This window comes from Reinekea sp. G2M2-21, from assembly GCF_015687175.1.
In the GTDB taxonomy this organism is placed as follows: Bacteria; Pseudomonadota; Gammaproteobacteria; order Pseudomonadales; family Natronospirillaceae; genus Reinekea.
The window spans coordinates 1-115,343 of sequence record NZ_JADPQG010000004.1 but is presented as its reverse complement, the minus strand read 5'-3'; the positions used below and the strand labels follow the sequence as shown (position 1 = coordinate 115,343).

General features: G+C 48.5%; 107 protein-coding genes and 1 pseudogene (1 of these 108 running past the window's edge). 41 read left to right on the top strand and 67 right to left on the bottom strand.

Annotated elements, in window-relative coordinates; translation table 11 throughout:
• The 4 genes in view from IYN85_RS15690 to IYN85_RS15675 are tightly spaced (at most 45 nt apart) and all read right to left on the bottom strand, a layout consistent with a single transcriptional unit that may run on beyond the window.
• Positions 1 to 859: the 5' portion of an AAA family ATPase gene (locus IYN85_RS15690; RefSeq protein ID WP_196159868.1), read on the bottom strand. The gene continues 305 nt to the left of window position 1, outside the view; the window shows 859 of its 1,164 coding nt (coding positions 1-859); the start codon lies at positions 857 to 859; its stop codon lies beyond the left edge, outside the window.
• A gap of 35 nt (positions 860 to 894) precedes the next feature.
• Positions 895 to 1,299: a hypothetical protein gene (locus IYN85_RS15685; protein WP_196159867.1), complete on the bottom strand. Its 405-nt coding sequence runs from the start codon at positions 1,297 to 1,299 to the stop codon at positions 895 to 897.
• A gap of 45 nt (positions 1,300 to 1,344) precedes the next feature.
• A complete protein-coding gene (locus IYN85_RS15680) occupies positions 1,345 to 1,617 on the bottom strand; it encodes a DUF2277 domain-containing protein (protein ID WP_196159866.1) in 273 nt (90 codons plus the stop codon).
• A 9-nt stretch (positions 1,618 to 1,626) separates the two neighbouring features.
• A complete protein-coding gene (locus IYN85_RS15675; protein WP_196159865.1) occupies positions 1,627 to 2,523 on the bottom strand; it encodes a hydrogen peroxide-inducible genes activator in 897 nt (298 codons plus the stop codon).
• A 166-nt stretch (positions 2,524 to 2,689) separates the two neighbouring features.
• On the opposite strand from IYN85_RS15675, the gene ahpC reads away from it, so the two are divergent.
• Entirely contained in the window at positions 2,690 to 3,253 is a 564-nt protein-coding gene (gene ahpC, locus IYN85_RS15670; RefSeq protein ID WP_196159864.1) for an alkyl hydroperoxide reductase subunit C, read from the top strand.
• Between the two features lie 70 nt (positions 3,254 to 3,323).
• Positions 3,324 to 4,880 (top strand): alkyl hydroperoxide reductase subunit F, encoded by a 1,557-nt coding sequence (ahpF, locus tag IYN85_RS15665; protein WP_196159863.1) that lies wholly within the window; start codon positions 3,324 to 3,326, stop codon positions 4,878 to 4,880.
• On the opposite strand, the gene IYN85_RS15660 is transcribed toward ahpF, so the two are convergent.
• The 3 genes from IYN85_RS15660 to IYN85_RS15650 all read right to left on the bottom strand — a co-directional run bounded on the left by IYN85_RS15660 (position 4,877) and on the right by IYN85_RS15650 (position 6,904).
• Positions 4,877 to 5,137 (bottom strand): hypothetical protein, encoded by a 261-nt coding sequence (locus IYN85_RS15660; RefSeq protein ID WP_196159862.1) that lies wholly within the window; start codon positions 5,135 to 5,137, stop codon positions 4,877 to 4,879. The two genes, ahpF and IYN85_RS15660, sit on opposite strands and share 4 nt — an antisense overlap.
• A gap of 367 nt (positions 5,138 to 5,504) precedes the next feature.
• Positions 5,505 to 5,930: a hypothetical protein gene (locus IYN85_RS15655; protein WP_196159861.1), complete on the bottom strand. Its 426-nt coding sequence runs from the start codon at positions 5,928 to 5,930 to the stop codon at positions 5,505 to 5,507.
• A 116-nt stretch (positions 5,931 to 6,046) separates the two neighbouring features.
• Positions 6,047 to 6,904 carry a LysR family transcriptional regulator gene (locus IYN85_RS15650; protein ID WP_196159860.1) on the bottom strand — a complete coding sequence of 286 codons (858 nt, stop codon included), beginning with the start codon at positions 6,902 to 6,904 and terminating at the stop codon, positions 6,047 to 6,049.
• Positions 6,905 to 7,027: 123 nt separating this feature from the next.
• Here IYN85_RS15650 and maoP point away from each other — a divergent pair, with 123 nt between their 5' ends.
• From maoP to IYN85_RS15630, 4 genes are all read left to right on the top strand, one after another.
• Complete coding sequence (gene maoP, locus IYN85_RS15645; protein ID WP_196159859.1) at positions 7,028 to 7,384, top strand: DUF413 domain-containing protein; 357 nt, start codon at positions 7,028 to 7,030, stop codon at positions 7,382 to 7,384.
• 117 nt (positions 7,385 to 7,501) lie between these two features.
• Positions 7,502 to 8,155, top strand: coding sequence for a 2OG-Fe(II) oxygenase (locus IYN85_RS15640; protein ID WP_196159858.1), 654 nt, complete (start codon positions 7,502 to 7,504; stop codon positions 8,153 to 8,155).
• A gap of 87 nt (positions 8,156 to 8,242) precedes the next feature.
• Positions 8,243 to 9,565: a DEAD/DEAH box helicase gene (locus tag IYN85_RS15635; RefSeq protein WP_196159857.1), complete on the top strand. Its 1,323-nt coding sequence runs from the start codon at positions 8,243 to 8,245 to the stop codon at positions 9,563 to 9,565.
• Positions 9,566 to 9,660: 95 nt separating this feature from the next.
• The gene (locus tag IYN85_RS15630) at positions 9,661 to 10,347 is read left to right on the top strand and encodes a gamma-glutamylcyclotransferase (protein WP_196159856.1); all 687 of its coding nucleotides are present in this window, start codon (positions 9,661 to 9,663) and stop codon (positions 10,345 to 10,347) included.
• A 3-nt stretch (positions 10,348 to 10,350) separates the two neighbouring features.
• Here the strand turns inward: IYN85_RS15630 and IYN85_RS15625 are convergent, their stop codons facing one another.
• The 4 genes from IYN85_RS15625 to IYN85_RS15610 all read right to left on the bottom strand — a co-directional run bounded on the left by IYN85_RS15625 (position 10,351) and on the right by IYN85_RS15610 (position 13,245).
• Positions 10,351 to 11,082 carry a 4Fe-4S binding protein gene (locus IYN85_RS15625; protein ID WP_196159855.1) on the bottom strand — a complete coding sequence of 244 codons (732 nt, stop codon included), beginning with the start codon at positions 11,080 to 11,082 and terminating at the stop codon, positions 10,351 to 10,353.
• 283 nt (positions 11,083 to 11,365) lie between these two features.
• Positions 11,366 to 12,268: a response regulator transcription factor gene (locus IYN85_RS15620; protein WP_196159854.1), complete on the bottom strand. Its 903-nt coding sequence runs from the start codon at positions 12,266 to 12,268 to the stop codon at positions 11,366 to 11,368.
• A gap of 69 nt (positions 12,269 to 12,337) precedes the next feature.
• Positions 12,338 to 12,781, bottom strand: coding sequence for a DMT family transporter (locus IYN85_RS15615; RefSeq protein WP_196159853.1), 444 nt, complete (start codon positions 12,779 to 12,781; stop codon positions 12,338 to 12,340).
• Positions 12,778 to 13,245 carry a DMT family transporter gene (locus IYN85_RS15610; protein ID WP_370592216.1) on the bottom strand — a complete coding sequence of 156 codons (468 nt, stop codon included), beginning with the start codon at positions 13,243 to 13,245 and terminating at the stop codon, positions 12,778 to 12,780. The genes IYN85_RS15615 and IYN85_RS15610 overlap by 4 nt, the downstream gene beginning before the upstream one ends.
• A 102-nt stretch (positions 13,246 to 13,347) precedes the next feature.
• Here IYN85_RS15610 and IYN85_RS15605 point away from each other — a divergent pair, with 102 nt between their 5' ends.
• Positions 13,348 to 13,902: a MarR family winged helix-turn-helix transcriptional regulator gene (locus IYN85_RS15605; RefSeq protein WP_196159852.1), complete on the top strand. Its 555-nt coding sequence runs from the start codon at positions 13,348 to 13,350 to the stop codon at positions 13,900 to 13,902.
• Positions 13,903 to 13,957: 55 nt separating this feature from the next.
• On the opposite strand, the gene IYN85_RS15600 is transcribed toward IYN85_RS15605, so the two are convergent.
• The 5 genes from IYN85_RS15600 to IYN85_RS15580 all read right to left on the bottom strand — a co-directional run bounded on the left by IYN85_RS15600 (position 13,958) and on the right by IYN85_RS15580 (position 19,261).
• A complete protein-coding gene (locus tag IYN85_RS15600; RefSeq protein ID WP_196159851.1) occupies positions 13,958 to 14,161 on the bottom strand; it encodes a bacterioferritin-associated ferredoxin in 204 nt (67 codons plus the stop codon).
• 241 nt (positions 14,162 to 14,402) lie between these two features.
• Positions 14,403 to 14,870, bottom strand: a complete 468-nt coding sequence (gene bfr, locus IYN85_RS15595; RefSeq protein WP_196159850.1) for a bacterioferritin — start codon at positions 14,868 to 14,870, stop codon at positions 14,403 to 14,405.
• Positions 14,871 to 14,886: 16 nt separating this feature from the next.
• Positions 14,887 to 15,360, bottom strand: a complete 474-nt coding sequence (bfr, locus tag IYN85_RS15590) for a bacterioferritin (protein ID WP_196160156.1) — start codon at positions 15,358 to 15,360, stop codon at positions 14,887 to 14,889.
• Between the two features lie 163 nt (positions 15,361 to 15,523).
• Complete coding sequence (locus IYN85_RS15585) at positions 15,524 to 18,568, bottom strand: transporter substrate-binding domain-containing protein (RefSeq protein WP_196159849.1); 3,045 nt, start codon at positions 18,566 to 18,568, stop codon at positions 15,524 to 15,526.
• A 372-nt stretch (positions 18,569 to 18,940) separates the two neighbouring features.
• Entirely contained in the window at positions 18,941 to 19,261 is a 321-nt protein-coding gene (locus IYN85_RS15580) for a hypothetical protein (RefSeq protein WP_196159848.1), read from the bottom strand.
• Positions 19,262 to 19,420: 159 nt separating this feature from the next.
• On the opposite strand from IYN85_RS15580, the gene IYN85_RS15575 reads away from it, so the two are divergent.
• The 4 genes from IYN85_RS15575 (at position 19,421) to IYN85_RS15560 (ending at position 24,002) form a co-directional block, all read left to right on the top strand.
• Positions 19,421 to 20,644, top strand: a complete 1,224-nt coding sequence (locus tag IYN85_RS15575; protein ID WP_230390786.1) for an imelysin family protein — start codon at positions 19,421 to 19,423, stop codon at positions 20,642 to 20,644.
• A gap of 64 nt (positions 20,645 to 20,708) precedes the next feature.
• Positions 20,709 to 22,097: a di-heme oxidoredictase family protein gene (locus tag IYN85_RS15570; protein WP_196159847.1), complete on the top strand. Its 1,389-nt coding sequence runs from the start codon at positions 20,709 to 20,711 to the stop codon at positions 22,095 to 22,097.
• An 8-nt stretch (positions 22,098 to 22,105) separates the two neighbouring features.
• A complete protein-coding gene (locus IYN85_RS15565) occupies positions 22,106 to 22,966 on the top strand; it encodes a hypothetical protein (protein WP_196159846.1) in 861 nt (286 codons plus the stop codon).
• Positions 22,956 to 24,002 (top strand): DUF1513 domain-containing protein, encoded by a 1,047-nt coding sequence (locus IYN85_RS15560; RefSeq protein ID WP_196159845.1) that lies wholly within the window; start codon positions 22,956 to 22,958, stop codon positions 24,000 to 24,002. The genes IYN85_RS15565 and IYN85_RS15560 overlap by 11 nt, the downstream gene beginning before the upstream one ends.
• Positions 24,003 to 24,489: 487 nt before the next feature.
• On the opposite strand, the gene IYN85_RS26450 is transcribed toward IYN85_RS15560, so the two are convergent.
• Both IYN85_RS26450 and IYN85_RS15550 read right to left on the bottom strand, forming a co-directional pair.
• A complete protein-coding gene (locus IYN85_RS26450) occupies positions 24,490 to 27,084 on the bottom strand; it encodes a DUF4132 domain-containing protein (RefSeq protein ID WP_196159844.1) in 2,595 nt (864 codons plus the stop codon).
• A 23-nt stretch (positions 27,085 to 27,107) separates the two neighbouring features.
• Positions 27,108 to 27,539: a hypothetical protein gene (locus IYN85_RS15550; RefSeq protein ID WP_196159843.1), complete on the bottom strand. Its 432-nt coding sequence runs from the start codon at positions 27,537 to 27,539 to the stop codon at positions 27,108 to 27,110.
• Positions 27,540 to 28,008: 469 nt separating this feature from the next.
• Here IYN85_RS15550 and IYN85_RS15545 point away from each other — a divergent pair, with 469 nt between their 5' ends.
• From IYN85_RS15545 to IYN85_RS15520, 6 genes are all read left to right on the top strand, one after another.
• The gene (locus tag IYN85_RS15545) at positions 28,009 to 33,129 is read left to right on the top strand and encodes an RHS repeat-associated core domain-containing protein (RefSeq protein WP_196159842.1); all 5,121 of its coding nucleotides are present in this window, start codon (positions 28,009 to 28,011) and stop codon (positions 33,127 to 33,129) included.
• Positions 33,130 to 33,131: 2 nt separating this feature from the next.
• Entirely contained in the window at positions 33,132 to 33,476 is a 345-nt protein-coding gene (locus tag IYN85_RS15540) for a hypothetical protein (RefSeq protein WP_196159841.1), read from the top strand.
• Positions 33,477 to 33,862: 386 nt separating this feature from the next.
• Positions 33,863 to 34,210 (top strand): hypothetical protein, encoded by a 348-nt coding sequence (locus IYN85_RS15535; protein ID WP_196159840.1) that lies wholly within the window; start codon positions 33,863 to 33,865, stop codon positions 34,208 to 34,210.
• Between the two features lie 573 nt (positions 34,211 to 34,783).
• Complete coding sequence (locus IYN85_RS15530; protein WP_196159839.1) at positions 34,784 to 35,467, top strand: DUF1266 domain-containing protein; 684 nt, start codon at positions 34,784 to 34,786, stop codon at positions 35,465 to 35,467.
• Positions 35,464 to 37,296 (top strand): hypothetical protein, encoded by a 1,833-nt coding sequence (locus IYN85_RS15525; RefSeq protein WP_196159838.1) that lies wholly within the window; start codon positions 35,464 to 35,466, stop codon positions 37,294 to 37,296. The genes IYN85_RS15530 and IYN85_RS15525 overlap by 4 nt, the downstream gene beginning before the upstream one ends.
• Positions 37,297 to 37,361: 65 nt before the next feature.
• The gene (locus tag IYN85_RS15520; protein WP_196159837.1) at positions 37,362 to 39,122 is read left to right on the top strand and encodes a hypothetical protein; all 1,761 of its coding nucleotides are present in this window, start codon (positions 37,362 to 37,364) and stop codon (positions 39,120 to 39,122) included.
• A 297-nt stretch (positions 39,123 to 39,419) separates the two neighbouring features.
• Here IYN85_RS15520 and hemN read toward each other — a convergent pair whose 3' ends face one another.
• The 4 genes from hemN to IYN85_RS15500 all read right to left on the bottom strand — a co-directional run bounded on the left by hemN (position 39,420) and on the right by IYN85_RS15500 (position 42,803).
• Entirely contained in the window at positions 39,420 to 40,802 is a 1,383-nt protein-coding gene (gene hemN / locus IYN85_RS15515) for an oxygen-independent coproporphyrinogen III oxidase (RefSeq protein WP_196159836.1), read from the bottom strand.
• 56 nt (positions 40,803 to 40,858) lie between these two features.
• Positions 40,859 to 42,067 carry an NnrS family protein gene (locus IYN85_RS15510; protein ID WP_196159835.1) on the bottom strand — a complete coding sequence of 403 codons (1,209 nt, stop codon included), beginning with the start codon at positions 42,065 to 42,067 and terminating at the stop codon, positions 40,859 to 40,861.
• Positions 42,064 to 42,525, bottom strand: coding sequence for an Rrf2 family transcriptional regulator (locus IYN85_RS15505; protein ID WP_196159834.1), 462 nt, complete (start codon positions 42,523 to 42,525; stop codon positions 42,064 to 42,066). Before IYN85_RS15505 ends, IYN85_RS15510 begins: the two co-directional genes overlap by 4 nt.
• Positions 42,526 to 42,605: 80 nt before the next feature.
• Positions 42,606 to 42,803 (bottom strand): hypothetical protein, encoded by a 198-nt coding sequence (locus tag IYN85_RS15500; RefSeq protein ID WP_196160178.1) that lies wholly within the window; start codon positions 42,801 to 42,803, stop codon positions 42,606 to 42,608.
• Positions 42,804 to 42,827: 24 nt separating this feature from the next.
• On the opposite strand from IYN85_RS15500, the gene IYN85_RS15495 reads away from it, so the two are divergent.
• Positions 42,828 to 45,056, top strand: a complete 2,229-nt coding sequence (locus tag IYN85_RS15495; RefSeq protein ID WP_370592215.1) for a nitric-oxide reductase large subunit — start codon at positions 42,828 to 42,830, stop codon at positions 45,054 to 45,056.
• 462 nt (positions 45,057 to 45,518) lie between these two features.
• Here the strand turns inward: IYN85_RS15495 and IYN85_RS15490 are convergent, their stop codons facing one another.
• Positions 45,519 to 46,553 carry a GTP-binding protein gene (locus IYN85_RS15490; RefSeq protein ID WP_196159832.1) on the bottom strand — a complete coding sequence of 345 codons (1,035 nt, stop codon included), beginning with the start codon at positions 46,551 to 46,553 and terminating at the stop codon, positions 45,519 to 45,521.
• Positions 46,554 to 47,096: 543 nt separating this feature from the next.
• Here IYN85_RS15490 and IYN85_RS15485 point away from each other — a divergent pair.
• Together IYN85_RS15485 and IYN85_RS15480 are read left to right on the top strand one after the other, a co-directional pair.
• Complete coding sequence (locus tag IYN85_RS15485; RefSeq protein ID WP_196159831.1) at positions 47,097 to 49,223, top strand: glycosyl hydrolase family 18 protein; 2,127 nt, start codon at positions 47,097 to 47,099, stop codon at positions 49,221 to 49,223.
• Positions 49,224 to 49,275: 52 nt separating this feature from the next.
• On the top strand, positions 49,276 to 52,389 hold the full coding sequence (locus tag IYN85_RS15480; RefSeq protein ID WP_196159830.1) for a glycosyl hydrolase family 18 protein: 3,114 nt from the start codon (positions 49,276 to 49,278) through the stop codon (positions 52,387 to 52,389).
• A gap of 60 nt (positions 52,390 to 52,449) precedes the next feature.
• On the opposite strand, the gene IYN85_RS15475 is transcribed toward IYN85_RS15480, so the two are convergent.
• The 4 genes from IYN85_RS15475 to IYN85_RS15460 all read right to left on the bottom strand — a co-directional run bounded on the left by IYN85_RS15475 (position 52,450) and on the right by IYN85_RS15460 (position 55,247).
• Positions 52,450 to 53,406 (bottom strand): MBL fold metallo-hydrolase, encoded by a 957-nt coding sequence (locus IYN85_RS15475; RefSeq protein WP_196159829.1) that lies wholly within the window; start codon positions 53,404 to 53,406, stop codon positions 52,450 to 52,452.
• Positions 53,407 to 53,566: 160 nt separating this feature from the next.
• Entirely contained in the window at positions 53,567 to 54,283 is a 717-nt protein-coding gene (locus IYN85_RS15470; protein WP_196159828.1) for a nucleotidyltransferase domain-containing protein, read from the bottom strand.
• A gap of 18 nt (positions 54,284 to 54,301) precedes the next feature.
• Positions 54,302 to 54,667 (bottom strand): MerR family transcriptional regulator, encoded by a 366-nt coding sequence (locus IYN85_RS15465; protein ID WP_196159827.1) that lies wholly within the window; start codon positions 54,665 to 54,667, stop codon positions 54,302 to 54,304.
• A 52-nt stretch (positions 54,668 to 54,719) separates the two neighbouring features.
• Positions 54,720 to 55,247 carry a DNA topology modulation protein gene (locus IYN85_RS15460; RefSeq protein WP_196159826.1) on the bottom strand — a complete coding sequence of 176 codons (528 nt, stop codon included), beginning with the start codon at positions 55,245 to 55,247 and terminating at the stop codon, positions 54,720 to 54,722.
• Positions 55,248 to 55,396: 149 nt separating this feature from the next.
• On the opposite strand from IYN85_RS15460, the gene IYN85_RS15455 reads away from it, so the two are divergent.
• From IYN85_RS15455 to IYN85_RS15435, 5 genes are all read left to right on the top strand, one after another.
• On the top strand, positions 55,397 to 56,080 hold the full coding sequence (locus IYN85_RS15455) for a glutathione S-transferase N-terminal domain-containing protein (protein WP_196159825.1): 684 nt from the start codon (positions 55,397 to 55,399) through the stop codon (positions 56,078 to 56,080).
• Positions 56,081 to 56,283: 203 nt separating this feature from the next.
• Complete coding sequence (locus IYN85_RS15450; RefSeq protein WP_196159824.1) at positions 56,284 to 58,146, top strand: monovalent cation:proton antiporter-2 (CPA2) family protein; 1,863 nt, start codon at positions 56,284 to 56,286, stop codon at positions 58,144 to 58,146.
• A 116-nt stretch (positions 58,147 to 58,262) separates the two neighbouring features.
• A complete protein-coding gene (locus tag IYN85_RS15445) occupies positions 58,263 to 59,108 on the top strand; it encodes a hypothetical protein (protein WP_196159823.1) in 846 nt (281 codons plus the stop codon).
• 106 nt (positions 59,109 to 59,214) lie between these two features.
• Complete coding sequence (locus IYN85_RS15440; RefSeq protein ID WP_196159822.1) at positions 59,215 to 59,874, top strand: YceH family protein; 660 nt, start codon at positions 59,215 to 59,217, stop codon at positions 59,872 to 59,874.
• Positions 59,871 to 60,542 (top strand): hypothetical protein, encoded by a 672-nt coding sequence (locus IYN85_RS15435; protein ID WP_196159821.1) that lies wholly within the window; start codon positions 59,871 to 59,873, stop codon positions 60,540 to 60,542. Before IYN85_RS15440 ends, IYN85_RS15435 begins: the two co-directional genes overlap by 4 nt.
• A gap of 45 nt (positions 60,543 to 60,587) precedes the next feature.
• On the opposite strand, the gene IYN85_RS15430 is transcribed toward IYN85_RS15435, so the two are convergent.
• The 3 genes from IYN85_RS15430 to IYN85_RS15420 form a co-directional block, all read right to left on the bottom strand.
• Positions 60,588 to 61,829: a sel1 repeat family protein gene (locus tag IYN85_RS15430; protein WP_196159820.1), complete on the bottom strand. Its 1,242-nt coding sequence runs from the start codon at positions 61,827 to 61,829 to the stop codon at positions 60,588 to 60,590.
• A 203-nt stretch (positions 61,830 to 62,032) separates the two neighbouring features.
• Entirely contained in the window at positions 62,033 to 63,205 is a 1,173-nt protein-coding gene (locus IYN85_RS15425; protein WP_196159819.1) for a flavohemoglobin expression-modulating QEGLA motif protein, read from the bottom strand.
• 120 nt (positions 63,206 to 63,325) lie between these two features.
• Positions 63,326 to 64,222, bottom strand: a complete 897-nt coding sequence (locus IYN85_RS15420) for a LysR family transcriptional regulator (RefSeq protein WP_196159818.1) — start codon at positions 64,220 to 64,222, stop codon at positions 63,326 to 63,328.
• A 180-nt stretch (positions 64,223 to 64,402) separates the two neighbouring features.
• Here IYN85_RS15420 and metE point away from each other — a divergent pair, with 180 nt between their 5' ends.
• On the top strand, positions 64,403 to 66,712 hold the full coding sequence (metE, locus tag IYN85_RS15415; RefSeq protein ID WP_196159817.1) for a 5-methyltetrahydropteroyltriglutamate--homocysteine S-methyltransferase: 2,310 nt from the start codon (positions 64,403 to 64,405) through the stop codon (positions 66,710 to 66,712).
• Between the two features lie 298 nt (positions 66,713 to 67,010).
• On the opposite strand, the gene IYN85_RS15410 is transcribed toward metE, so the two are convergent.
• The 5 genes from IYN85_RS15410 to IYN85_RS15390 form a co-directional block, all read right to left on the bottom strand.
• Complete coding sequence (locus IYN85_RS15410) at positions 67,011 to 67,709, bottom strand: hypothetical protein (RefSeq protein WP_196159816.1); 699 nt, start codon at positions 67,707 to 67,709, stop codon at positions 67,011 to 67,013.
• 289 nt (positions 67,710 to 67,998) lie between these two features.
• Positions 67,999 to 68,136 (bottom strand): hypothetical protein, encoded by a 138-nt coding sequence (locus tag IYN85_RS15405; RefSeq protein WP_196159815.1) that lies wholly within the window; start codon positions 68,134 to 68,136, stop codon positions 67,999 to 68,001.
• Between the two features lie 152 nt (positions 68,137 to 68,288).
• Positions 68,289 to 70,145, bottom strand: a complete 1,857-nt coding sequence (locus tag IYN85_RS15400) for a bifunctional diguanylate cyclase/phosphodiesterase (RefSeq protein WP_196159814.1) — start codon at positions 70,143 to 70,145, stop codon at positions 68,289 to 68,291.
• Between the two features lie 161 nt (positions 70,146 to 70,306).
• A complete protein-coding gene (locus IYN85_RS15395; RefSeq protein ID WP_196159813.1) occupies positions 70,307 to 70,657 on the bottom strand; it encodes a rhodanese-like domain-containing protein in 351 nt (116 codons plus the stop codon).
• A gap of 408 nt (positions 70,658 to 71,065) precedes the next feature.
• Complete coding sequence (locus IYN85_RS15390; protein ID WP_196159812.1) at positions 71,066 to 71,260, bottom strand: hypothetical protein; 195 nt, start codon at positions 71,258 to 71,260, stop codon at positions 71,066 to 71,068.
• A gap of 3 nt (positions 71,261 to 71,263) precedes the next feature.
• On the opposite strand from IYN85_RS15390, the gene dapA reads away from it, so the two are divergent.
• Positions 71,264 to 72,130: a 4-hydroxy-tetrahydrodipicolinate synthase gene (dapA, locus tag IYN85_RS15385; protein WP_370592213.1), complete on the top strand. Its 867-nt coding sequence runs from the start codon at positions 71,264 to 71,266 to the stop codon at positions 72,128 to 72,130.
• Between the two features lie 76 nt (positions 72,131 to 72,206).
• On the opposite strand, the gene IYN85_RS15380 is transcribed toward dapA, so the two are convergent.
• The 5 genes from IYN85_RS15380 to IYN85_RS15360 form a co-directional block, all read right to left on the bottom strand.
• Complete coding sequence (locus IYN85_RS15380) at positions 72,207 to 72,746, bottom strand: hypothetical protein (RefSeq protein WP_196159811.1); 540 nt, start codon at positions 72,744 to 72,746, stop codon at positions 72,207 to 72,209.
• A 14-nt stretch (positions 72,747 to 72,760) separates the two neighbouring features.
• Positions 72,761 to 73,552 carry a DUF2785 domain-containing protein gene (locus tag IYN85_RS15375; protein ID WP_196159810.1) on the bottom strand — a complete coding sequence of 264 codons (792 nt, stop codon included), beginning with the start codon at positions 73,550 to 73,552 and terminating at the stop codon, positions 72,761 to 72,763.
• A 7-nt stretch (positions 73,553 to 73,559) separates the two neighbouring features.
• The gene (locus tag IYN85_RS15370) at positions 73,560 to 75,107 is read right to left on the bottom strand and encodes a glutamate synthase-related protein (RefSeq protein WP_196159809.1); all 1,548 of its coding nucleotides are present in this window, start codon (positions 75,105 to 75,107) and stop codon (positions 73,560 to 73,562) included.
• An 81-nt stretch (positions 75,108 to 75,188) separates the two neighbouring features.
• Positions 75,189 to 76,061 (bottom strand): sigma-70 family RNA polymerase sigma factor, encoded by an 873-nt coding sequence (locus IYN85_RS15365; protein WP_196159808.1) that lies wholly within the window; start codon positions 76,059 to 76,061, stop codon positions 75,189 to 75,191.
• 20 nt (positions 76,062 to 76,081) lie between these two features.
• Positions 76,082 to 76,825 (bottom strand): SDR family oxidoreductase, encoded by a 744-nt coding sequence (locus IYN85_RS15360; RefSeq protein ID WP_196159807.1) that lies wholly within the window; start codon positions 76,823 to 76,825, stop codon positions 76,082 to 76,084.
• 301 nt (positions 76,826 to 77,126) lie between these two features.
• Between IYN85_RS15360 and IYN85_RS15355 the strand changes: the two genes are divergently transcribed.
• The 4 genes from IYN85_RS15355 to IYN85_RS15340 are packed head-to-tail and all read left to right on the top strand — an operon-like array spanning position 77,127 to position 79,259.
• Positions 77,127 to 77,963 carry an ABC transporter ATP-binding protein gene (locus tag IYN85_RS15355; protein WP_196159806.1) on the top strand — a complete coding sequence of 279 codons (837 nt, stop codon included), beginning with the start codon at positions 77,127 to 77,129 and terminating at the stop codon, positions 77,961 to 77,963.
• Positions 77,963 to 78,757, top strand: a complete 795-nt coding sequence (locus tag IYN85_RS15350; RefSeq protein ID WP_196159805.1) for a hypothetical protein — start codon at positions 77,963 to 77,965, stop codon at positions 78,755 to 78,757. Before IYN85_RS15355 ends, IYN85_RS15350 begins: the two co-directional genes overlap by 1 nt.
• The gene (locus tag IYN85_RS15345; protein ID WP_196159804.1) at positions 78,754 to 79,125 is read left to right on the top strand and encodes a GntR family transcriptional regulator; all 372 of its coding nucleotides are present in this window, start codon (positions 78,754 to 78,756) and stop codon (positions 79,123 to 79,125) included. The genes IYN85_RS15350 and IYN85_RS15345 overlap by 4 nt, the downstream gene beginning before the upstream one ends.
• Positions 79,122 to 79,259: a hypothetical protein gene (locus IYN85_RS15340; RefSeq protein WP_196159803.1), complete on the top strand. Its 138-nt coding sequence runs from the start codon at positions 79,122 to 79,124 to the stop codon at positions 79,257 to 79,259. Before IYN85_RS15345 ends, IYN85_RS15340 begins: the two co-directional genes overlap by 4 nt.
• 171 nt (positions 79,260 to 79,430) lie before the next feature.
• On the opposite strand, the gene IYN85_RS15335 is transcribed toward IYN85_RS15340, so the two are convergent.
• On the bottom strand, positions 79,431 to 79,817 hold the full coding sequence (locus tag IYN85_RS15335) for a hypothetical protein (protein WP_196159802.1): 387 nt from the start codon (positions 79,815 to 79,817) through the stop codon (positions 79,431 to 79,433).
• A 114-nt stretch (positions 79,818 to 79,931) separates the two neighbouring features.
• Between IYN85_RS15335 and IYN85_RS15330 the strand changes: the two genes are divergently transcribed.
• From IYN85_RS15330 to IYN85_RS15320, 3 genes are all read left to right on the top strand, one after another.
• Positions 79,932 to 80,738: a helix-turn-helix domain-containing protein gene (locus tag IYN85_RS15330; protein WP_196159801.1), complete on the top strand. Its 807-nt coding sequence runs from the start codon at positions 79,932 to 79,934 to the stop codon at positions 80,736 to 80,738.
• 71 nt (positions 80,739 to 80,809) lie between these two features.
• Positions 80,810 to 81,247 (top strand): hypothetical protein, encoded by a 438-nt coding sequence (locus IYN85_RS15325; RefSeq protein ID WP_196159800.1) that lies wholly within the window; start codon positions 80,810 to 80,812, stop codon positions 81,245 to 81,247.
• Positions 81,248 to 81,271: 24 nt separating this feature from the next.
• Entirely contained in the window at positions 81,272 to 82,024 is a 753-nt protein-coding gene (locus IYN85_RS15320) for a class I SAM-dependent methyltransferase (RefSeq protein WP_196159799.1), read from the top strand.
• Between the two features lie 129 nt (positions 82,025 to 82,153).
• On the opposite strand, the gene IYN85_RS15315 is transcribed toward IYN85_RS15320, so the two are convergent.
• From IYN85_RS15315 to IYN85_RS15280, 8 genes are all read right to left on the bottom strand, one after another.
• Entirely contained in the window at positions 82,154 to 82,543 is a 390-nt protein-coding gene (locus IYN85_RS15315; RefSeq protein WP_196159798.1) for a hypothetical protein, read from the bottom strand.
• 232 nt (positions 82,544 to 82,775) lie between these two features.
• On the bottom strand, positions 82,776 to 83,879 hold the full coding sequence (locus IYN85_RS15310; RefSeq protein ID WP_196159797.1) for an agmatine/peptidylarginine deiminase: 1,104 nt from the start codon (positions 83,877 to 83,879) through the stop codon (positions 82,776 to 82,778).
• Positions 83,880 to 84,027: 148 nt separating this feature from the next.
• Positions 84,028 to 84,498 carry a DUF1203 domain-containing protein gene (locus IYN85_RS15305; RefSeq protein ID WP_196159796.1) on the bottom strand — a complete coding sequence of 157 codons (471 nt, stop codon included), beginning with the start codon at positions 84,496 to 84,498 and terminating at the stop codon, positions 84,028 to 84,030.
• 32 nt (positions 84,499 to 84,530) lie between these two features.
• On the bottom strand, positions 84,531 to 84,713 hold the full coding sequence (locus tag IYN85_RS15300) for a hypothetical protein (protein WP_196159795.1): 183 nt from the start codon (positions 84,711 to 84,713) through the stop codon (positions 84,531 to 84,533).
• A gap of 356 nt (positions 84,714 to 85,069) precedes the next feature.
• Positions 85,070 to 85,957, bottom strand: coding sequence for a toll/interleukin-1 receptor domain-containing protein (locus IYN85_RS15295; RefSeq protein WP_196159794.1), 888 nt, complete (start codon positions 85,955 to 85,957; stop codon positions 85,070 to 85,072).
• Positions 85,958 to 86,537: 580 nt separating this feature from the next.
• Complete coding sequence (locus IYN85_RS15290) at positions 86,538 to 87,830, bottom strand: AAA family ATPase (RefSeq protein ID WP_196159793.1); 1,293 nt, start codon at positions 87,828 to 87,830, stop codon at positions 86,538 to 86,540.
• Positions 87,831 to 88,547: 717 nt separating this feature from the next.
• Positions 88,548 to 89,036 carry a JAB domain-containing protein gene (locus tag IYN85_RS15285; protein ID WP_196159792.1) on the bottom strand — a complete coding sequence of 163 codons (489 nt, stop codon included), beginning with the start codon at positions 89,034 to 89,036 and terminating at the stop codon, positions 88,548 to 88,550.
• Between the two features lie 122 nt (positions 89,037 to 89,158).
• A complete protein-coding gene (locus IYN85_RS15280; protein WP_196159791.1) occupies positions 89,159 to 89,509 on the bottom strand; it encodes a hypothetical protein in 351 nt (116 codons plus the stop codon).
• Between the two features lie 1,024 nt (positions 89,510 to 90,533).
• Here IYN85_RS15280 and IYN85_RS15275 point away from each other — a divergent pair.
• Both IYN85_RS15275 and IYN85_RS15270 read left to right on the top strand, forming a co-directional pair.
• A complete protein-coding gene (locus IYN85_RS15275) occupies positions 90,534 to 90,911 on the top strand; it encodes a DUF2750 domain-containing protein (RefSeq protein WP_196159790.1) in 378 nt (125 codons plus the stop codon).
• A gap of 10 nt (positions 90,912 to 90,921) precedes the next feature.
• On the top strand, positions 90,922 to 91,674 hold the full coding sequence (locus tag IYN85_RS15270; protein WP_196159789.1) for a sulfite exporter TauE/SafE family protein: 753 nt from the start codon (positions 90,922 to 90,924) through the stop codon (positions 91,672 to 91,674).
• An 89-nt stretch (positions 91,675 to 91,763) separates the two neighbouring features.
• Here the strand turns inward: IYN85_RS15270 and IYN85_RS15265 are convergent, their stop codons facing one another.
• From IYN85_RS15265 to IYN85_RS15250, 4 genes are all read right to left on the bottom strand, one after another.
• Positions 91,764 to 93,683, bottom strand: coding sequence for a family 43 glycosylhydrolase (locus tag IYN85_RS15265; RefSeq protein ID WP_196159788.1), 1,920 nt, complete (start codon positions 93,681 to 93,683; stop codon positions 91,764 to 91,766).
• An 86-nt stretch (positions 93,684 to 93,769) separates the two neighbouring features.
• Positions 93,770 to 95,215, bottom strand: coding sequence for a family 43 glycosylhydrolase (locus IYN85_RS15260; protein ID WP_196159787.1), 1,446 nt, complete (start codon positions 95,213 to 95,215; stop codon positions 93,770 to 93,772).
• 72 nt (positions 95,216 to 95,287) lie between these two features.
• Positions 95,288 to 97,084, bottom strand: coding sequence for a family 43 glycosylhydrolase (locus IYN85_RS15255; protein ID WP_196159786.1), 1,797 nt, complete (start codon positions 97,082 to 97,084; stop codon positions 95,288 to 95,290).
• 405 nt (positions 97,085 to 97,489) lie between these two features.
• Positions 97,490 to 98,899 carry a triacylglycerol lipase gene (locus tag IYN85_RS15250; RefSeq protein ID WP_196159785.1) on the bottom strand — a complete coding sequence of 470 codons (1,410 nt, stop codon included), beginning with the start codon at positions 98,897 to 98,899 and terminating at the stop codon, positions 97,490 to 97,492.
• Between the two features lie 319 nt (positions 98,900 to 99,218).
• On the opposite strand from IYN85_RS15250, the gene IYN85_RS15245 reads away from it, so the two are divergent.
• Positions 99,219 to 100,844: a methyl-accepting chemotaxis protein gene (locus tag IYN85_RS15245; RefSeq protein WP_196159784.1), complete on the top strand. Its 1,626-nt coding sequence runs from the start codon at positions 99,219 to 99,221 to the stop codon at positions 100,842 to 100,844.
• Positions 100,845 to 100,913: 69 nt separating this feature from the next.
• The gene (locus IYN85_RS15240) at positions 100,914 to 101,285 is read left to right on the top strand and encodes a DUF6164 family protein (protein ID WP_196159783.1); all 372 of its coding nucleotides are present in this window, start codon (positions 100,914 to 100,916) and stop codon (positions 101,283 to 101,285) included.
• 22 nt (positions 101,286 to 101,307) lie between these two features.
• Here the strand turns inward: IYN85_RS15240 and IYN85_RS15235 are convergent, their stop codons facing one another.
• A complete protein-coding gene (locus IYN85_RS15235; protein ID WP_196159782.1) occupies positions 101,308 to 101,802 on the bottom strand; it encodes an SRPBCC family protein in 495 nt (164 codons plus the stop codon).
• Positions 101,803 to 102,000: 198 nt separating this feature from the next.
• Here IYN85_RS15235 and IYN85_RS15230 point away from each other — a divergent pair, with 198 nt between their 5' ends.
• Positions 102,001 to 102,912 carry a LysR family transcriptional regulator gene (locus tag IYN85_RS15230; RefSeq protein ID WP_196159781.1) on the top strand — a complete coding sequence of 304 codons (912 nt, stop codon included), beginning with the start codon at positions 102,001 to 102,003 and terminating at the stop codon, positions 102,910 to 102,912.
• A gap of 308 nt (positions 102,913 to 103,220) precedes the next feature.
• On the opposite strand, the gene IYN85_RS15225 is transcribed toward IYN85_RS15230, so the two are convergent.
• Together IYN85_RS15225 and IYN85_RS15220 are read right to left on the bottom strand one after the other, a co-directional pair.
• A complete protein-coding gene (locus IYN85_RS15225; RefSeq protein ID WP_196159780.1) occupies positions 103,221 to 103,613 on the bottom strand; it encodes a rhodanese-like domain-containing protein in 393 nt (130 codons plus the stop codon).
• Between the two features lie 11 nt (positions 103,614 to 103,624).
• Positions 103,625 to 103,822 (bottom strand): DUF1272 domain-containing protein, encoded by a 198-nt coding sequence (locus IYN85_RS15220; RefSeq protein ID WP_255533759.1) that lies wholly within the window; start codon positions 103,820 to 103,822, stop codon positions 103,625 to 103,627.
• A gap of 126 nt (positions 103,823 to 103,948) precedes the next feature.
• Between IYN85_RS15220 and IYN85_RS15215 the strand changes: the two genes are divergently transcribed.
• On the top strand, positions 103,949 to 104,896 hold the full coding sequence (locus IYN85_RS15215) for a helix-turn-helix domain-containing protein (RefSeq protein ID WP_196159778.1): 948 nt from the start codon (positions 103,949 to 103,951) through the stop codon (positions 104,894 to 104,896).
• Here the strand turns inward: IYN85_RS15215 and IYN85_RS15210 are convergent.
• The 9 genes and pseudogenes from IYN85_RS15210 to IYN85_RS15170 all read right to left on the bottom strand — a co-directional run bounded on the left by IYN85_RS15210 (position 104,893) and on the right by IYN85_RS15170 (position 112,240).
• Positions 104,893 to 106,707: a nitric oxide reductase activation protein NorD gene (locus IYN85_RS15210; RefSeq protein ID WP_196159777.1), complete on the bottom strand. Its 1,815-nt coding sequence runs from the start codon at positions 106,705 to 106,707 to the stop codon at positions 104,893 to 104,895. The genes IYN85_RS15215 and IYN85_RS15210 overlap by 4 nt on opposite strands.
• A 6-nt stretch (positions 106,708 to 106,713) precedes the next feature.
• A complete protein-coding gene (locus IYN85_RS15205) occupies positions 106,714 to 108,111 on the bottom strand; it encodes a cbb3-type cytochrome c oxidase subunit I (RefSeq protein ID WP_196159776.1) in 1,398 nt (465 codons plus the stop codon).
• 4 nt (positions 108,112 to 108,115) lie between these two features.
• Entirely contained in the window at positions 108,116 to 108,562 is a 447-nt protein-coding gene (locus tag IYN85_RS15200) for a cytochrome c (RefSeq protein WP_196159775.1), read from the bottom strand.
• A 533-nt stretch (positions 108,563 to 109,095) separates the two neighbouring features.
• A pseudogene (locus IYN85_RS26445) lies at positions 109,096 to 109,320 on the bottom strand (GNAT family N-acetyltransferase); the annotation flags it as partial.
• A 303-nt stretch (positions 109,321 to 109,623) separates the two neighbouring features.
• Positions 109,624 to 110,019, bottom strand: coding sequence for a hypothetical protein (locus IYN85_RS15190; protein WP_196159774.1), 396 nt, complete (start codon positions 110,017 to 110,019; stop codon positions 109,624 to 109,626).
• An 82-nt stretch (positions 110,020 to 110,101) separates the two neighbouring features.
• Entirely contained in the window at positions 110,102 to 110,491 is a 390-nt protein-coding gene (locus IYN85_RS15185) for a hypothetical protein (RefSeq protein ID WP_196159773.1), read from the bottom strand.
• 141 nt (positions 110,492 to 110,632) lie between these two features.
• On the bottom strand, positions 110,633 to 111,079 hold the full coding sequence (locus IYN85_RS15180) for a hypothetical protein (protein ID WP_196159772.1): 447 nt from the start codon (positions 111,077 to 111,079) through the stop codon (positions 110,633 to 110,635).
• A gap of 126 nt (positions 111,080 to 111,205) precedes the next feature.
• Positions 111,206 to 111,658: an HIT family protein gene (locus tag IYN85_RS15175; RefSeq protein WP_196159771.1), complete on the bottom strand. Its 453-nt coding sequence runs from the start codon at positions 111,656 to 111,658 to the stop codon at positions 111,206 to 111,208.
• A gap of 165 nt (positions 111,659 to 111,823) precedes the next feature.
• Positions 111,824 to 112,240, bottom strand: coding sequence for a hypothetical protein (locus IYN85_RS15170; protein ID WP_196159770.1), 417 nt, complete (start codon positions 112,238 to 112,240; stop codon positions 111,824 to 111,826).
• Positions 112,241 to 113,042: 802 nt separating this feature from the next.
• Between IYN85_RS15170 and IYN85_RS15165 the strand changes: the two genes are divergently transcribed.
• On the top strand, positions 113,043 to 114,002 hold the full coding sequence (locus IYN85_RS15165) for an IS110 family transposase (RefSeq protein ID WP_196159769.1): 960 nt from the start codon (positions 113,043 to 113,045) through the stop codon (positions 114,000 to 114,002).
• Positions 114,003 to 114,054: 52 nt separating this feature from the next.
• Here the strand turns inward: IYN85_RS15165 and IYN85_RS15160 are convergent, their stop codons facing one another.
• Positions 114,055 to 114,831: an HNH endonuclease gene (locus IYN85_RS15160; RefSeq protein WP_196159768.1), complete on the bottom strand. Its 777-nt coding sequence runs from the start codon at positions 114,829 to 114,831 to the stop codon at positions 114,055 to 114,057.
• Positions 114,832 to 114,928: 97 nt separating this feature from the next.
• Entirely contained in the window at positions 114,929 to 115,180 is a 252-nt protein-coding gene (locus tag IYN85_RS26440; protein WP_370592224.1) for a DUF4440 domain-containing protein, read from the bottom strand.
• Positions 115,181 to 115,343 lie beyond the last annotated feature (163 nt).

Sequence of the window (115,343 nt, the reverse complement as noted above, 5' to 3'; positions counted from 1 at the left end):
ACAGTTCGCTGGCATGCAGCGGTCGCAACAACCCTTCTTGTTGAAAGGCCAGTGAAAACCGACCGTCCTCATGATGATTAATCGTGACGCGCGCCCCCGGAAACGCATCTTCAATAGAGGCATGCAGTAAGTCGTGATCACCAATTTCAATGATGGTTTGTATTGCCGCCGCTAAGTCATGACCATCCTGGCTCAAGACCGGTGTGCGCGTTCCCAGTTGAGCCTGACGAGCGGGTGCGTCTTTGTCGGTACGGAAGTGATCGTAAAAACGCCACCGTCGAATATCATCGCGCAATTGCATGACTTCCGGTGCGAGTACTGGGTCTGCGACGCAATCAAACATACTGTCGAAACTGGCGACGTGTTCGTGTATCACTTTCCAACTGCGCCCTTCTCTTATCTTGATCACCGGACCGCGACGTTCTACCAATGTCGAGGCGGGCCGTGCGACGTCGCCAACCCAGATCGATTCTTGTTTAATTTCCGGATCCAAGGAAAACGCGGTACGCGAAGAAGGCGTAGGTAAGCCGAAGGTGACAGCATAACCAAATTCGTCACTGGCAAAACCCAATTGCAGTTTTACTGTATCTTGTCGGGGTCCGCCCTGAACCGGCACATCGCCCTGTCGCATGGCACGGCTTAACTTTTCCGGTCCAGCCCAAAAAGTCGAACTCAGCCCGCCTTCTTTGGCCAGCGATTGGACGACGCCGCCCTGTGCGGTTTCTGCCAACAACCTCAGCGCCTTATAGAAATTCGATTTGCCACTGCCATTCGGTCCGGTAATCACGGTCAGGTTCGACAAGGGTGCTTTTAAGTCGAGTATCGAGCGGTAATTTTTAATGGCAATCGCAGTCAGCAAAACCGGTTCTCCCTGTAAGTAAAAAATGTTTGTCGTTAAACCTTGGTCAGCAAAACAATAAAAAACGAAACCAGATAGCAGCAGAATATCAGCGTAAAGGCAGCGAGCATCCCATATTGTAGGGATGGGGCCATGCTGCCTTGCGGTGCCAAAACCTGCATCGCAACGCGACATAACCAAAGCAGGCTGGTTAACGCTAACACCACCAGCACGGCAAAGCGATTCGCTCGACCACTGACAACGATAAGAAGATTTAACAATCCGAATAGCACCAAGGATAACGAAAAGAAAATATTAATGGCACGTACGGCAATAACCAGTTCCGTGGCTTGCTCATCAAAGTATTGATACCAGTGCCAGAGCGCAGGAACGAAAAAATGCCATACGCCAAACAAAATAGTACTGAGACTGCCGATACTCACCAGCCACTTAACCCACATCCTTACACTCCCTATGTGATGTAATTGTTTTCTAAGTTTGCTGATTCAGTTCTGAGCAAACCGTTCACGTGATCGCGCTTTAGACTTTTCCGCCTCTACCCCTCGGTTTTTGGCTGGCGCTTGCGTTTGCAAACTCGATAACAACAACGTTGCCGCTTGGGTCACCTGTTCTACAGCTAAAGCAAAGGCGGCTTCATTGGTCTGCGACGGCTTCTGAAAGCCACTCAGCTTACGAACAAACTGCAGTGCGGAAGCCTGAATTTCAGCTTCTGTTGCCGGCGGCTCGAAATTGAATAAGGTTTTGATATTGCGACACATACAATAGTCCTATCGTTCTTTTAACGCAGCCTGAAACAGCTTTTTAATAATCTCGATGTTGGCTACCCCGGCGAAATTGGGTCGAACAATAAACGCAATGCGCCGGTGCGGTCCGGGTTCATCCAGGTGCATGGCTTTTAATTCAGGGTTGCTGGCCAATACAGACTCCAACGCCATCTCGGGGATTAACGTGGTGCCCATTTTTCCGGCCACCATCTGAATAAGGGTAAATAAACTGGTACCCGCCAGTCCTTTGGAGCGTTGCGGTCGGGGCATTTGGCAAACGGACAACGCATGGTCGGTTAAGCAGTGGCCCTCCTTCAACAGCAGTAATGAGGTATCGACCAAATCACTGTTGTTGATGCTATTCAAACCAGCCACAGGCGTGTCCCGATGCGCAACGGCGTAAAAGTCTTCCTGCCAGAACTCAAAAGCCAGCAAACCGTCCAGGTCGTAGGGTAAAGCCAGTATGGCGGTGTCTAACTGCCCGCTTTTAACCTGCCGCACCAGTTCGGCACTCTGTTCTTCAATAATGCCCAGTTCAAAATTAGGATACTGCACACGCAAAGGCGGCAAGACCTTCGGCAACAGGTAAGGACCAATCGTCGGAATAACCCCCAGTGTCATCGGTTGAGATAAGGGCGTCAGGTGGCTTTTCGCCAGTTGTTCGATGTCACGTACCTGGGTCAGCACGTCCTGCGCTCGCGCCAATATCTGTTCACCAAAGGCGGTAACCAGTACTTTTTTGTTATCCCGTTCGAACAGCTGAACCCCCAATTGAGTTTCCAGCTCGGAAATAGCGGAACTGAGCGTCGATTGTGAAACAAAGCACCGTTCAGCGGCGTTTTTAAAGTGCAGAGTTTCCTGAACGGCCAGAGCATAAGTGAGCTGTTTTAGTGAAATCATTCGCATATCAACCTAGTGCCATTACCCCTAAAGCCTAGCGCATTGATTCGCTAATATCGATCACAAAATTCGATTTATTCAAATTTTCAGAACTACAACACCTCGTTACTCTACACCCATCGCTGAACAACACAGCATTCTTAACAAAGACAACGAGGAAATATCCATGAGTATGATCAACAAAGAAATCCCAGAATTCTCCGTACAAGCGTTCCATAAAGGTGAGTTCAAAACCATCACCAATGAAGACGTCAAGGGTAAATGGTCCATATTTCTGTTCTACCCGGCTGACTTCACCTTTGTCTGTCCAACCGAATTGGAAGATATGGCAAAAATTCACTCGGAACTGCAAGCGCTGGATGTTGAAGTGTATTCCGTATCAACAGACACCCATTTTTCACACGCGGCTTGGCACGCCAGCAGTGACGCGATCGGCAAAATCAACTACCCAATGTTGGGTGACCCAACAGGTAAGCTGACCCGTGCCTTTGACGTGATGATTGAAGAAGACGGCATGGCCGAGCGCGGTACCTTCCTGGCAAACCCAGAGGGCATCATCAAAGTGGCTGAAATTCACGACGGTGGCATCGGCCGTTCCGCGAAAGACATGCTGCGTAAAGTAAAAGCTGCCCAATACGTTGCTCAACACGACGGTGAAGTGTGCCCAGCGGCTTGGGAAGAAGGCGAAGCGACTTTAACACCAAGCCTTGACCTGGTCGGCAAAATCTAACTCTCAACACCCGGCGCCATCCCAGGATGGCGCTCGCAAAAAAACAAATTCTTAAAAAAGGCTAACACCCATGTTAACGAGCGATTTAAAAAACGCATTGAAAGGCTACACGGCAACCATGACTCGTTCCGTTAGCCTGATTTTAAACACTGGCGAACACCCGAAACGAAATGAGCTGAAAAACTTCCTCTCGGACTTCGCCTCAGTATCGGAACATCTGAATTTCGAGGAACGCGATCTCAGCACGCAGGTCCGCAGCCCGATCAGCTTTATTGTTGAAGTCGATGGTCAACCGACCGGTATTGTTTTTTCCGGTATTCCTGGTGGGCACGAATTTAACTCTTTGGTATTGGCGGTGTTGCATGCCGACAGTGAACCGCAAAAACTGGATGCACAAATCAAACAGTTAGTTCGTTCTGTTGCAACGCCGTTGAATTTTGAAGTGTTCGTCAGCCTGTCGTGTCACAACTGTCCAGACGTGGTGCAAACACTCAATCAGTTTGCCGTGCTTAATCCGCGCATTACCTCTGAAATGATCGACGGCGGACTGTTTAAAGACGACATTGAAGCCCGCAACATTCAGGGCGTACCCTCTGTGTATTTGAATGGTGAACCCTTTGCCAACGGTAAAATCACCACTGCACAGATCATCGAAAAATTATTAGCCAAACACCCTGAATTAGCGCAGGGATCGAAACCGGCTGAAAAACTACCGGTGCAAGACGCCACCGTGATTGGCGGTGGACCTGCGGGCATTTCGGCGGCGATCTACCTGGCCCGCAAAGGCCTTGCGGTGACCATTGTTGCGGATCGCTTTGGTGGCCAGGTTGAAGACACCATGGGCATTGAAAACCTGATCGGCACGGCAAAGACCACAGGTCCAAAACTGTCGAGCGATATGCAACAGCATTTGGCGGATTACCCAGTGACCAAGCGCGAATCATTCCGGGTTGAGCGCATTGAACCGGGCACCGTAAAAAAAGTGGTATTGTCATCCGGTGAAGAGATCGACACCAAGACCATTATTATCGCCACGGGCGCAAAATGGCGTGAGCTGGGTATTCCCGGTGAAAAAGAAAACATTGGTCAGGGCGTGGCGTACTGTCCGCACTGTGATGGTCCGTTTTTTAAAGGTAAAGACATCGCAGTCGTAGGCGGCGGGAACTCTGGTATTGAAGCGGCGTTGGATCTTGCGGGCATCGTTAAATCTGTCACAGTTTTCGAATTCATGCCGACGTTAAAAGCAGACCAAGTGTTGATAGACCAGGCGCTGAAACGTGACAACATTAAAATTCTGAAAAACGTCGCGACCAAAGAGGTGATCGCCGACAACGGCAAAGTGGTTGGGTTGGAGTATCAGGATCGGGACACCGAACAAATGCATCGCGCAGAACTTAATGGTGTTTTTGTGCAGATCGGCCTGGTTCCCAACAGCGGTTTTCTGAATGGGTTGCTGGAAACCACTCGCTTCGGTGAAGTGGTGATCAACGAGCGGTGCGAAACCTCCGAGCCGGGTATTTTTGCGGCCGGTGATGTCACTACCGTACCCTACAAGCAAATTGTTATCTCCATGGGAGAAGGAGCCAAAGCGGCTTTGAGCGCCTACGATTATCTGTTACGGGGTTAACCTAACGCCTTACGTTCGATGATCCAGGCATTCACCGATCCGTCCATTAACTCAACACAACGGGTTTGACATCCAGGTACCGCCAACTCACGGGCCTGGACAGCCCTGCACCCATGCACCCATGCACCCATGCACCCATGCACCCATGCACCCAACCTGATAACAGCGCCAGTCGCCGCCACAAACGCTTTTTCATTCTCGTCAATTTCGTCTTCGACAGGTCGTTCCCAACGGTCACCGAAACGTCGGACCTCCATTTCCGGCTCACTTGTTCAAGCATCCCTGCTTGATCAACCTGCGAGATGTAAATTACCTCGCGTGGTCGTTTAAAAAGCGAGAAAACAGCAAGCGCAACCGTCTTGATAATGATTACGAAACCGCTAATTCTATTTAGCCTGATCAGGTGTAAATAACCCAACCGTCGCACCAGCTTTGGCTGACTTAATTGACACGTCGCAGCGGTTTCAATGGCGTGGATGCCCTTGCAAGCGCCACGCGTGCAGGGAGGCACGCTCAAACGATCGTTTGGTTAAGCACCGAACTATTATCATCGAACTGGATTGGATCTTTGCAACGGAGAGCACACAATTAATTCAAGTCGCAAGAGCTTCGGTAACCTATTCCTTAGATGCCAATCTGCTCAAAACTTCCCGGTGGACCAGTGAGGCGAGTACGGTCAATTTCCTGTGTCACAGATGACACGGTGCACTCATAATAGTATTCCATTCGCTCCTGACCTTTGATAATGACATTGAGAATCACCAGGTATTGCTGGCGGTCAGCGATGTAGCGAGTCGATAACCGGTCCATATCCATCTGCAGCAATGCTGGACCAATTTGAAGCTTGGCGGCTCGTTTACAGGTATCCACAGCCGGTTGCAAACTGCCTTCGGCGCTGCCGTCATTACCACGCCCACTGGAAGAAAAGGTTCCGAACAAACTAAAGTCCAGACCTTTTTCCATCACGTAACCCGCCATGACCATCACGATAAAGGTGACCGATAAAATCACAAACCATGATGCTTTTTGGGGAGATTCCGGTTCTGCCATGCTTATTCCTCTTTCACAGCTCGCCACCTTTGTCGCGGACCCTATGCCGACTCGGGCCTTTTCGGGTCTATTCGGGCTTGTTAACACTGTAGTCCGTTTCTGCGTAGGTTGCGCGTTTAGCGAGGCCCGATGTTTGCTTCCTCAAAGACGCGGATGATAGGCCCGAACACGGGAGACGTGTCGAGATTTTTAGCGAACGCAACGTAAACATCCTGCCACGCAGAGTCGGCATTGCTCACTTCGTAGAGCAAGCCACGATCAATATGTGCGGCTACCATGGCTCTTGGCAAAAAGGCAGCCCCGCCGTGCATTAAAATGAATTCCAGCGCGATACTGCTCTGGCTGGTATTCAGGACAGGCGCAACCGGCTGGGAAAACAAGCGCGCCTGTTGTAGGTTGAACGCAGTCCCCCAATCCACAAACACGTAACCGGCTTCGGGAACATCGGTGATGTCCAGCTCTGGCTTATTCGCTACCATGACTAGTTCGATTTGACCAATGTGTCGACTGTCGAATTCCAAATTCGTGGGGGGGTCCATAACCACGACGACATCGACGCGGCCACCTAGCAGCGCCCGGGTTAATTGCTGAGGGGTATTAATCTCGGTTCGCATGTACAGGTTCGGAAACTGACTCGCCAGCTTGGGTAAAAAAGCCAGGAGGAAGGTGTCCCACAAATTCGATGTGCCCCCTATCGTCAATTGTGAATTCTGTGAGCTGGGCACGCCAACATCCTGTAGCGCCAATTGCCACGCCGCCAAAACATTCTCTGCATGAGGCAGTAAACGCTCACCGGCGTGTGTTAATAAAATATTGTTGCGTTGACGGACAAACAACTCAACACCCACAATGGCTTCCAATTGTTTCACACGCGAACTGACGGCAGATTGCGTCAGGTAGAGATTCTCGGCGGCGTTTCCAAAATGCCGGGTCTTGGCAATTTCAATAAAGGTGCGTAACAGGTCAGTATTCATCGGTATCTGCCGGGATATTCAATCAATTATTTCTATCGATACGAGAGAAATTCTTCATTTTACAGGCCTGCTACTGTAGCAGAGACTTCCGCTCGACCCCATACCCGACACCAAAGACATTAGATGACTATGGCAGAATATACTTCTTTTCAGTCAGATCGAGCGTTTTTTGCACGCGAACAATTTCCTTATGGCTTAGATCGCAGCGGTGAATTTACCCGTGACCAGGTTCAGCTGATAAAGGCACATGGATACGCTTACCGCGCATTGGACCGTGGTGAGCGGCAACCCGAGAACAAAGAAGAACGTGAGTTCGTCGCATTCTGTCATGGCCAGAAAACCGCAGAATCCAAACACGAACGAGTCTGGAACCGGTTCCGTGCAGCGACTTCCAAACCTATTATCAATGTTTCAATGGACGGTGCCCGCAACAAGCCGCAGGTTGATATGGCTGGTGAAACGGTCGATTCAGATTTTTAATCAAGCCTCCGCAAACGCACGTTTAATGACAACCCAGTCAACAACCAATAGCGATCTCATGGCAAGTAAGTGATCGCTCACTTTCGACCGATACCGCAATTTTAAGCCCGGACAACCATGAATAGTACCCTGCTCCCTGACACATACGCCCCCGAAGACCTTTGCTTTGCAACAATCGCCGCTTCGCTCACTGAAAAGGGCTACTGCATTTTACCAGACGCATTACCCTCGCAACTGGCCTTTGAACTGGCCGCGCATGCGCAAAACCTCAGCGATGAACAGTACTTCAATGCCGGTATTGGAAGGGCAAACCAGCACATGACAAACCGCTTTGTGCGCGGAGACGAAGTGTGCTGGATCGAAGGGCAGTCTGAGATTGGTCGGCAATGGCTGGAATGGACCGAAAGGTTACGCGTGTATCTGAACCGACACCTATTTCTTGGGTTGTTTTCCTTCGAAAGCCACTTTGCGCATTACCCACCGGGCACGTTTTATAAAACGCATCTGGATGCGTTTAAAGGGCAATCTAACCGAATACTGTCGGTCGTCACTTATCTGAATCATCAATGGATGCCGGACGAGGGCGGTGAAATGGTCATCTATGTCGGAGATGACAACGTGAAGGTAACGCCCGCACTGGGTACTCTGGCTATTTTCCTTAGTGAAGAATTTCCGCATGAGGTTTTACCAACGCATCGGGATCGCTATTCCATTGCCGGTTGGTTCCGTTTGAACACGTCCATTGGTGATCAGATCGACCCACCTCAATAACCCCTAAAAATACCACGGCACCGGCGGATTCGTGCTACCCTTGCGCGCTCAGCACCAAGGTGCCCTCTCCATTTTTCGAGTTAAACTATGCAATTTACGGATTTACGCTTGTCACCGGCTATTTTAAAAGCGGTAACAGCGCAGGGGTATGACACACCAACCCCGATCCAACAACAGGCTATTCCAGCCGTGTTAGATCACCAAGATTTACTGGCCGCTGCCCAAACCGGCACCGGCAAAACCGCCGGATTCACCCTGCCCCTGTTGCAGAATCTGATTGATTCGAAGAACGTTGTTAAGTCCAACAATGTTCGCGCACTGGTTCTCACACCAACACGGGAGTTGGCAGCACAGGTCCAGGAAAGTGTGGAGACTTACGGGCAATTTCTCGATCTTCGTTCTGCGGTTGTGTTTGGCGGGGTAAAAATAAACCCGCAAATGCTGAAACTGCGCCGTGGCGTTGACATTTTGGTCGCTACGCCAGGTCGACTGTTGGATCTGTACAGCCAGAACGCGGTCACCTTCAGCCAGTTAGAAGTATTGGTTCTGGATGAAGCCGACCGTATGCTCGATATGGGCTTCATCCGCGATATTCAAAAAATCATCCGCTTACTGCCCAAACAACGCCAGAATCTGATGTTTTCGGCGACCTTTTCCGATGACATCCGCGAACTGGCGAAAACCATCGTGGTCAACCCGGTAGAGGTGTCCGTCACTCCGAAAAATGCAGCGGCGAAAAGTGTCACGCAATGGGTGATTCCGGTCGAAAAAAGCAAAAAACCCGCCTTATTGCCCAGTTTCATCAAGAGTCACCACTGGCGCCAGGTGCTGGTATTCTCCAAAACCAAGCATGGGGCCAATAGACTGGCGAAAAAGTTGGAATCTTCTGGTATTTTGGCGGCAGCGATACATGGCAACAAAAGCCAGGCGGCTCGCACCCGAGCACTGGCCGATTTTAAAAGCGGCGACGTTCAGGTGTTAGTGGCAACCGATATCGCTGCCCGCGGTCTGGATATTTCCGAATTACCACACGTCATTAATTATGACCTGCCCAATGTCGCGGCAGACTACGTGCACCGCATTGGCCGGACAGGCCGAGCAGGAGCCACTGGCGAAGCGGTATCCTTTGTCTGCGACGAAGACGCTGAACTGTTGCGTGACGTACAAAACCTGATTGGCGAGATACTAGAACGCCGACCCGTTGCCGGTTTTGAGCCTGACAAGCCGTTGCCGGAATTTGCGTTGAACACCAAGCCAAAGAAAATTAAAAAACCGAAAAAGCCTAAAGGCGATTCGGCCAGCGCTGACCCAGGTCAAAAACCACGCCGCGCTCGCAACCCCAATGCCTCGGCATCGGGTGACCGCAGCAAACCACCGAGTCGTCGCCGCACCCCAAACAAATCAGCCTGACCCAACCAGCCTGGCCGCACTCGTGGCTGGGCTATTTGCCATCTTCAGGGATGATTGCTACATTCGTTTTAACACACCGCAATGTTGTATCGCCCGTGTCTCATATCGATCGTAAAGCCATTAAAGAGGGCTTTTTTCAAACCATGGCCAAAGAGGCCGAAGCCAAGGGTCTCATCACGCTAACCAGCGCTGAAGACCGCGAACGCAGTTGGCGGCAAATCCTTGAATCCAATCCTAATCCGGATGGTCGCGTCTGGATATTTGCCTATGGCTCACTACTGTGGAACCCGGCATTTCATCTGGTCGACCAGAGCGATGCCTTTCTGGACGGGTATCACCGTGATTTTTGCCTGCGAACCTACATTGGCCGGGGGGATGAGCATCAACCAGGGTTGGTGTTGGGGCTGGAACCCGGTGGCTGCTGCCATGGCAAGGCGTTACAGGTGGACCCCTCGTGCATCGAGGAAGAACTGGATGTACTTTGGTCCCGAGAAATGCTGGCCAGTGCCTACCATCCCCGATGGTTACCGGTGGCTACCGGCAACCAGACAACCGTTCACGCAGTCGTGTTTTTGATGGACACAGACTATTGTCACTATGCCGGTCCGATGAGCTTTGAAGAACGCTGCCATGATCTCGCCCATGGTGTCGGTGCGTTAGGCGCAGCGGCGGATTACCTGTTCGACACGGTAAAAGCTCTGGAATCCATGAACATCTGTGATGCTCTGTTGGAGAAATACGTGGCGCAGGTTCGCGCTATTCAAACAGGCAACACACGCTAACACTCACCAACGCATAGACAGCACTTTGCGTTTACAACCAGCCACACAACGACCACAGAGAATGCAATTGTCACTGTCAATCTGCCCTGTTTTGGCAATCAGGTTCACATCCAGACTCATTGGACAGTTGGACGTGCATTGTTTGCAATCGACGCAACGGTCCGGTTGCGCATAAATATGCAGATTGGGGATATGCAAGGCGCGCCCCAATCGTCGACCCAGCACCATAAAGGGCGCAATCCAGCACAATGTATGACAAGCCGCGCGGCGACCAACCAGCAGCGGCACCGCCATAAACACACTGACAACGCAGCCATAGGCGACCAATGCCTCAAAAGACGCAGCAGACAAGCCGTGCTCGGTAGCAAACGTAACGTCAATCGTTGTCACCCCACCGGCGCTATAGAACAGAGACAGCAAAACGGTCAGCCAAACCACCCAAACCACATACTTCACCCAACTAAGTCGGGCGACATTCACAGCACGTGTTCGGCTGAGGGCGACCTGGTCCTGTAAACCTCCGGCTGGACACAGCCACGAACAAAAACTGCGCCCCAACACCATGGCCGCTACCGTGAGCAACGCGAACATCACCAGCGAACCAGTGACCACGCCGTTCAAGCTACCCTGCAATGGGATCACCGGAGACAGATAATAAAAACTCAAGGGAAACAACGCGGTTGATACGGTGAGCACCGCGATGCGAACTTTCTGGAAGCGATTGGTGCGTTTCATGACATTGGACCTGTTTTGAGAAGTTGGCTTCAGCATGCGGCAAACGAACACCTCAAACTATCCGGTAAACCCCTCAAAATAGCGGTCAGGGGGTTTCCCCTAGTGTCCTGAGTTAGAAGTTCGTATGAATTCAGCGTGCCATTCAAGCTCTATGGCTAGGCGTGTCTCGCAGTCAATGGTTATTCCATTGGCAAGAGACAGAACGACGCTAGAGAGCTTGAATGTCGCGCCTGAAGGGAGCGATCTAGTACCTTATTTTGCGTATAGGCCGCAATAGCCGTTCTCAACTGCGATTCCAGTTCAACAACACCTGGGTCAGTTGGGTCCGGTTGCGGACATTGGTTTTCTGATAGATGGCCGTTAAATGATTCTCGACGGTTTTCGGCGCAATATGCAACGCATCGGCGATTTGCTTATTGGCTTGCCCCTGCACCAGACATTCGACAATCTGCACTTCCCGATCCGTTAGCTGAAAGCGCGATTTACCGTGCTCGGTCAACCGGCCGGCAGACACGACCGCTTGCTGCATCAAGTAATGCGACGCGAAGAAAAACAAACCCAAGGCTAGGGCGACCAGGTACAACGCCAAGCTGAGATCATCAACCACCGCCAGCATGGGAATCGGCACGGTTGTGATCAGAATGTCCAACATCAACAACAATAAAAACAGGACACTCATACCGAAAAAGCTAAGCAATGCCGAAAACCACCATAACGTACGGCGTTTACGCATTAGCAGCCCCATAACCGTGAGAGCGACGGCAATGGTCGCCACCTGCATGACCGTCAGTACCCAGGGAATCCAGCCCAACAGTGGGCGCAAAAAATACACCACCGCTAAACCAACAAAAGCCCCATTCCAGAGCAGCATCAGCCTCTTTTGCCAGACATGCAAGGGGATTTCCAACAGAGCGGACACCAAAAGCGGGGTCACAATGACATTAATAGCGCTGCCCACAAAAAAGCTCAGCCACAGGGCAAAATCGATGACGGGTAAGTCCACTCTTGCCGCCAATTGATTCCAGGCGTTGCACCAGAACCCTGCAGAAATGAACAACAGAGACAACAGAAACAGGGTAATCCGCAACAGCAACAGTGTTCGGTATTTCATGTACAGCATGACCAAGCCACCCAGCGAAAACACGCTAATCAGCAGAACAAAACTGTACACGGTTAAAGAAATCATCGGCGCTCCATGGCAGCGTTGTTAGCCACAGTGTAGTCAGCTTGCCAATTTGTTTATTGATCTGAAGCGTCAGTCGGCTTTTTGCGCCTGCTGTACAGAGGCGTAAAAGCCAATAACCAACAGCACACCGCCAAGAATCAACTGTAAGGTTTTTCCGTCAAGCGCTAACAGGATTTTGCCGAAACACACGTCAATCAGCACGCTGACCAGCAACTGACCGGCAATGACCAACAGGGTAGACAAGGTTACCCCCAAACGAGGTACCACGAAGCTGTTCAGACCGACATAAAGCGCCCCGATCGCACCGCCTAAAAAAGCGTACCAGGGAATATCGGTAAAGGGTGCTTGCAGCCCTTGGGCAAACAGCACCATCAGAGTCAAAAACAGAAAACCGCCCAAATGATTTACCCAACTGGAGAAGAAGGCGCCGCGCGACATCGACAATCGTCCATTCAGATTTCTGGCCAGAGCAATTAACACCCCATTCAACAACGCCAACAGGATATACATCATGCTAAATGCCCTTTCGCTTCAATGATCAACAAACTGCCCAGAACAATGGGCACCAGTGTCAGAAGCCTTTGCAGCGTCATTTGTCGCTTCAACAGCCCAAACCACCCCCATTGATCGCTCATTAAACTGAACAGAACCTGCCCAGTGATGGTTAATACCAGCGTACCGGTCAAACCCAATGGACCATTGACGGTTATCGACGCCAATACCACCACGAACGCCCCCGGCAGACCACCGAGATAGGACCAGGTAGGCGTCGTTGGCACAACGGAACCGGAGACTGATTGAGCGGGCTTGGGGATAAACTGAATAATCAACAACGCCGTAAACGCGCCAATGCCATGGGCAACCCACGACGTGACCAACGGTGACACAAAGGTTGCCATATGACTGTTTAAGCCAATCATGACCGCTAATGCCGCACCACCAAACACCGCGCACGCGGCGACCCAGAACCGATTCACCTACACCTTCCCCAAAGTCTCTTGATATCAAGAGAAATAATGCATGGCATTCTTCTTGATATCAAGATAAATTATTTCACTCACGGAACAGGAATTGTCACGATGGTTGAACAGCAGGATCCGGTCGATAAAATCAAACAGCAATGGCAGCAAGAGTGCCCGGACTTACGACTCGATGCGATGGAAATACTGGGTCGGCTGAAGCGCTGTTCGGTGTTGTACCAGCCATTTCTGGACGTTAAGTTCGAACAATTCGGGCTGACGTCGTGGGAGTTTGATGTGCTGGCCACGTTGCGGCGCTCGGGCGACCCCTTCACCCTCACCCCGACGGAACTCTTCTCAACGCTGATGGTGACGTCCGGAACTATGACTCATCGTCTGAAGTCCCTTGAAAACAAACAGCTGATTCAGCGCGCGCCTAACCCAACGGACGCCAGGCACAAACTGGTACAGCTCACAGAAAAAGGGTTACAAACGGTGAATCGGGCGTTGGTGGCACATGTCGACAACATGGAAGCCATTTTGGAACCCCTGAATGAACAACAAAAAGCACAGCTAAACCAGTCACTGACGCAATTACTACAGGTGTTTGAGACATTACATAAAGATCAAAAACTGGCAAAAGAGATGTTGAATGCCCGGATGCACGGGTTATAAGCAGAGTCAGCTCGGGTTTGCAGGGCGGCACCGGCAACACATGCCGCCTCTCGCCTCAGGAAGCCTTATAGAATAATTCAGTAGCGTGGGAATTCTGAGCCAGTGCCTGATTGACGATATCCCGGGTTGTCATGCCACATTTACCGCACTGCGATGCTGTTCCCAGGCGCATATTGACTTCACGCAGAGACGTCGCCCCTTCACTAACCGCTTGGCGAATTTGGCTATCAGTGACCCCTTGGCATAAACAGACGTACATAAACCACCCCGTGAAAACAATGGCATCGATCTTAATCTAAATGATACTTATTCTCAAACAAGAATATTATCATTTAACAATTATTCACATTTGCGATGTATTGTTATCAAATCCAGAGGGGCAATCTTAGATCTGGATCAAGCAACCGGTATTAAACGATGTCTAACAAAGTTCTAAAACAGCGTTTGCGTGCGAAAAGCCGCCATCATCATTCTTTAGCGTCAATGGCGGCACATGGAAGTTACATCTGGGATTGAATGTAATTTGGCAAACCGATTTTCTGAATGAGACCGAGTTGCTTTTCCAACCACCAGGCGTGATCGACCTCAGTATCGTCGAGCAGTTTCTCCAGGATTTCACGGCTATGGTAATCCTGCTCCTGCTCACAAACGGCGATAGCCGCCACCAGCGCTTTTTGCACGTCGTACTCAACTTGCAGGTCGTTCTCCAGCATCTGTGGCACATCTTTGCCAATGCGCAACGGAATCCGGGTGGTCATGTCCGGAGTACCTTCCAGAAACAACATCCGCTCGATCAGTGCTTTGGCGTGACCTTTCTCATCCTCGAATTCATGGGCGATACGTTCGTGAAGTTTGCTGATCCCCCAATCGGCGTACATTTCGCTGTGTATAAAATATTGATCCATGGCGGTGAGCTCCAACGCCAGTAATCCGTTTAACGCGTCGATGACTTTTTGATTACCCTGCATATTCGTTACCTCCTGTTCAGTCTGCGTGGATCTGCGACTGCAAATAGTTTTCTATGCCCGAATGCTGAATCAGATACTGTTGCGATTCGATCCAATCAATATGGCTTTCCTCCGCTTCCAGAATGTCTTCCAATAAGTCGCGTGATACGTAATCGCCCGCTTTTTCGCATTCAGCTATGGCGGCTTTCAGTTGCGCGACTTGAGCAAGTTCCATGGTCATGTCACAAGACAACATCTCTTCGGTATGTTCGCCGATCATCAGTTTACCCAGTGCCTGCAGGTTAGGCAGGCCTTCCAGAAACAGAATCCGTTCTATCAGTGCATCGGCCTGTTTCATATCCAGAATCGATTTTTTATACGCGCGCTTATCGAGCCCATCTAAACCCCAGTTTTTAAACATCCGAGCGTGCAGAAAATACTGATTGATGGAGGTCAGCTCCACTTGCAACATCGAATTCAATAATTTGATAACTTGAAGATCACCTTTCACCCTATACCCTCCCAACGTAAAGGCCGTTTGCAATATTTGGCCGTCTTTGTTTTTCATACTTGTCAACTATTGCCATGCCTTACACAACATGTCGACGTAAATCTAAAAAATGTAAGGCTTGCAGACTAAACCAGATAAGCAAGAGTTACCACCCATGTAACCATTAATCGTTCTGCGTCATTTCAACCTGCTGGTACAACCAGTCTTTCAGCTCAATGAACGGCAGCGGTTTGCTGAACAAATAGCCTTGTAAATAGTGGCAACCTAACTGTCGCAGTGCCTGCAATTGAGCATCGTTTTCAACTCCTTCGGCGACGACAGCCATATTGAGACTGTTTGCCATCATGATGGTCGCTTCAACCAGTTGTTGATCTTTACTATCAGTTGCCATATCCCGAACAAACTCTCGATCTATCTTCAAACTATTGAAAGGATAATTGCGCACGTAACTGAGTGAAGAATAACCGGTACCGAAATCATCCATGGCGATCAGCACACCAAGTTCAGTTAGCTCATTCAGTACCCGTGCGGACTGCTGTTCATGACTGAGCAATACACCTTCGGTAATTTCAAAGATCAAATCCGTCACCGCCAACTCTTGTTGCTGCAAAACCGCTTTTATTTGCTCCAACAATGAAATGTCTCGGACTTGCCTTGGCGACAAATTGATGGACATGGTCAACCTTGCGTCAAAGGCAGCTTTCAGTTGGCGCAGGTCTCGGCAACTCTGCTGCAATACAAATTTGCCCAGATGCAGAATGAAACCATTTTGTTCCGCAATGGGTATGAATTCGTCAGGCGACACTAAACCCAATTTTGAGCTATGCCAGCGCAATAGAGCTTCAAAGCCTTTCGGTTGTTGGGTCTCAGATTCAATGATCGGTTGGTACACCAATGAAAACTCGCCGTTATCCAGAGCCGTGAACAGATGATTTTCAATCGCTACTTTTTTCTGTTGGTAAACATTCATTTGATGATTAAAAAACGCCAACTCATTACCGCCCTTTTTCTTGGCGTGGTACATGGCGGTATCTGCTTTCTCCAGTAATTTTTGACTGTCATCACTGTCGTTGGGAAAAATAGCGATACCCAGGCTGGTTGTCATCATCAGCGACTGCCCTTCCAGTTCAAAGCTGTCCTGCATCTGCGCTAACAGATTCTGCGCAATTTGTTGGATTTGCTCAACCGAGTTCACTTGTCCAGTAACAATGACAAATTCATCGCCACCTAACCGACCAATAACATCTGACCGACGCATACACTGGCGCAGTCGATCGGCCACTGCCAATAACAGCAGATCGCCGACGCGATGACCGAGCGTGTCGTTTACTTTCTTGAAATCATCAAGATCCAGAAAAAACACCGCGAGTAAGCACTGGTTGCGTTGCGACACAGAAACCATCTGTTGCATCTGAGTTAAAATCGCATTCCGATTTGGCAAATCGGTGAGAGAATCATGCAATGCACGATGCTCAAGCAATCGGGTTCTGTCCTGCACCTGACGATTCAACTGAAAATTCCAATACAAGACAATCAACACTACAAGCAAAGCGCCGCCACCGGCGGTGACGAACCAAATAAATGGCAAACCCTTGTTGACCGACACATGGATCCAGCGACTGAAAATATCGGCTCGTTCCTGAGCGCTGATGCTGTCGAGTCCTTTATCGAGAATATCAACCAGAATCGGCCAATCGGAACGAACCCCCATGGCCAGCTCATAGCGGTATTTCACTTCGCCGGAAAAAATGAGGTTGCTCAAACTGTGTTCGCGTATTTGATAGCTGGTAGTAGCAATGTTACCCACATATGCAAAACTCTTACCCTTGGCGACTGCGTTAAGCGCAGCCGCGGTGGTTGGGTATTCGTCAATGATAATGTCAGGGTTCTCGGAACCGATTATATCTACCAGAGCATAGCCCTTTTCCAGAGCCACCTGCTTACCTTTTAAACCATCTAAACCGGCGATATAAGAAACATTATTACGCGTAACGATAACCGCCGTGTTCGTTACATAGGGTTTAGTAAAACGGGCAAACTCAAGGCGATCTGGCGTTGCCATCGCCAAAGACAACACATCCAACTCTCGACTTCGTACCTTATCGACAATCTCACTCCAGGGAGCAATAGGTGACACCTGAAATTCCACACCCAGTTTCTCTCCGAGTATCGACATATAGTCAGCGGCGATCCCTTGATAATGACCGTCTTTATCAAAGTATTCATAAGGCGGCCAGTCAGCGTCCGACGCTAAACGGATAACCGGATGCTCATGCAACCAAGCTTGTTCTTCACCAGACAACTCGACCTTGAATTCCGTCTTCCCTGTGCCGATATCACCCACCCAATAACGTTGAATCCCGCTGGCCTCTGCCGGTGTGATGTCTTCCAGAGCCCGGTTGAGAATCTCCGATAGAATCGTCCAATCCTTGCGCACCCCCAGCGTTAATATCGAGCCACTTTTTTTAACCCGCCCTTGGATTTTAAGCCCACTCATCAACTCACTGTTAATGATGTGCAACGCTACCGCTCTGTTGCCGACGTAAGCATCCGCATCGCCGACAATCACCGCGCCAATCGCCTGGGACGTATTGGGATATTCTCGAATGCTGACTTCCGGAAAGTTGGTTTGGAAGTACAAAACATTACCGAAACCCTGCTCCAGCGCGACCGTTTTGCCCTGTAGATCTTCTTCACTTGCCACCGGCGCGGCGGTGTCCTGAGTAATAATGACGTGCGGAATTTCCAGGTAAGGAATTGTGAAATTAAAATCGTTTTGCCGTTCTGGTTTGGGGGTGATATCCATCAGAACATCCAAATCGCGATCGGCGACTTGCTGGTAGATTTCCGACCATTCCCCGTTACGCAACCGTAAGCGCCCACCTAGGCGCTTGTTGAGCGCGGCAATATAGTCTGCACCGATGCCATCCGGCTGCCTCTTACTGTTTTCAAAATTAATCGGTGGCCAGTCACTCATGGCCGCGACGTAGATTTGCGGATGTTCGTTAAGCCATTGCTGCTGTACGGCGGGTAATGTCTCTATGAAAAGGTCAGACTGCGACTGATCGCTGGGATGCGCTGCATAGGTCACTCTAAGGCATAGACCAAGCAATACCAAAATAAGAGATTTTCCCCAACCCGCACACCAGTCTCCCATTTTCAGATGCTCCAGCCAGTGATCTAAACCTTCACCGGAGTGTAGCAGCATTACATCGCCTTTTTGGGAATCTAAAGTGATTTCCGTCAAGGATGGGCGTCTTCGCCATGTATCAAGCGCATCCGTTACAAGCCCGTACCGCGAACGCAGTGATGAACGGCAGCCTTTGCCGATGTTTTACTGAATTTCCGGCATTCCCGCAAAAAACGGTTTTACGGATTGCCAACACTAATGATAATGATTATCATTTAGAAAAAAGGAGGCGCGACATGTTGACGTTTTTAACACCAAAAGACTTGGCCAGTATCGCTGTAGCCGTAGGTGCCTTTGTTGTATTGCTTATTTGGTCATCGCAGCACCGGCACACCCGACGCAACCGTTGGTAAACGGGCGATTACGCTACCTTCGCATTGATACGAATCTTCAAGACGGTCGGAGCTTTTGTGAAAGGTAGCTAAAACGCACCGCCAGCCAAAGCGCCAACACAGGGTTTCCCAACACCGGCAGTAATACAGTAATTAGCACCTTGACCCAGGTTTTCGGTTCAAGCATCCAAACCAGCACCAAGCTTAAGAAAAAACCCGCGTAGAGATCCAGTAAGCTGATTTGCCCCCAGACCATCGCCGTTAATTGGCTCCCCTGTTCACTAAATGTTTGCCAGGAAGACGGCAGCAGCAAAAGCCAGACCAGCAAGACACTGGCGAGCACGCCCACACCTAAAAACACCTTACTTATCACATTCATGTGGTTTCTTTTCCAAGTTTGACCGATGACCTCCACGATACGGTAAAACACGGGCGACAGACCACCCTGAGAAAAATTTCATCGCCTTATTGCAAATGATTATCATTTATATTCTAATGCGCGCACTTAATGATAATTATTCTCAACATGGAACGAATTATGAAACCACTTTTAGCCGTCACTCTGCTTACCGCCTCTCTGGCCAGCGCGGAAGTGACCAAACAGGATGTCGTTACCGGGTACATCGATTTAGCCTATACCAATTACTCGGATGCCCTTGCTACGGCAGAATCGCTACAGTCGGCCGTCAAAACGCTCGTCAAAACGCCTTCCGAGTCCACGTTAGCGGCGGCAAAAAATGCTTGGCTAGCCGCGCGTCCTTCCTATCAGCAATCCGAAGTATTCCGCTTCGGCAACGGTGTTGTCGACGACTGGGAAGGACAACTCAACGCCTGGCCACTGGATGAAGGCTTGATCGACTATGTTGATACCGAATCTTACGAGTATGAACTCGGTAATGACGGCGGTACCGCCAATATTGTGAATAACAAAACCATTGGTGACCTGAAAATTTCGCGGCTGACACCAGAAACATTGGCCGGTCTGAATGAGTTTTCCGGCTCCGAAGCCAACGTCGCGACAGGTTACCACGCCATCGAATTCCTGCTTTGGGGTCAAGATCTAAATGGCCATAACCCAGGAGCGGGCAATCGCCCCTATACCGACTATGCCAAAGGTAAAGACTGTACCCATGGCAACTGCAAACGCCGGGGACAATATCTGCTGGCAGCAACCGAACTGCTGGTAAACGACCTGGAATATATGGTGGATCAATGGTCACCTGAGGGCGATTACCGGGCTGAATTGCTCAATACCGATGCCAATGTTGTTTTAAACAAAATGTTGTTCGGTATGGGGTCTTTGGCCTTGGGCGAACTGGCCGGTGAACGCATCAAGGTGGCACTGACAGCAAACTCCACCGAAGATGAACACGATTGTTTTTCAGACAACACCCACAACTCACATTTCTACAACGCGCAGGGCATCGCCAACCTTTACTTCGGACGATACGAAAATGCGCAAGGTGAAACGATTCAAGTAGTGGGTCTGCGGGATTACCTGTTGATTCAAGGTCAAAACAGTTTGGTGAACGAAGCGGACAATGCCTTTGCCAACACCCGCTCAGCGCTCGACGCGATTGTGCGCAGTGCTCAGAACGGAACGCCTTTCGATCAGCTGATTGCCCCCGGTAATGCAGAAGGTAAAAACCTGTTGAATGCGGCAATCACCAATCTGGTAACCGAAACAGCGGCCATCGAGCAGATTGCACAGGCGGTGGGTCTTACCCAGTTAACACCGGATGATGCCGGCCACGTATTCTGATTCTCAGGTTTCATTATTCAAGCACGGGTCTTCCCGTGCTTTTGTCGTTGTAAGGGTTTCATCCATGAGAACGTTTTGCTTTATCTCGAGCTTATTTTTAGCCACTGCGGTATCGGCGGAGTTACCACTAACCGGAGGTAAAACCACCACCAAACAAAGTGGCACCGCAGCCTTCAGTCAACCGGCCGCAAACCTGCCTTTGCTGGATAAGGTTGACTTCAGCGTCGGTAATTCCTTTTTTCGTAACCCTTGGGTGGTGGCGCCGTCTTCAACCACCGCACGCGACGGTTTAGGGCCGGTCTTTAATACCAACGGGTGTCAGAACTGCCACATACGCGATGGTCGCGGACACGCACCAATGTCATCGGATGACAGCGCCGTGTCTATGCTGATTCGCTTATCCATTGCACCACAAACGGACGCCGACATTGTGCAACAGCAACAACACGGTCCCATCCCTGAACCAACCTACGGCGGGCAGTTACAAGACGTTGCGATCCCCGGTGTGCTACCGGAAGGCAAAATTTCTGTGCAGTGGCGTGAACAAACCTTTACCTACCCCGATGGAGACACCGTTACCTTGCGACGACCCGAATTTAAAATCAGTCAATTAGCGTACGGCGATTTCCACGAGCGGGTGCAAACATCGCCGCGCATCGCACCGCAAATGATTGGCCTGGGTTTGCTTGAACAGATTTCAGCGAACGACATCTTGGCTCATGAAGACCCCGACGACGAAGATAACGATGGAGTTTCAGGCAAAGCCAATCGGGTTTGGGATATTCGTACACAACAAACTACCCTAGGGCGGTTTGGCTGGAAAGCCGGGATGCCCAACTTGGAACAACAAAATGCAGGGGCCTTTAACGGCGACATTGGCATTACCAGCGCGCTGTTTCCAACGGAAGACTGTACCGCTGCGCAGACTGCCTGCCTGGACGCACCCAACGGCGATACCGGTGACGAAAAAGAATTGCAAGCCGATGTTTTGGCCGCTGTTACGTTTTACTCTCGCCATTTAGCCGTGCCCATTCAACGAAATCACGAAGATCCGAATGTGGTGAAAGGTTTCGAACTGTTCAACGACATAGGTTGTTCTGCTTGTCATGTCACCACCTATACAACTGCTAAAAACCCCTCGTTACCGGCTATTTCTGAGCAAACAATTCATCCGTTTACCGATCTGTTGTTGCACGACATGGGTGAAGCGTTAGCGGACAATCGCGAAGAGTATCTGGCCTCAGGCTTGGAATGGCGTACTCCGCCTTTGTGGGGCCTTGGCTACCTTCAGGAAGTGAACGAACAGATTGCACTATTGCACGATGGTCGAGCGCAAAGCGTCGAAGAAGCCATACTCTGGCACGGCGGCGAAGCATTGCCCAGCCAGACCCGATTTACTCAACTGACGGCGCAAGACAGGCATGCCCTGCTTGCTTTCTTAAATTCACTGTAGGTTACGCGATGAAAAAACTTACCTTGAATTTGCTCCTGCTGTTGCCTGGTATTGCAATGGCAGAACGCATCGATCAAACCGCATTACAACAGTTCGTTGCCGCGCAAACCGATTTGCAGGTGCAGATTTCGGCGATGTGTGACGGCGAAAAACAGGTCAATCCCATTTCCTCGTGGCAACAGGCCGCCAGCGGCTGGTTTGCTGTTCAAGCCCTACAATTGCCCGCAGCTGAATTTGTGGAAACCGGCTTTGTCTATGTATTTTGGCCAGACCCCAAGGACCGGTTGCGCAAGCAAATTGATCAAGCCATTAGTCAGCCTCCGGCTCAAGAAAATTGGAAAGACCTACCTGCGTCCGTGCGCAGTTTGTCTGCCATTGAGTACCTGCTCATGCAGGATAAGCCAACCCAATACTGTGACTGGTTGCAAACCATCAGCGCACATCAGGTTGCGCAATCACAACAGTTTTATAGTTTGCAACGCTTTTACGATTTTGACCGGGCGGAACAGATTTCGGCCCTGCACGGCACCGCGTTAACGCTGCATGCGCATTTGAAAGACGTACTCAGCAATGACGCTAAACTCAACTGGTTTCTGGCCCCCGGGTGGCGCAGCGAGTCTCAGCCAATTATCGAAAACGCACTGTTGTTGCAGACGCAAAAACTATTGGCATTGTTTGCCGGAAAACATGAAGACATTGCGCAGTGGCAAAACCAATTAAAAAGCTTATCGATGCTGTCGCTGAGCAGCACGCGTTCCGACATTGAAAAAGTGAACAGCACCAGTGAAGCGTTTGCTGAATATGTGGAAAACACACTAGCGCCCGCGCTGGATATTTACATGGGGTTTAACAATTTTGATGGCGATTAACCGACGCACAATATTAAAAGCTCTCGCAGCTGGCAGTGTGTGCCAATGGACACCCTCAGCGTTTGCGCAACAATCCACTGAACTGATTATCGGTGCCTGCCGACTGGCGGAAAATCAATACGCGTTGTCGGCGGTGGATCTCGACGGCCGGTTACAATGGCAATTGCCGATTCCGGCTCGCGGTCATGACATTGCCGTGCACGACACACAAAATATTGGGGTCGCCATTGCACGACGCCCCGGCCAGCTTTTGGTGTTGTTTGACACCCAAAGCGGGAAACAATGGCAATCATTTCAGGTCGATGATCAATTAAAATTAAATGGCCATGCGGTATGGGTGGGTAATGAGCTGATCGTCAGTGGTGCTGACCGGCTAACCTCGCAAATGATCTTGCTGCGCTACACGCTGAAAGAAAACCAGCTGCACCTGGTCGACAAACAGAGGTTTGATCATTTTGGACCTCACCAAATGGTGCGTTTCGAAAACGCCATTTATGTCGCCGTCGGTGGTTTAAAAACAGATGAACGCGAAGTGACCAACGCCGATGACTTTCAGTCTTCGGTGTTAAAACTACATGCCAGCACACTCCAAACCATCGCTCACTACCCGGCTATAACCAACTACGTGAGCTTACGCCACTTAACGGTTGATCAAACAGGGCAAGTGTTTATCGCCGGACAAACGCAACAGCAACCGCGCGACAGCGAATGCCTGTTGTTTGCCATCCGCGATGGAGAACTGCAACCGTTTGCCGCACCGGAGACATTGTGGGCACAACTGAATGGCTACCTGGGCAACATTCAAATGATTAATGGCAACGTGGTCACCACCAGCCCTCGGTCTAATTGGCTGGGTCAATTCGATACACAATCCCTGGCGCTGAGCGATCAATTCTTTGCACACGACATCTGCGCGCTTGCGCAATCCAGTCAAGGACTGGTTGCCGGAACAGGCACCGGAAAAATGATTATTGGTGAACAAGCCATTAACAGCCACATCATCTGGGACAATCATTTCACCGTAACGAATACCTAAAGTGTGCGTCCCTGCGAAACGCATAGCATACCGCCGTCGGTGAGCAACCTGCCGCGGATGACCTTTCGGGTAGTCCGCATTCCGTTAACCGGATTCGAGTACGAACTGTGCCACGTATTCCTATTGGTAAACAATAAAGGTTTTATTCATAGCCTTCCAAGCTGCGAACAACAATATGTAAACCCGGAATATCTTTTGGGCATTCGAGTAATGACGGTATTTACAATAAATCGGAACATACACCGAAAGTGCTGCACGATCTACAATCGGCCAGTTAGCTGAAGTTCGTCTGATTTTCTCTTAAACTTCGCAGGCTTCGAAGAATACAGATTCTAATGAATAATATTTGGCACCCGAGTTCTGGGAAGCAATTTCCTTCATCTTCTGATAGAAGCCAAGGATTAGTGTTAAATCCCTTGACTACAACACTGGCCTTTAGTTCGTAACTTGGCTGCTTAACAACAAAATGATGCCAGCGCTTCAATTCCTAATGCCGATCAATTTGTGAATTAATCGATTGGTCTTTTATTTTTTCATCTGCCGCTAACAATGCTGCTTTTGATATTATCATCGATAAGGTCTTATCACCTTCGAATGGCAAGAAAATATTATCGTTGGCTTTAGATTTTCGGCTATCTGACACTATACATAGATACTGGTTGTTCGGTTCCATCAATATATTGCCGGATCCCAAATGAATCTTATAGATTCGACGCTTTCCTTCGACCACTAAAAAACGATCTATAAATCGGCATTGCTTTCCGAATATCAACTTTGGTATGAGGTTCTGTAAAATTTCTTTTCGCGTTTCGGCACTCGCCGACAACTCACCAAAACTGAATCGGTGCCAATAGTCTCTATAACGGCCTTCTGGACCGCCATCAGACCATTCGGGATCATTGCCGATTGAACAGACACCAACGTAAAGATCTACGTCTCGAAACACTTCACTCAAAACAATGTCAGGAACTTCATTCAAGGGTAGCGGATTTTGTTGTCGAACATTCGCTTCGGTCAATTCATTGACGTTGCGATGCAATGGGTAAAAGCGTACTTGATCTGTACTGACGTACATAAAGATTCCAGCCTCCGAGGTATCTTCACCGTACTCACCAATCCCGTTCACCCAAAACTCCGCTTGAACATTATATTGATCGATCTTTATTGATGCGATTTCATCTCCACCACCGTCCCAACAACCCTGCAGGGTATAACGCCAACCTCGCGTAGCAGCCAAAGCATTGAACTGATGTTGCTTGATAATGTGCGATGCAAACCGATTGCTATATGTGCTTGTCTGACGTTCTGCATCAGTTAGTAGATATACCTCGCGATGTGCTTGTTTAAAAGGTTGGGTGAATTCTAACTCCACTAAGCGTTGACGCCACGTTTGAATTTCTTCTACTGATGAATAAATGGGGTGCCATAGACAGACTTGCGTGGCTGGAGAAGGCCTGTTCACGCATTGACCATCGACTGTTTCGAGTTGATCATTTCGGTAAATAACCAACTCTGTTTCTTTATCCGTCTTCAGAGACCATATTAAACGCTGGGCAAATACTCCCACGATAGGGTGTTTTAAATAGCGGGACTCCCAGGTTTCGTACGACCATGACATATCTTTTAGAAACAGTTGTTCCAAACGATCCTTCTGCACAGACATCATCGATTTAATGTCCTTCACCGAGCCTTTCAACTCTTTAAGTTCTTGAGCGAAGGACGCTACAACCTTTGCCGGTACAGTTTTTTGAACATCACCGTCGGTTTTTCGCCAAGTTAGATCTACCTGGTGAAAACCATTTACTTCAATCTGCGCCACATACTCACCGACAGTCTCTTCGCCGTAACCGACTCGTTCAAGGCCCAGACTCGGCACCCCCATTTCAGCCAGTTCATCGACCGTCAGGCCTTCGCGTTCAGCAGCCGATTTTAGCGATTTTTCCATTAGCGTTAAGGCTTGACGATATTTGACTTTGATTCTCAACAATGCAAGCTGATACAGTCCCGTCTTACCCGGCATCGAAGACAAGGCGTGAATTACAGCATTACCAATACGTGCGGACTTTGCGCCATGACCAGGGATTTTTTTAAAGACCAGCATGCCAACTTTAGTTAATTGACGTGCGATTTCCGCATCTTCAGTTAGCGAACAACACCACGCTAAACCTTTTATAATGTCGGCATTAATTTCGTCAAAAAGCATATTTGGATCAGTTTCCCAATTGTGTTTTGCTTTTAACTCGACTGTCTTTGGCTTGTCTAGCAGACTAAACCAATCCAAACAGAAATTCTTGAATTGTTCCGAATTGATGGATTGGCGCAACTGCGAAGCAGTTTTTAACCATTTCGCACTAGGTTTTGCCGCATTCGCTGATTTGCAATGCACCAAAAGATCCGACCAGCACTGTTGCTCCTCAATAGGCAATGCTTTAATACTCTTCGACGCATTGTCACTCCACGCCTCTCCCGGAGACAGGGGCAAAGCTGACTTATTAGGATCGCTAAGTAATAGCCGTGCTCGTTCAACCAAACGTCGATTTTCTGCATCGCCATAACCACTGTTTTCGATGCTTTTCGCCAATTTCTTCAAGGGCAGGATTAAACGTTCGTCAACTTCGTGATCTAGCAAGTAGTTTTCTATCGCCCTTATCGCTGACGAAACCGGATAATGATAAGTATGTAGCCGCTTGGCATTGTTTAACTGAACAATCAAGTCACTGATGTGCTCAAATTCGAAAGGCAACTTACGTTTTAGCATGGCGCGAATCACGGATTCCAATGCCCGTTGCTTTGTATTCTCCTTCCGCCAACTGTTTTCATTCTCGATATTGTGGCTATGTACATAGATTGGAAGACAAGCCATTAGGATGTCCAGAGAGGCTTCGGGTTTAAAAGCCATAATGGATTTTCCTGCTTCAAAGTCGGACAACTTTATGTCGTAATGATGACCCGTTTTTCTTATTTCTGATATCAGTTTCTCAATCAGCACTTCATAATCGGAGGAGAGGTTGCATGGAGAGTTGGGCTTTACCACCTCAATCTTTGAAACTTTGCCGAAGATCTTTTTTATAAGACTAGTCACTTTGTATACCTATCTTTTTAATATTAACCACCTACTAGTGGAATCAGCTTTAAAAAAACGACCTTCGTGTTAGGTGTAATTAGGATACGATCATCTAACGCAGTCAGCTGTTGGTCATTTACTAAAAGGAAGAACCCGTTGCTTTGAAAAGCATTTATTGCAACCTCCTGCTGTTCAGCGACATCGATTGTACGTTTCTTTTGAATCTTAAACCCATTCAATACGTTTTCTGCACGTTTGGGTTTAATGAGACCGGAAAAGATTTCGTTGTCTTGATTCTTATAATTGGCTACTTCCTGGGCTACGCGTGATTCAATGAGGGTCTTCACTGAGATTTCTTCCACAGGAAAAAGTACAACTGTATCAGTAAGAACATCGCCAGCGGTGGTTTGATCTTGAATGGATAGCGCGAAACTCACTGCATTTCTCCTTAATAATTCATTAAAAGCTTTCATACTACACTATGACAACTGGTCTCATTGATCATATACGTTGCGACCTTTGATTCTTACATTCCAAATATAAGTCAAAATGCAAATCAAGCCGTTATCTAGAAAGCCGCCATTTAAATTACTTAGGAATATATTGCAGAAGTCTTATTACCGCTACCAAGTAGTCCAATTTTTATCGGAGCTCAAAGCAGCAAATACAGATCAACTGACTTACCACAAGTCCCCTTAATGAGACTAACTCCTGTCTCGGCGGCATAAAATACCCCCTTTGTTTACAACAATATTGCTTAGTTGCCATCTCTATTGTGTTGTTATCTACTTTTCTGTTCACCGCCTGTTTCGTGAACGCATCGAACTTAAGGATGAGACAACGATCACAAAGCTCGCGATTCGAGCAAATTTCCTCTTTAACACCATCGCCGTAAACCGTGTAATAGCGCTATTCACAAGGAATCATCATTTAAGGATATAAATGAATTTTCAGGACCCTGCCCCTGCGTCCGTCTTTGACGCATCTGGCGATCAACGAATCGACGCGCCCGAACAAACCATTGCCTCCACGTTTTCCATCAACAAAGAAGCCGTTCGCAAACTTCCAGATTCTGTGAAATCGCAATTGCGCGGCAGTTTAAGCGACTGGGCAATACTCGATAACACCCAAGCCAAACACTTCCGCAGCGGCGAAGGCATACAGTTTTTTGAACAAGATGGGCAACGTTACCGAAAAGCCTCTCGACCCACGGCAAACAGCAGCACCCTATGCTGCGTTACCACGGGATGGGTACAACGCCAAAATCAGGCCAGGCAAAAACAGACCGGCAGCGCGTTAACGTCCGCTGCCCAGGCTCAGATCGAGCGACACCAGCCCGAGATAGCACCGCCCAAACAAACTCTGGCGAGCGAAACGTTTGCCGAGCCGAGTCAAACCAACCACAACTTACATTTGTCCATTTTAAACCCGGACGGCAACCCCATGCCGGACGCTCGCTACGAAGTGCAGATTGAAGGTCAAACCTTCACCGGCAAAATCTCAGATAATGGCGAAACAGATGTCACCTTTCTACCGGCGGGTGAAGCCACGGTCACTATTTTACCCAAAGACGATGAGCTACCTGCATTACGACAACAGGTTAAAGCAGGCCTGGATGGGCTTGTCGCCGAAGCCATGGAACGCAAAATCATGCTCGACGATTTATTGTTTCAAGATGGGTTTGGCAATGGCGCGCTGATTATCGGCGTTATCTGGGCTAAAGCAGTTTTCGACCGCGGTGTGGACCTGACCAAAGACACGATCGAGATGGTAAAGGGCGTGCCCGATGCGGTATCCAGCGCAAAGTCAGCGCTGTATCAAGCCATGCAAGACGCCGATCATGACGGCATACGCGACGGATACGCCTATCTAGTTAACGCGGCCGGAGAAGCAAAAGCCGATATTGAACGTTTGGCTGCTGTCACCAGTGCTCTGATTGACGACACCGAATTCTGGAGCCTGATCAGTGCCTTTCCGGCGCGTTATTACGACAGCATGTCGGCCGAAGACCAGGCTAAACTGTTCGGCGCTGCCAGTTTCGACCTCGCTGCGTGTTTCATCGCGGCCGCCGCATTGGCAAAAGCCTCCACCGCGGTAACCACTCTGCGCTCCAGCGCAGGACTTGGCGCTATCCTGGCCGCCTCACCTCGCTTCGTGCCGTTGGTGGACGCCATTAAACGCATTGCCCATATACACGAACTAAAGCGATACCCGCTGGTTAAAAAAGTATCCATCACCAAACACGAACAGAAACTGGAACTGAAACAAAACGCCCGCACAGAGGCATTGCCAGAAAAACCGGTGGTTCACGATACCAACGCAGCAAAAACCGACACTGACAAAGCCAGCGAGTGTGCGTCACAAACCTGCAAAAGTGGCGAACCCATCAGCATGGTCACCGGTGAAGAATTGTTTGAGGCAACAGACTTCCACCTGCCAGGCCCGGTGCCCTTGGCCTGGAAGCGCACCTACCGCAGTACCGCCAGTGGCACGCGTTCAGAATTAGGTTTCGGCTGGAGCCACCCTTGGGCTGTCCATCTGCGTATTGACGCTGACACTATTTGGTTGCGCACCGAAGAAGGCATTAGCGTCCCCTTCTCATTACCGGAGCACGGTGCAACCCACCGTCACGTTATCGGCAGTTCCATCAGTCGTTTCCACGACAATTTCACCGTACTGCACAACGGGCAGACCTTTTTCTTTACGCCCGACCCGATGCGGCCAGAGCATTTGCGGTTGGCGCAGGTCAGTAACGACAGTAAAACCGCCTTCTGGACTTTGCACTACCACGACACGACAGGTCGATTGGAAAGCGCCTCAAACAGCTGGGGTGGTATTCTACACTTCCATTGGAATGACCATGGCCTGCGCAGTATTGTCAGCGAAGAGGTCGCGACTGGTACGAAGACACCATTGGTGCGGTACCGCGTCAATGCCGAAGGCGATTTATTTGCCGCGAAACGCCACGGTTTTCCAACAGAGCAATACCGCTACACAAACCATTTATTTGCCTTGCGGCAAACCGAAAGCGGCGCACGTTATCGGTTTGAATGGGATGAACTGACACCCAATGCCCGATGTACCCGTCAGGCCTCCGAAGATGGGCACTACAACTATCAGTTCAATTGGGACTACCGGGGTGAGGATTGCCCACACGATGATCGTGTAGCCTATTGGAATAAAACCACCGACAGCAACGGTGTGGCGGAACTGTTCGGTTATGACGAGCACGCCTTACTCTTGTGTCATGTGCAAGGCGACGGCGGCACAGAATATTTTTATTACAACGACCTGCAACAACTGACCAAACACCTGAACACAGAGGGTCAAAGCACACACTACCGCTACGACGAACACCAACGAGTCGTTCATCAAACCGATATCGGCGGACAAAGCACGTCTATCCGGTACTGGCGTAACACGCATTTGCCGGAACGTGTGACCAACCACCTTGGGCAAACCCTGCACTTTGCTTACGACGAACAAGACCGTCTTATCCGTAAAACCTTCGCCGACGGCAAACAGGAAACCTACCATTACGCGTTTGGCCGGCTGGCCCATAAAGTAGACCCATTAGACCAAGAACATCGGTTTACCTGGCACGAGCATTGGGGCACCCTCGCGCGATACGAGTGTTACCGAGACCTACCGGCAGAGAGTCGCTTGCAGCAATCGGTCGACTTTATGTACGACGACAACGGGCGGCTCATTAGCCAATGCGACCACCTGGGCAACGAGCAGCACTTCAGGTACAACGACCGTGGTCAGCTCACCACAAAAACGAATCAATACGGTGCGGCAGAACATTTTCGATACGACGCTCTGGGTCGCGTCGTCGCGCAAACGGACACCGCCGGACGCACGACGCAGTTTCATTACGGCAACTTCGCGCAACTCGAAGCAAAGACGCTACCGGACGGTAATCAGATACAGTTTGAATACGACCGAGAGCGTAACCTTACCGCGTTGATTAACCCGAACGGTGCCGCGCATCGTTTCGAATACGACGCTTGCGAGCGCATTAAAAAAGAAACCACCGTCGACGGCCGCACTACCGAATACCACTACAACACGCTCGGCCACTTAACCGGCTTAACCGATGGCCGTATTCACGCCACCTTTCAGCGCGACACCTACGGCAAACTACTGAGCGAATATTACAGCGACCCGGGTCGACCAAACGCCGACGTATTCAACAGCTTTGTGTATGACGAACTCGGGCAGTTAATTCGCGCCGGTAATGCCCAAGCCGACGTTGAATTCAAATACAGCGGCCAAGGGCAACTCATTCAGGAAAGCAGCACCCACACCTTTAAGGGCGCGTTTGGCAAACTGGATGCGCATCGTCACGAATCACATTTCCAATACACAGACCAAGGGCAATTGCAGGCACTGCATCACAAAGCGTTTAAGCCTGAAACACCGGACATGCAATTTGGCTTTGTGCACCGTGGTACTTACCGCATGCGCCGAACCAGCTGGCACGAGCAGTACCATTGGCACGACAACGGCGCGTTGGCTTCCATCCGTGTCGGCAATGACCAAAGCGAGCACACCCTTTTACAACAACAAACCAATGACCTCGGCCAGATTACCGAACGGCAACAGGGCCAACATACCCTTGCCTACGGTTACGACGCCGAGCGACGTTTGCAACAGGTCACCCGGCTCAACCAAAGAGCGCGATCTGGCGAAGCCGTGGTACAGGAACGCTCGTACCAATACGACAACGCAGGCCGACTGTCGCAACTCAACGACAGCCTTACCGGCACCCTGCACTACCACTATAACGCCGTTGACGCGTTGACCCAGGTATACGACACACCCTTCACCAGCGACCCGGTCGGCAACCGACTGCCCGAAGGCTTGGATAAACTGCTAGACAACCGCTTACCGTTCTGGGGCGACCGACACTACGAATACGACGACTGGGGCAACATCGTCACCATCAAACGCGGTCAGGGTAAAGCGCTGGTCCAGGCTCTCAGCTACAACGCCAAACACCAGCTCATCGAACTGGTGGAAACACATCATGGCGAATTTAAACAGAAGCTCACCTTCGCGTACGACGCCTTGGGCCGACGCCTGCGCAAAGAAGTGTTTACCGATGCCACAAACCCAAACTACGACTACGCCGAACACACTGTCTGGCGCGGACAGCACGCCATACAAACGCGCACGTTCGGTAGCAACAAACGTTGCCTGCACGATCAAGCCGTGGTTTACCAACCCGGCAGCCACACCCCTCTGGCCCTGCTCGACAGCGACCACGGCTTACTGGATATCGACACCGATCACCTTGGCACCCCCAAAGCCCTGTTTGACCACCATACCGGCACCGAACTGTGGCGCACCGATCACGACCTGTACGGCGCCACAAAAAACGAGCACGCCAAAAACGGCCGCCTGCACGTCAACTTACGTTTTCAAGGCCAAAGCGAAGACCGGGAAACCGGGCTGTACTACAACTTCAACCGATACTATGATCCTCAAGCCGGGCGATACATCAACCACGACCCGATTGGGTTAATGGGAGGGTTAAACCAGTACCAGTATTGTCCGAACCCGGTGCAATGGGTTGATCCGCTGGGGTTAATTTGTAAGGAGGCCTTCAAAAATATTAAAGGCACTACTTACACTGGAAGAATGCATAGAATGGAAAAACCCGAGCAGACTGAAACAACTTGGACAGCTGGCTCTTGGAATGTAAACGCATCCCATCGATATTCAGATAGGGGATTAGGTGCAATTTATGGTGGAACGGACAAGAAAACTGCATTTGCCGAAGTTAACCACTATGACGATAAATATGGATATGATACATCCCAACGGAAGTATAAATATAAAGACGTGAGCATTGATAACATGCTGGACCTTACTAATCCATCTGTGAGAGACAAACTAGGTGTTTCTCTTGAAGATCTCACGATGACGGGAAAGGATAAATATTCCATTACGCATCAAATCGGAAATTTAGCAAATGAAATTGGTTACAATGGCATCATCGCACCATCTGCTAGAAATCTAGCTGGTGCAAACGTTGTAGTCTTTGGAGGTTTTTGAAAATGAACAATGAATTCGTACCAAAAGGAGAGGGCTTAGAAATCGAATATGACAGATATGACAGAACTCCTACTCCGGATTATCCCAACGCGGAGGCTTGGTGGCAAAAGTTCTGTTTAAGCGGCTTTGACGAACTTGAAAAGAGTGGTCTTAAAGCAAAACTTCTTAAAGAGTTGAATAACGATGCTTACTTAGCAATGGCAGTGAACCACTTTGTTGGAAAAAATTATAAAACCTGGTTAGATAAAGAAGGAATTGAAGACCTAGGAGGCCTAACACCTAGGCAATGTCTTAGCTCAGACTATGGAATGAAAAGGCTTCGAATGCTTTTCTTAACATCTCATTAGGTAATTTTAGCTGGAAAAAGGACCGACTCGTTTCGATTTAAATAAGGCCCCGATGAATGTACTCGATATAACTGACCCCTAAGTAGCTGGCACTTGGAATTACAAGGGTGGACCTACTACATCTGCAACACAAGAGATAGATTTAAAAACGCAAGAACAAGGAATTAATATGATTAGGTTTTATTCTGAGAGAGCAAATGGCGGTATAAATAACGCTATTCCGAACAACTTCAACGATATTTTGAAAATATAAAAATTCAAAATAGCTGGATGTGAACTAATGAAATTGGACCATTCGCAGATTAATCTTGTTTCGTTAACATCATTGCTTATTCGACTAAAAACAGATCCGATTCAAATGCCAATATGCTTGGAGTATTTTAGTTGTGAATGAAGAGCCATTAACACCCGAAGGTGAAGGTTTTGAAATCGACTACGATTATTATAACACTAAAAAAAACAGGCGATTTAAAACTGCAGATCAATGGTGGCAGACATTCTGTACGAATGGAGCAGATGAATTGGAAAAAAGTGACATTAGAAAGGAGTTACTAAGAGAATTAGACGACGACGTATACCTAGCAATGGCAGTAAATCACTTTATCGGAAAAAACTATAAATCCTGGCTAGATAAAAAAGGCATAGAAACATTAGGTGGTTTTACGCCAAGAGAATGCTTGAAATCAAACTACGGCATAAAAAGACTTCGAATGCTTTTTTTAATGTCGCATTAAAAAATCTAAAATCAACAGAAACCAAAGTTGCGATTTCAGATTATCGCTTGAAATTCTTCAAGGAATAACCGGTATTTTTCTTTACTCTGAAAATCCAGCCGTAACAATAATGAGTAAAAGTAAATTCAACATTTGAAAATGGACTTTAATTTCATCTGACGAAGGGGCATGAAAAATCAATGACAGTTTCGAAGGAGCCCACAAAGGAACACTCAGTCTATGATTTGTCGATAAAATTATTTATAGATAAAACCAGTGAGCAGAAAATCGGTATCAGAGTACTACGCCAACATCTATCTACTTCAATATCGGATATACTTTATGCAATGGAGAATTCCGATCCGATTTATACAACAACCCTAAAGAGTTCTAATTTGTATGAAGGTTGGAAAGAGCTTTATGCGATAGCATCCTCCCTTAACCATTACGCAGTCGACTTTAGAGTCGTCGTGAATAACAAAGAAAGACAAGCTGACTATATTGATGAACTTAAATCTCTGATACTGGCGATCGACTGGAACGATATCCACTAAAAGAAACTAAACATCGACTTATTGCCAAGGACGAACGAAAATGACGCATGACCTGCTGACCCCACTGCAAAAAATGGCGTTGGTTCTAGATGCCCCCATCATCATTACTGGCACCATTAAAAACTACACAGATCTGAAACCAAGTGGTATCGAGGAAAGTTTGAATATGCTCTCCAGTTGGTGGGATATCCATTCCAAAAGCGAACTGGAAGAAACACTCCAATGGTTAGATCAAGAAGGTGGCCATACTGTTGTTTACCACAAAGTGTTGGATGAATTGTTGCCTCTCACCCATGTGCAACAACAGGCCAGAGTTGAGCGTGCAAAAAAACAAGATCATAAAGAAGGGATTCGGTTCAAAACCGCCTTGCAATATTTGTATGACCTAAGTCCGGCAACCATATACGCCTTCGACGTCGCTCGCTACGTTAATTTAGCGAAGACCGGCTACAGTCTGGACTGGTTTTCCGAACAAGAGCTTTGGAGCATGCTGGAAGAGAAAGCCAGGTCAATTACAGAAAAACCAGTATTCGCGACGCATGAAGACTATTTACTGTCGTTCGCAGTAGGTAGAACGTTTTCGATGGGGCATGATTCAGGCACCATAAAACAGACCAATGAAAATATTAAAACTCTAATCACCAGTCCTGAATCGCCCTTTGTTAGTTATATCAATTGGTCAACTATTGTACAAGAAGCTCAGATCAAAGAGGGTGTAGAATGACGACTACACAAGCAACACTGTATGATGACATTGCAGAACTGTTCAAACGCGATGATTTTCAGGCAATTCTGAGTCGACTGTCATTGACCTCGGTTATTGAGGCAAACCATCCCCACATTTTCTTTTTTTACGCTAAAGCACAGCAAGAGTTAAAGGTTAATCCATACGCAATTATTGATACTTGCCAAACTGCTGAAAACGCGTTCCCTGGCTTTACATCCATAAAGCTTATTCACTTTTATGCGCTAAGGGCTTTGGAGGATAACTCCTCTGCCATAGAACTGGGTTTAGTGCTGTTTTATGAAAATGCCGTTGACATTCAGTTTCTGCTGGACCTATCCGCGTTACTAAAAGAAAACGGCAACCCGCTTGCCGATGTCGTAGGGTACCAAGCACAGTTTCAAATCGCGCAATACTATTACAACCGTGGAGACTACCGCCAAGCGGAAAATGCGGTAATGGCGGCTAATCAAAGTCAAGCAAATGCTCACGAGGCAAAATTATTAGAAGTAAAAATCTTGCTTTCTCAAGGGCGCTTAGCTGAGGCGAAGCAACGGGCGGAAGAATACAAAACACACACGGATATTGCCTATGACATTATCCGCCTACTCATCAACCTCTATCACCACATTAACGATATCGAGGCGCGCGATGCTGCAATAGCGGAACTTTCACGGAAATACCCTGAAGATCCGCATACTCGAAAGCTTGACTATCGGTATAGCCAAGAAAACCGAAGCGACAGTGAAAATCTAACGTATCTGGAAAAATGCGTTGAACCCGATGCACTAGACAGTTGGTGGGTAGTTCAGCGGGCTTCGCTAGTTCATAAACTCAGTTCAGACACTCATTATCTGAATGTGACAGGTTCGAAAGAAGATTTTTGGATTCGTTTACGAACACTGGCGGAATCCGGCTTAACAACACACTGCTTGCAACAAGCACAAACTGCGTTGGAAAACGACGGTGATATCGAAAACTTTTTGGCCTTGTGCCAGCTCATATTCGACCAAGGTAAGCAAAGAGAGCTTTACCACCTGCTTAACCCGCGTTTGGATTTAATCGCAAGACACCCAGAGCTACGCGTACTCTACGCAAAGGTGTTGTCCAATGTCGACAGTTACGAGACAGCATTCAATTACTTAACCTTGGAACGCCAACGAACTCCAGAAGATGAAGGGATCTTTGGGTGTTTAGCCCATTTAAAGCTTTCCTACTTCACTATGCTGGAAGCGCAGCCGGCAGATAAAAGCGATCTATGCGAATACTCAGAATATCTTGAGAAAAGCATTGCTGACAATCCTGAAGATAGTATGACGACTTACTATCTTGGTTACATTAAATTAGTAGAAATGAAGTACGATGACGCCTTAGATCTATTGATCAAAGCGCGCAACATTGGTTTAGTAGGCGCTCACATGCCGTTCAACGCTTACTGGATTGCATACACAGAATTCAAAATGAATCGCTGTAATGAAGCACTCACGTCATTTGAAACCTGGTTTGAAAAACGGGTTCACCAATCGTTCAATATCACCAATCACTTAGCATTAAAAGCGCTCATCAACGCGACTATCGATCAGGAAAAGGTACAATTTCAGAAGAAAACAGTGCCGCTCAAAACACCTTTTTGGCAACGAATGGTCTTTGCTTTCCTGGCAGTTTTGATAAACGTCTTTTTGTACCGTATCGAAATTTCAACCAGTCTGATTCCGACCCTCATCCTAAAGATTCTGGCAACACTGGGAATGATTACAGTCATTCTTTGGACGTTAAGCGCATTTAAGTATCAACGTCGCAGAAAACGCTTATTAAATCAGACAAAATAGTTCTCCTGAGGAAATATTATGCAGCAGAAGAAGAAGAAGAAGATTCACCTGAATATGAAGGCACTATGAAAAAATCACAATTGCTAGCACTTATTTCACCTATATTTTTTTTAGCTTGCAACGAAAAATCATCAGTTTCGATTCCTCCTGAACCGAGCAATCCTAAAATTACTGAAACACTAACGACAGTGTATGACCTTCAGAGAACAAATTTAGATAGCCTAGTTCAGACAGAACAAAACCCTTTAATATTAATGCCAGAAATCATTGATTCTGGTATCAACTTCCTTCCAGTAGGAGTTGAGATTCCCAAAGGTGATGAACAGCTGATTTCTTCAATCAGACTAAAACCACTTAGCCCTGCAGGAAATTTTGTGACTTATACAATGTCCTTCGAAAACGGCAAAGCGCATAGCACTGACAAACCTTTGGTAAAAGTTAAAGAGCACATCATCAGTGACCAAGGAATGAACGTAGTAAGCAACCAATATGCCGAGCTATCGCTATGGAATGAAGAATCAATCGTAAACTCGTCCTACTCTCAATATTTGAAAGACAACGAAGAACTTCAAATAGAAGTTAGTATCGTTTCCAGCCAAAGAAGGAAAACAGTTGCCGATCCTAAAGACATGGTACTACAGAGCATTGAGTTTCAGTCGATTGTCATTAATGACGATGATTGGAATAACTCAAGTCACGGCGTTTATCATTCGAGTAGTTGTGCAGAATACCGAAATGACATAACTGGCGATGTATCCATTACGTCAAACGATGGTACTCTTGAAGCGTCTGGCACGTTGGAGCTATCTGGAGAAAGCTTTGCTGATTTTACCCTCCAGGGCGAATACACTAAAAACCTTAAGGGCAAAATTCACTTTTCTGCAGTTTCTGAACCGCAAAACATTGAATTGGATTTCGCAATAAATGATAACTTAGCTTTCGAAGGTCAATATAACTACAACGGATGTGGAATGTACCTACAAGTTCATTCAAATATATTCGAGACTCTCCAATGGGATAAAACCACTACAGATCTAAGTATTAACTACGTAAACCGGGCTATCGGTATCGATCAAATAGCATCCATCGAAGGCTACAGCATATCGACAACACCGCAGATTGTCAGCGATGGAATTAAGCTGTATCCAGATGGCATCTACATCAATCCTGCCGATCAAAGTGCTTCTAAAGTAGCTGTCTCATTCGACAACCTTTCAATTAACACTCAAGAAAAAGAGATCATGATTGATTTTAGCATCGCAGATTTTGATTTTGGTGATTGCGAATCTATTGATCTGACAGTGCAATACCTTTTTGAACAATCGGAAGTTCGGATGTCAAAATTTCCTTTTAACAGTATAGGTGAAAAACATGTTTCTTTGCCTTTCTATTCAGCAGCCCTGACTGATACCAATCCACTTTACTTGAGCGCACAAGTCAACAACTGCATACCAACCGTTCACATTGCAAAGCCCGAGTTGATAATTACGGGCATACAGGTGAATCACCATGCTTTTGACAGGCACGTACTCTCTGGTGACTGGCTATACAGCATTCAAAGCTCTGGAGATTCATGCACAGAGATGGAATTTGAGGGATCAATAAAAATAGAACCGAATGTGTCTCAATCCATTCAGTTACCGTCAAACACTACTTTAGAATTTGAAGTGACGAACAATGGAATATTGCGTTGGTTGTGGGACATTAATGATCAAACCACTTTCACTGAAAAGCCTTTTTTGTATAGTGATTCAATCAAGTCAGAACTGGTAACCCAAGAGAATTGTATTCATCAATTTCAATTGGAGCGGAGTATGAGTACATGAAGCCATTGATTTTTAATCTAAAAATCTGCATTTTCAAAATGGGCGGCACCCGATAAATACGAGCTCTGTAGTTAGCCGCATCAGGCGCTTGCTGAGGTATTCATCAGCTTTTTAGAACGACGTTTCGGAGCTTTTTCACGCAGCTGCAGTAAAAACCACAGTGGGATTTAAAAATAGGGGCGAAAACGCCCCATTGAAACGCTCCAACCAAAACCGAAACCTCCCACAACAGTCAAACGCAGCAGCTGTGCGAGCCAATGTTCGTCGATTACTTCGGCGATTTTTTTCAGGCCAGCGTCAACGGTATTGCCATGCCCCGCTGCCCCGCTGCGCCGGTGTGCGGTAAGCGTCAAAGACATTGGCAACATGGCGCAGCAACAGCTGGCCAGCCGGGGTGATCTGCAGGTTGTGCTCGTCCATGGTCAACAGACCATCGGCCGCCATGGCTGCCAATTCAGCGTCGGTGTCGGCAAAGTAATCCCGAAAGCTGACATCATAGAGTTGATAGAAACGATCAAAGTTCACCTGCCCCTGACACATCAGATCCATAATCACCTGCCCGCGCAGCCGATCGTCAGCGCTGCTGCTGTACCCTTTGCTGATCGGTAACTGGCCCGCCTGCACTGCCTGTAGGTATTCGGCTTCGGTTTTCAGGTTCTGATAAAAAGTATCGCCCACTTTGCCGATTGAGGTGACACCAAAGCCAAGCATGTCAGCATCGCTTTGCGTGGCATAACCCTGAAAATTTCGTTGCAGGCTGTTATCGCTACGCGCTTTCGCCAGGGTATCGTCTGGCAGGGCAAAATGGTCGAGCCCGATGTAGTCATAACCCGCCGCCTGGAAACGATCGATGGCCAGTTCCAGCAGCGACAGCTTTTCTGATACATCCGGCAGACTGTATTTGTCGATCTGCCGCTGTGCTTTGATCATCTCAGGCATATGGGCATAGGCGTAGATCGCCGCCCGCTCCGGACGGTGCTCCAACACGCGATCGATGGTGTCCGCAAAGGTCTGCTGAGTCTGCATCGGCAGGCCGTAAATCAGATCGACATTCACCGACTCAACGCCGGCGGCACGCGCAGCATTCATCTGTGCGAAGGTTTCCTCTGGGCTTTGAATGCGGTTAACGGCCTTTTGCACCGTCGGGTCCAGATCCTGTACGCCAAAGCTCATGCGGTTAAAGCCGAGCTTTGCCAGCTCTTCGATCATCTCGACATCGGCCGCTCTCGGGTCAACTTCAATTGAATATTCGCCGTCGTCCAAAATGTCAAAATGGGTCTGAATCGATTCCCACAGGTGCCGCAACTGAGACAAACTTAGAAAGGTCGGTGTGCCACCGCCCAGATGGATTTGCTGAACCTTGCGCCGTGACTTTGGCAGTTGCTGCGCAACCAGAGCCATCTCAGCAATGACGGCATCCAGATACGGCAGACTGCGACTGTGATCCCGGGTAATGATGCGACTGCAGGCACAATAAAAACACGGCGACCGACAGAACGGGATATGAAAATAAAGCGACAACGGCTTATCCCGATTCGGGCTGTTGTCCAGTGCCTCACGCCAGCGCTCAATGCTGAAGTCCGGTTGAAACTGCAACGCCGTCGGGTAAGAGGTATAGCGGGGCATGGTTCTGTCGTAGCGATACAGAAGATCGCGATTGTATTGCGGAATAATTTTCATACTTCAACTCCTGCTGCAGAATTTATTGGTATCGTTTCAGCCCAATGGTCGAGTATTTAACCGGGCTGACCGTCCGGGCGCGGTGTCGACAGAAAGCGCCAGAAACGCAGCACAAACAGCGTAAAACCCAGACACCAGAAAACCGCGCTGGCCATCAGCCAGGGCATGGGGTTTGCCACCAGCCCAGCAGCCGGAACCCGGCACAAAAATGCGAAGAAGATGGCAACAAAGGCGAGCGTCATGGTCCAGTCGACGGTTAGCAGCCGCCCGGTATGACCGAGTGAGACACGGGTAATCATCGACAGCATCATCAATCCCAGCGTGCCGATGGTCAGCGTATGCAAGGCCAGCGAGCGCGAAAAAGTCGGCACCAGCAAAGCGACAGCAAACAGCAGTAAACTCAACGGTAACAGTGAATAGGCCAAATGCAGTGACCACAGCAACGGCGTTCGAACCGTGACCTGAGGCCGCCAGCGCAACGCGCGCCAGCTATTCAGCACGGCTGCTGTCATCAGCACCAACAACGCAACGCTGTGCGGCAACAAATAAGGATAAGCGACCACGACGGCGCTGAGCACCAGTGTTCCAATGGCGGTGCGTTCCAGCCACAACAGGTTTTCGACCCGTCGTGTGCGGGTACCGTTGGCGGTAAACATCGGAAACACTCGCCCGGCCATAATCGCGATTAAAACCGAGATGACCATGACCATCAGATAGGCCGCCTGCTGCGCCAACAGTGCCTGCCCTAGGTGGGCCGCAATATGCATGATGCCGTTCACCGCGATCATAGCGGTCAGCACCGGAAGAAAGACCAGATTGCGCCAGCGCTGCGCTTTGACAATCGGCCGCATCAGCAACACCAGACCGACCGGCAAAAAGGCCAGATCCAGTGCGATCAACACAGCTGGCGGCAGCGGCAGCGGCACGATCATCAACACTCGGGCGGATAACCAGAGCAAAAACAATCCGGCCAGTGGCCAGCCGTTCAAACCCGGCAAGCCTGTCCAGTTTTTCACAGCGGTTAACAGAAACCCCATCACGATGGCCGTGCTGAAACCGAACAGCATCTCATGCAGATGCCACCAGTAAGCGCCGCCATAAAAGGTCAATTGAATCTGCCCGCTCAATACCAGCGCCCAAAGCGCAATACTGAGACTGGCAAAGCCTGCGCCAGCCAGAAAGAACGGCCTGAATGGCAAGCCAAACCAGGCATGCAGACTGGCCATAGGCGGGATGGCTGATAAGCGGTTATGCACGGGGATCATGTCGGGCTCCCGAAATCGGTCGCGTCGGTCAACAACAGTTGTCTCAGCGCCGAGCCTTGCGGCTCCCCCGTCAGATCACTGAGGTAAAAACCGTCGAGCACAACAAAAAAGGCTTCCTGTGCCTGGGCAAACATACTCTTCAATTCGCAGGCCGGTGTGATCACGCATTGGTTATTTTTACCAAAGCATTCCACCAGCCGGGTTTTGTCTTCGAGTGAACGCACCAGTTTGCCGACATTAATACGTTGTGCCGGTTCATTGAGCGACACACCACCGTTTTTCCCCCGAACGGCTTTGACATAACCGGTTTGTGCCAGCGACTGCACCACCTTCATCAGATGGTTTTTCGAAATATCGTAAGACTGCGCTATCTCACTGATGGTGCATTGCACCGGGTCTTTTACCGCCAGATAGATCAGCACCCTCAATGAATAGTCGGTGTATCGGGTAATGTTCATGGCCTGCTCTCTCCCGTTTGAGAATTTTTAAGATGCATATAGTTTACATCTTTAAAAGCAAAATGTATGCTTCTCCATCATTAAAGATGCATTTCATTTACATCTTTATAAAAAGACTCTGACAACCGGTTTAAAACAACGATTAACCGGGCCGGATCATCAATCGCTGTGGAGACAGACTTATGAAACAATACTATCGGCTCTGGTGGATTCTCCTGTCCATCCTGGCCATCACCTTTGGCATCCTGGGTTACTTCGGCAAGGAAGTTTACCGTCAAGCGCCGCCGATTCCGGACAAAGTCGTGACCAGCTCCGGCGAGCTGATTACCACCGAATCTCTGATTCTCGATGGCCAGAATGCCTGGCAGTCTGTCGGCGGTATGCAGTTGGGCTCCATCTGGGGACACGGCGCTTATCAGGCACCGGACTGGACCGCCGACTGGCTGCATCGTGAGCTGATGAACTGGCTCGAACTGGCTGCGCAGGATGAATTCCAAAGCCCCTACGCCAGTCTCTCAGAACGGCAGCAGGCCGATTTAGAATTCCTGCTGTCAAAGGCATATCGACAGAACACCTTTAATGCCGAGCGCAATGAACTGGTTATTTCGCAGCGGCGCTATCAGGCGATACAGCTGACGGCCGATCACTACGACAAACTGTTTGGCGGCCACCCTTCGCTCGCCGAAACCCGCGCCAACTATGCGATGAAAACCGTCACCCTGCCTGATGACGAGTATCGTCAGCGCCTGACCGAGTTTTTCTTTTGGACCGCCTGGGCAGCGGCAACCGAGCGCACCCCCGGCGAAGCGACCTACACCAACAACTGGCCCCATGAACCGTTGATTGATAACGTTCCAACGGCGGAAAACATCGTCTGGTCCATCGTCAGTGTGGTTATACTCATTGCCGGTGTCGGTGGTCTGGTCTGGATCTGGGCGTTCTTCCGCAAGGAAGACGACGAAGAGCTGACGGCACCGCAGCAGGACCCACTGGCCCGCCTGCAACTAACCCCGTCCCAGAAGTCACTGGGTAAATACCTGTTTATCGTCGTAGCGCTGTTTACACTGCAGGTGTTCCTCGGCGGCCTTACCGCTCACTACACGCTCGAAGGCGACAGCTTCTATGGGCTGGACTTTATCGCTGAATTCTTCCCGTACAGTCTGACCCGTACCTGGCACCTGCAGGCGGCCATGTTCTGGATCGCCACGGCCTTCCTGGCCGCCGGTTTGTTTCTGGCGCCCATCATCAATGGCGGTAAAGATCCTAGGTATCAGAAACTCGGTGTCGACATCCTGTTCTGGGCTCTGGTCTTGGTCGTCGCCGGTTCGTTTATCGGTAACTACCTGGCCATCGCTCAGGTGATTCCACCGCATCTGAGCTTCTGGCTCGGTCATCAGGGTTATGAATATGTTGACCTGGGTCGTCTGTGGCAGATCGGTAAGTTTACCGGCATAGTCGTGTGGCTGGTGTTAATGCTGCGCGCCATTGTGCCAGCGCTGAAGATACCCGGTGACAAGCATCTGCTGGTGCTGTTCTCGGCCTCGGTTGTGGCTATTGGTCTGTTCTATGGTGCCGGTTTTGCCTACGGCGGCCGTACGCACCTGTCAGTAATGGAGTACTGGCGTTGGTGGATTGTCCACCTGTGGGTTGAGGGCTTTTTCGAAGTCTTTGCGACCGCGGCCATGGCCTTTATCTTTGTATCGATGGGCATTGTCTCCAAGCGGATGGCAACAATTGCCGCACTGGGTTCAGCGTCTCTGTTTATGCTTGGCGGTATTCCGGGAACCTTCCACCACCTGTATTTCTCCGGTACCACTACACCGGTAATGGCCGTTGGTGCAGTCTTCAGCGCACTGGAAGTCGTACCGCTGATTGTGCTGGGCTATGAAGCCTGGGAACACTATCGTCTGCAAACACGCGCGCCGTGGATGCTGAAAATCAAGTGGCCTCTGCTGTTCTTTGTTGCTGTGGCGTTCTGGAATATGCTCGGCGCCGGTGTCTTGGGCTTCTCGATCAACCCACCGATTTCGCTGTACTACGTGCAGGGGCTGAATACCACGGCCACGCACGCGCACGCGGCTCTGTTCGGTGTTTATGGATTCCTCGGCCTGGGCTTTGTGCTGCTGGTGCTGCGCTATATCCGCCCGCAAATGGTGTTCAGTGAAACGCTGATGAAGACGGCTTTCTGGTGGCTCAATGTCGGTCTCGCCCTGATGCTCTTTACCAGCCTGTTGCCGGTCGGCATCATCCAGTTTTTTGCCAGCGCTTCCGAAGGTTTATGGTATGCGCGCAGTGAAGCTTTCCTGCAAACTGACTTACTGGTCACCCTGCGCTGGATCCGCACCTTTGGCGACGTAGTCTTTATTGTCGGTGCGCTGGCCGTCAGCTGGCAGGTTGTACGCGGACTGTGGTTCGACCGATATCAGTCTGTGCCAATGGCAACAGTAACCGAAGATTCCGTCTGCTGCGGGAATTGTGGCGGTCAGGACAATCAATCCCCTGAACTGACCAGCAGTCGCTCACCGAGCTGACAGAACTCACCCTGTCCCTGGCCCGTCTCCAAGTGGCGGCGGGTCTTACCGAATAGCACTTACTTAAGGCTTATGTAACCATTAAATATAATTTTCGAAAGCCAACGCGACTTGGTTCAACACTTCGTTACGGGCTAATCTGGTCCGACGATTGGTTTTGTTTCTTGAAGAACGAATTTCTCAGAGGTTTTTTCTTTCCAAGAGGGGAGACCTTCTTGCTCTCCCTTTCCCATCAGCGCTGTTGCTCATCCAGATATTGTGCTCGGTCGAACAGCCGCATTCTTGATGTAATTCGACTGAATGCTTTGACCTGTAATGCGTGAACCCTAGTGTCCTGAGTCGGAAGTTCGTATAGTTTCAGAGTTAATGGGAAGATCCGACGGAGGCGCTGAATTAGAACGCTCCTCCCAATACTTAAACCCCCGCATAATTTAGTAAACGCAGTAGCTGCAACCCTACCCGCTATTGCTGCTGTGTTTGCTCGCCACACGCTTGAAGCTCTGGGAGCCAGTGCTCATCGATTACTTCGGCGATTATTTCAAGTCGGCTTTCAGCACTGGAGCCTACCTTGGTTTCCGTCATTTCATTTTCAACGACATTGTAAGCAAAGCACCCTTCGGTCGTCGTCAATACAGCCTTCAACCGTTGAATGCGTTGTTCTGTCATTAAACTTTGCAACCATTGCAATACGCGCTGGCGGTTAAACACAAACGTCGACGGAAACTGCCAACCGATACTGGTGTAACCATCGTTGGTTTCAGCGCCAAGTTGAGTATTAATGACTGATATGTTCGGCAGTTGTTGCAATGCTATGGAACGAAAAACCGGTTGATGCGCGGGTACAGTAGGTGATGCCTGTGCTGAATGCTTTGTCGCGCCAATTATGTCAGCCAAAGCCAATTGGCCACGTTCAATAAACATTACTGGCTCGGTGGTCATCTTTTTTTGTTGCACATAGGCAATCAGCCGATGCGCATCACCTTCTTCATACAGTTCCGACTTGGTACCAACAATACAATCGGCAATGGCTAACTGATCATTAAATACTGGGTGTTGCGTGTATTTTTCTTGGTTGAGTTTGCGGGCATCAACCAAGGTAACCACCTTTTCAATGGCCAGTACGTGTTGGTAATGCTCTGCTTGCAATGCTTTTAAAACTTGCTTCGGATGACCCAGCCCGGTCGGCTCAATGATCAAGCGATCCGGCTTAGCATGTTTTAACAGTTGATTTAAAGCGACTTGCATCGGTACACCGGCGGCGCAACACATGCAGCCACCGGGGACTTCACGAATATAAACAGAATCACCACCCATTTGCTGGCTTTTCAGCAAGGCACCATCAATACCTACATCACCAAACTCATTCACTAAAATGGCCCAACGCTCATTGTCGGGTTTAAACTGCAACAGATTTAATATCGCCGTGGTTTTCCCGACACCCAAAAAACCCGTCACTATGTGCGTGGGAATCGCCGTTAATTTTGCATTAGAACTCATAAACCTTTATCCAATTACGCAAGTCACGCCCGCCGACTTCTGCTTGGGCGGTGAGGCTGCACTTAAAACCGCAAAAGTATCACTGAACAAATGACATCCAGCAACTCCATTGGGGCGCTTGCTCATGCTCGCCAAACGGTGAAATCACGTACTCATCGCAATCAACATCACCGATTAATACCTTTCAATAACCTTTGATCAAACGCATTCGAAATGCTTTCTCGTTATGCCACCTCACCAAAAAGACAAACCAAATTAAGACCAATTTGAATTGGACCACCAAATACAACTTAAATTCATCATTGTTATTCCCAAAAATTCTCAATACGTAACAAATCTTTAATAATCAATAAAAACAATAAGTTAAGAACATATCTCATTTGCTGTTTTCTAACAACATTCCGAAAACTGTGACAATCTTCTAAAAAATGAAATGGTTCTAACTTTCAAACCAGGGTCTCAACTGTGTAAATTACGTCCACCCAATTTAATGGTATTAAATTGGTATCAAACAAAAATAACAAAGACGACGAAGGATGTACCATGAATAAAAAACGACTACTCCTATCCGGCCTGTTTTGCGCCATTAGCACCAGTGCATTAGCTGCGGTGCCTGCAAAGCCAGGCATTGCCTGGATGCCCGGCAACTACGATAACGGCGACAACATTTCCGTCACCTGGAATATGTGGTGGGGTGAAAACGGTAATCAATGGCGCTTAAAAGACAATAACGCACCTATCTGTGAAGGCTCCCTGACGATTAGCGGTCAGAATGCTCAAACGGGCTCTTGCACTACCGGTTACAGTGCCGGGTCTCATGAGCTGATTGTAGAACTTTGCAACGCAGACGGTTGTGCGGTCAGTAACCCTGTCACCATTACCGTGGCTAACGGAACGACAGATCCTACAGATCCTACAGACCCAACAGACCCAACAGACCCAACAGACCCAACAGACCCAACAGACCCAACAGACCCAACAGACCCAACAGACCCAACAGACCCAACAGACCCAACCGATCCTACGGATCCAACCGAGCCGACAGATTTAGTGAAACCGGCAACGCCTGCTATCGCTTGGATTGGCGAGCAGAACATTGCCAGTGGTTCGGCCACTTTCACACTGACGTGGAATATGTGGAGCGGTGCAAACGGCAATAAGTGGTACTTGTACGAAAACGGCACGCAAATCCATAGTGCGAGCATTTCGGCAAACAGCCCAAATGCGCAAAGTGGTTCTGTTCCTGTGACGGTTACCGCCAATGGCGACAATCAGTACATCGTCAGTTTGTGTGACAGCAATGCCACTGCTGAGTTGTGTACCGATTCCGCTGCCACCACCGTTAAGGTAACGGGTGGACCGACCGGCAGTGATGACTGGGACACCACCGGTTGGCCTCAACCACTGAAGCAGAACAACGTTGCATTTACCAATACCACAAACAAACAAGTGGGCGCCTATTTCGTGGAATGGGGTATTTATGGCCGCAACTACCATGTGGCCGACATCCCATCCACCAACCTGACGCACATCTACTATGGCTTTATTCCTGTCTGTGGGCCGAACAGCTCGTTACAGGAAGCAAACGCGCAAGGTTATTCTGCATTAGTCAGCCAATGTTCCGGCAAACAGGATTACGAAGTTGTTGTGCATGACAAGTTCGCCGCGCTAGAAAAAAATTACCCAGGCGATGTTTGGGACCAGGAAGTGCGTGGCGTTTTCGGTCAGCTGTACCGACTGAGCAAAGCACAACCTGACTTGGTGATTCTGCCTTCCGTAGGTGGCTGGACGCTCTCAGACCCGCTTTACGACATTGGCGTAAACCCAGCGGCACGCGCGGTATTTATCAACTCCATCATCGCGTTCATCAAAGAGTACGACTTCTTTGACGGTATCGACATCGATTGGGAATTCCCAGGCGGCGGCGGTGCAAACACCACACTCGGCACACCGGAAGATGGCGTTGGTTTTGCCATTCTGATGAAAGAACTGCGTGAAGCGTTGGATGCACTGGCATTAGAAACTGGTCGCACGTATCAACTGACGGCTGCCATGAGTGGCGGTGTTGAAAAGCTGTCCAAAATCGATTGGGAAAATGCTGCGCAATACATGGATTACATCAATCTGATGACCTATGACTACTACGGCGCCTGGAACGGCACCCTGGGACATCAAACTGGTTTGTACGCGGCGCCAGATGCAGCTATCGCGGGCTACAGCGCACACGATGCCGTACAACATCTGTTGTCGCGCAATGTACCACCACAAAAAATCTCTCTCGGCGCAGCCATGTACGGTCGTGGCTGGAAAGGCGTCACCGGTGGTCAACCGGACTATCCGTTCACGGGCACAGGTGGTGAAGGCATTACCGGCAGCTGGGAGAAAGGGATTGAAGACTACAAAGTCATCGTCTCCAAATATCAGGGTGGCGAAAGCGGCAATGGTATCAACGGCTTCCAGCTGAAATGGGATGACATTGCCAAAGCGTCCTACCTGTGGGATTACACAAACGGAGCCCTTATCACATTCGACACACCTCGTTCGGTTCAGGCCAAAGGTGAATACGTTGTGCAGAATAATCTGGGCGGAATATTTGCCTGGGAAATTGATGCCGACAACGGCTCCATCCTGAACGCTATGCATCAGGGGCTTGGTCACAGCCAACCTTAAACGCAACCGCTAATAAAAACCCGCGCTTCGGCGCGGGTTTTCGGAGTGAACTATGAATAAGAAAATTTTGATCAGTGCCCTGGCCGGGATGAGCCTGACCACGGGTGCGTATGCTTATAACTGTGATGGACTGAATGCCTGGAACGCCAGTATCGCTTACAGCGGTGGCGCTAAAATACAGCATCAGGACGTCGCCTATCAGGCGAACTACTGGACTCGTGGCAACGACCCTGTACTGCGCAGTGGCGACTATCAAGAGTGGTCTTCTTTGGGTGACTGCGACGGCATCATCATCGAGCCACCGTTAACACCACCGTCAGTCAGCTTGGTCGATCCAGTTGCCGGAAGCTATGACGAAGGCACGCAACTGACTTTGTCTGCGAACGCAAGTGACAGCGACGGCAGCGTCGTGGAAGTAGTTTTTCAAGTCGATGGCAACAGCGTCGCGACGTTGACCAATGCGCCTTACGCGACCGTCTGGACGCTCACCGCCGGCACTCACACCATTACTGCTCGCGCGAAAGACAACGATAATCTGTACGCTGAAGCGTCGGTGTCCGTGACCGGGACCACCGTGACTCCGGGCAATGAAATCCCGCAAGTCAGCTTAACTTCGCCATCGTCCAACGCGCAAATTGCCGTGGGCGATTCGGTCGCTATTGCGGCATCCGCGTCTGACGCAGACGGCAGCGTTGCTCACGTCGAATTCTTTGTAGATGGTGTTTCTTTAGCCGTTGATACAACCGCGCCGTTCAGTACCGATTGGCTCGCGAACACCGCTGGCTCGTTCCAGTTGTCGGCAATCGCGACCGACAATGAGGGTGCAGTTTCAACCGCGAGTGTAGTTGCAGCCACCGTCGGAAACGACATGCCGCCGCCACCAACGGCCAGCTGCCAACCGGAAGGTTTGTATCAAACAACCGGTATCGATGTGCCTTATTGCTCGGTGTATGACGAGAACGGACGCGAGCGTTTAGGCGCTAACCATAACCGTCGCATCATCGGTTACTTCACCAGCTGGCGTACCGGTGTCAACGGTCAACCGAGCTACCTGGCCAGCGATATTCCCTGGCAAAAACTGACGCACATTAATTACGCGTTCGCGCACATTGATGATCAAAATCGTATTTCGGTCGGCGACGTTAACGATCCGAAGAACGCAGCCACCGGCTTAACCTGGCCAGGCGTGGTCGGTGCCGAAATGGATCCTGCGTATAATTACAACGGTCATTTCAATTTGCTGAACAAATTTAAGAAGCAATACCCACACGTGAAAACGTTGATCTCTGTTGGCGGCTGGGCTGAAACAGGTGGTTTCTTCGATGATACCGGCGCACGTGTTAATAGCGGTGGTTTCTACAGCATGACCACCAACGCTGATGGGTCAGTGAACACCGCAGGTATCCAAACTTTTGCTCAGTCGGCGGTGGCATTTATCCGTACCTATGGCTTCGACGGTGTCGATATCGATTACGAATACCCAAGCTCCATGACCGGTGCTGGTAATCCAGACGACTACTGGATTTCAGATGCCCAACGCGGCAAGCTCTGGGCTTCGTATCAGGTCCTGATGAAAACTCTGCGCGAAGAATTGGACAAAGCGTCGGCTGCCGATGGCACACACTACATGCTCACCATCGCGTCGCCTTCATCCGCTTACCTGCTGCGCGGCATGGAAGATTTTGATGTCACGCCGTACTTGGATTACGTCAATATCATGTCTTACGACCTGCACGGCGCCTGGAACGATTACGTTGGCCACAATGCGGCTCTGTACGACACCGGCGCTGACCTGGAACTGGAAGAAGGGAACGTTTACGGGACTGCGCAATACGGGAAAATCGGTTACCTGAATACAGACTGGGCCGTCCATTACTTCCGGGGTGCATTGCCCGCCGGTCGTTTGAACATTGGCGTGCCATACTACACTCGCGGTTGGGAAAATGTCACCGGTGGCACCAATGGTCTTTGGGGTAAAGCTGCGTTACCGTCGCAATCCGATTGCCCAACGGGCACCGGTGTATCCTCACCTTGCGGTTACGGTGCACTCGGCATTAACAACCTATGGCACGACAAAGACAAGAACGGCGTTGAACTGGGCGCAGGCTCCAACCCAATGTGGCATGCGAAAAATCTGGAAAACGGCATCGCCGGTTCTTACCTGCCTGCCTATGGTTTCGATGCAAACACCACGCTCAGTGGCACCTACAACCGCCATTACGACAGCGTCGCGGAAGCGCCTTGGCTCTGGAACGCACAGAACGGCGTATTCATTTCCACCGAAGACGAACAGTCAATGACGGCAAAAGTTCAGTACGTGATTGACCAAGGCGTGGGCGGCATTATGTTTTGGGAATTGGCGGGCGACTACGCCTGGTACCCAGAACGCAACAACGGCGCGGGTGAATACTTCATCGGTGATACTCTTACCAGTATTGCGTACAACGCGTTCGGCAACGCATCACCCTATGGCAATGTCACCGCTGATAACATCACTGCGCCCACCGAAGTGGTTGACCTCGCTTACGACTTTTTGAACTACAAGGTCGGCGATAACAACTACCCACTAAACCCAACCCTGCGCATTAAAAACAATGGCACACAAGACATTCCCGGTGGCGTGACCATTGAATTCAACATGCCAACGGCAACATCGAGTGTCATTAATGATCAGTCAGGTATGAACCTAAAAGTCATCAGTGATGGCAGTAACCCTGCCGGCAACAACGTTGGTGGTCTGCAAAACACTTTCCATCGTGTCAGCCTGACGTTGCCTGCTTGGCAAACATTGGCGGCCGGTGCCGAAGTAGACGTTACCATGAACTATTACCTGCCGGTTCCGCGCCCAACGGGTGTGGAAGTTATCGTAGGTAGCAACCGGTATGGTACTGCTCAGGAATACCCAAGCTTGCCGATTGCCGATCTAAGCACGGGCGGTAACAACGGTGGCGATAACGGCGGCAACAATGGCGGTGGCGACGGCAGCTGCGACGCCACCGGCGTTGCGGTATACCCGAACTGGCCACAAACCGACTGGGCTGGTAACCCGGACCATGCCAATGCCGGCGACCAAATGGTACACAACAACGCAATCTGGAACGCGCTTTGGTACACACAAACCGAACCCGGCAGCGACAGCTCTTGGGCGCTGGAATGCAACCTGTAACCAGCTAAGGCAGCCTCACACGAGTTGACCCGCCTCTCGGCGGGTCTTTTTTTGGCCTGACTATTCGTGCCCCAACTCAACCCGTACCTGTGGAAATTGCTCAGCAAATGACACCAACGCATTCAAGCTTTGCCGCGCAAACTGCTTGTTTGTTTCACCCGGCGCGGCGGGTGCCAAACGCTGATGAAAACCGAACCCAAAATGGCTAGCATCTCCTGTAACCAACACAGCGCCTTTTGTGTCATTCAGCAAATAGGACACGTGACCAGCGGAATGTCCCCTAGTCGACAATGCCCAAACCGAGCCATCGCCGAACACATCCAACACCTCGTTAAAGGGCGCGATGGACGCGGCATGTTCAAACGACAAGTATTGCCAATGTCGATGCTTTTCCAGTAAATCCGTATTGATCAGTTTCCCGAGCCAATCGTATTCTCGGACGTCGGCAATCACCGGCATGTCCGCCGGAAACGATTCGATCCCGGAAGTATGGTCCGGATGCAGATGCGTAAGGAACATACCTTTCAACGTATTCACCGGGATCAGTGCATCCAACGCTGGTGTGGTCAAAGAATTCTCAATGTTCGACAGTTTAACCATGACACGCATCAACCCGTTATAATTCCCTTCATTTTGGTCCGCGAACGAACGGTGAAACCCCGCATCAATGGCGAACAGACCATAGTTCGGGTGTTCAAACACATAGGCTTTTACGGCGAGCGCAGCGTACCGCTCTGACCAATCTTGCGGACCTTGCTGCAGCAGTGAATTTCGATCCATCTGGATAGCACCAACACGCAAGACCTGTACATTTAAATCAACCGGATGATTCAGCACAGAGGTCCAACCCTTATTGGAAACCGTGCCGACCTTGAACTCCGTCAACGCGGGTGACGGCGGTATAAACAACCAGGCCAGAAGAAGAAATGCCACCGCCATTGCAAACAAAACAGCACGAACAGGACGTCGGAAAAAACGCTTCACAGCGTCAGTCAGGGATTGAAATGATAGGTGCATAAAATAATTCTCTCGACTACGTTTTATGCACTCTACACTCTGCCCTATAGGGTAGAGTCAAGCTTTGTATAAATTGAACTGGGTCTTCAGCGTAAACCAGAGGAATCGCATAAGGCGCGTCAATTGCAGAAATAATGACTTTCTACTGTATTAATTTAATTCAACCAGAAGACTGCGCATGATCGGTATTTAACGTGGCACTCACCAACGCCGAAAGGACCTCTAAATCAGTCGGGTTTGCAAACGCCTTTTCGAATAATACTAAAGTGGTGACATCGTTTTCACTTAGCCAGGAAAAACTCTGTTTCGACCCGAGGTACCAACGATTTCTGAGTTCGAAATAAATTTCCAGCAAAGCACAGGGAAGCCAAGTTCTCCGATATTGTGCTTCTACAGAGTTTCCCGCTGCTCTGTGCAACATATTTTTTGCCCACTCTTTCAGGTGATCGGTGGCATCCGGTTTAATCGGTTCAGGTCCGACTTCAAACACCTGCGTAACCTCTGTTAAGAACTGACGTCCTTCACCGTGTTTATCAAGCAATAATCTTCCACCGACAAACCTCAGGAACTCTTTTTTCTCTGGCACGGCTTCCGAGAGAGAATACAACCAGCAATCAAGTTTCTTACCTTTAAACAAACGAACATCTTTTGAAACCGAAGGATTCTCACAAAAACAAGCGAGATCGATATCACTTTCATCCGCATAATCACCACGAGCAATAGACCCATAGAGAACGATAAATTCAGGATTATGCTTTTTTGTCAGATCTTCGGCTGCTTGTAATGCGATTTCTATCAGGTTGGTCCTTCCTGCTTGGTAGAAATTACTGAACCTCACCGGCTTAGCGTGTTCATGTTTAATGATCAGATTTAACACAAAAAAAGCGCGATCACATCACACGCGCTCGACAGACAAATTTTCACGAACCTTAGATTCCAGTTGCTGCAACTGGCTCACCTTTTCCTGCAAGGTTTGAATCTGCTCCGAAAACTCTCTTTTTTTTCGGTGAATATAGGTTAAGGTTCGTTGGCACCTGTCAACAGACGATTGCGTTTGATAACGGATAAATTCTTCAATTTCCGCCAACGTCAAACCATGTTTTTTACACAATTGAATCAGCTGCATTCGTTCTTGAGCCGCGTCATCGAACACGCGGTACTTACCCTGCCGTTGCACCTCAGGCAACAACCCTAACTGCTCATAATAACGTACTGTTTTTACACTAACGCCGCACTGCTGTGCAAACTCACCGATATACATAAGCTAGCGTCCTCGTTGATAACACATCACCATGGGTCTTCGTTGAAAAAATTCAAATGTCTGTTTGCTCAACACGAGTCATGTCTTTTAAAAACAGGCGCACCTGTCCCGGGGTTTTCAATTGAATCACTTGCGCCCGGTCGGCGACTTTTTCGATATGCGACCAAGTAATGGGGTGAGTATCGCGAGGGTAACGCCAAAGCCATTTCAGAAACTGGAAATCCAATCGTTCGGTACAGCCGTTGTTCATATCGGGGCGGGCTTTCCCGTGGTACATAATCCGACGCTTGATCGCCCGCCAAATACAGCGATATCGGCTTAAATTCAGGTATATGATGGTATCGGCCTGTGCGAAGCGTACGTCCATCGTACCGCCATAGTTGCCATCGATGATCCATTCCTCTTGGCTTACGAAGCCCTGCTGTATTTCGATCCAACGGCTCCGCTCTGTCTCAACCCAGCCCCGCTGCCAAAAATGGTTGTCCAAATGCACCACCGGCAAACCCAGCACATAACCTAAGCGACGGGCCAAGGTCGACTTCCCTGCCCCCCCAGAACCCACAATGGCAATTTTCTTCATGTCTCGCCCTTTCTATGACTTTGTATCTAAGCTTATAAAACATTGGTCCGCAGAAACCGACACTGCGTAACTTGAATATCACCGTTTCACCCACACGTAGTTTGCTCAGCCAACGCATATTGGCCACAACATACCCTCTGGAGAGAAAAATGCCCGATTTCCCAAAACGCTGGCCTGCCACCAACCCTGGCATCATTCAGCTTTATACGCTTCCGACGCCCAATGGCCAGAAAGTTTCCATCATGCTTGAAGAGATTGGTTTGCCGTACGAAGCGCATCAAATCAACATTATGGAGGGTGATCAATTCGACGAAGATTACCTGAAGATTAACCCGAACAACAAGATTCCCTCAATCATCGACCCTTATGGCCCAAATGGGGAGCCTATATCGTTTATGGAATCCGGTGCCATTCTGCTGTACTTGGCTGAAAAGACCGGCAAGCTGTTACCATCAGACCCTGCGAAACGTTGGGAAACCATTCAATGGCTGTTTTTCCAGGTAGGTCATGTCGGACCTATGTTTGGTCAGTTTGGGCATTTTTATAAGTACGCCGCCGATAAAACAACGGACGACTATGGGATGCACCGCTACCGTGATGAAAGCCAACGCATTTTAGGTGTGTTAGAAAAACGTCTGCAGGATGGTCGCCCCTGGATTATGGGCGACGACTTGACCGTGGCAGATATTGCCATTGCCCCATGGATTAAAGGCCTGGACTGGTACGAAGGCCATGATGAACTAGGCACCAACAACTACCCATTAGTCGAGCAATACCGGGGCCGCTTCTACGACCTGCCAAGCGTGCAACGTGGCTCTGTGGTTGGAGGCTAACCCGCTTAGCACAGCCGCCTAGCCCGAAAATTTCACCATATCGCTTAAGGGGAGTTCTACTCTGGACTTAAGAACGAGGTTAGGGCCAGGCTGTGCATTTCTTCTCTCCGCATTCAATTACGTTCCATCTGCATTTTCTTTACATGCGATTGTTCACGCTATACTTTGCCGTTAATTCTCATATTTAAACGGATGCGTAAACGATGACCGATTTTCTGTTGTTAGCCACAATACTGCTGGTATCGGGTGTTATTGCTGTGCCAATCGCCACCAAACTGGGGCTGGGCTCAGTGCTGGGCTATTTGATCGCCGGTGTCGTAATCGCACCCTTACTGAATCTTCTGCACGTGGATGTCGTCTCAATTCAGCATTTTGCCGAGTTTGGCGTGGTCATGATGCTGTTTCTGGTTGGGTTAGAGTTGGAACCCAAGATGCTGTGGAACATGCGTCACAAATTATTGGGGCTGGGTGGTTTACAGGTAACCGGCACCACCACGGCTGTTATGATTATCGCCATGTTGATGGGGCAGCCTTGGTCTGTTGCGCTGGCCATCGGCTTGGTGTTTGCGTTGTCGTCCACCGCTATTGTTCTGCAAACATTGAATGAAAAAGGCTTAATGAAAAGCGACGGTGGTCAGGCCAGCTTTTCGGTATTGCTGTTTCAGGATATTGCGGTAATTCCTATGCTCGCATTGATCCCCTTATTGGCGTTACCTGAACTATTGGACATCACGCACGCCGCAGCTGAACACGCCGCAGATGATGGTCATGGTAACACGCTAAGCCTCGTGGACGGTCTTAATGGCTGGCAAACCGCCTTAGTCACTGTTGCTGCCGTTGCTTTTGTCCTGTTTGTGGGCAGTTACCTTACCCGCCCCCTATTTCGCTTCATTTCTACCGCGAAGCTGAGGGAGCTGTTCACCGCGACGGCATTAATGATGGTTATCGGCATTGCATTATTAATGTCGTTAGTGGGCTTGTCTCCCGCGTTGGGCACCTTCCTGGCCGGAGTAGTTCTGGCCAACAGTGAGTATCGTCATGAACTGGAATCCGATATCAACCCGTTCAAAGGCTTACTGCTGGGTTTATTCTTTATCACTGTGGGCGCAAGCATTAACTTTTCTCTATTGTTTGACAATGTGGGACTCATCCTCGCGTTAACTTTTGGATTAATGGCGTTGAAGGCCAGTGTTCTGCTGATCCTCGGCAAGATATTCAGAGTGAATGGCTACGACCGCTGGCTCATGGCAATCGGCCTGGCTCAAGCCGGTGAATTCGGCTTTGTCTTGCTCAGCTTTACGGTCGCCAGTTCGGTGATTCCAACGGATATCGCGGACAAACTGATGCTTGTGGTCGCCCTTTCTATGCTGTTCACTCCGCTGCTATTTATCTTTCTCGACAAGGTAATCGCTCCCAAGTTCGCGACACCAGAACGTGAAGCCGATGTGATCGATGAGAAAACAGACATCATCATTATCGGCCACGGTCGTGTGGGTGGCATTGTAAACCGTATGATTCGCGGCCTGGGGTATAAAACAACAGTAATCGACTATAGCTCTTCACAATTGGAAATGCTGCGTCGCTTTGGCTTCACAGTTTTTTTTGGTGATGGTACACGCCCGGATTTACTGCACGCGGCGGGCATTGAAAATGCCAAGATGCTGGTTATTGCTATTGATGACCGTGAACACATTACAGACCTCGTTAAATACATCTCAAAACACTATCCGCACGTACATATCATATCGCGCGCCAGGGACCGTACCCACGTGTATGATCTCTGGTTTGCCGGGTGTCGGGACATTGTCCGTGAAACCTACGACAGCTCCCTGCGCATGGGACGCTCAGCCTATGAAGCACTCGGCTATACCCGTGAGCAGGCTGAAGCGCTCGTTGTAGAGTTCAATCAGCGAGATCGAGAAGCCATGCTGGCAACAGCGGAGGTGTATAAGCAAGATGTTCCGTCAAGCCAAAACCCGGAATTTGTCGAGATGGTGCGGAAAATAACCAAAGAATGGGAAGAAGACCTTCTGGGCAAAAGCGTGCACGCTCATCCAGAAGAATGATGACCTAAAATGGCGCACTTAATGTGCGCTGAAATAGTTTTTGGACTATTCTAAAAACAAAAATAGAGACAGGCCTACAATTCATGAGAGCCCTTCTAGCAGTAGTGCTGATATGTATGTTCGTTACCGTTGATGCGAAAACAATTATCAGCTATCGGCCTCCATCAGCAGACGGTGATGTCAGAGACAAGTACTTCATTGACTTACTGACACTCATCATGGAAAAAACACGCGACGAGTTCGGTGATTATGAGTTGACCTTCTCCAGAGACATTATTGTTCAATCGCGCGCGGCGGCGTTAATTGCGGCCAACGACCGAATCAATATCCTTTGGAGTATGACATCTCCCAAAAATGAACAGATGCTGCGCCCCATTCGCATTCCATTGCAAAAAGGTTTATTAGGATACCGAATCTTTATTATCCGAAAACCAGACGCGCAACAGTTCGCTAACATTGAGAGCTTGTATCAACTGCAGCAGTTAAAAGCCGGACAGGGTCACGACTGGCCAGACACCGACATACTCCGTAGATCGGGATTTCCAGTAGTCACGTCACCGTCCTACCAGAGCCTCTTCAAAATGCTCAGTGAAAAACGCTTCGACTACTTTCCGCGCGGCGTGGTAGAACCCTACGAAGAAGTCGCAGCTCATCCAGACATGAACCTGACTGTAGACTCCAACATTCTCCTGTCATACCGAGCACCCATTTACTTCTTTGTTAGCAAAGAAAATGAAGTCCTTGCTAGCAGACTAGAAACCGGCCTGATGTCCGCTATAAATGACGGTAGCTTTGATGAATTTTTCTATAATCATCCTCAGATAAAACGCTTTCTAGAAGAAGCCAACCTTACCGCACGCAAACGGTTCGTCATCAACAATCCGCTCTTGACACCGGAAACGCAAAAAATAGTCAACGAAGCAAAGTACTGGTACCCCTACCCTGAATCGTGGCCAGAATAATTCACCCGCATACTCTGTCGGTATGAAAAACTAATGGGGATCTCAGTTGATTTTCCATGGCAAACATGAAAAATTGAGCACCAACTTCACCGACCGGACGCAGCACATGGATTTATCTTCAGATCAACGTGAAACCGATATCGAAAACAACGACGCAATGCTCACTCCAACGGAGGCTCGAGTGCTCGGCTCGCTGATGGAAAAACAGATGACAACGCCGGATGTTTATCCACTGACACTCAACAGCCTGGTATTGGCGTGCAATCAAAAAACCAGCCGCGAGCCGGTGATGAACTTGCAAAATGGTGAAGTCCAGCGATGCCTGAACCAACTCGAAGCACGGGACTTGGTGGAGATCGAATACGGTTCGAGAGCCGACAAATTCAAACAAAAACTCAGTAAAGCCTTGAGTTTCGATAAAGCGGAACAAGCAATTTTCTGTTTAATGCTGTTACGTGGCCCGCAAACGGTGAACGAACTGTTCAGTCGCAGTCATCGTATGTTTGACTTTGGCAGCGCCACGAAGGTACAGGAACTGCTGGAAACCCTTCTCGGTAAACTGAAACCATTGGTTGTAAAAATCCCCGCCCAGGCCGGACAACGGGAAGATCGTTACACGCATTTATTGTGTGGAGAACCAGACCTCAGTGCACTGCCGAAGGCGACGGCTTCGCGCGCGGTCGACCATTCGGCAATCGATGAATTGACTCAACGAGTGGAGATTCTGGAAAAACAAGTGGCGGATCTTATGGCCAAATTATCGTGAACCGTCGTCACCCTAATCCATGCCACACGGTTCAACGTGCAAGCTGGCTATGGTGGTTAGTGATTGCGTCGAGCATCGGTTTATCGCCGCTCAGTCGAGCGGCGGAATTTCAGATTGACCCTGAAAACTCCTACATTCATGTCATCACCGACAAATCTGGGGCTCTGAAAGGGCTGGCGCATAACCACGTTGTGTCGCTGTTGCCACTCGCGGGAAAGGTGAGTTTCGACGCCATCGACATCGCATCAGTCAGCCTCACGTTTAAACCGACGCTTTTTACCGTCGATACACCTGAGAACATGGCCATGTACCCGGATATCTGGGAAAAGACGGTCTCGGAAAATGCCGCCGTCGGCACAAAAGAAAACATGCTCGGTAAAAAACTGCTCTATGCCGAGAAATACCCTGACGTAAACGTGGTATTAACGCTGCATTCACTCACCGACAACGACGCCCTGTTCAACGCGAACATTCAATTGAAAAACAACAACTTAAATTTGCGCATTCCCGGTCAGTTAAACGCGACGGACTCTCAGTTATCGGCCCAGGCCGATTTCGAATTGACCAACGAACAATTAAAACTGGAACCATTCAAAGCCATGGGGGGCGCTATGGTGGTGGGCAAACAGCTTAGATTTATTGTCGTGATCAACGCGAAAGTGCCTTGAGGGAACCAAGTCTGCTTTGATTCCCTGCCGAATCGAAGCAACGCCCTAGAGTTTGTTCAGTTTGTACCGAGTTAAATTCCCATTCACGTCACTGGTTTTGTTGATGTAGACATAGGCGGCTGCATCACTGCCCGTGAACTCCATAACAAACCCTTCCAACGAGTCATTATCGATCAATAGAAAACTTTTTGGTAAACCATAGGCGTATAGAGGTACGTAAAAACCAGAGTAGCTGACATCGGTTTCATTCATATCTATTAAGGTAAAGGTACCATTCTGGCTTCCTTTCAAAATGAAATTAACTCCTTGGATTGCCCAGCTGCCGACAAACGGAACTTTCTGGATGGGTGGCTCTGGTAAACGATGCGCCAACAGGACTTCACAGTTATCATATTCACACATCATTATCCAACGAGCTTTGTGCTCAACTTGATTACTGATATGAAACGACACTTTGTCTTCCTCGGCGATAAAAGACAGTTCACCACCAGCTTCGTAATTTAGCTCACCATCATCAGATGAGAAGATTGCGAACCCGCGTGCATCGAAGACCAGGAATCCAAACAAATCGTCATCGAACACTTCCCATTGACCATACAAGTCATTGGTCTTCGCCTGCTGAGGCAATCTATTAACCAAAACATCCGGGAGTACGCCTCGCGCGTAGTCTTCCAAGGGCTTCCCATAAGAGGCTTGTTCATTTTCATCGACCAGCGAAATTGCGTTTTTCTGAAACTCAATGGCTTTTTCAAAAAAGCCTAGTCGCGCCATCGCCAGCGCGACCGAATCCATGGACGCGGGATAGTCCGATAAATTTGAATTAGTCAATAGAAGTTCCAGCGCAGAATTGAAAAGATCTTCAGAGCCGTCGATTGGGTTCGTTAAAAATATCCATAATGCGCTGTTCGCCATATACAGATCATATATCGTTTCATTCTCGGTGCCTCGTAACAACCAGTGCATGGCAGCTTTGTAATCGCGTTCAACGCCATTTCCTTCGACATAGCGCTTTGCCAACTTCAACACCACACTGTGGTAAATCCCAGGCTCCTCTGCTCGGTCAACGGCATTGGCCGCTCTCAACACCCAGCCAAATGCTTGGTCATGGGATGCAGTCCCCATTTCGCCCTGATCCAGAAATTCGGCTAACTCCAACATAGCCTCAACATCACCTTCAATGGCCCCTTGAAATGATCGATTGAACGCAGTCACGTCGGCTGCAAAAGAAAGTGCGGTCAGGTTTCCAAGCACAACAGCACAAAAAAACATTTTCAGATAGCTTTTCATAATTTTCCTCTATGTACCTACTTCTAAAAGGATAACCCAAATTATGACAGTGAAAATGTTCGATTTTGTTACCTTGCAACTCACCTTGGATGTAACATTCGAACACAGGCCTTCAGTTCATGGATTCAGAAAATTGAAGGATAGAGTCAAAAACAAAAACTTCTGCCTTCGACTACTAAAGCAACAGAAATAGCGTCGACACCTCAGTAACTGGTGCCTTTAATGGCCTGCGCGATAAACTGCTTAATGCCGTCGTTTACCGCAGGCTCCCGGAACGCGGGGGTCATCTTAACGGGCTCGACAAATACACCTTCGTCAATCAACCGGCTGATTTCCGGCAAGTAATTCATGGAGGTCTTACCCACCAGCAAGCGGTTAAAATTCGGCTCTTGCGGGTGCAGGTTCAGAATCTTGTGGAAGCCCTGCAGGTATAAATAGTCTTTGGTAAAACCACCCCCTCGGTAAACGCGGGCGGTAATGGTAAACGCTAACTGATCCGGTACATCATATTGTTCTTTCAATAGCAAAAAGGTATTGCGGAAGCTTTTTTCGGTAATCATCGAATCCACCGCCAACACCCGCAGCGCCAGTGTCCGCAACCGCTTAACGGTCATAAACCCTGCCTGGTACTCGGCGAAAATGGCCAAACCCTCTTGCGTCATGGTATTCAATGGGCAACCTAACGACAGGATCTTCAGTGGTTGCGCCTGACCATTCAATGTTGTCACCAGATGCACACCCAGCTCATGATGGGCGAGTGCTTTGGCATCGGTCAGGTTGATTTCAGCTGCACTGTTTATCTTCACCCGGGTACCGGATACCAAGGCGTTGGCAATCATCGAGGCATCTTCAATCAGCTCGTACTCATACCCCTCGGCCTGACCAAAATCATTCAACAAGGTTTTGATCTCCGCTGCGCCCAACACCGGTTCATCGCTCAGATCTTCCTGAGGTAAATGTAGAATGAACTGCGCGTTGCGCACATCCTTTTCGGTAGGTTCACCATAGTAGCGCAACGAGTCATACAGAAATTCCGGCGTACCAAGCGACTTGTATTGGTCGACCTTATCGACATAAGACACAATAACGTCCGCGTACAGTCGATACAGATCGGGGTGTTGAATGGTTTCTATCGGTAAATTGAACAGATCGCGCTTGAGCAGAAACGGGTCGATGGCGTGTTCACGATAGACGAATTGAGGGTCAACCGAAAAATGTTGATCGAAAAATAGCTGGCGCTGTTCGCGATAATTAAGAGGCCCGATCGCATTCAGAATATCGATGTCGGCAACTAATGTTGTCAGCTTTGCATCCAATGCCTTGAGAGATTTGTCGATCACCGTATTGGCATGATCGTTTGAAGCCCGGACCACCATGGTTAACCCCTTGCCTGGTACCGCCGAACCATTCGGCGGCGTGCTATAAGTATATCTACGATAGATTCAGAAACGAATCGCATTTTTTTCACCGAAACGTTCGTCAATTTGCCAGACCACTCAAAGCGCACCCCGTTCATGTGCCTGAGCCATACGTACGAACGATTGCACATAATCCAGGTTTTCCTCGCCCTCGCGGAAGCCCAGGTGGATTTGCTTTTGAATGCCCTGCTCCCCCAACGGAAGATACGCAATGGGTAAACGCTGCTGATATTGTTCCACCAACCATTTAGGCAAGGCGCACACACCACGTCCGGCAGCAACCAGTTGCAGCATGATGTCGGTATCTTCAATATCCTTATTTTGCGCTGGCTGACATTGAGCGGGCAGTAAAAATTGAGTGAAAATGTCCAACCGTCCCTGCTCTACCGGGTAGGTGAGTAAAACCTCGGACAATAAATCCTTGGGTTCTGCAAAAGACCGCTGTGCCAATGCGTGTTTTGCCGGTACAACCAACACCTGTTCGTAGTCAAACACCGGCACAAACCGCACCCCACTTTTCTGCAATGGGTCCGGTGTGACCAGCACATCGATATCGTGGCTGAACAACGCCGCCATTCCACCAAACTGAAACTTTTGTTTTACATCCACATCGACAGAGGGCCACTGCTGTAAATAGGGTTCAACGATCGCCAGTAACCATTGATAGCAGGGATAACACTCCATTCCGATCCGTAAACGCCCCTTTTCCCCTTTGGCCATCAATTGCAGTACCTGTTCAGCGTGCGACAGCTGCGGCAATAACCGGTTCGCCACCAACAACAGGTATTGCCCTGCCTGCGTCAATTGCAAGGTGCGTCCGCTGCGCTGCCAAACCTCAGTACCAATCTGCTCTTCAAATTTCTTCATGGTGTGGCTTAACGCAGATTGCGTGAGGTTCAACTGACGCGCAGCGGCCGTCATGGTGCCGACCTCTTCAATGGTTTTTATAATCGACAAATGATGACGTTCTATCATAAATCAAAACACACTCACTACTGGATAAGGCCTTATTAAGCCAGCTTTTTGGCACCAAGCCAATCATGAACATCACTTCCGATAGAAATCAATGAATTTAACTCATACAACAATGAAGAATGACCATTTTTTATTTGAGGTCTAAAGCCGTAGTCTGCCGGTAACAAAAGGAGACAATACATGGCAATCACACACAACCTTGGGTACCCCCGTATCGGTGAAAACCGCGAACTGAAATTTGCGCTGGAACGCTACTGGCGCAATGAAATCGACGCGCAAGCCCTCCAAGACATTGAGCAGACTCTGAAAGTTCGCCATTGGCAACATCAGCAAGAGCTGGATCTGATTCCTGTTGGAGACTTCTCCCTTTACGACCAAATGCTCGATATGAGCGTCACCTTGGGCGCTTTGCCGACGCGTATCACCGAGACCCAGGGTTCGCCGCTGGATCATTATTTTCGCTTTGCCCGTGGCCGTGCCCAACAGCAGTCCGACTGCCACTGTGTGCACGCCGGTGAAATGGTGAAATGGTTCAACACCAATTATCACTATATCGTTCCAGAACTTCAGGCAGAGTCGACTTTTCAACTCAACAGCGAACGACTGATCAACGAGTTGACATTGGCCAAGCAACACCAGGTAAATGCCAAGCCAGTCATCATTGGCCCGCTCACGTTTCTCGCATTGAGCAAAACGACTGACCAAAGCGACCCGCTGGATTTACTGCCGAAATTGATCCCTGTGTACAGTCAACTGCTAAAAACTTTGGCCGATCACGGCGCTCAATGGGTCCAGATTGACGAACCCGTGTTAGCGACAGACTTGGAATATCCATGGCAACGCGCCTTCGAAGCCACTTACCACCAATTGCAAAGTGCCCCGGTAAAACTGTTGCTTGCCTGTTATTTTGGCGAACTGCGCGACAACCTGCGTCTGGTTTGCGAGCTGCCCGTCGCCGGTCTCCACATTGATGCCGTAGAAGGCCAGCAGGAAGTGCAACGAGTGGTCGATTGGTTGCCAACACACAAGATTCTATCGCTGGGTGTGATTAATGGTCGTAATATCTGGAAGGCCGATCTGACGCAAACCGTTGACTGGCTGCGCCCGTTTGCCGACAAACTTGGCGACCGTTTGTGGTTGGCACCCTCTTGCTCTCTGTTGCATGTCCCGGTCGATCTCGACAGAGAAGACAATCTGGAGTCAGGGCTAAAACAAAGCCTTTCTTTTGCAAAACAGAAAATTGGTGAGCTTGCGTTACTATCCAAAGCGTTGAGTAATCCAGAACAGGTTCAGGCGGCACTTGAAGACAACCGCCTAACGCTGGAAAACCGTCAACAATCGGTGCAACTCCACAACCCGGAAGTACGCCTTAAAGTCAGCCGGTTAACCGCGAGTGACGCGTGTCGCCAATCGCCATTCCACAAACGCCAAGCCGTGCAGGACGAAAGATTAAATCTACCACCCTTACCGACGACGACGATCGGCTCGTTTCCGCAAACGCCCGACATTCGTTTGGTCCGCAAACAATTTAAGGCAGGCGAGATTACGAACGAAGCCTATGAACAACGTCTCCAACAGGAAATTCGTTATGCCATTGCCGAGCAGGAAGCGATTGGGCTCGATGTACTGGTGCACGGTGAACCTGAACGGAACGACATGGTGGAATATTTCGGTGAACAACTGGAAGGCTTTGCGTTCAGCCAATTTGGTTGGGTTCAGTCTTACGGCTCACGTTGCGTAAAGCCACCCATTCTGTTTGGCGATGTGAAACGCACTCATGCTATGACGGTGCCCTGGACCCAGTACGCGCAAGCACAGACCAACAAACCCGTTAAAGGCATGCTGACCGGTCCGGTAACTATTCTCAACTGGTCTTTCGTGCGGGAAGACCAACCCCGCGCCGATACCTGCTTACAAATTGCGATTGCCATCCGAGAGGAGGTGCACGCATTAGAACAAGCTGGGACTGCTGTTATCCAGATTGACGAAGCCGCCCTGCGCGAAGGCTTGCCTTTGCGTCGTAGCGATTGGTCAACGTATTTGGACTGGGCCGTCCATGCATTTCGAATCAGCGCTAACGTCGTGCGAGACGACACACAGATTCACACCCATATGTGTTATTCCGAATTTAATGACATATTGCCCGCGATCGCCGCGATGGATGCCGATGTGATCACCATCGAAGCGTCACGATCGAATCTGAAGTTGCTGTCTGCCTTTGACGCCTTTGAATACCCTAATGCGATTGGACCAGGCGTGTATGACATTCACTCACCCAACATACCCAGTATTGAAACGATACAATCTTTGATCCGGCAGTTTAAAAAACATCTGCCAACACAAACATTGTGGGTTAACCCGGACTGCGGACTGAAAACCCGACAATGGGAAGAAGTAAAACCCGCGCTGCGCAATATGGTTCAGGCGGTGGAAATATCCAGGCAAGTTCTGAAAGTTCCGGCGCCAGAAAAGGAGCTGGTTACGCAATAAAACATAGAGCAGCTTTGACTAATCCAAATCACCAAAGTCCTATCAGATCGAGAGATGAGCGAGGTGTGTCTTGCAAGGAATGATGAATCCTTTTCAAAACACACATTAATGCTCAGTCATCGATCTGAAGGACCCAGAGGAGGCTGAAGCATGGACTTTCTTGTTTTCTTGCTAATATTTAGCTCTTCAACGTATCAAATTTAAACTGATTACAATATTTTACCGATAGTGCTTTTTAGGCTCAATGAACATACCCTTAAATACTAAACAAGCATGCGTACGATACGCCAAACTAAATTTACAGTGGGAAGCGAACTGCAGAATCGTAATCACAATACTTAATTCGTTTTATTGGCTTGTTAATATGGCACACCATCTCAGTATTCAAACCACCCATTGTCTCCTTAAATCCAATACGTACGACAGTATCAGAACCTATTTCGTCATTGCCACTAATATAAATATCGCCATTTGAATCAATAGTTAGGTCACTAAAATAGCGACTATCTCTCATATCCTCCTTGTTCAAATGCAAATCCTCCAAACTAGTAGGCGCTTCACCATAATTCAGTTTGTATTCTTGAATCAATATACGAATTGGTGAAACCATACTGATCATTCCTTGAACAATAGCTGCTTTTTGATATTCACTAATTTCTTTCTGAACTATAGGATCAAGTTGAGAGATCAAAACATCAGAAGGCTCAATCTTCATATACTCGACTAACGATTGACATTTCCACCCCCACCTATCGCGATGCACTGCAATTAGATCACTGGCCTTGTCTTCACAGCTTTCCAATTCTTTTACATCAGAAAAGACTGTTGTTTCTACTCCATTAAACACGTAAATGACCTCGCAAAGCATCTCTGTGTTTTGCACTTTTTGACTCACTTTAAACATAGCTTCCTTACCTGAACTTGATTTGCAGATGTATTCTTCAAAACCATGTGTATACGAAGCAATAAATAAAATGACGATAACGAAGTATTTCACTTAGAATTACCTTATTTAGAATTACCTTATTTAGATTTAATTTGATCAACTTTGGGGGTTATGAATAAACAATATGACATTAAGAATACTTTAAGGTGATTGTCGCTAAAACCCTAACTCTTATTTATTATCTATTTTTGCGAATGAATGGCTAAATACACTTGGAGTTTTTTTTATTTCAGCAAGGAAAATCCGTGCAAAGCGAGTGTTCTACACACCCATCTATATCGGCTGTTTTCTACGATTTAGATTTTGAGGTATTTCTGATTAGCCAAAATCACCCCTTTCCCTACAGATCAGACAGATGAACAGGGTCTATAGCCGTTCTGATAATGTCAATTCTTGCGTTGTCTTCAATATCCATACACTTATTCACGCAGCCTGTGCTTAACGCACCTTTTAACACATTTCCCAACAATCTAGTCACGTTCATTCCTTATAAGAAGTGGATTCGAACGATACAAGTTAAAACTTAACTCTCTATATAGCAGCGTGAATGTCCTGTTCACGCAGATAGCATCAAGCGGTTTTCAAATGGCGTGTACAACAAAAGCACATGGGCACTGGAAATAGGTGAATTTACGACACCACAGCTACACCATAGCGTTGAAGGAACTGCTCAACCTCCAACGGTGGCGACCAGTAGTAGCCCTGCCCTTTGTGAATACCTAACCGCTGCACTTCACGCAATTCAGGTTCCGTTTCAATGCCCTCAGCAACAATGGTGACTTGCAGTTCTTCCGCCATGGCTTTAATGGAACTGAGTAAGGCTACAGAATTTTTATCTTTGTAGCAGTCGATAATGAAACTGCGGTCGATTTTGATTGTCTCGAACTTCATCTTCTGCAAATGCGATAGATTGGAGAACCCTGTTCCGAAGTCATCCAGAAACAAACCAACCCCGGCCTTATGTATTTCGTCGACATTGTGCTGAAACACACGATCATGGCTGATAATCTGCGACTCGGTTATTTCGAATTTCAGATTGGAATAGCGAATGCCGTATTGCTCAACAATCAATTGGCAATGTTTAAAAAATGTTTCAACCTGCAATTGTATGGGTGAAATATTAATGCTGATGTAAAAATCTGGCTTTTCTTCTTTGTATTGCTGCAATACCTGACACGTTTGGGTCAACACATAATCACAGATTTCGGCAATGGCACCGGTGTTCTCGGCAATGGGAATAAACTCCGTTGGTGTTATGCTGCCCAGTAACGGGTGATCCCAACGTGCCAGTGCTTCCGCACCGACGACCGCCCCCGTACTCACTTCGATTATAGGTTGCAGGGCAATGGAAAACTCTTTGTTGACGATGGCCGCGGCAATTCGGTTTTGTAATGCATAGCGTCGCTGCACCGATGTTTCCATGGCATTATCGTAAAAATGAAATTGATTTTTACCATGATGTTTAGAGCGATACATGGCAATGTCTGCCCTCTGTACCGCCTGCTCATAGGTGTGCGCATCCTTCGGCAGAAACACGATGCCGATGGAACAGGTGCAATGCAGTGAATGCCCGTCGAAGTTCTCGACCGCCATGACTTCATCCAGCAACTTTCCGGCAAACTGAGCAAGCTGTACTTCATTCGCGTCTTCCACCAGCACCAAAAATTCATCGCCGCCAATGCGGCACAACGTATCGGTTACTCGTGTGCATTCCTTTAAACGTTTGGTTTTACGAATAAGAAACTGATCGCCAACGGCATGGCCAAGATTGTCATTGATGTCTTTAAATTCATCGAAGTCTATATAAATCACCCCACCGGTCATTTCCGGGTGTCGCTTCAGGCGCTGTTGAATCTCCAGAAATGTTTTTTCCGCCATCATACGGTTCGGCAAATCCGTCAGATAGTCATGATACGCCTGATGTTCAACCACGTTTCTAGCGGTTTCAGCCTCTTCAATCTGTAACCGTAACTGCTTCAACAGGGAAAAGTTATCTCTGGACAGTATCCGCGTGGCGAAACCCACGACCAATAAAATCACCGCCACGTTCATCGCAGAAGAAATACCATTCGAGGGCATCAGGAACATGAAGCCTTGATCGCTCATATACCCCATCAGCAGAACATTCGCCACCATGATCAACAACAAACCGTTATAGATTCGCAGTGCACCAATCATCGCAGAAAATATCAGGATGCCGGGCAACGCCAGCATGGAGACATCAATAATTCCGCCGAAGTTCCATTGCAGGAACAGCACCATCAGCGTCAAAATCAGCACAAAATTAAATGAGGCCAAGCTTTGCTTACCTTTATGCAACGCCCAGAAAACACTTAACAAGGCAACGGCTGAGATCAGCAAAACAGACGCGTCGAGATAGGACTTTTCGATAAAGGATTTAAACCCAATAAACAGCAACGGCACTTCAGCCAAGCCTGTGAGTTGTATCAATCGTCGTCGGTGAATTTGTGTTGTACCTGTTTGCATCTATGACATCTCGGCTAACGGCTATCAAAGCGGTGAAAATCAGCAATGATGCCCAAAGGAAACACGCTATTAACCCAGTGTAGATGCAATTCTGGAACCCGGAAAGCACGGTATTTTATGGCGGACCACCGTTTAAATAATAGGACCGCCGATAATGCAGACTATTTTTGGTGGGAATCGATAAATTGTTGCATATCGGTAAGACCACCAACGTTTTTAACCTGGGTATAGCCCATGTTCAATAAGGTCTTTTCGGCGATACCTGCGCGTCGGCCACTGCGGCAGTAGAGTAAAACAGGGGTCGATTTATCTGGAACAACCGATGCGATGCGTTGCGCAATCACATCGTACGGCACAAGAACGGCGCCTTCGATATGACCACTATTAAATTCTTCCACAGTCCGGGTATCGATGATCACGCCATCGGCAAGCCACTGGGTCATATCGGATGTGTCCGCCTGGCAGGCAGTCAGCGAGAATATCAACGTCAGTAATGCCAAAAATCGAGTCATGAGTTGCCACCTTTAAATTAGAAAAAACTAATATTACAGAAGTATTTGCCATCTGCAAACTAATAACGCTGACTTAGGCCACCTCTGATTCATTCAAATGACCTCAGTCTTATCAGATCGGGGACTGCGCGAGGCGTGTATTGTAAGGGTTGGAGAGTCCTTTTCAAAATACACATCAATGCTCAGTCATCGATCTGAAAGACCCGGAGGGCGGGTCTGAAATGGCAAACTTTTTTGTTAATTGCTTGGCCAAGGTAATAAATATTACCTGCAGAACTTGCCTCGACAGTTGCGAATTTCTGCACCCGCTGAAGGAGATGGCAATCACTTAAAAGTGCCTCAGATCAATTTGGTTCAAATTGTGGCTTGCTCGCAAAAACAACAGCGTGTTAGAGTTTTGGCCATTCTTCAGGACATACAGATTAACGCGATGACCATTGCCTGCAAACGTAAACCCAACGCTAAACACAACAAACCTGTTTGTTGTGGCTTGGGTATGTGCAGGTAATGGTAAGACGTTAATTTCGCAAACCCGGTCGCAGCAATGCCGCCGGGTTTTTTATTGTCTGTCGGCTCTGCGTCCATAACAAAAAAGAGGAACATCTGATGCAAGGTTCGTTAGTCGCGCTGGTTACACCCTTTACCGGCAATCAAGTCGATCTGGCCGCGCTAGAGCGCTTAGTGTCTTGGCATATTGCCCAAGGCACCCAAGGCATTGTGGTGGTGGGAACCACCGGAGAATGTTCGACCGTCACCACAGAAGAGTATCGCGACATTGTCAGCGTCGCTACCGCTGCCGCAAACAAAGCCATCCCGGTGTTTGCCGGTGCAACATCCAATAACCCGGCCCGGGCCATCGAGCTGGCCAATATAGCCAGTGCCGCCGGAGCCGATGGTCTGCTCAGTGCCGCAGGTTACTACAATCGGCCCAATCAAGCTGGCTTACTCAACCACTTCACCCAACTGCATAACCATTCTGACTTACCTATCCTGCTTTATAACATCCCCGCCCGAACCGGTGTTGACATTGAACCGCAGACCATTGCTGAACTCGCTCAATTGCCAAGAGTTGTCGGTGTGAAAGATGCCACCAAAGACCTTTCTCATATCAGCCGAGAACGGCAGTTGATATCGACACCCTTTGCGTTTCTTTCCGGGGAAGATATGACCGCCGTCAGCTACAACGCGCAAGGGGGAGTTGGCTGTATATCTGTCACGGCCAATGTCGCACCTGCCTTATGTGCGCAAATGCAAAAAGCCTGTACTTCAGGCGACTATTCAGAAGCCCTGCGCTGCCACGAACAGTTAGAGCCGTTACACGAAGCGCTCTTTTTGGAACCCAGCCCGGCGGGCATCAAATACGCAATGTCCGTCATGGGGCGATGCAGCGAAGAGGTGCGTGCGCCCATTCTACCGCTGCAGGAAACCACGAAAGACATCATCCGCGACGCGTTGAACCGTGTTGTTCAGTGATGATGAAGGGGAAATTGAACAGTGAACGCGCGTTTGCCTTGCCAAGGGGGTATTCGGCAAACGCTGCGGCGAGCGGTTACAACTGCAATTGAATAGACAGGCTTAACGTCGCACGAATCTGTGTGTCTTCAGTCGGTGGTGTACCTTTCGCATTCACCTCGACGGTGGTCGACTCTGCCCGCAAGTATTTGCCAATGTCGCTCTCGTCAAACACCTCTAATGCCAGCCTGGAAACATTGGTATCTTGGTTTTCATCGATGTACGCGACCTGAAGTTTAGTGGAGCCATCGCCAATAAAAATTTCCAAATCGTCGATAAAGCTCAACGTATTGCCTTCCGGGCTGATGACTTCCAGGACAAACCCCGTTACATACGATTCGCCGATATTCCCGCGGGTGGCATCATTGTTTTTAAACTCAGCGGACTGGCTGACGTCAAACGACACAAAGTCGTCGAAACCGAACTGGGTAAAAACATTGCCTAAGAAGCCGCCACTTTCGACCAACGTTTCAGATTCGATATCGACGTTCACCGTGCGCAGAGAATCGCAACCCAGCAACACCAAACTCAACGCCAACATCGAAAATCGTATAACCAACGGGCGTATCCTATTCATCTTTTAACAACACCTTAGGCGGGATAAAAACCCGCATCTAACTTTCGCAATAAGCCTTTTAACACCGTGAGCACGTCCAATGGCTGCTCACCCCGAACGTCCAACTGCAACTGCAGATACAGCGAACGGATCAGATTCTGAATGTTTTTAAAACGGTTCAGGGCAGGTCGTGACCGAAACGCGTGGTGGAACCAATCATCGTCTTCATCATCCAATAACTCATCAAAAAATACCGCCAGGTTGAGCGCATTCAAACGCCCCTGTTTTACAGCGGCTTTTAAAGCCGATGCAATGCGCTGGTCTTCATCGAACATCAGAAACGGCAACGAACTCTGTTTCAAAAAAGTCTGCCAACCCTGTAGCAACGCACTCACCCACGCACTATCAATGTCGTTATGTTTGAACAGCGCTTGTGTTAAATCGGCGACGTGGGCGACCGAATGTGCCCAGCCCGATTCATCGCTAACATAACCGCGAAAATCCGTTTCGTCTTTGAGGTATTGCAGGGTGAACTCGACCATTGCTTTCCGGGTGTCCGGCGTAAACAGGTCCTCCAAAGAGTCTTGCTCCATCACACAGGCCAACACTTCTATCGCAAAGGTTCGGCCAAACACCTGGTCATTCTGTGCATCGTGTATACCGGCACGCGCGATCTCCTGCAGGGCAGGAATCAGGTATTGTGCCAGCCAATCGGCCTCTGCCTCACCACTTTCAACATGGTCGCAGATAATGTCGAGCGCCATTTCGCGCGGGCCAGACTGTGTATTCGTCAGGTTACCTAACGCTTCTTCGATCAGTTCCAACAAGGAATCCTCAATAGGGGTCGTTAATTCCGGCGTATGGTACACCTGATAACAGGGCCATGTCTTTATGCCAGGTTGCGATGTCTGCAATGAAAAAATCCCCCAAAGCGTCATGACCGCAGGCGCGCGCCATAACCGACATCAGTTCGGTCGAGGCACGTAAAAAACGGTTTAACTGTTGCGCGCCTTTGTCAATATCCAGCCGTTGACGCAATTCAGGTTTTTGCGTGGCAATGCCCGACGGGCAATTGTTGGTGTTGCACATGCGGGCGGCCACACAACCAATGGATTGAATAGCGCTGTTGGAAATGGCAATACCGTCGGCGCCCAGCGCCAGTGCTTTCACAAAATCCATAGGCATGCGCAGACCACCGGTAATGATCAACGTCACGCGGCCACTGGCACCCTGTTTGTCCAGATAGCGCCGAGCGCGCGCTAACGCGGGAATGGTTGGCACACTGATGTGATCCCGGAATATTTCCGGTGCAGCGCCTGTACCGCCGCCCCGACCATCCAGAATCAAATAATCGGCTCCGGCGTCCAGCGCGAACTGTATATCCTCTTCAATATGGTTGGCGCTCAGCTTGAACCCAATCGGGATGCCACCGGTGATCTCCCGTACGCGATCGGCAAATTGACGAAAATCCGCCACAGTGCGCAGGTGCGGAAAGGTAGCAGGAGAAACAGCATCGGTACCGGGTTTAAGACCGCGTACACTGGCAATTTTCTCTGTGTTCTTGTTGCCTGGCAGATGACCACCGGTGCCGGTTTTGGCACCCTGACCTCCTTTGAAATGAAATGCCTGGACGCGTGTCAGTAAGGATTCTTCATAGCCGAAACCCGCACTGGCGTACTCATAGAAGTATCGTGAGTTTTCTGCTTGTTCCTCGGGCAGCATACCGCCTTCACCCGAGCATATGCCGGTGCCCGCCAGCTCTGCCCCTCTCGCCAGAGCGATTTTCGCTTCTTCGGATAGCGCGCCGAAACTCATGTCGGACACAAAAATCGGAATGTCGAGCACCAGCGGTTTCTTTGCTTGCGGACCAATGACTAACTGAGTGCTTACTTTTGCGTCTTCCAGCAACGGCCGACGGGCTAATTGAGCCGCCATAATTTGAATATCATCCCAATGTGGCAGTGAGTGACGAGGCACGCCCATGGCCGTCATCGGGCCATGATGCCCGACTTTCGACAAGCCATCTTTCGCCAGCGCATGGATCCATTCAACCGTCGGTTCCTCTGTCGTGGCCTGCGCCGCGGGTATTTTTGAACTGTGAATGGCTGCCTTTCCCGGCCCTTCTTGGCCTACTTGATCGGCGCCGAAGTTCTTGTGAGTACCATCGCAAAACGGCGCATTACCGGTATGTTTGCACGCGCACAGATACTCGGTACTGTCTTTTTCTACACTGAAAGACAAGGGTTTAAAGGGTGTCACCTTGTGGGAGCCATCGCAGAATGGTTGACTGGACGATAGCCCGCATTGGCAGAAGTAGTAGGTTTCCCCGGCTTTCAGGTCGACCTTTTTGGGTGAGTTGCCTGACACGACTGGGTGTTCCATATTCCCTCCTCTTCGAATTCGATGAACCCTTCAGTATAGGCAACTCATTCAACTTCGCTCACCGGCATTCCCGGTGAAGCCCTAAGCCAGTTTCTGCCAGGTTGCTCCCTCCATCACGTATTGCGCATAGCGGAAGTCACGAATAAAACGCAACGCATCCTGATCAAACTCCAGCAGCACAAAGTAAGCGGGTATTTCACCGCTTTCACGGGTAAAGGCCAGCACTGCCGGACGCCCCTCCACGACCCCCGCTTCCATTCGCCAATCCGCTTGATTCGAATAATTGATGAAATAGCCGCCAACTTCCGCTTTACCCGAGAACTGCACTTTGTTCACCATGTCCAATCTGACTTCTTCGGTAAGCAGATCCTGAATATCATCAAACTTGCGCTGATTAAACAGGTCGACATACTGCCGAATCAGATCAACAAGATGCGTATTTGCAGCAGGTAATGGCGCGACTGCAGAGTCTAACACTGAAACTTTTTTAAGTTGTTGCCTGCCTCGATGCAAAGCAGACTTCACTGCGCTCGTTGTCGACATGAGAATTTCTGCGACTTCTTCAGCGGGATAACCAAACAAATCCCGCAATAACACGACACTGCGCTGCAGCGGTGGCAACACAGACAGTTGCCGAATGTTCTCGGTTAGCAAGTTGGTGTCGACACTGTTTTCATCCGGTTGCATCGCCACCTCCTTCACCAAGGTCTCTTGCGAATTGCGTTTGCGAAAAAAGTCCATCGCGGTGTTATGGGCAACCTGAAATAGCCAGGCCTCAATGTTGTTGATGTGTGTTTCTTTTAACACAGCCTCATACGCCTTTATTAGCGCGGTCTGCAACACATCTTCACCATCAATGACCGACCCGGTCATTCTTGCACAGTACCGATGCAGCTTGCTACGCATCGTGGCCACAACTGTTTCAAACTCTGCTTTTGTTACCGTTCCGGACATCGTTTCTATAACCTCCTTGGTTAGGCTACCTGCGCGAGCCCGCTACCTGAAATTGTAAACACCACACCTTCTTTGGGTTGTTCTTGAATCAGCTCAACAACCGCCTGTGCACAGCGTTCAGGTGTCAAAGGTTGTGGCCATTGCGACATAAACTGGTCTGCCGTTTTCCCACTTGCCTGAGCGTATGCCTGAGATGCCTGGGACGCAATGGCCGTTCCTTCGATCAGTTGTGTCGGAATGACGGACAAAAACCGCAGATTCCTTTGCATTAAATTCGCTTCCCGTTGTGCATAGCCTGCCAAAAAAGTTTGCATCCGTTTCGCTCCCGCGTAACCACCAGACAAAGGGGACCCGTTCAACGAGGCTCCGCTGGAAAAACTGATAAGTAAACGAGGTTTATCAGTTGCTGCATGCAGTAAAGCCTTACTCCATTCAAAACTCATTTTGGTGTCATTTTCCCAAGTTTGAGAAAACTGCAACCAACTCATGTTTTGAAAGGGCGCGACCGTGGGTTGTGCACCACCCACCAAAACCACAACATCAGGTTCATATTGGCCCAATAACTGTTCTGCGACACCCTCATGACTGCTGTCTGCTGAAATCCAAATGGCCTTTGGCTCCGCCAATTCAGATGCTTCAACACTAGCCTGAGTACGGCCAACTGCGATAACACGGTGGTTCGCAGCAAGCATGTTTTTTACCATTGCTGCGCCAGTTCCGCGAGTAGCACCAATAATTAATACCGTACGTGATTTGTATGACATGACATTTTCCTTTTTAAACAATGTGTCTCTCCAAGACGCATCCCACTGACAAAAAGGTTCGCGGGTGGTAAAAAATATTTTTCTACCACCCAAATGCTTGGCCATTCGTCATTATTTAATCTTCGACCTCATTTATTCAAAACCACTAAAACCCTTATATTTCAGACACTTACCTGACTCACCTGCTGAAAATGCTGAGTTAACCTTGGCGATTCGCCTAAAAATCCAACAAAAAAATGCTTGCCAATTAAAACCTACAGAGTTAGTGTACTAGCAACCTAATACACTAATGGACAGGGACATGATTACACTTTCGGATCTTGGCTTCACATATTCACGGAAATCCACCGTTTTCACCGGACTCACGCTTAACATCCCAGCCGGGCGCAGCGTGGGCGTTTTAGGCGCCAATGGTGCCGGTAAAACAACACTCATTAAATTGCTGGCGGGCTTGGTCTCCCCAACTCAGGGCGAGGTCTCGGTACTGGGCTTTAACCCTCGTCAGCGTCAGGCAGAGTTCTACCAGAATCTGTTTATCGTACCGGAAGAGTCAGAACTGCCACCGGTTACCGGCATGGCCTACCTGAAACTCTATTCCGTTTTTTACCCAAATTTTGACCACAAACGCTTCTCGCATCTTACCGATCAATTTGATGTCGACACCAGCAAGCGACTGACCGAAATGTCGCTGGGTCAGAAGAAAAAATTTCTGGTGGCGTTTGCAATGTCGACCGGTTGTCAGCTGATTTTGATGGACGAACCCACGAATGGACTCGACATTCCCGCGAAAGCACAGTTCCGCGATATGGTGATTCAGCATCAGTCCGATGAGCAGACTTTTTTAATTTGTACGCATCAGGTGCGAGACCTCGACTCCATTATCGATTCTGTCGTGATGATGAACGAAACCCACGCGCACTGGTTCGACCTAGGCGAATTGCCAGAAAAAATTTCGCAGGTGTCTCACCGTTCTGAAGAGGACGTTGTGCTTTATTCAGAGCAGCGCATGGGCAACCAGTTATCCATCGTTGTTGGCGGCCAACCACACGCGACCGATATCGATTTAGAACTGCTGTTTAATACATTTCATAACAACTACGACGGACTGATTCAGGCCATTGCAAAGGACGCCGCATAATGAACGCTACCACTATTTATAATCTGATCCTGGCGAAGCAGAACTCTTCACCGAACCGCATCTGGAAAGACGTCGGGCTGGCGCTCGCCATCCTCACGGTATTGTTGGTGATTAGTCAATTTGCCGAACCTACTCACAACCACAGTGAATACACTGGGTTTGCATTAGCCATGTTAGTCATTGCCGTCATCGAATTAGGCGGCCGAACGTTCAGCGAGTTTAAGCATGAAAAAATAGCTTACCAGTGGCTCACCTTACCGGCCACCATCACAGAAAAATGGCTGGCTAATTTTGTGACCAGCCTGATTCTGGTTCCGGTTGGTTTTATGCTGGTGCTCACCGTGGCCACCATGCTGGCAAACCTCTTCCTCATGCTATTTGGCTGGGGTCAGAGCATGCCACTTTTTAACCCGATCAGCGCTGAGGGATGGTTCCTGTTCAAGTTTTACGCGTGCCTGCACCCTTTGTTGTTTTTCGGCGCGATCTATTTCAAGAAGCGCTCTGCGTTGAAAACCTTCGGTTCACTGTCGGTATTTTTAATGGGCTTCGCATTTTACGTTGCGTTCAATGTCGACTTCCTGTTCTCCGGCGTCGTTGAACAGATGGATCTGCATGACCACAACTGGACAGAAGACACCGTGGTGACCTTTGGCAACAGCCTGCGCATTACGGCTGATGGCGTCGAGTTTGAACATATGGGCCTTCTGAAATTCATGGCCTACCTGGTTACTTACGGATACTTTTTATTTTTCTGGGGGCTTTCGTATCTGCGCCTGAAGGAGATCGAATTATGATTCAGTTTGATTCCACCAGCGCTATCTATTTGCAGGTAGCCGATTACATGTCGGAGAAAATACTCACCGACGAATGGTCCGAAGAAGAACGTATACCATCCATCAGGGAGGTCGCCAGTATGGTACAGGTTAATCCAAACACGGTGATGCGCTCATACGCACACTTGCAAGAAAACGACGTGATATACAACAAGCGTGGCGTTGGCTACTTCGTTAGCGAACAGGGAAAGAACAAGATTAAACAGGCTAAGCGTGAAGAGTTTATCGACACCAAACTGCCGCGTTTATTCCACGAAGCAGCTTTACTGTCTGTCACGCCAGAAGAACTGAGCCATTTATACAGCAACTTTTTAGGAGACCAGCAATGATCAAGCGATTAAAACTTTCAGACAAAATACTGTTTGGCACCATTGCCGGATTCTTCTTACTGACAACGCTGAGTCTGGTTTGGTTACGTTTAAATTGGGAATCGTACGTTAGTATGGTTCAGTTCCTGAACTAACAACAAGGAGGCACAACCATGACAGCCATTAACTTAAGAATTTGCATAACGTTGTTGGTTATCGTGAGCTGTATAAGCGTGTTGTAATGAGCCTTAAACACCGTGACCAACCGGATGTTCCGGTTGGTCTACAAGGCTCAACATCACTCACAACACATGATGCACAAACAACTACACCTGGCAATGCTGTTTCAAGGCCCGTTGTTCCAGCACGGCGAACAACAGAACACACACAGCAACGCCCAGTATCAGCCCTTGACCCAGTAGCGTCATCACATTCGCCCACACCGCTAACACGATTAGCGACCCGACCACCCAGCCGATGTCAGCAGCGATAACAAACAGCGCCAATGGCTTGCCAATGCCCACAATACTGGCCCAGACCAGAAACCCGGCGAAGGCGATTAACCCCAGGCTGAGAAACATTAAATACGTTGGTTCAAAACCACCCAATTGGGCCGCCAACGGACGGGAAAACAACAGCATATCCAGCGCACAAGCAATACAAAACACCGCATTGGCGCGAAAAACGTTTGGCAAAGAGTTCAGTAAGGTCATTGTAGTCTCCTGTTGGGATTGAAACGGTCAAAACACACCGCTATTGTCTGGATAGAATACTTTTACGCAATTACCTCTGAGGTAAAACAAACCAGCCATGGAAGGAAGAAGAACATGAATGCTTTTGGTGAAACGTTAAAAAAATGGCGTAAACAACGGGCGATGAGCCAACTCGACCTCAGTTTAAACGCCGATGTTTCGACCAAGCATCTGAGCTTTTTAGAAACCGGGCGATCACAGCCGAGCCGTGAAATGGTGCTACACCTTGCGCACGTGCTGGATATTCCGCTCGCTGATCGCAATACCCTGCTTGCTCAATCTGGCTACGCGGCGGCCTACTCCCAACGCGCCTTGCAACATGAAGACATGCAACCCGTTCGCCAGGCATTGGCCATGCTTCTGGAAAACCAAAACCCTTACCCAGCCATGGTATTGGATTGGGACTGGAACATTCTGATGGTCAACCAAGCCCAACAGAACCTGGCAATGGCCGTTCATCGCCTACAGCCGGACTTCCTGGACTCGAATAACCTCATGGAATTGATGTTTCACCCGAAGGGGTATCGGCCGTTTATCCGCAACTGGCAACCGGTTGCTCAACACCTGTACAGCCGGTTATTAACAGAACGGCGGCGCTTCACGGACCGCCAGTCAGACTTATTGAGTCGGCTCCATGCGATCCCGGACTTTCCCTCACACTGGGCGGTAACAGACACGCAACATCAGCAGCCCATGCTAACAGTTGAACTTGCTATTGCGGACCAGAGCCTGTCACTCTTTTCAACACTCACCAGCTTTGGAACCCCGATCGACATCACCCTGCAGGAACTGACAATCGAACAATATTTCCCGTCGGATGAACGCACCCGGCGGTTTTTTGAACAACTTAGCGCGGCTCACCCCACACCACGGAGTTCGTGAGTGGCAAATAAATTGCGGTCGTTGCGTTGGTTGGTTACATTGGCGACAAACTCAAACAAAAGGAAAACCCGATGAAGAAAATGAATCTCGATATGTGGATTTACCTCTCCGCAACGCTACTCGCTGTGGGCGTGTTTTTACCGTTAACCACGATGGCGGTTATCGGTGACGTCAGTTACAACCGCATTGCAGCATTGGAATCTTATATCGTCATTTTATTCGCTGTATCGGCCCCGGTTTTTATTTTTATCAAACAAACTAAGTTTGTTCTGGCCTCGGCGGCTGGCGTTTGGATCACCTTACTGCTGCCCGCGTTGAAGAGTCTGTTTAAATCGACCGATACCAGCACACTGGGCAAATTGTCAGCCAAAGCCTCTGGCGCCATGCAAGACTTTGCCGCCGATTTATTCTTGAACGTATTTGAATTCAGCTGGGGCGGTTACCTGTTCCTGCTGGGGCTTATTGTATTTACCGTGGCGTGCGTGTTGCGCGGTATGAAGAAGAAGTAAGCCATAACTCAAATAAGGAGGCCCATGAAAACCTTCGAACACTATAGGGATGAAGCTGAAGACTGGTCATTAAAAGGATGGGACTTCAGTGATTTGACGGCGCGCTGGCATGAGTCAGCGCCACACTGGGACTATCGCACGTTAGTAATTGACTTGTTGAACCAGGCAAATGCGGTTTTGGACATGGGCACCGGCGGCGGGGAATTTCTGGCTTCCCTGCCGAACCTGCCGAAAGACGTTTCCGCAACCGAAGCCTGGCCGCCCAACGTAACCGTCGCAAGAGACCGGCTTACACCATTGGGCATTGACGTCAGCCAAATTCAGGATGACGATCTACTGCCCTACCCGGATAACCGATTCGACCTGGTCATCAACCGGCATGAATCGTTCGACCCCACCGAAGTTTTTCGGGTATTAAAACCCGGTGGTAGGTTCATTACCCAACAGGTTGGTGCGCGTGATAACCGCGAAATCAACGACCGGTTAATGGATACACCCCAGCTAAGCTTTGAACCTTGGGAAGCCGACCACGCGGGGGCTTTGCTGGAGAAAGCGGGGTTTGCGGTGACGCGCCGCGAAGAGGATTTTCCTGCTACCCGATTTCTGGACATCGGCGCACTCATGCTGTACCTGAAAGCCATTCCCTGGCAAATACCGGATTTCAGCATTGCCTCGTACGAAAAAGCACTAGTAGAACTTCACCATCACATTGAACAAACCGGCGGCTTTAACACCAAAGCACACCGGTTTTTGTTAGTCGCCAAAAAAGGGCTGTAAGCAGCCCTTTGTTCTTTCACCCTGACTTCAACCTGTTTCAAACAGGCATCAACGTAGACCGACATCCCTTCATGGACATAACAACGTTTATCTAATAAGCAACGTTAATCTGAAAAGCAAAGTTTATTGTTAGCGCTTATTGCTGCCCTGTGTTTTGGCTTTGTAATAGAAATACTGCAAAACGGCAAATATTAAACTGGCCAGAATCACCCCCCAAAACTTCGGAGACACGGTTTTGAGACCTTCCAGCGTTAGTAATTCGGGTGAGTTTACATAGACCACCAACACCAGAAGTAAATAAGCGATGGGTAGCCCCTTCAGCTTGTTGAGATGGTTGTCGGCCTGTTGGCGGTCATACTCTTCTTCCTTCAATGCTATTGTGCTTATTTCAGTCTGGATTCGATCCGTTTGAAGTTCCGCTTCAATCTCTTCTACCCGGTCAGGCCATTTATCCCGATCGATCGCGTGCAGTGCTTGAATCAGCTGGCTATAGCTGTATCTGCTGTAATCTGGTTTCATCGTTTCCCTGTTCCAACACTTGTTTATTTTCTACCCTGTTTCCTGATGATAAGCACGCAGGCCATTCACCAAGTCGGCGTTTTCATGCTTCTGCAAGCACTCGCAATTTGTTTTCGCTAACGAATCCACTCACACTCGCCTACTTGGTAACTACTCGACAGAGGCCATCGGCCGATATTCATTCGCAGCATTGTGCATTCGATTCATGGAAGTCATTCAATAAATCGATTTCCTAGATCCGTGGTTCCTGTTGAGTGGTGCAATGAATCCCCCCGCCACCGGCGGCAATAGCATCAATATTGAGCTGTACGACGTCACGCCCTGGAAACGCTTTCTGCAATTCCCTTTTTGCCGCTGCGTCGGCTACCGCGTCACCAAACTCAGGCGCTATCACGGCACCATTGCACACATAGAAATTAATGTAACCTGCTGCAAAGTCTTCACTATCAAACGTTTTACGAACGGTTGCGGGTGCTTCCAGAACGACCACTTCAATTTTCCGACCGTTGGCATCTGTCGTTTGGTTTAATATCTCCAGGTGACGTTTTGTCACTTCATGATCGAACGATTCCGGGAACGGGTCATAACCCGCAATGACAACCCCAGGCCGAGCAAAACGCGCATAAAAATCCGTGTGACCATCGGTAATATCTTTGCCTTTAATACCGGGCAACCAGATGATTTTTTCCAACCCCAGCAACCGCTTTAACTCCTGTTCACATTGGCTTTTCGTGACACCTGGGTTGCGGTTTTTATTGAGTACACAGCTTTCGGTTATGATGGCCGTACCGTGACCGTCTACTTCTATTCCGCCGCCCTCAAGCACCAAGTTGGTCTCAATACGTGGCACATCCGATCGCAGGGCAACGAAGGCGGCCACCTTTGCGTCATTGCCAAAGGTTTGTTTCTTGCCCCACCCGTTAAAATTGAAATCTACTGCGGCCTTTTCGCCATTCGCGGTGACGACAAACACGGGGCCTGTATCGCGCATCCACAAATCATCGAGCGGGCAACTGATCAGCTCAACTTTGTCGCCCATCAATTGTCTCGCTAACGCCATATCCGCTTCGCGAACAAGCATGGAAACCGGCTCGTATTTGGCGATGGTCAATGCGATAGAAGCCAAATTGCGTTGAACATCCGGCAAGAGCTGCCTGCCCCAGATTTTTTGACTGGCGCCAAAGGCCATCCAGGTGCGTTTGTGTGGGTCGCTCTCATCTGGCATGAACCAGGTTTTCTGATCGGTTGACATAGCAAACACCTCTTTCGGGGCACCCAGCAGAGCGGCTGCGCCAACCGCACTGAGGGTCTTAATGAAACCACGCCGGTTAATCATGATTTTTTGACGTCTTTAAAAAGAGTAACCGTTAAAAGCATTTCGAAGACTCGCCCTATTCGTTAAATTGCCAGCCCGATTATAGAGCCAGATAACCGTGGATGTAACCCAACCGCCTCTCTAACTTTCCGCGTGTTTGCATAACGCTTTAGGCCCGATACACACTGCAATTAAAACAGCCAGGGTTTGCATTATGAATGTGCAAATACGCCACATGGCTGTTATCCAGCAACTTTCGGATACTGGCTTCCAATGCCGCACCTTGCACTATTTCGGCATGATCCATGAAGTGTTGATTGTTGTAAGCTCTTACGGAAAGCACTCTTTCCCGTAATATCTCCGGGATTTCATTAACACCGGGTTGTGCTGTTTCTGCATGCTCCCGCACAAAAATCGGTCCGGAGGCACGGTATGGGGAGGCAACATCGTGATGAACATATGGTAGTACCGAAACACTCTCACCGACTTTAGCTTCTACGAGCGATACCCGGCAGGGGTAACCCGGGTAGGCATCCGCCAGGATCCATTTTGCGTTATGGGTTTTCAATTCCTGTTCGGTTGCTTTAACAAAGCCTGCAAAAATGTGTTTTTCAAGCGGTTTAATGATGAAGTCTGTCATGGCGGTGAACCCCGTAGGTTTTAAAACCAAAATTATAGGGGTTCGTTGGTAAGATCATCGCCATATTCGGAACTGGTGCTGGGGATTGCGGTGACTGGGATGTGAATGCGGATGCGGATGCGGATGTGGATGTGGATGTGGATGTGGATGTGGATGTGGATATTGTTACTCACGTAGGTTTTATCACAGTCGATTGTTAAGGCATTTAACATCATATTCCTGAAACACCTTACCCATTCCTTTAGAGCACTTTTCAATGAAGAAAATCCCCAAGAAAAACGCGTGGCCTTTATTTTTCTCTGCTAGTAGCTCTATTGCTTTTTCAGTATCATATTCTTTAAGCGATGCCAGCACCTCGGAATTAAAGATATATGTTTGTGCTAGGTCTCTGTAGCTGTCATCAAAATAACCTAGAGACACCCGTGTAGTCAGAATATTCAATGTCACAGATGCTATTAATAAAACTGACAATATTTCGATAGCTATCTTCAACTTCAAAATATGAATCTTAACGCCTCAAACACCGGCGCAGCTTCGCTGCATCTTCGTGCTTTGATTTGCTGGATAATGGTCACTCACTTACCCTTAACCTATTAAAGTGAGCTATAAACTTCTGCCCATTTGGAGAAATGATGAGCCGTTTAAACCATTTCGCTTGGGCCGCAGGTAGTTTGTCAAATTTAACTAACTCATAAGGTATTAACTTTAAGCCTACTTCTCTATACAAGAACCCACCCGCAGATTCAGAGTCCCAATTGCTCTGAAGACCATCGCCGAAAGATGTATGATTAGCGATAAACAGAGTCAAAAGATTCGATTCAACTTCCTCTTCAGATCCACTGTGCGGTGGTGGTATGACTATTTTGTCCTTCTCGAGAATCTTTGTCAGTTCAGAAAACTTCATTCCAGAGATAGTTGGGTCAGGAATATTAGATTTTGCATTTATTTTTTTTGGTGGTTTTGGCGTCAATGATATTTTCGAAAATTCCAAATTCTCTTTTATTAATTGATTTATCGCAGCATCAATTTTTGCAGCTGATCGTGCTTTTGCTCCTATAACTTTTCGGAGCTCTTCAAAAAACTGCACTAAATCATTCTTCTCTGCCAATTTCCCTGCGTGACATCCTGATAGAGGACCAGGAAGCTCCGCATAATCTACATCATCAGCCAATAGAGGCTGCAAATTCTTTCTAGCTCCCCATGTCGCTCCCAGCTCAAATAATACCCAGCTAGACGAAATAGAATTCTGAGTAAGTAGACCGACTACAACACCAGTTTTACTCAATTCATCGCGAAGAATACTGGCTGAATCGCCGCCAATCGGAAGTTTATGACCCGGAACAGAAGTACATCTGACTTCTTCATCATCTAGAACCATGCAAGAAAAAATACAATCAACTAATGCTGAGGCAAGCTTTTCGTCAGCGGCTGCATGGCTTACAAATATTTTAATCGTCATTATTCTCCGACCTTCCTCTAATAATCAAACGTTGCGCACATCAACAAAAAACGAACGCTAATGAGTTTCTTGTCCAAGACCCGGTAGCGGGCCGGGTGTTGCGCCTTATTCTATTATAAAATGCGCATTAACATACCAATCGACTTTGGCAACTCAGCCATTTTGAAGCCAAATCTCGCATAAAACTCGGGAGTACAGTGGTCAGCCATTAGACTTATGTAGGCTGTCTTTGGCGCCTTTTCCTTCAGCCATTGTGCTGGGTGCTTCAATATTAAACGGCCAACACCCTATCCTTGGTGTTCTGGTAGAACAGCCATGTCAGTACCTTCGAAGAAACAACCGCTAACACCAATTATTCGAGCGATACCAACTTGTTCATCACCGCTATAAACTGTTACACCATATATAGAATTTGGAAGTGAAATTTCCGCGACTTCCTCTGACTTCCGTGAAAGACCTGCTGCTAATTGTATTTCGATTTATTCTTTAACAGAAAGTATCTCAGCTTTAATTTGGCATATAGTTTTCCTTTAAATAGAGCGCCGCGTTCACCGGATCGTCCGGTGTAACGATTTGTTAACTATATTACTCGGAGGTTCACATAAAGCCGAAATACTGGGTTTGTAAACTCGTAGATACCTTGCCCTTCCGGAATGCGACGAATGACAGATCCAAATTTCTTATCTAGTAGTCGAGGCAGGTTCTGATCTAGATAGTCGACATCAAAGTCTTCCGCATCACTACGAACTTTTTTTAGAAATATCCGTCCAACATCCTCGTGAAAAAGAGTATTTTCTTCCGGTTGTTCCGCCATTAGATGCAATAGCATTTGACGCGCTTCAGAATTTCCTATTGCTCTTTGATATGAGCTTTCCAAAGTTGGGAACGCAACTCCTCCTTTGATATCTTCAAGAACTCGGTTGTAAACATGCATATTTATAGTTTGAAGTCCAAGTTGCGATGCTTTGCTAACGCATGACTTTCCGATCATTTGTATAAAATATGGGTAGCCTTGTGATACTCGTACAATTTCATCCTTTACATCATTTTCAATTGCTAGTTCGCCTTTGAAAAGTTCTTCAGCTTTATTGAGAATATTTCTAGCCTCTGGCGTAGGCATGGTTTTGACATGGATAGCTCCTTGCTCTAGTAATCTCTCAACTGAGGCATGATCTTCAATTAAGTCAGTTAAGTCTTGACCGATGCCACAAATACCAAATTTAATATCTTTTGAACTGAGAGATTTAATTAGTGATCCAAGCCCTCGTTTATTCTCAAGAACATCAAACTCATCGAGTAAAATTAGCAATCCATCTCTTTTCATACGACCTTTAACTTGGTGTTGAACAATAGAAGAAACGAAATTCCTGAATGTTTGAACTGTATCTCCTTCAACAACACGAGCATATTTTGATGTCTCTACGCCTTTAGCGCCCCAATTAACGACCTTTAAGTCCGCTCCAGCAGAAACCTCTTTGGCTCTTGTGAATTCTACAATTTCTTTTCCATCATGAGGAACTAATCTAAGCAAACCGTCTTCTTCATCCTGATCATTACACAGCCGAGATACAAGAGCTTCGCCCGACTCAATAATCGAATCGCAAGTATAGAAGACTGTTAAATACTTTCTCGGCTTGATCGGAATTTCATGATTCAACCCAGCATGGGTTGCAAGCGTATAGTCTCCCAGAGCCATTTGTTGGACTTGTCTCAAAAGGGATGATTTACCAACACCTCGCTTACCATAAATAGCGATTAAGCTGTTGGGGGAGTTTAGAGCTTGCATACACGATCTAATTAAGTCTATTCGGCCAACGAATCGATTTGGGTCTGTGATTACGTCCGACGTAAAGCCTTTTTCTGGATCTATCATTATTAATCCTTTTTGAGTTCGCACATAATAGCTAACAGTTTGGCAATATCGATATCGGCAATAGATGCAATTTCTTTCAAGGTAATCTCCTCATGCGTTGATTGAACAACCCCAGTGTAGAAGATAGTGTCCATACCATAATTATGCCGCTACAGCGGTTTTTCCCGGCGCCGGATAGTCAAAATTAGTTTCTAGTCATATTCGGCTCAATGCCAGTCATATTCGGCGGTGCAGACACTATTGTCAATCTGATCACCCTAAAAAACCGCACGAGCGGTTTTTACCGAAATACTTCTGCGCCTGAAACGCCCTGTTCATGGGGGTTAGTCTAAAACACTGATTATTATTTCGATATTGCTGAGGTTTTGCGGCGCGTGCATAGATATTCAGACAATTTCCGGGAAATTCGGCGCAATGGCTTTTTTGGCGTGAAAGTGGCGTTTTTTAGTGTGACTGGGCAACGGGTATCTGCCATTGCAGCGACTGCCTGAACTATAGCCGCGGCCTGTAAACCCATTGCCACTTCGACTGCTACGCGCTCTGGGCGAACGGTATGGTTAGGCGATGTTGGGCTAAAGCCGCAACCTACATTATTAGTGCCCCTTCGACTGCTACGCGCTCAGGGTGAACGGTATGGTTAGGCAATGTCGGGCTAAAGCCCGACCCACACGGTTATCGCCTCTCAGCGTTGCTCCGAAGGCTCCTACGAAAAATCTGTCACACTAAACCCAATCTTGCGAGTGAGGTGGTGTTCATCCGGTTGTAGCCACTGCTGTTAACAGTGTCGGCTTTGGTGATGAGGAAGAAGTCATCCAGCCAGATTGAGTATTCCAATAATCTGTCTTTGATGCGCGTGGCTTCCAGGAGGTGTTTGTCTTTGATCGATAAGTTTCCTTTAGGGTTGTGGTGAATAAGGATAAGCCGTGTGGCGTTGGCTTGAATAATGTGGCTGATCAACAAATTAGTTGTGAGTTCTTTGAGGGAAAATTTGCCGGAGAGGATGGTTCGGCTTTCTAATAACACGCTCCGCGTACTGAGCATGAGTGCGTGAATGGCTTCGTGTTTTAAATGAATAAAGGTATTGGCAATGTACAGCTCGGCACGGGCGATGCTGTCCAATATCACGGGGTTGGGTTTTTCCAGTTCACGTTGATGGGCGTGAGTGAACAGCAGTTCGTCGTCTATGTTGGTGATTTTTTTGTACATGATATTCTCGCTTTTCGTTAGTTCATTTTATTTCTGTTTTTTTAAGCATCAGAAACCTTGCCTGCTTGCGCAGGCAAGATGTGCGGCTAAGCATTGTGTTCTGTGTTTTTTACTGCGTTTGTTCAGCGTCTGTTGTTACTTCGGTTCTGCTTTAACAGTTGCTGATAACTCACATAGGTCACGGAACACGGCTTTAGCCGCATCGAATTTGGAAAAGCTCCGGTGTACAACGCCAGGGCTATACGAAAACGCCACCAGTGTAGTGCGCGTAGATACGCGGGGTCGGTTTCTATCTGTGGGTTTCGGTGCCGGTTGGCGTGTGTGGAGTTTGCTGTTGTGTGAACAGCAGTTTCACAAGCTTTTTTCGCTTCAACGGGGTGTTGAAGGTCGCTGTTTTGTGCGCTTAGTTTTTCTTGTGAGTGGAAATTTTCTTGGAACGAGCGGTGCTCTAGCTTAGAATCCTGCTTAGCCATAATTGATACCTAGTATATCGGTTGTGGTTAGCTGCCCTTGAGTGCTGCGAACACTCTTGGGTAGCGCTTAGTTTTCGCTACCTGATTTTCGTTATTTGCCTCCTGTTGTTTCCCAAAAACCAACCTGTATAAAACACTGGGTGTTCGGTTAACTCAAATACTTTTTTGTGTGATGTGAATTTATTGTGATGAGTGTCTAAAAAAAATTGTTTTTTTCAGTGAGAGGGTGGGATTTCTTTGTGTCTTTTTAAGGGTTTGTACTCGTGCTGGTTCTTACCTCTTGTTGGAATTAGTTTTGTGGTGTTTGGGTAGTGTAAGACTTGGGTTAGTTGGGCGTTTTCCTTTTCAAGGGGGCAGCCCCTTGATCCCGCCTTCACCAGTGGTGAAGTCATAAAAATTGAATCGAAGCTCATTGCGACATCGCTTCTAATCGATTTTCACCCCTCCATTTGTCGCTCGTTTTGGTGCGACACCAATGACTGGATTAAGTAAACGGTTAGACTTACCGCGATGATGATGCGTGGTGTTTTTTCTTTCCAAGGGGGCAGCCCCCTTGCACCCCCGTTTGTCGCCCGCTTTGGTTCTCTTTCATAGCTGACACTTCGTTCGAACGGTCGCTTGAGCGTGCGCCGACAAGTCGGCGATCCCTGCACGCACGGCGCTTCCAAGGGCATCCATGCCCTTGAATCCGTTGCGAAGTGTCAACTATGGCAGCCAAAGCAGATGCGACGGAACAGCTATATACACCTCTTCCGATTATATCGAGCGTGCTGGTTCCTACTCATTCTCGAGCAGGGATGCTTGAACAAGTGAGCTGGCAAATACGGTCCTTGACGTAAAAAGTCTCCCAAATCAACGAAGTCACTGAATGTTGCTAAAGCCTCAAATACAAAGTAAATATATTTAAGTAAGTACCATTCGTAGCAGCCTTAGCAGGCGGGTTCGAATACGGTCTGGTAAATTTCGGCTCGACCCATCCCAGGCAAACGGCCATAATGGCGTTTTCTTATTTTGGTGTGTTTTTATGTCTTCATCCGCTGTCACCCTAGCCCAGTTGGAAACCCAATCCCCGCAAGAACGTTACGATTACCTGCTGACGCAGGCGGTTGAGCAGCAAGAATTGTGGATTCTTGTTGGCGATGGCGGCAGTGTGCTGCTGGATTGCGATAACGAGGAATGTGTGCCGGTGTGGCCTTCAGAAGAGGCGGCGAAGGCGTGGATTAAGGGCGATTGGGCCGATTGCACGCCGCACAGTGTGAGTTTAACCGACTGGCAAGCCCGCTGGACTAAGGGTTTGCGCGAAGATGGTTATGCGGTTGCAATGTTCCCGAACCGGCAGGAAGAAGCCATTGTGTTGTCTTCTGAAGAGTTTGATGACGACCTGATCGCGGCTATGTCTTAACCGATCATCTGTGTTAATCAACGATCCATTTTTCTATTTTTGCGCTATTCCCGCCGTTTTGCTGTTTGGCTTGGCTAAAGGCGGTTTTGGCGGGGCTATTGGTATTCTGAGTGTACCGCTCATGTCTTTGGCGGTTGCGCCGCCCCAGGCAGCGGCTATTCTGCTGCCTATTTTGTGTGTGATGGATTTACTGGCGCTGCGCAAATTCTGGCGACAGTGGCATGTGGCGAACCTGAAAATCATGATTCCAGGTGCCATTCTGGGCATTACCATTGGTGGTTTTACCTTCCGGTACTTGTCTGAGGCGCATGTGCGTTTGTTGATTGGTGCGATCGCGATCGGCTTTTCAGTCCATTTTTGGACCAAGCATGAAAGCACCGTGGCAGCCGGTATTAACCGGGTTAAAGGGACTTTCTGGGCGACCATATCGGGCTTTACCAGCTTTGGTATTCACGCTGGCGGTCCACCCATCAGTGTGTATTTACTGCCGCAACGGCTGGCGCCTACGCTGTATGTGGGGACCAATACGGTACTGTTCGCGGTCATCAACTACGTGAAACTTATCCCCTATTTCTGGCTGGGTCAGCTCAGCAGTGCCAACCTGGCTACGTCGTTGGTGTTACTGCCCTTGGCGCCCGTGGGCATCGCCGCCGGTTATTTCCTGCACGACAAAATATCACCCAAGGTGTTTTACCGCATCGTGAATGTGTTCCTGCTGTTAGCCGGGCTTAAGTTAATGTTCGACGGTGTGCGTTTGTTGTAGCGAAGAGTGCAGAAAGGTTTTTAGGGTCTCATAGTGAGAAAAGGCACGGTGAACACCGTGCCTTTTTTTATTTTTACTTTAAGTCTGTATTAAGGGGTGTCCGCCAGTATGAACATCCATTCCTGATTATCGCCGTTGTTGCCTGTCCACTGAATGTTGCTGCCGTTTTCTGCCTTGGTGGCGCCAGAAATATCGAGCCGCAGATTCGAGTTCACATTGGTGATGTGGTAATAGCCGTTATTCTGATAATTGAGCCGCCACTTCTGGTTTTGCCCGCCATTGTTGGGCCAGATAATGTTATCGGCCCCGGCAGACAGGGAAGCGCCGAATATGTCTGCGTACTTGCCGCTCTTCACATGAACGAACTGATATTCGTTGGCACCCAATTGCACCAACCGCCATTTTTCATCCGCGCTTTGTGTACAGGTAAACTGAACCACTCTGGCGGCATTCGCTGTTGATCGGTTATAGGTTCGTAAACACTTCTGGCTGTTACGGTTCTTGATGTAATACTCCGCTCCGGCGATTAAGGCCGGTGCCGTACCACCAACATGCAACCGGAAGGTTGCGTCTTTCTTAGCGAGGTCGGACGTTGCGGCCGTGATGTTCAGGTTCAGGTCTTGGTGACGCAAATACATTCCAGGGAAACCATACGCTTCGAATGATGTCAGAGTCCGGTCCGCTAAACCCTGACGCACGTAAAAGGTCGCGTCGTTATTAAATAACGTCGAATTGTCATACTCCTGCACGAATACTTCAAAATCCTGATGGCGCAAAAAGTACCCAGGGAAATTAACGGATTCAAAAGACACACCATTGGCGTCGGCCAAGCCCGGACGCTGAATCCATTGTGAGTCGGCAAAAACACGAATATCACCTTCAACTTTCGCGCGGTAGTCGAAATGGCGCAGGTAATAGTTGGGGTAGTTCATCGCTTCTATTCTGACACCGGTAAAGTTACCGCTGTTTATTTCACCGGAAGGCGCAGCGATTATGGCGTCGGTCGGTAACGGAATACCAAAGTTGGGCGTGCCGTCTGCGTTCCAATCCAATTTTTGTACGCGTGTGGTGCGGTCGTTGTCGCAGCCGCCGGTGATGGAATCCTGCCCGTGGTACACAATCCATTGCTCGGTGCCGTCAGGAGATTTGAAAAAACCATTATGACCGGTACCAAAAACACTGTGTTGATCCGCACGCTGGAAAACAGGTTCCGGGTTTTTATACCAGGCATTTTTGGTTAATGGATCGCCGCCCTGGTAGGTCAGCATGCCCAGTTTATACTCAGGCCCATCGCAGAAACTGGCCGAATACACCACGAAGGTTTTGCCATTATGCTGCAACGCAACTGCGCCTTCATTGACGTTGTTCAGCTGGGTTTCCCACGGGTACTCCGGGGTTGAAATTTCTACACGATTGCCACTGATGGTCCAAGGGTTACTCATGGGGGCAATGTAGAGTTTCTGATACGCGCCATCCCAAGCGGAAAAGAGGAAGTACAGGTTGTTATTCAAGGTCATGTAACTGCCGTCTATCGCCCAGCCACCAATTGAATCTTCTAATTGACCTTTGTAGTGGTAAGGCCCCATTGGGTCTGTGCCTTCACTTTCCAACACATGCATGCGTTGGCCATCGTAGTTTTCGGCGACACCAGCCGTGTAGTGAAAGTACCAGCGCGGTCCATTTTCACTGTCAATCAAATGAAATTCGAACGCCCACATGTTGCAGCAACGGGTTGCAGGGTCTTGGCTGCCATCCCAGATTCGTACAGTTTCAGCGGTTGCCAAACCAGCCATGGTGGTGGCTTTTTTCATGGTAATTTCGTTCGACCAAGTCGTGGACGCCAAGTAGTAGTACCCTTCGTGATACTGCAACCAAGGGTCGCCCCCATGGCTGGTATTCAGTGGGTTTTGAAAGGGAGTGGCCTGGCTCACCCCAACCAGGGTTGCCAGTAACATCATTGTGCAGAAAGCCCGCCAAAGCATTGCGCTGACGGAGACTGATCTTTTCATCTTATGTATCCTTTGTGTTGCGCGGGTTACCGGTTTTATCCGGTAATCCACGCAGTTTTACATTCAGGGAATTGGTTTATGAGGCGTTATTCTTCTGTCCAACGCTGTACTGCAGCGGAGCCACAGCTCCATTGTTTTAAGGACGCGCCGTTGTCTGGGTTCCAGCCGTATACATCGAGACACCTCTGGCTATTGAGGTTTTTCAAACGGAAGGTACCGTTGCCTTGTGGTTCTTTTTTCCAGAGTTGATTGTCACCTGCCCAGCAAGACCATTGCGCCACATTGGCACCGTTTTCGGTACTCAAACCGTAAACATCCAAACATTGGTTGCTGTGCAATGCCCGTAATTGGAAGTAACCATTGGCAACTGTTTCAAACTGAAACTTCTGGTTGTTTCCGCCATTGCAGCTCCATTGGGTCAGATCAGCACCGAGTTCCTGGCTACGAGCAAAAATATCGGCGCACTTACCACTGAAGTCTGATTTCAACGCGGCCACACCACTGATGCCATTCGCGTAGGGCTTGCCGAAATTCGGTGTTCCATCGGCGTTCCAACCAAAGGCCTTACCACGGGTGTGTCGATTCGGGTCGTACAGAGAATCACCATTGATGAATTCATAATCGCGCGCGTGATAAATCAGAATATCCACGCTGCCATCTTTCGACGTGGTAAACGAGCTGTGACCCGGACCAAATTGACTGGTGGCTTCGTTCGTTGCGAAAACCGGCGTCGGAGATTTCGTCCAGGAATTGATGTTCAGCAAGTCCGCATTTTCGTTGGCCGTCAGCAACCCTATGGCGTAGTTTCTGTCGGTGGCGCTGGCCGAGTACGTCACGAATATGCGTCCATTGCGTTTCAGAACCGAAGGGCCTTCATTTACGTTATAAATGACACGTTCCCAGTCGTATGTCGGTGCACTGATCATCCGCTGCGTGTTGATGTCGATACTCCAGGGCGTGTTCATCCGCGCGATGTACAGGTTGCTGTCGCCGCCGGGTGGCTTCTGCGCCCAAATCAGGTAACGTTGACCGTTGTGTTCAAACGTTGTGGCATCCAATGCGAAGAAACTTGAGTTATTGCCTAAACCATCGACCACCAATTCACCCATTTCCTGCCAGTTACCCTGGGTTGGGTTCGCGGAAGTATTGCGCAGAACGTATATTCGCAAATCCCACCGGTCACTGGCTTCTGAGGCCGCAAAATAAATGTACCAACTTCCGTCTACATAATGCAGCTCGGGTGCCCAGACAAAACCGCTGGCAGGACCACCTGCGGGCTTCCACCAAGCAGTGACTTCCGGAGCGGTACTCAAACCGCCAATAGTGCTTGCCTGACGCAAAATAATGCGATCGTATTCCGGCACGGAGGCCGTAAAATAATATTGCCCGTCGCTGTGTTTATACACCCACGGGTCGGCCCGTTGTTCAATAATAGGGTTGGTGAAGGTATCCGCGAAAACCGAATTCACGAGCAGTGAAATCAACACGGTGAAGAACACCTTAAGTGATGTCGTCGTCATTTTGTTTTTCATCTTGGTTCCTTTTTTACGATATTGTTTTTATTTTTAATTCGGCGTGCCTCGCACACGCCGCAAACCACTTTGTTATTTCGCCTGTTCACGGAACGTCGCATCTAACCTATCTGTTTCACTGACAATTGAGTCAATTTTCAGATAATAAGACGAGTGACGGATAAACTGGCCTGGAAAGTTCACCGACTCATAAGAAACACCCGTTGCATCCCCTAACCCTGCCTTTCGGAAAAAGGATGCGTCTTGGTGGAAGGTGTCCGATCCATCGTCGAGTTCAAGGTACAACACGAAGGCTTTATGGCGCAGGTAGTAGCCGGGGAACATAACAGATTCGAAAGAGACCGAATCTGGGTGCGCAAGGCCTTGCACCACTTTGAAGAAACTGCTGTTGAATGGGTCTGGTGTTTGATCTATGCGGATTCCTTCTGCCAGGTACGAGACATAGAACCCTGGAAAATTCACCGATTCCAATTGCACGGTGCCTGGTCGTGTAAACGCCCAATCCTGATTCAAGCCGCCGTTGTCCGGCCACTGAATGTTGTTGGCATTGTTTGCTTTTGAACGACCGGAGATGTCTAGCATCAGCTGACTTCGGACATTACGAATGTGATAGAAATCGTCGCTTTCCGGCTCAATAATCCATTGTTGATTGTCACCACCATGAGCAGGCCAGATAATATTGTGCGCACCTGGATCCATAGAGCCGCCAAAAATATCCGCGGACTTGTTACTCGCAACATGCGTCAGGTTATAGCGATTATTACCCAACGGATCGACCTGCCACTGTTCACCCGGTGAGCCATCACAGGTGAATTGCACAATGTCGGTAGCGTTTTGGCTGGCGTCACCCAATGTTCGTAAACACTTACCGCTGTTGCGGTTGACGATCGCGTATCGACCGCTTAATCCGTCTTCACCGACGCCAGTAACGGTTGGTGTGATCTTGTAAATAGCGCCCTGGTTTGCATCGTCGTAATACAATGGTTCCATGGCGACACTGCGACGAAATTCACCACCGCCGGGTAAGTCTGCCGTGTGATACACGAAGTACCATTGATTACGGTATTCGAGAATCGACTGATGGCTGGTTTGGGAATTAACGGCATCCAGAATGACACCCCGGTGTGTAAACGGTCCCAGTGGGTTATCTGCGGTGGCGTATTCTATACGCTCCGGCCAACCCGCGGCGTACGACAAATAATAAATACCGTTGCGTTCATGCATGTACGGCGCTTCGGTGAAATTCGGCAGCTGGTCGGTGCCGATGGTCATAATGGGGCCATCGAGTTCGATCATGGAATCTTTCAATTTGACAACTTTCACTACGCCATTATCGGTGGCGTTCCCCCAGTACATATACGCTTGGCCGTCATAATCTACAAACACAGTTGGGTCAATATCCAGCGTTTCATCTGGCGTCATGCTGTCATTGATTAATGCATGACCCAATGCATCGGTAAATGGGCCGGTTGGGCTGTCCCCTACCGCAACTCCAATACCAAACCAACCATCCAGATCGTTATTGACCGGCACGTACCAATAGAACTTCCCGTTGCGTTCAACCACTTCGCCAGCCCAGGCATCGGCGGACGCCCACGAGAAATCGTTCAACGACAAGGCAGCGCCATGGTCTGTCCAATTCACCAGGTCTTTGGAGGAAAAAACACGCCAGTCGCGCATCACAAACCGGTTTTCACCTGCGGCGGCTTCATCATGTCCGGTATAAACATACAGGGTATCGTTACTAACGATGGCACTGGGGTCTGCGGTGTACAGGTGTTTGATAATTGGATTGCTTGCCATGGCCAGTGGCGCCTGGGCAACAAGCAACGAGAATGGAATAAGTAAACCTAACTTCCTTTTGTTCATAAGCGTATCCTCTCTATTGATTTTTTTGTTTGAGGACACGCAATATAAAACGTCTTTTTTTTCAGCAATACGTTATTCCAACGGAATAGTTTTTTTGTCCATACTAATAGCGGGTTTGTTAATTCTTATAATGGAAAGGATTTTATTTTGACCATGTAGTTGTGGGACTTTAATCACAGAACGGAAAGCTACGCGATTAATTTGATACATGAATTAAAATACATTTCATCTGCACACCAAAAACTTCTTAATATAAATTCGAGTTTCAAATTAATTAAGGTTATTGAAGAAGGCAATGGAAATGCGATTCAACAACACGACCTGATAGCGCTGAGGTGATACAAAATATTTGAAGCACCCTTGGTTCTGCTTGACGACAGAACCAAGGGTTAACCGATACGCTGTTTACACGTTTTTTCCGGAAGGTTTTACATTTTTAAAACTGCCTTGTTTGTCCGTTGCTTTATCGAATCGGAAAACATTTTCATCGACATAGCGTTGTAAGGTAATGTCGATATACGTCGTTTCATTGGGCGCGAAAATTTCCGTCAACATCGCTTCCGTCGCGTGAAACTCGGCTTTTCGATAATAGGAAAATCCTTTTTCGGGTCGCGCGACCACGGCGATACCAAACTTGCCTTGTTTAATGGACAGCATCTTGTCGATATCCACGTAATACACCAATGCCTGACTGTCGGCGTTTGCTTGACGGTCTGCAAAAAAACCTTTCGGTAATACATCTGGGGAATAGTTATCACCCGCCAACAACAATATGTCGTAATCATGATTGGCGATAACGTCACCGGCGTTGTCTCGTACGCGAAACACGAGCATGCCGTAACGGCCGAGCCGATCTTTTTTGCCCACTGGAATCTGTTGCTGTTCGGCGAGCGTCTGCTGCAACCAGTCCTGCTTTACAGCGTTGTAACTTGCCGCACTGTTTACCTGCAAGCATTGCATTATTTTTTGCGCAACCTGCGTATGTATGGGACGACCTTTCTTCGAATTCAACACACCCATGGTGCTGCCCGAATGGCTGGCGCCACCCAGTACCGCCAAGGGGGCGTCTTCCGGCGTTTGGGCAACCTTGTTATGGTCGAGTTTCAATATCATTGAAGCTCGGGGGCTGGCGTTGATCAGCTGATCCGTTTGCTTCAGCGATATAAACCGGCAGTTCATATTGGCACCGCAGACTCGTATTACACCGTCACCGCCGTTTTCAACCAGGTAGCTGTTGATGAAGTCGTAGGCTTTGGTGTCAATCCCCTGCCCGGTAATCACAAAGGGGTAAAAACCGTTTTGTACGTATTGAAAGGTCAGTGCGCTTTTATTGAGTTGATATTGCCCATCGCTGCCCAATTTCAACCAATCCAGCACACGTTTACCCGGTTCCACGCCCGCAAACCACGATTTAATGCGACTTGCCCGTTTTTGTCCTAGGGCGGCCAGCGCGGAACCCTGATTCGCCGGTGCAAGCATAATCAAATGCTGCATGGGAATGCCCTTCAATTGCTGGTGACCATAGTATTTATTGGCCCAATAACGCATCACAGGCCCACCGGTGGAATGGGTGATACATGAGAAGGGCTGGATGCCATTCTCGTTACCTGGTAATTCCAATAGCGCTTGCTGTAATGCCCGGGCAATGTCATCAATAGACACTTCGTCGTGAAAACTGATGTATTTGCCTAAGTGAATGTGGTTGATGTCGAGGGCTAAACCAAGTGCTCGTCCTTGCGACACTATGGTTTCTGGCATATCTCGATAGGTATTGGTATTGGTCACACTCCAACCGTGCACAAAGATCAATTTCATACTCTCTCCTTTCTTATTGACCGGTGTTTTATTTTTTCAGCCAGTCTACCCTAACTGTTTAAATTTTGTGCCTCCATAGTTTGCAACGAAATCATGCAGTTACATTTTTAAACAAAAACCAAATGAGACTTACTGTTTAACGAAAACCTACATTCGCTAAAGCTAACCAACTGATTTTTATACGGATTTTCAGTTAGGCCCTCGCCTCATTTGAGTATATTCACCAACGGAGCCGCCGATACGTTCACAAGAAACCTCATGGAATGAATATCCTGGACGATACTTCAAGAACAACTCTAACCAGACGTCACGGTATTTTATGAATATCCAAAGCATTCGATTCAAGTATTCTGCGGCCTTCAGTGCCGTTGCGCTGATCATGGCATTTACCGGAATTTTCAGTTTCAGTTTAATTAACACGTTAAAAAATTCGTCGACCGAGTTCTCACAAAAATTCAATCCTGCGATCAGTGCAGTTCTGAATGCCGACCGCGATCTGTATCAGGCCCGGGTGGCAGAAATGGCGATGCTGCTGGAACCCGGCTCGGTGAAGGACTTTAAGGCGGACTATTCAGAAAACGCCAAGCAAGCCTATGATCGGATGTATGTTTACCTCGATCTGCTCGCCGCGTATCCGGACGTGGTTAACCGGCTCAAGGGGTTCGATGCCGCTTACGATCAATGGAAAGCCACCAGCGGCCAAGTGGTTGCCTTGGTTGAACAAGGCAAACTGGACGATGCCAAAGCGCTCAGCGCAGGCAACTCGGACAGCCGTTTCGGCGCATTAAGGGAGTTTTACAACATCGCCGGTGAAGCAGCCGATGAGAAAGGGTTGTCGATGGGTGAAGCCGTCATCTCCCGAGTGGATTCGCGATCAACTCGTGTGTTGATATTTCTGTTGATCACCGTGGTAGTTGCTTTCAGCCTTGGGATTTATGCCCCCCGGGCGTTGTCTAACGCATTATGCAAGCTGGCCGTTGAGTTGCGAGGACTCAACAGCGGTGATGGAGATTTAACTCGCCGGGTGAACAGTGACCGTAAAGATGAGATCGGCGAACTGGCTCGTGAGTTCGATGAGCTGCTGGATGGACTGAGCGAACTTATACGCGGTATTTCTGAGCAATCGCAAGAGGTTGTCTCGACTGTGGGCGAAATGAATACCGGAGCCGCCAGTGTGCAAGAGAACAGTCGACGACAGATGGAGTCTGTCGACATGATCGTCACCGCGGTGAATGAAATGACCGTTGCCATTAAAGAAGTCGCCCAAAACGCACAACTGACCGCCAGTGAGATTGCTGAAGTCAATGAACTGAGCAATAAAGGCAAGAAAATCACGGTTGATGCTGTATCGCAGATTCAAGATGTGGCAACCACCGTTAATAACGCATCTACCGCGATGGGCGAGCTGGCGGAAAGCTCCAACAAAATTGCCTCGGTGCTGGATGTGATCCGTGGCATTGCCGAACAGACCAATCTGTTGGCGTTGAATGCAGCCATCGAGGCCGCCCGAGCGGGAGAACAAGGCCGCGGGTTCGCCGTGGTTGCCGATGAAGTACGTTCACTTGCCAGCAAAACACAGCAATCGACCGATGACATTCAGAAGATGATTGAAGCACTGCAAAAAGGCGTCGGTGAGGCTGTCGACGCGATTGCCAAGGGCTTGGAGTCCGTTCAGACTTCCGTCGAAAGAACGTCATCGACCACAGAAGCGCTCGACAGTATTGTTGCGGCCGCGGCGCGTGTTTCAGACGCCTCCATGCAAATTGCCACCTCAACAGAGGAGCAAAGCCAGGTCGCCGAAGACGTGAATTCGAACTTGGTGCAGTTGTCCGACATGGGCAAGGAAAGTTTCGAAAACGCCAGCGCGAACAAAGACCGTGCCGGTCAGGTATCGAGTGTGGCCAAGCAACTTAATGCGTCTGTGACTCGGTTTAAGCTCGACTGAGCAACGTACGCTTAACGAAGGGGCAGCAGTTCCGTTATACTGCTGCTTTTTCCGAATGTTGTTGCCTCCATGTCTAAACTTGTTTTCCGTCTGAATAACGTCCCTGAAACCGAAGCTGACCTCGTCCGCGAACTGCTTACGGAGCACGATTTTGAATTCTACGAAACCCACGCTGGCCGCTGGGGTATTTCCGTGGCGGCACTTTGGCTGAAAAACGACGAGGATTTTGCTGCAGCAAGAGCCTTGATAGACGAGTTTCAACAACAGCACACGCAAACCATGCGTGCTGAATACGAAGAGGCCAAAAAAGAAGGCCGCATACCGACCTTTTGGCAGTTACTGCGCGGCAGCCCTGTTGTTTTTGTATCTTACTGGATACTGATTCTGGCCGTTGCGGCGTTGTCGATCTTTCCGATATTCGGCTTTTTCGACTCGCCTTAATGCATCCGCGTCAGCACGGTCACTAAGAGCTCGGTTGCATCGCGCCCTGAACTGGAACAACCATTCCAGACTCCACGCGCTTTTTGGTTGCGGCAGCAGTGGCGTCCAGGCTGGCCTGCAATTTCGGCTTCATCATCAAATGAAACATAAGACGTCCTAATACACCAAAACGTAACTCAAACGACAGTGATATGGCTAACTCCGTTTGCTGTTCGTTGAGTTGACGCAGCTCCCAGCGGCTGTGACCATTTTTTAGCGGACCAACATTAGACACGCTATACATCAATTTCTCATTGGGCAGCCACTGCGTTATGGTTTCATCAATGCCGCCAAAACCTTTCAGCTCGCAATGGCGTCCGTGCCCAACGCCCAGCTTCGACTGCCCGATTCCATGCGACTTCAATACGCCCGGCGCCCAGGTATGAACGTCATCGAACTGTGCCAGTAGCGCCCAAACAGCTTGTCGATTGGCACGTACTGTCGTTTTAGTCTGTACCGAATAAACTCGATTTTTCATTGTCATCTCTCCTTTTGTGGAGACTCAAACTTAACGTTCTCTGACCAATCTGCGAAGACGGGAATCTCGCACACGTCAGGTGCAAATATGCACCACCGAGTTACTGTGCTATTTGTTTTTAAACCACTATACTGGCTGCCTCGGCGCCGCTTAGAACCGTAAAAGCGGCCAATTGCCTCATTTGAACAGGAGCTCACGTTGAATTGGGATGATCTGAAATTTTTCCTGGCCGTCGCCCGGGAAGGTTCTATTCGCGCAGCGGCCAAGTCACTCAATGTGAATCACGCGACCGTATCCCGGCGCATCCGCCAATTTGAAGCGACCATTGGCAACCGCCTGTTTGAACGCAACCACGCAGGCTATGTCACGACTCGACTGGGTGAAGAAATCCTTCAAGAAGCCATGCACCTGGAAGAACGGCTGAGCACCGTCTCACGCATGATGGCTGGACACGATCAGCAACTAAAAGGCAATTTGCGCATCACCCTGCCCGAAACCATTGGTGACGAACTATTGATGAACGACCTGTCCGACTTCTGTCGGATGCACCCTCAGGTAGATCTTGAACTCATGGAATCGCTGCGGCCGTTTAACTTGGCAAACCGAGAAGCGGACGTTGCTTTGCGAATTTGTACCACGCCACCAGATCACCTGATTGGTCGCAAAGTTGCCTCGATACATCGCGCCTGTTACTACAGTGTTCATCACGCACAAGACCTGTTGACACCGGATTGGTTGACCCAAGGCCGCTGGATTGGCTGGGACGACCGTGGGCAGCGTCCTGCCGGGCAAATCGCCGCTGATTACCCGCGCTTCCGCTCCGGCCACAAAATGATGAGCGCCGCTTTACAGAAACAAGCTTGTAAAGCCGGTATGGGCGTCGGAATTTTACTGTGCTACATGGCCGATGAAGATCCGGAGTTGTTCCGAATTCCGCCGTATACATCGGAACACAAGTACGACTTGTGGCTGCTGTACCATCCGGATTTACGCACCAGCGCTAAAGTTCAAACCTTCGTCCGTTTCATCACCGAACGCATCGGGCAGAAAAAAGACCTGCTGGAAGGAAAAGCCTACCGCCCTCGCCTGACCGGCAGCGATTCGGAGTAACAGCGTTGAGTATTGCTTTGTGTCGAATAAGCGATATGCAACAGCGGACGGGCAGTATTAGACCAGCCATGCTATCTAGGTCGCTAAGCCCTACCTGTTATTTTGGTCTTAATGTGAAACCGTACAACATGTTTTGTGTTGTACCGTAGATGCTTTGTTGATGTAACCATTCTGACGACTGCGACACCGTGACAGCAACCGCGTGTCTATGTCAGCCACCAGCTTATAATTTGCACTGAAGGTTTTTCTTTTAACTTTTGAACGTGTTACTTCCAACGCAGCAATGGCCAATCCTTTGGCAGTTTCTCCTATTTCACCAGCGTAAAGCCTTCATCAATCCAGCCTGTTACGCCGCCAATCATCTTTTTTACAGGACGATTTAATGTTGCCAGTTTTATGGCGGCTTTTTCAGTTGCGTTACAGTGTGGACCCGCACAATACACGACAAACAAAGTATCGGCCGGATAGGATTGTAATGCGCGCTCATTCATTTGCGAGTGCGGTAAGTTTACCGCTGTGTCGATGTGTCCGGCGGTATAGAGTGCTTCGCCGCGCACGTCGAGCAATACGAAGTCCTTGCGCTGATTGGTAATGGCATGGTGTACGTCCCAGCAATCGGTTTCGAATTGAAGCAGTTTGGAAAAGTGCGCCAGGGCTAAATCGCTCGGTGCGGCTTCCGGTCGAGATACTAATGATGACATGTTAATTCTCCTTATGGATGTTCAGACTGGGTTACATCAGCTTTGGGTAACTGTTTAGGTCTTCGCACGAGTTCACCGCCGCAGTTCGGGCATTGGTGATTCATTCCTTCGGCGCAGTCAGCACAGAAGGTGCATTCATAACTGCAGATAAAGACATGGGGATTCGCCATGTCCAACAGTTGTTGGCAGCGCTCACATTCGGGCTTCATCAGCAACATGGTTATTTCCTTTTAATTGAACACGGTGTCTATCATGGTTGCAGTGCACACCATTTAAAATTGGCTTGATAGCCAATTAACGCTAATATTCAGCCAATCTTTCCTTTGAGGTTGCTTATGCTGCGCGTTGCAATATTGGCGAATGAAACCGTATCTTTGTTTGAACTGGCCAGTGCGGTGGAACTCTTCGCACTGGAACGACCTGAGATCGACCGCTGGTACCGCGCCGATGTTGTCAGTTTTTCGGCTTCGGCAAAACAGGCAACAGCCAACCTGATACTGAGCTGTCACACCATCAAGACGCTTAAAAATTTCGACATGTTGATCATTCCGAGCTGGTCGACACTCGATAGTTCCGTCAGTAACCCACTGCGCGATGAAGTGCTCCACTTTCACAAAGATGGGAAACGTATTCTGACTTTTTGTTCCGGCTCTTTCCTGCTCGCCGAATTGGGGTTGCTCGATGACAAACCAGCGATGACACATTGGCGTTATGCGTCTGTCTTTCAACAGCGCTATCCACAGGTACAGTACGTCGACAACCGCTTATATGTGTACGATGGGCAACTGGGATGTTCCGCCGGCAGTGCCGCAGGAATTGATTTAGGTCTGGAAGTGATACGGCAGGACTTTGGTTACGAGGTTGCGAATCAGGTGGCTCGTCGATTGGTGGTGTCGGCGCATCGTCAGGGCGGGCAAGCGCAATTTGTGCAAACGGTGGTCCCGAAAGTACCTGACCAGTTCGCTGCTACGCTGGACTGGGCCATTGTGAATCTCAATAACGGGCTGGACATAGACACGCTGGCGATCAAAGCAAACATGTCCCGGCGTTCGTTTGACCGGAAGTTTCGTACCACCATGAACATGTCGCCGTCACAGTGGCTGACACAACAACGATTAAACAAAGCCAAAGCACTGCTGGAACAGGAAACCTGGCCCATTGAGCAGGTTGCAGACATGGCTGGTTTCGAGTCGGTGGTCACATTACGCCACCATTTCAAACAACAGGTTGGCATTTCACCCAAGGTTTACCGTCAACAATTTTCAGGGCGCCAGAACTTTTAAATCGATAGCTGCCGGAACAATCTGGGCAGTAACTCAACCAGATTTTCATTCCGGGTGACCAAATGGTAATTCTCACTGCCAAACAAATGCGGTGCGTATTCATCAGCCTCAGGGTCCAGCGTTATGGCAAAAACCTGTATGCCCTTTTCTTTTGCCTCCAGCACGGCTTTGCGGGTGTCTTCAATGCCGTAACGATGTTCGTAATGATCCACATCGTTAGGTTTGCCATCGGTAAGAATAAGCAACCACCTTTGCTCTTGTTCGGCATCCAACAATACGGTTGTCGATTGTCGTATAGCGGCGCCCATGCGGGTGTAGTAACCAGGCTTGAGTGCCAATACACGCCCTCGGGTCAGGTCGGACCAGGGCTCCCGTGCATTTTTCAGTAAATGAAAGCGCACCTGCCGCCGGCGAATGGATGAAAAGGCATAAAGACTAAAAGGTTCATTGATCGCATCCAACCCTTCCGCAAACACCAGCAACGCGTCGCGGATGCCGTCTATGATGGGTCGGTTATTCACATAGCTTTCTGTGGACTGACTGACATCCGCGAGCAACAGGGTGCTGCGGCTTTTGCGTACTTTGGGGCGGTCGGTGTATACAGCCATGGCGCTGTCATGTGTGGGCTGACTGATCTGCTCGACCCAGGCTTGAATATCGATTTCATTGCCGTCCAGTTGCCGATGTTGACGCAGCGGTTCACTACGCCATTGCTTGAACTGATGTCGTACTAGTCGGACCAGTCCACGCAAATGCTCAGGAACGTTTTGTTCTCGCGCATCCCGGCTAAGCATGGGGACCAATCGGCAGTGATCGGGTAAGAAAGCCTCTTTGCGGTAATGCCATTCGGGCAGCAAAATGCCTTCGTGTAACGGTAAGTCATCAACGGCTTGTGCGGGCAAGTCCAGATCGAAGCGAACTTTAGCGCCAACGGCTGAATGCTGTTGACCGAGCGAAATCTGATCCAGTGCTTGCGCGGCGTCGTTACTGGCATCTTCATCATCTTCCTGCGGCCGTTGTACGTTCAGCCAATCAGACACGGTGAATAGATTTTCCAGACGAAACAATAACAGGCCGCTTTTTTCATCTTGCTCCGACACTCGGCGGGCGGATTTTTTACCCTCGATAGATTGTGTGTCGGCATGGGTTTCCGCGTCGCTGTTGTCTTCAGTTTCTCCCATGGCAGGCACAGATTCTTCAACCGTTGGCGATGGGTACAACCACAACCGTATTGGATACGGAAAACGTCGAGCATGCGCAAGGTGGTTAAATTGCGGTTCGGATTGCTGCAAGATCGCGCGCACGATCTGTTCGTTTGTACGGTCTACCGTAGACAAAGCATGCAACGATGGTCGTTCGGCCAGAAGAGCCTGACGCATTTTCGGCCAACGTCGCGCCAGACCTGGGAGTTGCGTGAACACCCGTTGCATCGCTATTTGGTTTTGCTGATACCAGTGTTGCGGTGCCGCTGGCCAAACCGCCGCCATAGCGACCCACCAATAGTAGAGATCAAGGTTCAAACGCGCATCGGGGAAACAATTCACCTGCGGGGGCAGATGAAGGCTTTCGTGATCGATCAAGGCCAGCGTATGTGTGCCATAGTCAGTCAACCGCCATCGGCTGCCACCGGCATGGGCGAAACGAATCGGCCAGACACTTTGCAACCCAAGGTTGGCAGAACCACCCAAAGACACCAGCAGCGCCTTCAAGGCCACACGAATGTCTTTTAATGCGACGGCTGCGTCTTCGTACTCAGTCGCCTCACGACGACTGAGCCAATGATGCCACTGTTGACCGACCCACTCTTCCATCGAGTGCTATCCGTTGAACGCCACAGTGCTGGTTGATTTTGCCCCAACAAAGAAACTGCTGAAGTAACACAACAAGCCTATGAAAAAACCAACCCCGGCTATTTCACGCATCCAGAAGAAAACGGCCAGTTGATCCATGGTGTCCATAAAACTCAAGGCGTTACTGGCGTCGGGCAAACGCTGCAACCACACTTGCAGGATTCCCGCACCGGTCAGGAACAGCGTGATGAACACCATACTCACAGTCATCAACCAGAAACCCCACATTTCCACCACCTGCGCTTTTGGCGATGCGGCTTCGCCCTGCCCGCGCAAAACCGGCATGGCGTAGCTGATAATGGTTAGGTTAATCATCGCGTAGGCGCCATAAAACGCCATGTGACCATGCGCAGCGGTGATTTGAGAACCATGTGTTAAGTAGTTGACCGGTGCCAGCGTGTGTAAGAACCCCCAGACGCCCGCGCCTAAAAAAGCCATGACACCGGTACCCATTGCCCACAGCAGTGCAGCGCGATTCGGATGATTGCGGCGACGCTTGAAGACCATGTTGAACGCAAACACAGTCATGGCAAAAAACGGAATCGGTTCCAATGCCGAGAAGAATGAACCCAGCCACAGCCAATAAGGTTTTGGTCCAATCCAGTAATAGTGATGACCGGTACCAATAATGCCAGTGATCAGCGCCATAGCGATAATCACATAAAGCCACTTTTCGATAACCTCGCGGTCTACCCCGGTGGTCTTGATTAATACAAACGCCAGGATAGAACCCATAATCAATTCCCATACACCTTCAACCCAAAGATGCACGACCCACCACCAGAAGTATTTATCCAGGGCCAGGTTTTCCGGGTTATAAAACGAGAACAGGAACATCAGCGCTAACCCCAGTAACCCGGTGATCAACACCGTATTAATGACGGTTTTCCGGCCCTGTAAAATGGTCATGCCTATGTTAAACAGAAAACCAAGCGCCACCACGACGATGCCAACTTTTGCGATGGTCGGTTGTTCCAGAAATTCACGGCCCATTGTCGGGAACCACTCGTTTTTGGTGAACGCAGCAAGTTTGGCATAGGGCACTAACAGATAACCGGCAACGGTCAGTACACCGGCGGCGGCAAATACCCAGAACAGTATCTTTGCTAGCTTGACACTGTACAGCTCGACACCGGCTTCTTCGGGCACCAAGTAATAAGCAGCGCCCATAAAACCGAACAGCAACCAAACAATAAGCAAATTGGTATGCACCATGCGAGCCGCATTAAAAGGGATATACGGAAACAAAAAGTCGCCAACAACATACTGCAACCCGATGATCAGACCGAAGACGATTTGCAGCGCGAAGAGTAATAACGCGAACACAAAATAAGGCTTGGCGACCGCCTGTGATTCAAATTTCATCTCATTACCCCTCGATGTTTGGTGGCCAGTTGTTGTTGTCAATATTGCTGGTCCAGATCAGAAAATCCGCCAGGTCATTGACCTCGTCTGCGTTCAAATTGAATTGCGGCATGGCGCGTCGACCCGGTACATTCAACGGTTGCGCGTCCATCCAGCCCTTCAGAAAGCCTTTAAACGCCTGCTCATTCGCCATACCACGACGCTGGAATACATTGCCGAGTTCAGGCGCAAAATATGCCCCTTCGCCCATCAGCGAATGGCAACCAATGCAGTTGTTCTCTTCCCAGAGTAACTTTCCGCGGGCCACAGACTCGGTTAAATTTTCACGGTGATCACGCGTAGGCATGGACCTTACCGTTTCGAACGTCAGCCCTAAAAAAAACAGAATGAAAAACACACTGCCACCAATATAGATATTTCGGGCTGCGGTTTTGGTGAACACTTCAGCCATAAGGGTCCCCTCCTTTCAATAGCTGAAGGGCATGCTAAAGCACCGACGACCATTGGCGTTGATAGTTATCAAGGAGCGTCAGATTGCAAAGCGAGGTTGAATAAGCGCCACAGGTATGGAGGAAAACAAACAGCAACATGTTTATGAACAATAAAGATGCTGCCAATTGGCGGTCTAAGTTATTGATTTTATTAGACGACTACTTAGTGAGAAGTCATGATGCTATTCGCGTTATGACCGGCAGGTCTTTTTTACATCGGAAAACACAACACTAAAGTTGTTAGCTAAACGCATAAACACTAAGTACCGTTTTGCATGCGAGTAATGACTGTGGTCACAACGCAGCTGCCGCTAACTGTATCTTAAAGGAGGCAGGAAAAATCGCTTAGCGGCGGTTTGATGTAAGGTTGAGAGTGAGGGTCGTGACACGAGGTGGACATTTCAACGACTAGCTTAGCGGTGAGCGACGAAAGGGGCGAATCCTAGGCATGCCGCGAAGCGGTGAAAAGCGGGCCAAATGCGGCTACTATTTGTTAACTACTACGATCAAGTACCTTAGTCAAATAATGTAACTGATCGGTTTCAGGACAATTGTCCAGTGTCATTCTAAGTTCGTAACCATTTTTCTCATAGAACCCTTTGGCCTGAAAACTATAGGTTTCCAAGACTGATTGTTTTGCACCAAGAGAAACTGCTTTCTCTTCAAGTTTGGACAACAACTCAGAGCCAATACCTTGCTGCTTTTTTAATGGACTAACAAATAAGTACTTAACAGAAAGCTACGCACCCCATACTTCCCCAACAATTCCACAGGCAATACTTCCATCCTCGAGCGTTCCATGCACAGAAAGATCAGTACGCAATACGTTTTCTAGAAAAGGTCGATTGTGGTTCTGAAGCCCAGCCCTAATTCCATCGATAAGCTCTTGATCTGGTTTTTCAGTAACAATTAAATTCAATGACTAATACCTAAAGCAGTTAACTCCAAAATAACTGGCGAAATTGCGCGCCAGCGTGATTGAGCCCAGTGCCTACCGCGAAGCGGTGTTTACGCACGAAGTTCATTTTCTAGTTACTTTATTTCGGTTTTTGTAATACTTATACATCCAGTAAGAACCACCGAATATGCATATTAATCCAAAACCGTATCGAAAAAATGGATCGTTAACATCATTCTTGATGCTAATTGCATATCTATTGGTCGAAACGCCGAATATCACTAATAGAACCCCGTACCCGATAATCCATGCAATTCCACTAGCTTTTTGGTTGTGATCATTTTGTTCTAATTCTTCTGCATCACGAATAGCTTTATCTCTCCGTGTATTATGCAAAAACACAGGATCAGCAAGCAGGTGCTCAATTTCTTCTACTCGCTCTGGAAATTTCCGCTTGTCGATATGTCTCAACACATCTCTAAGCTGGGCTTCAGTGTAGGTACTAAATTCTGGTTTCATAATTAAAGTAACAGTGTGATATACGGACGCAACTGCAAAAGACGGGTCCATATATCACTATTTATGCGCCTCTAGTTGATCACTATATAATGATGGCTTTATATTTCGGATCTTCTCCATGAAATGCCCTCCCACCAGATTTTTTGTTTGCGATTTTAAAATTTTCAACCGAAATTTCTAATTCCTCCCTCTCAAAAGCCACCATACCAACAATAAACTCAGCCTCTCCGATATCTTGGCGCCCCTTATTATATACAGGAGCTAATACCGCCCACGTCCAAGCCTTTTCCAGATTATTTAGTATTAATGAAACTTTAACTCCATACATGATAATAAAAAAAGAGTTTCGAATTTCGAATTTTGGCTCAGGAATAGAATTCCAAAGATCGTCAAGTTTGTCGAGAGCACTGGAATAATTTTGTTGTTTGTATAGATCGCCAATCTTTTTAAGCTCTTCCATTACTTCAATCATGTAAACCTCAATTATTGAGTTACCATATTCTACGCATAACGCCTTTGTCAGTTGCGTTTTGGTTGTAGTGGAGTTTTGGGGTAAAGTGGCGCGGCCACCCCAAAACGGAGCGTAGACCAAAACGTCAACTGGACAAACTTGTTAAGCTTTTTTTGCTTCATAGGTACAGTTTTCATGCTGAATTACCATTGCGTAATTTTTAAGCTGCTTGCCAGTATGCCTAACTTCAATTTCACCAGTAATTGTACCTTTACTTGTAATTCCGCTTCCGTCTTCAGGACCTATCCAGATCTCAGACCGAAAGGCCATTCGATACTTACCAATCCGCTTAACCTTAATATTTTCTAGACCATCGCACCACATTAATATTGGACATAATGTAGTTTTTAACTTCCAAGTTAACAGCCACTCTAGGTTGCTACTCAAACGAGGCTTTCTTTTTGGCTTAGTGCCATATATTTCAAGATACTCTGCGACTGCTGAGGCTACAAACCTCTCATGCCAAAGAACTCGATTTTTAAGCCGCCTTTTACTTGCGTACAAACTCGCGAAGTATTTCTTGTCTCGGGGAGTAACTCTCTTTTTCATTTAATTTGCTTCTAATTGAAGCCGGTTTGATTGTAGAGCTTAACGCAAAGCTTAGCGGCGAGCGTGAGCGAGTCCACAGCCCACCGCATAGCGGTGAATTTAAGGCTGCATTGCTACAGCGTATTGTTAACTTATGGCTATCCCAGCTTTAATAAGGTATTGCTTTAGCTTATTAGCAAATTCTGCCATTTCATCTTTATTAAATTTTGGAGCATTTTCCCAATCATAAAACCAAGCCGGATATCTTCGTATTTCAGGCTCTTCAGACAAGTAGCGAGGGAAAATATGTGTATGTAAAGCTGGTTCGCTATTACCCAATGTTTCGTAGTTGACACGATAACAACCGGTTAGTTCTAACAGTGCATCTCCAATCACTGTTGTCTCATAGAGATATTGCTTACGCTCTTCTTCAGTCAAGCTATTCAAAGACTCAACGACTGGATCTGCTAACAAAAGGCAATAACCTTTTAAAAACTGAACGTCTCCGATTACTACCCAGCCACTTTTAGTTTTGCAGACTACTGTTTCATTTTTACCATTTCGTGCTGCTTCTACACGGTCATGTATGAGTGTTCCCAATTACTTCATTCCTTAAGTTAACGCCCGCCTCAACTGCCGGAGACTACTGGCGCCTTTTGTGCGGATTTTTGCACAAAAGGTGACAGTGGCCAGAGGTCAGAGGTCAGAGGTCAGATTGCAGGCGCTTGTTATGTGATGCCTTGGTGTAGCGCAGACCTAGTACATCTATATCTGTTGAAAACATACATTTTCACAATAAATCATTCCATCGCAACCATATGATGGATTAATAGTAACGAGCATCATTTTACCGCTTTCAATGCTTTCCTTAACAGTCTGAATGTATGCATTATATTTTTCGAACATTGCCATGGGAGGAATAAACAACTTTTCCAATCCATGGTCTGAAACATGGACTTCTCTCTCAATGGTTACATCTAGAACTATATTTCCTTCTCGAAAGTCATTACAAACTAGTCGCTTTACATTAGTGAATATCGCTTGGACTAATTCACCTGATACCAGTCTGAATTTTAAAATGGCCTGACCTTGATCATTCTCAACTGAAAACAAATTAGAATCATGTAAGTTCGGCTCGATAACCTGAAAGTCATCATTTGTTTGGTGTTTGATAGTTTTCACAGACTCTCTCTACGTACCCTCACATAACGTTTGCCCGCAGCGGCGAGCGTAAGCGAGTCCAAAGGCCAGCCGCAAAGCGGGTAATTAGCTGGCCTTGTTGTTGCCGGGTTTTGTTATGAATTTCGAACCTCGGTCAATTAAAACTGGAACAGCAGTAAAAAAGCTTATTTCAACCAAATAAACTATATAGCTATTTATGAACTGTGGCTTACTAATTATTAGCAACCATATATTTATTGCAAACCCTATTAAGCCAAGCAGCACAAGCCAAACAGTTGTGTTCCGAATCCGAAGCCTAGACACGATAATCTGGACAGGTACCCAACAAAGTAAGCAATACAATAGTATTTCAACAGCCCAAGCCACTCGGATAATCTGTATTCCAAGCTCTGGCTTAATACTTAGAATTTCAGAAAGATTCAACGCAATTAACGGCAAGCTAAATCCAAACGTATAAGCCAGAGCAGAAATTACAATCCATAAAAAGCCGTATAAGACACCAAGAGATAGCAGAAAGTACTTATTCATTATTACCCTGATTCATAACGATTAAACTCAGCCGCGCCGCTTTTTGGCGTCGGCTGGAGTGACTTGTATGATTCATTTATTAGTTATTCACACACATTCATATATTCGATAAGGTGAAGCCCAAACCTGCCCACCAGGTTTTCAGTTCAATAGCTCGATGCTTGGCAGGTGATGCTTTAGCAATCCCGTTAACAAGCGTGAGCGTTGAACTGAACTTCAATTTTAACTCGAACAGTCGAAGGGGCTTCGAGCCCGAATGTAGCAAGGGTGAGTCATGGTTACAACTACTAATCGTTACAGTAATAGTTCAGAAAGACATATAGGTATTGATGTAGGCAAAAGCACGCTAGATGTGTTCGTTCTCGAACGCGATACTCATTGGCAAGTACAGAATTCAACAGATGGTATAAAACAACTCATACGTGATTTACGACGCATGAAATTAACTCGGATATTGATTGAAGCAACAGGCGGTTATGAACGCGCTTTCGTGGAAGCTTGCGTCGAAAAAGATATGCCTATTATCGTTGCCCAACCTATCCTCATTCGTCAATTCGAAAAAGCGCAGGGGTTAATAGCAAAAACAGACAAACTAGACTCCAAGCTAATTGCAGAATTTGGAGCGGTGATGAAGCCCGAGATCAAGCCTATTGCCACTAAGGAGATCCGGTATATAAAGGATTTACTGCTGCGTCGGCGTCAATTAACTGAGTTTAGAACTCAAGAACTGAATCGCAAACAAAAGGCGCCTAAGGCTCTGGCAGCGACCCACCGACGATTGATCAAAGTAACAGAAAAAGAGCTCGAATGGGTCAATGCCAAATTGGACAAAGCCGTCGCTGAAATATCGGAATGGAAACGTCGATATGAAATTATCACCTCAGTACCTGGAATGGGCTCTGGTGTGGCCTACACCTTACTTGGAGAGCTGCCTGAACTTGGCCAGCTTAACAGCCGTCAAATAGCGGCTCTGTGTGGTTTAGCGCCCTACAACAGGGATAGTGGCTCCATGAATGGAAAGCGCCGCATTCGAGGCGGCAGAGCCCCGATCAGGACGATGCTTTATATGGCGATGATGTGTGCTATACAGCACAACCCAATTATGAAGAATTTCTATCAAAAATTAGTGGCACAGGGAAAGCACAAAAAGGTCGCATTGACTGCGTGCATGCGAAAAATGGTGACCATCCTAAATACGATGGTCAAGAATGATGAGGTTTGGAATATCGCCTAAATTAGTTAATGGGGTATTGGGAAATAGGGTTGTTTTTAATCACAGTCGCTTGTTATGCCTTTTTTGCCCGTACAATTTCCGAAAGCTCTGATACAGAATAGTACTTTCCATCGACTTCTCTATGTAACATTGCATGGCAGTTAGGGCAAACAGGAACTAAGTCATTTATATAATCTATTTTGTAGCTCTCACCTATTGTATGGATAGGTACAATATGGTGCACATGAATAAATTCTTTACCCACACTACCGTATGTTTCTTCAAAATTAAGGTTGCATACTTTGCATGTATAGCCGTGGGCTTCAATGCATTTTGCGCGAGCTATAGTGCTTCTTTCATATTTATTTACTGAAACTTGCTTCTTGACACCCTCGTAAACACCATGATCTTCCTTGATAGTGTCTGGGAAATATTCATCGTCTTCTGTACTGAAAACACCAGATATATATTCCTCAAGGTCTGAATTTAGCTTAATTGGGCCTTGTGGTGCTGCCTTTAATCCTTTTTCTGTGAGGCTTGATAATGATAGTTTTTCTGAATCAACTTCTTCGATTAACTTTAGGTTAAAGTATTTTCCAACTAGTGATTTTTCATATTCTTCTTTATTGATCCAGTAGCGCTCATCATCTCTTATTTGGGATGAGCTTTTATTTAGCTCAGTTACTATGCATTTATATCTGACGCGCTGAATTGGGTTTGTGCAATAAATATATACAGTATCACCTATATCATATTTCACATTTCCTTGGCGCCAATCAATTGAGCCAAAATGTGCAAATGAACTTGCATGATCATACATTTTTCCATTTGCTGAAATTAACCAATTCATATCATTACTCTAATGGCATAACGCCGCGCCACACCGGCCGAGCGTAGCGAGGTCCAGGCCACAAAGTGGCCGATGGTGATGGCGTTTGTTAGAGCTTTCACTCTGTAACTGTTCCTTGATGGAATATCATCTGCCACTTGCCTGCGTTTAATTTCCATATAGACGTCCTATAGCTAATTCTAGCGAGTGTGCCGATAGGCCTATAGAGCCTGGATTTGTAAGTTAAATGCGCAATTGATTCTGACATTCTTCGATACTCGAACTCACTAGCTTCTATTTTTGATTCAATTTCGCTAGGCAATTGCTCAAGCACTTCGCTTTTGCCGAAGTAGACTCCACTGGCTCCTATTTCTCAGAACTCATCAGCTATTAGCTCATCCAGGACTTCTTTTGATGCCCTTATTTCGGGTTTGTGGAGCCGCAACTCAAGCTCTATCAGTTCTCTTTCCGTTGCATTCATGCTTGCTCCTTGCTCCTTGCTCAAGCTCTAACGCTCACATAAAAGGCGAGCG

Coding starts and splice junctions, on each gene's coding strand:
- IYN85_RS15685 (WP_196159867.1), bottom strand. CDS start 1,299: ATGTGGGTTAAGTGGCTGGTGAGTATCGGCAGTCTCAGTACTATTTTG.
- IYN85_RS15680 (WP_196159866.1), bottom strand. CDS start 1,617: ATGTGTCGCAATATCAAAACCTTATTCAATTTCGAGCCGCCGGCAACA.
- IYN85_RS15675 (WP_196159865.1), bottom strand. CDS start 2,523: ATGATTTCACTAAAACAGCTCACTTATGCTCTGGCCGTTCAGGAAACT.
- ahpC (WP_196159864.1), top strand. CDS start 2,690: ATGAGTATGATCAACAAAGAAATCCCAGAATTCTCCGTACAAGCGTTC.
- ahpF (WP_196159863.1), top strand. CDS start 3,324: ATGTTAACGAGCGATTTAAAAAACGCATTGAAAGGCTACACGGCAACC.
- IYN85_RS15660 (WP_196159862.1), bottom strand. CDS start 5,137: ATGGAGGTCCGACGTTTCGGTGACCGTTGGGAACGACCTGTCGAAGAC.
- IYN85_RS15655 (WP_196159861.1), bottom strand. CDS start 5,930: ATGGCAGAACCGGAATCTCCCCAAAAAGCATCATGGTTTGTGATTTTA.
- IYN85_RS15650 (WP_196159860.1), bottom strand. CDS start 6,904: ATGAATACTGACCTGTTACGCACCTTTATTGAAATTGCCAAGACCCGG.
- maoP (WP_196159859.1), top strand. CDS start 7,028: ATGACTATGGCAGAATATACTTCTTTTCAGTCAGATCGAGCGTTTTTT.
- IYN85_RS15640 (WP_196159858.1), top strand. CDS start 7,502: ATGAATAGTACCCTGCTCCCTGACACATACGCCCCCGAAGACCTTTGC.
- IYN85_RS15635 (WP_196159857.1), top strand. CDS start 8,243: ATGCAATTTACGGATTTACGCTTGTCACCGGCTATTTTAAAAGCGGTA.
- IYN85_RS15625 (WP_196159855.1), bottom strand. CDS start 11,082: ATGAAACGCACCAATCGCTTCCAGAAAGTTCGCATCGCGGTGCTCACC.
- IYN85_RS15620 (WP_196159854.1), bottom strand. CDS start 12,268: ATGATTTCTTTAACCGTGTACAGTTTTGTTCTGCTGATTAGCGTGTTT.
- IYN85_RS15615 (WP_196159853.1), bottom strand. CDS start 12,781: ATGATGTATATCCTGTTGGCGTTGTTGAATGGGGTGTTAATTGCTCTG.
- IYN85_RS15605 (WP_196159852.1), top strand. CDS start 13,348: ATGGTTGAACAGCAGGATCCGGTCGATAAAATCAAACAGCAATGGCAG.
- IYN85_RS15600 (WP_196159851.1), bottom strand. CDS start 14,161: ATGTACGTCTGTTTATGCCAAGGGGTCACTGATAGCCAAATTCGCCAA.
- bfr (WP_196159850.1), bottom strand. CDS start 14,870: ATGCAGGGTAATCAAAAAGTCATCGACGCGTTAAACGGATTACTGGCG.
- IYN85_RS15585 (WP_196159849.1), bottom strand. CDS start 18,568: ATGCTGCTACACTCCGGTGAAGGTTTAGATCACTGGCTGGAGCATCTG.
- IYN85_RS15580 (WP_196159848.1), bottom strand. CDS start 19,261: ATGAATGTGATAAGTAAGGTGTTTTTAGGTGTGGGCGTGCTCGCCAGT.
- IYN85_RS15575 (WP_230390786.1), top strand. CDS start 19,421: ATGAAACCACTTTTAGCCGTCACTCTGCTTACCGCCTCTCTGGCCAGC.
- IYN85_RS15570 (WP_196159847.1), top strand. CDS start 20,709: ATGAGAACGTTTTGCTTTATCTCGAGCTTATTTTTAGCCACTGCGGTA.
- IYN85_RS15565 (WP_196159846.1), top strand. CDS start 22,106: ATGAAAAAACTTACCTTGAATTTGCTCCTGCTGTTGCCTGGTATTGCA.
- IYN85_RS15560 (WP_196159845.1), top strand. CDS start 22,956: ATGGCGATTAACCGACGCACAATATTAAAAGCTCTCGCAGCTGGCAGT.
- IYN85_RS15550 (WP_196159843.1), bottom strand. CDS start 27,539: ATGAAAGCTTTTAATGAATTATTAAGGAGAAATGCAGTGAGTTTCGCG.
- IYN85_RS15545 (WP_196159842.1), top strand. CDS start 28,009: ATGAATTTTCAGGACCCTGCCCCTGCGTCCGTCTTTGACGCATCTGGC.
- IYN85_RS15540 (WP_196159841.1), top strand. CDS start 33,132: ATGAACAATGAATTCGTACCAAAAGGAGAGGGCTTAGAAATCGAATAT.
- IYN85_RS15530 (WP_196159839.1), top strand. CDS start 34,784: ATGACGCATGACCTGCTGACCCCACTGCAAAAAATGGCGTTGGTTCTA.
- IYN85_RS15525 (WP_196159838.1), top strand. CDS start 35,464: ATGACGACTACACAAGCAACACTGTATGATGACATTGCAGAACTGTTC.
- IYN85_RS15520 (WP_196159837.1), top strand. CDS start 37,362: ATGAAAAAATCACAATTGCTAGCACTTATTTCACCTATATTTTTTTTA.
- hemN (WP_196159836.1), bottom strand. CDS start 40,802: ATGAAAATTATTCCGCAATACAATCGCGATCTTCTGTATCGCTACGAC.
- IYN85_RS15510 (WP_196159835.1), bottom strand. CDS start 42,067: ATGATCCCCGTGCATAACCGCTTATCAGCCATCCCGCCTATGGCCAGT.
- IYN85_RS15505 (WP_196159834.1), bottom strand. CDS start 42,525: ATGAACATTACCCGATACACCGACTATTCATTGAGGGTGCTGATCTAT.
- IYN85_RS15490 (WP_196159832.1), bottom strand. CDS start 46,553: ATGAGTTCTAATGCAAAATTAACGGCGATTCCCACGCACATAGTGACG.
- IYN85_RS15485 (WP_196159831.1), top strand. CDS start 47,097: ATGAATAAAAAACGACTACTCCTATCCGGCCTGTTTTGCGCCATTAGC.
- IYN85_RS15480 (WP_196159830.1), top strand. CDS start 49,276: ATGAATAAGAAAATTTTGATCAGTGCCCTGGCCGGGATGAGCCTGACC.
- IYN85_RS15475 (WP_196159829.1), bottom strand. CDS start 53,406: ATGCACCTATCATTTCAATCCCTGACTGACGCTGTGAAGCGTTTTTTC.
- IYN85_RS15465 (WP_196159827.1), bottom strand. CDS start 54,667: ATGTATATCGGTGAGTTTGCACAGCAGTGCGGCGTTAGTGTAAAAACA.
- IYN85_RS15460 (WP_196159826.1), bottom strand. CDS start 55,247: ATGAAGAAAATTGCCATTGTGGGTTCTGGGGGGGCAGGGAAGTCGACC.
- IYN85_RS15455 (WP_196159825.1), top strand. CDS start 55,397: ATGCCCGATTTCCCAAAACGCTGGCCTGCCACCAACCCTGGCATCATT.
- IYN85_RS15450 (WP_196159824.1), top strand. CDS start 56,284: ATGACCGATTTTCTGTTGTTAGCCACAATACTGCTGGTATCGGGTGTT.
- IYN85_RS15445 (WP_196159823.1), top strand. CDS start 58,263: ATGTTCGTTACCGTTGATGCGAAAACAATTATCAGCTATCGGCCTCCA.
- IYN85_RS15440 (WP_196159822.1), top strand. CDS start 59,215: ATGGATTTATCTTCAGATCAACGTGAAACCGATATCGAAAACAACGAC.
- IYN85_RS15430 (WP_196159820.1), bottom strand. CDS start 61,829: ATGAAAAGCTATCTGAAAATGTTTTTTTGTGCTGTTGTGCTTGGAAAC.
- IYN85_RS15425 (WP_196159819.1), bottom strand. CDS start 63,205: ATGGTGGTCCGGGCTTCAAACGATCATGCCAATACGGTGATCGACAAA.
- IYN85_RS15420 (WP_196159818.1), bottom strand. CDS start 64,222: ATGATAGAACGTCATCATTTGTCGATTATAAAAACCATTGAAGAGGTC.
- metE (WP_196159817.1), top strand. CDS start 64,403: ATGGCAATCACACACAACCTTGGGTACCCCCGTATCGGTGAAAACCGC.
- IYN85_RS15400 (WP_196159814.1), bottom strand. CDS start 70,145: ATGCAAACAGGTACAACACAAATTCACCGACGACGATTGATACAACTC.
- IYN85_RS15395 (WP_196159813.1), bottom strand. CDS start 70,657: ATGACTCGATTTTTGGCATTACTGACGTTGATATTCTCGCTGACTGCC.
- IYN85_RS15390 (WP_196159812.1), bottom strand. CDS start 71,260: ATGTTCCTCTTTTTTGTTATGGACGCAGAGCCGACAGACAATAAAAAA.
- dapA (WP_370592213.1), top strand. CDS start 71,264: ATGCAAGGTTCGTTAGTCGCGCTGGTTACACCCTTTACCGGCAATCAA.
- IYN85_RS15380 (WP_196159811.1), bottom strand. CDS start 72,746: ATGAATAGGATACGCCCGTTGGTTATACGATTTTCGATGTTGGCGTTG.
- IYN85_RS15370 (WP_196159809.1), bottom strand. CDS start 75,107: ATGGAACACCCAGTCGTGTCAGGCAACTCACCCAAAAAGGTCGACCTG.
- IYN85_RS15365 (WP_196159808.1), bottom strand. CDS start 76,061: ATGTCCGGAACGGTAACAAAAGCAGAGTTTGAAACAGTTGTGGCCACG.
- IYN85_RS15360 (WP_196159807.1), bottom strand. CDS start 76,825: ATGTCATACAAATCACGTACGGTATTAATTATTGGTGCTACTCGCGGA.
- IYN85_RS15355 (WP_196159806.1), top strand. CDS start 77,127: ATGATTACACTTTCGGATCTTGGCTTCACATATTCACGGAAATCCACC.
- IYN85_RS15350 (WP_196159805.1), top strand. CDS start 77,963: ATGAACGCTACCACTATTTATAATCTGATCCTGGCGAAGCAGAACTCT.
- IYN85_RS15345 (WP_196159804.1), top strand. CDS start 78,754: ATGATTCAGTTTGATTCCACCAGCGCTATCTATTTGCAGGTAGCCGAT.
- IYN85_RS15340 (WP_196159803.1), top strand. CDS start 79,122: ATGATCAAGCGATTAAAACTTTCAGACAAAATACTGTTTGGCACCATT.
- IYN85_RS15335 (WP_196159802.1), bottom strand. CDS start 79,817: ATGACCTTACTGAACTCTTTGCCAAACGTTTTTCGCGCCAATGCGGTG.
- IYN85_RS15330 (WP_196159801.1), top strand. CDS start 79,932: ATGAATGCTTTTGGTGAAACGTTAAAAAAATGGCGTAAACAACGGGCG.
- IYN85_RS15325 (WP_196159800.1), top strand. CDS start 80,810: ATGAAGAAAATGAATCTCGATATGTGGATTTACCTCTCCGCAACGCTA.
- IYN85_RS15320 (WP_196159799.1), top strand. CDS start 81,272: ATGAAAACCTTCGAACACTATAGGGATGAAGCTGAAGACTGGTCATTA.
- IYN85_RS15315 (WP_196159798.1), bottom strand. CDS start 82,543: ATGAAACCAGATTACAGCAGATACAGCTATAGCCAGCTGATTCAAGCA.
- IYN85_RS15310 (WP_196159797.1), bottom strand. CDS start 83,879: ATGATTAACCGGCGTGGTTTCATTAAGACCCTCAGTGCGGTTGGCGCA.
- IYN85_RS15305 (WP_196159796.1), bottom strand. CDS start 84,498: ATGACAGACTTCATCATTAAACCGCTTGAAAAACACATTTTTGCAGGC.
- IYN85_RS15300 (WP_196159795.1), bottom strand. CDS start 84,713: ATGATGTTAAATGCCTTAACAATCGACTGTGATAAAACCTACGTGAGT.
- IYN85_RS15295 (WP_196159794.1), bottom strand. CDS start 85,957: ATGACGATTAAAATATTTGTAAGCCATGCAGCCGCTGACGAAAAGCTT.
- IYN85_RS15290 (WP_196159793.1), bottom strand. CDS start 87,830: ATGATAGATCCAGAAAAAGGCTTTACGTCGGACGTAATCACAGACCCA.
- IYN85_RS15285 (WP_196159792.1), bottom strand. CDS start 89,036: ATGTACAAAAAAATCACCAACATAGACGACGAACTGCTGTTCACTCAC.
- IYN85_RS15280 (WP_196159791.1), bottom strand. CDS start 89,509: ATGGCTAAGCAGGATTCTAAGCTAGAGCACCGCTCGTTCCAAGAAAAT.
- IYN85_RS15275 (WP_196159790.1), top strand. CDS start 90,534: ATGTCTTCATCCGCTGTCACCCTAGCCCAGTTGGAAACCCAATCCCCG.
- IYN85_RS15265 (WP_196159788.1), bottom strand. CDS start 93,683: ATGAAAAGATCAGTCTCCGTCAGCGCAATGCTTTGGCGGGCTTTCTGC.
- IYN85_RS15260 (WP_196159787.1), bottom strand. CDS start 95,215: ATGAAAAACAAAATGACGACGACATCACTTAAGGTGTTCTTCACCGTG.
- IYN85_RS15255 (WP_196159786.1), bottom strand. CDS start 97,084: ATGAACAAAAGGAAGTTAGGTTTACTTATTCCATTCTCGTTGCTTGTT.
- IYN85_RS15250 (WP_196159785.1), bottom strand. CDS start 98,899: ATGAAATTGATCTTTGTGCACGGTTGGAGTGTGACCAATACCAATACC.
- IYN85_RS15245 (WP_196159784.1), top strand. CDS start 99,219: ATGAATATCCAAAGCATTCGATTCAAGTATTCTGCGGCCTTCAGTGCC.
- IYN85_RS15240 (WP_196159783.1), top strand. CDS start 100,914: ATGTCTAAACTTGTTTTCCGTCTGAATAACGTCCCTGAAACCGAAGCT.
- IYN85_RS15235 (WP_196159782.1), bottom strand. CDS start 101,802: ATGAAAAATCGAGTTTATTCGGTACAGACTAAAACGACAGTACGTGCC.
- IYN85_RS15225 (WP_196159780.1), bottom strand. CDS start 103,613: ATGTCATCATTAGTATCTCGACCGGAAGCCGCACCGAGCGATTTAGCC.
- IYN85_RS15220 (WP_255533759.1), bottom strand. CDS start 103,822: ATGAAGCCCGAATGTGAGCGCTGCCAACAACTGTTGGACATGGCGAAT.
- IYN85_RS15215 (WP_196159778.1), top strand. CDS start 103,949: ATGCTGCGCGTTGCAATATTGGCGAATGAAACCGTATCTTTGTTTGAA.
- IYN85_RS15210 (WP_196159777.1), bottom strand. CDS start 106,707: ATGGAAGAGTGGGTCGGTCAACAGTGGCATCATTGGCTCAGTCGTCGT.
- IYN85_RS15205 (WP_196159776.1), bottom strand. CDS start 108,111: ATGAAATTTGAATCACAGGCGGTCGCCAAGCCTTATTTTGTGTTCGCG.
- IYN85_RS15200 (WP_196159775.1), bottom strand. CDS start 108,562: ATGGCTGAAGTGTTCACCAAAACCGCAGCCCGAAATATCTATATTGGT.
- IYN85_RS15190 (WP_196159774.1), bottom strand. CDS start 110,019: ATGAAACCAGAATTTAGTACCTACACTGAAGCCCAGCTTAGAGATGTG.
- IYN85_RS15185 (WP_196159773.1), bottom strand. CDS start 110,491: ATGATTGAAGTAATGGAAGAGCTTAAAAAGATTGGCGATCTATACAAA.
- IYN85_RS15180 (WP_196159772.1), bottom strand. CDS start 111,079: ATGAAAAAGAGAGTTACTCCCCGAGACAAGAAATACTTCGCGAGTTTG.
- IYN85_RS15165 (WP_196159769.1), top strand. CDS start 113,043: ATGGTTACAACTACTAATCGTTACAGTAATAGTTCAGAAAGACATATA.
- IYN85_RS15160 (WP_196159768.1), bottom strand. CDS start 114,831: ATGAATTGGTTAATTTCAGCAAATGGAAAAATGTATGATCATGCAAGT.